Origin of the sequence: Gloeomargarita sp. SRBZ-1_bins_9, from assembly GCA_039794565.1 — a bacterium.
Taxonomy (GTDB): Bacteria; Cyanobacteriota; Cyanobacteriia; order Gloeomargaritales; family Gloeomargaritaceae; genus Gloeomargarita.
Genome location: JAUQVX010000001.1, coordinates 331,023 through 430,085 on the forward strand (window position 1 = coordinate 331,023; position 99,063 = coordinate 430,085).

The following is a 99,063-nucleotide window of genomic DNA, read 5'->3' on the forward strand; positions in this document are numbered from 1 at the left end:
GCAAAACGGAACGCCAGGCGCAGCGCCAGACCAGCGGTACAATGGAGCAGAAGTAGGGCGTAACGATGCAATACCTGGTGGCCCTGTTACCGGACCGTTTACAGGCAGAAGCTGCCTATTCGGCCCTCGAAGCGGCGGGCATTCCCCTGGAGACGGTGGCGCTGGTGGGACGGGGGTACCGGAATGTGCAGGACTACCCCTTCGGCCAGGGGGGCTGGCGACTGCCTCTGCTGACCTATTGGCTGGTGCCCTTTGGGTTTGCCGCGGGCGTGGGGTTCAGTGTGTTGACCGGCCTAGAGACGTTTACCCGCTGGGCAGGGGTGTGGGGTAACCATCTTTTAGGGGGGCTGTTGGGGGCGCTGGCGGGTGGCTTGGGCAGTTTCTTCGTGGGGGGAGGGCTAGGTCAACTCTCCCAGTGGGGCCTGCCCAACTACGTCCAGGCGGTGGCCCAGGGCAAATATCTGGTGGTGGTGCAGGGGGCCAGCCTGATCCCCAAAGCCCGCACCATTCTTTTGCGCTACCAGCCTCAGGCCCTGAACGTCCTGGAAACCCGATGACCTGGCTGCGGCAGTGCCTGTGGGCCTTGAGCGGTGTGCTTTTGCTGGTGCTGGGCACCTTTGTAGGGGTGTATGTCGTCAACCCGCCTTGGCAGTGGCCCACCCAGGGGATTTGGCTGTGGCCGGTGCTGAGTAGTTGGCAGGTGGCGGCGATGCTTTTGACGGCCTGTTTGGGGGGACGGGCGGCGGCGACGGTGGCGGTGGTGGCCTACCTGACCCTGGGGCTGATGGGCTGGCCGGTGTTTACGGCGATGGGGGGCTGGGGCGCTGTCTACCCCCCGGGGTTCGGCTACCTGCTGGGGATGATTCCGGGGGCTTGGGTTTGCGGCGATGTGGCGTTCCGATGGCCCTTAACCCTGGAGAACCTGGCGCTGGCGGGGCTGTTGGGCTTGTTGAGCTTACACCTGGTGGGCTGGGTCGGTTTGGCGCTCCACTACCCCCATTGGCCGGATTGGGTGAGTTGGGTAGCCCATTACAGTGGCACGCCCTTGGTGGGGCAATTGCTGGCCCTGGGCGGGGTGGCGGTGCTGGCCTACGGGGCGCGACGGTTGGGGGTGGCGGTGCGGTGGTGAAAAACCGGACGTTTTGGCTGGTGGCCGGGTTGGGCGTCATGTTGGATCAACTCAGCAAGTGGGGGGTGGTGCAAGCCCTGGGTCTGGGGGAATCGTGGCCCCTGTGGCCGGGGGTACTGCATGTGACCTACGTGCTCAACACCGGCGCGGCGTTTAGTTTGTTTGTCCAGGGAACCCTCTGGCTGCGCTGGCTGTCAGTGGGGGTGAGCCTGGCCTTGGTCCTGTGGGCGGTGACCGGACCGCGTTTATCCCTGGGGGAGCAGTGGGGCTATGGCTTGATCCTGGCGGGGGCGGTGGGGAATGGCATCGACCGGTTTCGCCTGGGGGCGGTGATTGATTTTATTGACGTGCGGGCCATCGGTTTTCCCATTTTTAACTTGGCGGACACCTGGATCAATATGGGTTTGGTTTGCCTGTTTTGGGCCTATCTGCGCCAGCGACGTTAACCCTGTTCCCTAGTTTTTAGGATCTTTTAGGCATGGACCATGGGCAAATCCTAGGGATTCGTGTATAGTAAAGGCGGGGCTCAGCATCGGTATTGGTACTCCTAAGGGCTGTCATTAGTGGAAAGGGTCTTATGTCTCGCTACATGGGTTGGTTTACGTTGGATGTCCAGGCGCGCAACCCCCTCCCCCTGCTGGCCGAAACCCTGCAACGACGCTGTGACCTGAATGTGGTGTACCGTTCGGATGATTACTTGATGGCCCGTGAGACGCCCGGTTCCGTGCCCCCCTCCCGGTTCAACCGCCTGGTTACCGCCGAAATCCTGCTGGAGCAACACCCCCAACCCGGCCAGGTACGGCTACAGGTGGTGGTCAAGAATGAAGAACTCCCCCTGCATCGCCATAACCACTGCCAGCAGGTGTTTGAGAAAATCCGCGCCGCCATTAGCGACCAGCAGGACTGGCAACTACTGGAGTTAGTCGCAAGCTAAAATCCCAACAAAATCCGGGGGAGAACCGGTATATACTGGGGTAAGTGTGGCGGGCGGGGGATGAGCCGTGGAGTTGTCCTGCAAAACGGAGTACGCGCTATTGGCGTTAATGGCCCTGGCGGACAGCTATTGCCGGGATGAGCCGGTGCAAATTAGTCAAATTGCCCAGGACCAAGGCATTCCTGACCGTTACCTGGAGCAATTGCTGGCCGCCTTACGCCGGGGCAATCTGGTGCGCAGTCAGCGGGGGGCCAAAGGGGGCTATTTCCTAGCCCGTTCCCCTTGGCAAATCAATCTACTGGAGGTGTGGACTTGCTTAGAAGGACCGGTGTCTCCAACTCCACCGCCGACGACCCCTGAGCGAGCCGTTATCCAGCATCTCTGGCAGGAGACGCAGCGGGCTACCCAGGCCGTCTGGCAAAAGTACACCCTCAAGGACCTGTGCCAGCAGCGGGACAGCCTGCGCCAGCGGGACTTGATGTATTACATCTAGCCATGGCCATGCGCATTGCCAACAGCATTACCGAACTCATTGGACGCACACCCCTGGTGCGACTCCAACGCATCCCCCAGGCGCACGGGTGTGTAGCCGATATCGTGGTGAAGCTAGAGAGCATGAACCCGGCGGCCTCGGTCAAGGACCGGATTGGCCTGCACATGGTGGTGGCGGCGGAACGGGCGGGATTGATTGCGCCGGGGAAAACGGTGCTGGTGGAACCCACTTCCGGCAACACGGGCATTGCCCTGGCGATGGTGGCGGCGGCCCGGGGCTACGACCTGATCCTGACCATGCCGGAGACCATGAGTTTGGAGCGGCGGGCCATGCTGCGGGCCTATGGGGCGCAATTGGTCTTGACGCCGGGGATCGAAGGGATGGGGGGGGCGATTCGCAAGGCCCGGGAACTGGTGGAGACCATCCCCAACGCCTACATGCTGCAACAGTTCCAAAACCCGGCCAACCCGGAAATCCACGAACTCACCACCGCTGAAGAACTCTGGCAGGACACGGAGGGGGCGATCGATATTCTGGTGGCTGGCGTGGGCACAGGTGGCACCATTACGGGGGTGGCCCGGGCGCTGAAGCCTCGTAAACCCAGTTTCCAGGCGATTGCCGTCGAACCGGCGGCCAGTCCGGTGCTGTCCGGGGGGCAACCGGGACCCCACAAAATTCAGGGCATCGGCGCGGGTTTTATTCCGGCGGTCCTACAAATGGACCTGATCGACGAAGTGATTACAGTCACGGATGAGGAAGCCATTTTCTGGGGGCGGAAACTGGCGCGGGAAGAGGCCTTGCTATCGGGGATTTCCAGTGGGGCTGCTCTGGCTGCCGCCATCCAAGTCGCCCAGCGCCCGGAAAACACCGGCAAGTTGATCGTCATGGTCCAACCCAGTTTTGGCGAGCGGTATCTCAGCACCCCCCTGTTCCAGGACCCGGCGCTATTAGGGGAATAAAAAAAACCGCAGCTCGATAAGCCACGGCCTTGGGGTTAGGAGTACAGCACCGGGGACTAATTCGGGCAAACCGGTCGGTTGTTGGCGTTCAGGACAATCTTGCCCCCTTGACCACTGATGGTAATGGGCACCTTAGTGTCTTCACCCACCACCCGGAACATGTTGGGCCGTTCCGCTAAACAGGCTTGGACCCGGCTCACCCATCCGGCCAGGGCTTGGTTGTACTGGCGTTGGTGGGCCGGTAGGTCATCCAGGTTTTGCACCCCATCGCCGGTGTAATCCCGAAAGGGAGCCGGAGTGAATTTATCGGTCAGAACACTGTTGGTGCCGATAGCAGCGTTTTGGTTGACCCCCAGACGAAAATAGCCGGCGTCATAGTTCAAATTGGCCGGATACATGTAGGGTGCTTCTGGCGGAAAGGAAATGGGGATGCCTCCCCCCGGCATCAGGAAACTGGGGGACACTTCTCCTTCTTCTGTGACTGTTCCCAACTTAGGGGTGGCCTGGGCGATTCCCGCCCCCAAAACCCAAGCGCAAGCCGTAGCCAACGATACAGAAAACCAACTTTTAATTTCCATCGCCTCTCACTCCTCGTTTCGAGAAAACTAGCCAAATTGGACTCTATATCTTAAATACAATAGCGGTTTGACCGGGAATACACAACTGCATTTTGCGATTGAATAGAAAGGGGAGTGTTTGGTACGGCATGGCGGCGGTCACGTGGCAGGCCCAGGCCATCCGGCAGTGGAACGGCTGGCGCTGGGTGGCACACCTGGGGGGGGTGGCGGCAATCCTGCTGCTGGCAGCTCACCTCACCTGGGGGGAGGCCCGGTTCTGGCAGCATTGGCCCTATTTCCGCCTGGCGCTGTTGGTGGCGGCGATCTACGGCCTGGCGCTGGGGTTGGCGGTCCAGGTGAGTGACTTTCCCCGGGTGCAGCGGTCGCGGGTGGTGCTGGTAAGTGTGAGTGTGTGTTTCTTGGGGCTGTTGGGGCTGGTGGGAGTGACCCGCTGGTACTACTCCCGTACCTTTGTGGGGTTGAGCTATGTCTTGACGTTGGGGTGGCAGTGGCTGCTGGCGGGCTGGCGACGCCCATTGCGTTTGGGCCTGGTACCCGGAGAATTGACCCTGGCGTTGAGTCAGTTATCGGGGGTGCAGTGGCGCTGGCTGACTGCCCAGATGCCGGCTGTGTTGGGCTTGGATGGGGTGGTGGTGGATTTACACGCCCCTTTATCCCCAGAGTGGCTGCGGTTTTTGGCCGACTGCCGGTTACAGGGGATACCGGTGCACCATGCGGCGGCGGTCTGGGAGGGGTTGACCGGGCGGGTGTCCCTAGCCCACTGGAGCGAGGAGTTGTTGCCCACTCCCCCCAACCAGAGTTATCTGCTGCTCAAGCGCTGGGGGGAAGTGGCTCTGATTTTTTTACTCTCGCCGGTGCTGGTGCCCTTGGCGGCCTTGGTGGCCCTAGCGGTGTGGTGGGACTCCCCGGGGCCGGTGCTGTTTTGGCAGGAGCGCATGGGGCAGGGAGGACGCCCGTTTCGCATGGTCAAGTTTCGCAGCATGCAGGTGGCAACCCCCAGCACGGCTTTTGCCCGTCCGGGAGACCGGCGCCTGACGCGGGTGGGGAAATGGATTCGCCGCTTCCGCCTGGATGAGCTGCCCCAGCTTTGGCACGTGCTTACCGGGGAAATGAGCCTGATCGGTCCCCGCCCGGAACAGGTCCCCTTCGCCCGGGAATTTGCCCGCCGCATTCCTTACTACATGTGCCGTCATCTGGTCAAGCCAGGCATTACCGGCTGGGCGCAGGTCAACCAGGGTTATGCCGCTGGGGTGGAAGAAACCCGCCTGAAGTTGGAATACGACCTGTACTACGTGAAATATCTCTCCCTGTGGTTGGACGGGCTGATTTTGGCGAAGACCATCAGGACGGTCCTGACCGGGTTTGGCGCCCGCTGAAGGGGGTACAGCTGCCCCCTAGACCCTGCACAATGGTACAGGTGTTGCTGATCAACATGCCCTGCACCGTCGCGGCGGGACTGTCCGGCGGCCCCAAACCATCCGTGTACAGGGGGGTGGGGGCAATTTTCACCCCTGCCTCCTGAGCAACGGTGTTGATGAGTTTGGGGTTGAGACTGACTTCGGCAAAGATGGTGGGGACTTGCGCCTGTTTGATTTCCCGCGTCAATTGCGCCAACCGGGCGGGGCTGGGTTGCTCTTGGGTGCTGATGCCCTGGAGCGCGCCCAACAGTTCCAATCCATAGCTTTGGGCGAAATAAGCCAAGGCCTCGTGGGTAGTAACTAACTTGCGTTGGCGGGGGGGAATGGTTTGCACCTGCTGGCGTATCCACCGGTCGAGTTCCTGGAATTCGTTCACCAGGTTACGGGTGTGGGTTTGGAACGTTTCCGTCTGAGCAGGATAGATTTGCGCCAGTTTTTCCCCGATGACTTTGGCCATGCGGGCGACGTTCTCACCGGTCTGAAAAACATGGGGGTCCGGGACCTTTTGTTCCTTCTCTCCATGGTGATGGTGGTGATGGTCGTGCCCATGATGGTGGTGGTCATGGGAACCCAGCAAGGGTTGGGGAACGGCCAATTCTCCTACCGGAACGCGGGTGACGCTGGCTGGCAGCGCGGCAATTAATCGCTCTAGGGCCGGTTCCAGGTTATAGCCGTTGTAGAGGACGACCTGGGCGGTTTCCAGGGCCTGCCGGTCGGCCGGTGTGGGTTGGTAAGTATGGGCATCCACGCCGGGGGGAACCAGACAGGTCAGACGCACCCGCGTTTCAGCAATCTGGCGGGTTAAGTCGCAAATTACCGACGAAGTGGCCACGACCTGGGGAGCATCGGCAGGGGGCGTCGGGGATTCTTGAGCTTGCGGTTGCACAGCCCCACACCCGGCCACCAACAGCGCTAAACCAGTCAACCACCGCCGCAGCCCCATACAGACCCTCCCGGAACGCTCCATAGTATAGAATGATAATCGTTTTTACCAATACTGAGAATCATTCTCGTGGAGGTGCGGGGGTGTTGGTGGTGGAGGGGTTGGCAGCGGGGTATGGAGGGCGGTGGGTGTTGCCGGAGGTGAGTTTTACGGTGGCGCCCCGGGAGATGGTGGGGTTAGTGGGGCCAAATGGGGCGGGCAAAAGCACCCTGCTCAAGGCCTTATTGGGGTTAATTCCCCAGCGGCGGGGGCAAGTGTGGCTGGACGGACGACCCTTGTGGCGGCAGCGGCGGCGGGTGGCCTATGTACCCCAGCGTTCCCAGATTGACTGGGACTATCCCATCACAGTAGAGCAGGTGGTGCGCCTGGGTTGTCAGGGGCCAGCCCAAGGCTCTGTCCAGCAAGCGTTACAGCAACTGGGCCTGGAACCGTTACGGCGGCGGCGCATTGGGGATTTATCGGGGGGGCAGCAGCAGCGGGTGTTTCTGGCGCGGGCGTTGGCCCAGGGGGCGGATGTGTTTTTGCTCGACGAACCCCTGACCGGTATAGATGCCCAGGCGGAGCAGGTCATGACCAACGTACTGCACCAACTGCGGCAACAGGGGGCGATGATTGTGGTGAGCACCCATCACTGGGGGAAATTCCTCCAACAGATGAACCGGGTGCTTTTGCTCAACGGGCGGTTGATTGCTATGGGGCCGCCCCAGGAGGTGATGACGCCCGACCACCTACAGGTCGCCTATGCCACCAGTTCTACCATGGACCTGCCCCGCTGTTCATCATGGTTTTGTTAGGGACTTGACCGGTGTAGGTAAAAGGTTTTGATGTCAACTCCATGGCAGATTTGCTTGACGAGTTGCAGCAGCAACGGGAGGCCATCCTAAGAATGGCTAGGCGGTACGGTGCAGAGGACGTCCGTGTATTTGGCTCAGTTGCTGCCCGAACGGCAAGGGAGGATAGTGACATTGACCTATTAGTGAAGTTTGCGCCAGAATGCAGATTGATTGACCAGGTTCTACTGAAGCAGGAGCTACAACAACTGCTTGGATGCCGGGTGGATGTTGTCTCCAAAAACAGTATTTACTGGCTCCTGTGACGCCGGATATTAAGGGAAGCTATCCCTCTATGACTAAAGACCCGCGCGTGTACTTGGCTCACATGTTGGAATGTATTTTCAAAATTGAACGATATACCTACATCAAGCGGCCAATGAACCCCTGGCGATATTTTTGATAATGGAAAATTCCGTTTCGGACCCCTTTAATTCACCACGTTGTTCACCAGTTCCCGGAGGTCAGCCCTAACCCAATTAAATAGTGCGTCGGTGCGGCTTTGGAAGCTGTGGCCCCAAAAGCTGGAATAGAAGATGGGATAGGGCAAAGGGCTTTCTCGCCGGATTCTTTGACCTGGCGCTCGCGGGAGTTGGCGTAAGCAGAATTTTGGGGGCAGCGTCGGCCTAGGCATGGCTCACCTTTTCAGTTGTCGGGGCAGCACGGGACATGCGCAACAAGGCTCGGGCGTTCCGCCGCCACATGGCCGGTTTGATCCGCCGCAGGGCTGACCCCCGCAAGGTGCGGTCCCAGGTGTTGTCGTCCATTTCAGCCCACGCCTGTAGGGATAGACGGGGTAACCGGGGCCGAAATTCGTCTATATCGGTGGGCTGGGCAAAGCGCTGGTTCCAGGGGCAAACCTCTTGGCAAATGTCACAACCGGCTAACCAGCCTTCTAACCGAGCAGCGATGTCCGCGGGTAATTCCGGTTGCCGGTTTTCAATGGTGTGGTAGGCAATGCAGCGCCGGCTATCCACGACGAAGGGACGGACGATGGCCCCGGTGGGACAAGCGGTGATGCAGCGGGTACAGGTGCCGCAATGTTCGGTGTGGGGACCGTCGGGTTCCAGGGCTATGGTGGTTAAGATTTCCCCCAGCACTACCCAGGAGCCGTACTGCCGGGTGATCAGGTTGGCGTTTTTCCCCACCCAGCCCAAGCCCGCCCATTCCGCCCAGAGTTTATCTTCCACTGGCCCGGTGTCTACATAAACCCGGGTTTGGCAATCGGGGGCCTGTTGCCGGAGCCATCGCGCTAAAGCTTGCAGTCGCCGCCCCACCACCCGGTGATAGTCCCGCCCCCAGGCATAGCGTGCAATTTTGCCCACTGGGGGTTGCTCGCCGGGCCAGTAGTAGTTCATGGCTACAGCGATCACGGAGCGCACTCCCGGCAAGACCTGTTCAATCCGCTGCCGCCGCCTATCCGTCAGCCAGTGCATGTCGGCGTGGTAACCTGCGGCTAGCCATTCCTGGAGATGGGAGCGGGGGGCTGGTTCCACCGCAGCAATCCCCACCCGGTGAAACCCTAACCGGTGCGCCTGGGCCTTGACCTGCTGGGCGTCAATCATGCTCCCATTCTACGGAACTCTCCGGCGATAGGAAGAGTCTGGAAGCAAGGTGTCGGAGAGACTAAATATGCTGAAGTGGATGGGGTTGACTGCTTTGTTGGTGGGGTTGGGGCAACCGGTGGCCTGGGCGGACATCAAAGAGCAGATTTTGCAGGTGACCGGCCAGGGAATGGTGACGTTGCCGACGCAACTGGCGGAGGTGGAAGTCGGGGTGGAAATCCAGGGCAAAAGCGCTAACCAGGTGCAGACGGAGATTGCCCAGCGACTCAACCGCTTGCTGCAAACCCTACAACGCCGGCAGGCCGAAAAAATTAGCACGACGGAGGTACGCCTGAGTCCGGTTTATGGGGAAAAACAGGAGCTGGTAGGGTTTGTAGGGCGCAGTGGGTTGCAGTTTCGCCTGCCGATTCCCCAAACCGGCGCTGTTTTAGACGAACTGGTGGCCCAGGGTGCCAACCAAATCAGTCGGCTGCAATTTATCGCCAGTGACGCGGCGCTGGAGCAGGGACGCACCCAGGCTTTGCAACTGGCGGTCCAAGATGCCCAAAAACAGGCGCAAACGGTGCTGACGGCCTTGCAACTGACCCCCAAAGAAGTCATCAACATCCAGATACTCAGCACCAGCCTGCCTGTGCCCCAACCGGTGGTGTTCGCCGAAAAGCGCTTGGCCACCCCTATCGTCGGCGGCGAACAGATAGTCCAGGCTCAGGTGCGGCTAGACATCCGTTACTGAGCTAAGCTCATGAGTAGTAAGCGGAGAAAACGCCCCCAATGACACCGGCTGTCACCATTCCTACCCCTGCTGAATTTGCCCAGGCGGCCCGCTGGGTGGGGGGACTGACGCTGCTGCTGGCAGGACTCACGGGGGTGGCCTTTGTCGCCCGCTGGGGGATTCGCTTCCGGTTGGTGGGGATCACGGCCTTTCTGGTGGTGGTGACGGGGGGGCTGTTTGCCCTAGGGTTAACGCCGGTGACCCGCACCCTGTTACCTGATGCCGTGCGCTATACGACGGTCTATGACAATGGAGCGACCCAGGTGGTGATTGCTGTGCCCCGGGACATTACCCCCACCCAACTGCGCGCCACCCTGCAGCAGGCGGCTAACGATTTGTTTGCCTACGGGCGGCTGGTCAAGGGGGAACCGGTGCTGACCATTCGGGCGCGGACCTTGCTCCATCCTGAACCGGGGGTGACGGAGCCGGTGTACCTGGGCTATGTGCGACGGTCATTGCGCCAGCGAGAGGACCCGGCCATGGTGATAGAATTGAATACTCAGGCCTTGGCGCGCGTGGCAACGGCTCAGGCTGGTTCGTGACGGCTGCGGCGATGGCGAACGAATTACTGGTGGCTCCTGGGCGGGTGCTCCGGGGGCGGCAACTGCTGAGTCACTACGGTCAGGAGTTGCTTTCCCTGGGGCGACGGTGGCTGCTGGTGGGGGGACCGACGGCCCTGTCGCTGGTGCAACCCCAACTCCAGGCGGTAGGAATTACCCCGGTCCAGGTGGCCGTAATCAAGGAATGTACCGAGGTGGCCCGGCAATCCCTGGGAGAAGCTATCCGCGCTGAGCGTATTGAAGGGGTCCTGGCCTGTGGTGGGGGTAAGGCGCTGGATGGAGGGAAACTGGTGGCCCACGACCAGGGGATACCGGTGGTGACCATCCCCACGTCGGCGGCAACCTGCGCGGCTTGGACGGCCCTGAGCAATGTTTATTCCGAAGGGGGAGCTTTTCTGTACGATGTGCCCCTGCGCCAGTGTCCTATCTGGTTGCTGCTGGACTATGACCTGGTGCAAAGGGCGCCCCGGCGAACCCTGGTGGCGGGGATTGGGGATGCCCTGGCCAAGTGGTACGAAGCGTCGGTAAGCGCCAGACAGGTGCCGGATACGCCGGTGCTGATGGCGGTGCAACAGGCCCGGGTTTTGCGGGATGTGCTTGTGCAAAAGGCGGTGGCGGCCTTGGACCAACCGGGCAGCGCGGTCTGGGAACAGGTGGTGGATGCGACGGTGCTGATGGCGGGTTTGGTGGGGGGGTTGGGGGGCGCACCCTGCCGAACGGTGGCGGCCCATGCGGTGCACAATGGCTTAACCCACTGGCCGGTGACCCACTGCTGGTTGCATGGGGAAAAGGTGGCTTTTGGCATTTTGGTGCAGTTGCGGCTGGAGGAAATGCAGGGACAGCGCTTAGCGGCTATTGCTCGGACCCAGTTGTTGACCCTGTATCGGCAAATCGGCTTGCCCTGCTCGTTGGCGGATTTGGGTTTGGGGGACTGGACGCCCCAGGAGTTGCAGGCTCTGGCGGAACGGATTTGTCATCCCCGGAGTGATATTCACCGTTTGCCTTTTGCCGTGACCCCGGCTCAGGTGGTAGAAGCTATGCGTACCACGACCCAGGCCTGGCCCCCCCAAACCGCCAGCTATGGCATCTCCTAAACCGCTTTTGGAGGGTATCTGGGCGTTTCCTCCCAACCGCTATACCCTGGGTGGCACCAGTTATTTTCTGGAGGGGACGGTCCTGCAGTTGCAGGGCAATGTGTTGATTGACTGTCCGGAGCTGGGGTTTCAGGACTGGTGTCAGGCCCAAGGGGGGGTGCAATACCTGTTACTCACCCAGCGGGATGGGGCGGACCGGGTGGACCGCTGGCAACAGGTTTTTCAATGCCCCGTTTATACCCAGCAGCAGGAGGCCTATCTGTATCCCGGTGTGTGGGTCAAACCTTTTGACCGCACCTGTGAGGTCACGTCTGGGCTAACGCTGATTTGGACGCCCGGCTACAGCCCCGGCAGCAGTTGTGTGTACCTGGAGCGGTTGGGGGGGGTGTTGTTTACGGGGCGGCATCTGTTGCCGAATGTCCAGGGGAAGTTGGCTCTCTACCGCACCCGCAAGACGTTTCACTGGCCCCGCCAACAGCGCAGTTTGCAAACCCTGAGAGAATGGCTGGGTGACCGACCGGTGCATTACATCTGTCCGGGGGCGCATGGGGGTTTCCTGCGGGGCCAGGGCTATATCACCGTAAGTCCAGACCGGGATTGGTATGATCTGGTACAGGGGCGTCCGCTGACTGACGTTCCACGGGTGGGGTAGTGGCTCGGCGTTTTTTGTTTGTTGGTTCGACTCAAGCCTACAGTGGCAAGTCCACCGCTATTTTGGGGATTGGGCGGCAGTTGCAGGCGAAGCATTGGCGCATCGGTTATGGCAAGCCGGTCGGCCACAGCCAAGTAACCACGGAGCCGGTGGCGTTGGATATGGATGGGCAATTGGCGGCTCAGGTGCTCCAGTTACCGCCTGACTGTCTGGCCCCAACGTTGGTGTTTTTACAGGATTGGCTCAAGCAACCGGAACGTCTGCTCCAGGCACCATCCTTAACGGCGGCTTTAAGTGCTTACCGGAATCTGACGGCCTTGGATGCCCTGTTGTTGGAGGCGCCGGCCAATTTCCATGAGGGTTACTGTTTTGGGTTGGAGCTGGCCCGCATGATGCAGACGCTCAACGGGGCGGTTTTGTTGGTGGTGCGGGTGGAATCCCTGCTGGTGGTGGATGAGTTGCTCATGGCCCAGGCTCAGCTCGGCTCCCGCCTGCTGGGGGTGATTTTGAACGCGGTACCGGCCAACCAACCGGCGGTGCCAGAAATCCTGGTGCCCATGCTGGAGCAGCGGGGGATTCCGGTGCTGGGGGTCCTGCCCCGGAGCCGTTTGTTGCGCAGTGTGCGGGTGGGGGAATTGGCCCAACAACTGCAAGCGCAGGTGCTCTGTTGCCCGGACCGGTTGGATTTGCTGGTGGAACACCTGTCCATTGGGGCCATGAGTGTCAATGCTGCCTTGGATTACTTTCGCCAGGGGGTCAATATGGTGGTCATCACCGGCAGTGGGCGCACGGATATTCAAATGGCAGCCCTGGAGGCGTCCACCCAATGTTTGGTTTTGACGGGTCCCAATGACCCCGACCCCATGGTAGTGGCCCGCGCCGAAGAAATGGAGGTGCCCATTCTGCGGGTGGATATGGATACCTTGACGGCGGTGGAAATTATTGAGCGGGCCTTTGAGCGGGTGCGTTTGCAGGAGCCGGTGAAAATTCAGTACGTGCAGCAGATGATCGCCCAGCATTTGCACCTGGACCGTTTGTTGCACCTGTGGGATGCGGTATGCCCAGGGTGAGGGTGGGTTCTGCTGGGACGGCCCAGCAGCCAGCGTGGGGTTGGCGCCATTTCCAGGTGAAATTTGTGTTTGTGGCAATGGTGGCCGTCTGTGACCCCCAGGTGTGGTTTTGGCTCAATGCCCAGCAACTGCGCAACCGGTGTTTATGGCAGCCCGGCTGGCAATCCCTACAAAAAATGCCCCCTTGAATGAGGGCGTCTTGGTGGCCAGCGAACGTTTCACGAAATTCACGCCGCTTTGTAGTAATCAGGTTCGTTGCCGGGCTTCCATTTGATGTTGCACCCCAGGCTGGCCTTTTGGTCAGGAGAGACCGGTTGACCGCTTAAGACCGCATCAATAGCAGCCCGTAGGTCCTTTCCCGTCACCGGTAGGTCATTGCCCGGGCGGCTGTCGTCAAATTGGCCGCGATAGACCAGCTTCCGCTCCCGGTCGAATAGGTAGAAATCGGGGGTGCAGGCGGCACGATAGGCCTTGGCCACCTCCTGGGTCTCGTCATAGCACAAGGGGAAGGTAAACCCCAATTCCTGGGCCATTTCTTTCAAAGATTCGGGCCGGTCGTCGGGATACTTTTCCGCATCGTTGGAACTGATGGCCACAATGCCAATGTCTTTGTCTTTGTAGTCCTGCCCCAGTTTCGCCAGCTCATGTTGGATATGTTTGACGTAGGGGCAGTGACGGCAGATAAACATCACCAGTAGGGCGCTTTTGTCGGCAAAGCTGCTCAGACTAATGGTCTGACCTGTCACCACATCCGGCAGGGCAAAATCCGGCGCTGGTGTGCCTAATTCCAACATCGTCGAGGGTGTGCGTGCCATGCTCCCACCTCCTAAACCGGTTGCTTCGCTTTCATTATGCCGGTTGGCCGCAGCAAGGGAAACCCCAATTGTTCCCGCTGCTGGATGTACAGTTGGGCCACCTGGCGAGCTAACTGGCGAATGCGGGCGATGTAACGGGTGCGCTCGGTCACGGCAATCACCCCCCGCGCCTCCAGCAGGTTGAAGGTGTGGGAGCATTTGAGCACGTAATCCAAAGTGGGGGCCACCAACTGCTGGGCTAACAGGTGCTGGGCCTCTTTTTCATACAGCGTGAAAAGTTGGAAGAGAATTGGGGGGTCGGCAGCCTGAAAATTGTAGGTACATTGCTCCACTTCGCTGTGCCGGTAAAGGTCTCCGTAGGTCACCTGGGCGTTCCAGCGGATGTCCCAAATGGTGTCCACATTTTGCAAATACATGGCCAGGCGCTCCAGCCCATAGGTGATTTCCACGGACACGGGTTGACAGTCAATGCTGCCGCACTGCTGGAAGTAGGTAAATTGGGTGATTTCCATGCCGTCGAGCCAGACCTCCCAGCCTACGCCCCAGGCGCCCAACGTCGGTGACTCCCAGTTGTCCTCCACAAACCGAATGTCGTGTTCCGCCGGAGCAATCCCCAGCCGTTGCAACGACGCCAGGTAAATGTCTTGGATGTCCGGGGGGGAGGGTTTGATCAGCACCTGGTATTGGAAGTAGTGCTGCAGGCGGTTGGGGTTTTCCCCGTAGCGCCCATCCCCCGGTCGTCGGCAGGGTTCGGCATAGGCCACGGCCCAGGGTTCCGGCCCCAAGGCCCGCAAAAACGTGTGGGGACTCATGGTGGCAGCGCCTTTTTCCAGGTCGTAGGGTTGGCCGATTACACACCCCTGCGCCCCCCAAAAGTCATGTAGGGCAGCAATCAGGTCTTGGAAATACACAGGCAGTCCCTTGCGCGTCTTGTGTCTATACTGAAGGGTTGTGGGTTTTCCTGGCAAGATGCCCCGCCCCAAATTAGTAGTTCTGGACGACGACCCCACCGGCTCCCAAACGGTGCACAGTTGTTTGTTGCTGCTGCGTTGGGACCCCGCAACCCTACAAACCGCCTGGGCCGATGCGTCTCCGTTGTTTTTCATCTTGGGTAATACCCGTGCCTGTACCCCCGACAAGGCCGCCCAAATCACCCGGGAAATTTGTTGCCACCTGCGCCAAGTGGTAGGGGAGCGTCTCCTGGACCAGGCCATGATCATCAGCCGCTCGGATTCCACCCTGCGGGGCCACTATCCCCTGGAGGTGGAGGTCTTGAACGAGGAGCTGGGGCCGTTTGACGGACACCTGCTGATTCCCGCTTTTATTGAAGGGGGTCGGATCACCCGCAATAGCACCCACTACCTGCTCGTCAACGGCCAGCCGGTGCCAGTCGACCAGACTGAATTTGCCCGGGATACCGTCTTTGGCTACCCCTCGGCCTACCTGCCGGCCTACGTGGAGTACAAAACGGGGGGGCGTATCCGCCAAGAGCAGGTGCTACGCCTGACGCTCGAACACATCCGGTCGGGGCGCACAGAGGACCTGCTGCTGGGGTTGCAGAACAATGCTTGTGCCGTGGTGGATGCCGAGACGGAGGAGGATTTGCAGCGGGTGGCCCAGGCCCTGTACCGGCTGCAGCAGCAAGGGAAACGTTTACTGTTGCGTTCGGCAGCAGGGATTGTCCGTGCCCTGGCCCAATTGCCCCCCCAACCGGTCGCGCCGGCAGCCATGTCAACCTACGTGCAAGGACAACGGCCGGGTGTGGTGGTGGTGGGTTCCCATGTGCAGTTATCCACCCAGCAGGTTGAGCATCTGTTGCGCCAGCCAGGGGTGCAGGGCATCGAACTGGCCATTACGGGTTTGTTACAGGGACAGACGCCGGCGGAGGTGGTGGCCCAGGTATTGCCCCAGATTACGCAAGCCTTACACCAGGGGTTGACCCCCGTCATCTACACCCCGCGCCAGGAGTTAACCTTTCCCGACCAGGAGACCCGCTTACACTTTGGCGCCCAGGTAGCCCAGACCACGGCCCTGCTGGTGCAACAACTCCCCCCCGACATCGGTTTTTTGGTGAGCAAGGGGGGCATTACCTCCAATACCATCCTCAGCGATGGGTTGCAGTTGACAGCGGTGCGCCTGCTGGGGCAAATTGCGCCGGGGATCAATGTCATTCGCACGCCCGCCGACCATCCCCGTTTTCCCCAGCTGCCGGTGGTCATTGTCCCCGGTAACGTAGGCGGCCCCGAGGTGCTGACGACCATCGTGCAGCGGTTAGACCCCCGGCAGGCCTAGGTTGCCCGTGAGTTCGTCCATCTTGCGCTTCATGGTGGTAGTGGATTCGTCGTAGGCAGCCCGCAATGCCGCATACACCAACTGGGACAGTTCTTCGGCGCTTTTTTGCAGCGCATCGGGGGCAATTTCTACGCGGCGGGGTTCTTGGTTGCCGCTAAGCACCACCTTCACCAGGCCCTCGGCCGCTTCCCCCACAATTTCCATGGCATCCAGTTCCTGCTGCATCTGGATGGCCCCCTCTTGCACCTGCTGCGCTTTTTTGAGGGCCTCGGCAAACTCCTTCATCTTGCCCAGCCCAAAGCCAAAGCCTTTGCCCTGCGTCATACCGTCTCTCCCAGTGTCTTTCCCTGTCCCAGCCTACCACGATGCTACGATAAATAGTACTGAGCCAATGATGTTCACCCATGCTGAAACTGCTGCTTGGCGACCCCAATCAACGGCGCTTGAACCAATACAAGCCCCTGGTGACGGAAATCAACCTGCTGGAGCCGGAGATGGAAAAACTCTCCGACGAGCAACTGCGGGGGAAAACGGCGGAATTTCGCCAGCGCCTGGAACGGGGAGAGTCCCTGGATGACCTGTTGCCGGAGGCCTTTGCCGTGGTACGGGAGGCGGGCAAACGGGTACTGGGGATGCGCCATTTTGATGTGCAGCTTTTGGGGGGCATCGTGCTCCACGAGGGACAAATCGCCGAGATGAAAACCGGTGAAGGGAAAACCCTAGTGGCGACCCTGCCGGCCTATCTCAACGCCTTGACGGGTAAAGGGGTGCACATTGTTACGGTCAATGACTACCTGGCCCGGCGGGACGCGGAATGGATGGGTCAATTGCACCGGTTTTTGGGCTTGAGCGTGGGGTTGATCCAGCAGGGGATGGATGCCACGGAGCGCCGTAAAAATTATGCCTGCGACATCACCTACGCCACCAACAGCGAAATTGGGTTTGACTATCTGCGGGACAACATGGCCACCAGCTTGGAAGAGGTGGTGCAGCGGCCGTTTTACTACTGCATCATTGACGAGGTGGACTCGATTTTGATTGACGAGGCCCGCACACCCTTGATCATTTCCGGGCAGGTGGCCGACCCGGAAGAACGGGAGAAAAAATACATCAAGGCGGCCTGGGTGGCGGCGCAACTCAAACGGGATGAACACTACGAGGTGGACGAAAAAAATCGGAATATCCTGCTGACGGATGAGGGATTTTTGGAGGCGGAAAGATTGCTGGGGGTTAACGACCTGTACGACCCGGAAAACCCCTGGGCGCACTATGTGTTTAACGCCATCAAGGCCAAGGAATTGTTTATCAGGGATGTGAACTACATCGTCCGCAATGATGAGGTGGTGATTGTAGACGAATTCACCGGGCGGGTGTTGCCGGGGCGGCGTTGGAGCGATGGGTTGCACCAGGCGATTGAAGCCAAAGAAGGGGTCCCGATTGAGCCGGAAACCCAGACCCTGGCCAGCATTACCTATCAGAATTTGTTTTTGCTGTATCCCAAACTGGCGGGGATGACGGGGACGGCCAAAACCGAGGAGGCGGAATTCAGCAAGATTTACAAGCTAGAGGTGATGGTGATTCCCACCAACCGCCCTAATATCCGCAAGGATTTGCCGGATGTGGTGTACAAGACGGAGAGGGCCAAGTGGTTGGCGGTGGCGGAGGAGTGCGTCCAACAGTACGCTATCGGGCGACCGGTGTTGGTGGGGACTACCAGTGTGGAGAAGTCGGAGCTGTTGTCGGCCCTGTTGCACGAGCGGGGGATTCCCCACAATTTGCTCAACGCTAAGCCGGAGAATGTGGAGCGGGAGGCGGAAATCATTGCCCAGGCGGGGCGCAAAGGGGCGGTGACCATTGCCACCAACATGGCCGGACGGGGGACGGACATCATCCTGGGGGGGAATGCGGAGTACATGGCCCGCTTGAAGATGCGGGAGTACTTCATGCCCCGGTTAGTGCGCCCAGAGGAGGACGATGGATTCCGTGTACTGGCATCGGTTATGGGGGCACGGAGCAGCGGGGGTGTGGGTTTTGGTACGGGCAAGAAGGTGAAGACCTGGAAGGCATCCCCCAATATCTACCCGGCGGAACTGTCCCCAGAAACAGAACGGGCGCTGCGGGCGGCGGTGGATTTTGCTGTGCAGGTGTATGGGGAACAAAGTCTGCCGGAGCTGGAGGCGGAGGAAAAAATCGCCATTGCTTCGGAAAAGGGGCCGACGGATGACCCGGTGATCGCCCGCCTGCGGGAGGTGTACAACCGGATTCGCCAAGAGTACGAGGTCTATACCCAGGCGGAGCATGATGAGGTGGTGAAACTGGGGGGCCTGTATGTCATCGGCACGGAGCGGCACGAGTCCCGGCGGATTGACAACCAGTTGCGGGGGCGGGCGGGCCGGCAAGGGGACCCGGGGATGACCCGCTTTTTCCTAAGTCTGGAGGACAACCTGCTGCGGATTTTCGGCGGGGAACGGGTGGCGGCGTTGATGAATGCGTTTCGGGTGGAGGACGACATGCCCATTGAGTCGCCGTTTCTCACCCGGGCTTTGGAAAACGCTCAAAAGAAGGTGGAGACCTATTACTACGACATCCGCAAGCAGGTGTTTGAATACGATGAGGTGCTCAACAACCAGCGGCGGGCTATCTATGCGGAACGGCGACGGATTTTAGAGGGGCGCGACCTGAAGGAGTTGGTGATCCAGTACGCGGAAAAAACGATTGATGACATCATCGCGGCCTACATCAACCCGGATTTGCCCCCCGACGAATGGAACCTGGCGGGTCTGGTGGACAAGGTCAAGCAATTTGTCTATCTGTTGAGCGACCTGGAGCCAAAGGATTTGGAGAATTTGACGTTGCCGGAAATCCAGGCGTTTTTACACGAGCAGGTGCGCGTTGCCTACGACCTGAAGGAGGCGCAAATCGAGCAAATTCGCCCGGGGTTGATGCGGGAGGCGGAGCGCTTTTTCATCCTGCAGCAGTTGGACAACCTGTGGCGGGAGCACCTGCAACAGATGGATGCGCTGCGGGAGTCGGTGGGGCTGCGGGGTTACGGCCAACAAGACCCCTTGATCGAGTACAAGATTGAGGGGTACGAACTCTTCCAGGACATGATGACCAATATCCGCCGCAATGTGGTCTATGCCCTGTTCCAGTTCCAACCCCAGGTGCAACCGGTGGCGGGATGAGGTAAACTTGCCGATAACTGATCTCAGCGGTTTTGGCTTGACATGGGCAACCGGATTGAGATAAGTTCAGTGACCAGCAAGAGGGAGTTGACTTAATGGGTAATTTAGGCCGGGTCTTTAGTTCTCTGGGTCATGTTTTAAGAGGTGTAAAAGTCCAGGGAGATCAGGGTGAATGGGATGTTAGTGCCCTGCCTTTGATCATGGACATTGGTATGCATGAAGGTAAAGACACGCTTTTTTATCTCCGCAAGGGGTTTAGAGTGGTTGCAGTGGAGGCCAATCCTCAGTTTGTCAAGAATGTTCAATCCAAACTTACGGACTACATTGCTAAGGGTCAGCTGATCATAGAGAACTTAGCAATAGGAGACCGTGAGGGCGAAGTGACTTTTTATGTGAATTTGGACAACGATCAGTGGAGTAGCTTGAAGCGAGAATGGGGAACCAGACAAGGAACGCGTTATCAAGCGGCCCCAGTATCTGTTTGAGAAATACGGAATGCCCTATTACCTGAAGGTGGATATTGAAGGCAGTGATATTGAGGTCGTTCGGGCATTACATGATTTCTCGGAGCGGCCTCGCTATATTTCGATAGAAGAGAATCAGGCATACTACTTTGCTGAGCTGTGGGCAGTTGGATGTCGGTCCTTTAAGCTGGTGAATCAGAGCCATCTTTACAAGGTGAAGTGTCCAACCCCCCCCTGGAGGGTCTGTATGTAGATGCTACGTTTGATAGTGCTAGTTCTGGACCTTTTGGGGAGGAGGCGCCGGGTGAATGGATGAGTTTTGAGGTCGCTTTAGAGACATACTTCACCACTGTGCGCTCCCCCACTAAAGGTTATCTTGCAGGGAACTCCTGGTTTGACATCCACGGGCGTTTCGAGTAACTTGAGACGGTATTGTCGTCGACGGTGAGGATGCCCTATCCTGCTTGTCCCCCCAGCGACGGCGACTGGGAACTGGCCAGCTACGACTATCCCCTGCCCAAGGAATTAATCGCCCAGTCCGCCAGGGTGCCCAGGGACCACGCCCGGTTGCTGGTGGTCTATCGGGATAGCCATCGCCACTGCCAGGTCTATGACTTGCCGGAGTTGTTGCGGCCAGGTGACCTGCTGGTGCTCAACAACACCAAGGTCATTCCGGCGCGACTGATGGGCCGACGACCCGGTGGGGGCCTGACGGAGTTTTTGTTGCTCGAGCCGGGGGAGGGGGAGACCTGGCGGGTGCTGGTGCGTCCCGGACGACGGGTGCGCCTGGGAATGCAGGTGACCTTTCCGGCTCAAGGGGAACCTCAACTGATTGGCGTAGTGCAGGCCCGGGACCCGGAAACCGGCGGACGCTGGGTGACGTTTCAGACGCCCAATGGTGCATTGCTCCAGACAACCCAGCTATTCCCTCTCCTAGAGACCCTGGGCGAAGTCCCCTTGCCCCCCTATATCGAGCAGTTTCAGGGGGACCCGTCCCAGTACCAGACCGTCTATGCCCAGGTGCCCGGTTCGGTGGCCGCCCCAACCGCAGGGTTACATTTCACCCCCGAGCTATTGGAGCGACTCCAGGCGCGGGGCATTGCCCAGGGGATGATTACGTTGCATGTGGGGGTGGGCACCTTTCGCCCGGTCAGCACGTCCGATATCCGGCAGCACCAATTGCATAGCGAGTGGATCGAAGTGCCGGCAGCGACGGTGGCCAAAATTCAACAGACCCAGCAGCAGGGGGGGCGGGTGATAGCCGTGGGAACCACCGTGACGCGGGCTTTGGAGGCGGCAGCCCAGGGAGGCACCCTACAACCTACTACCGGCAAGGCCAGTCTTTATATTTATCCCGGTTACCAGTGGCGCGTCATTGACGGGTTAATGACCAACTTTCACCTACCCCAGTCCAGTTTACTGATGCTGGTGAGCGCCCTGATTGGCCGGCAACGGCTGCTGCAGCTTTACCAGGAGGCCATCCGGGAGCGTTATCGCTTCTATTCCCTAGGGGATGCCATGCTGATCCTCCCCGATATGGCACACTGAAGGAAGCGCTCCTCGGGCAAAGGCGATGCCAACCGTCCTTTCTCCCCTTACCCAGGTCCACAAATTCCTTAGCACCTGGCATGAGAGGGTGCCACTGCTGGACCGTTACCTCTTGCGCCTGTTCATTGGGCCGTTTCTGTTTGGTTTGGGGGCCTTCAGCTCCATTGGCCTGTCGGTGGGGGTGCTGTTTGAAACGGTGCGGCGGGTGGTGGAGTCCGGATTACCCTTGACCATCGCCTTCCAGGTTCTGGCGTTAAAAGCCCCCTATTTCATTGGACTGGCCTTTCCCATGGCGACCTTGCTGGCGACCCTGTTGACCTACAGCCGCCTGAGTGCCAACAGCGAATTGATTGCCCTGCGGGCCTGCGGGGTGCCGGCGCGGCGCTGGGTGGTCCCTGCCCTCATCTTCAGCTTACTCACTACCGGCCTAACGTTTGTGTTTAATGAAGCAGTGGTCCCGGTCACCAACTATCAAGCGACCCTGCTGGTGCGGCAAGCCCTGGACAAGGACCGTCCCCGCATCGACCGCCGTCACATCATCTATCAAGAATTTGACCAGGCCACCGGCAAGGAATTACAGCGGTTATTCTATGCCAGCCGGTTTGACGGGCGCTACATGCGGGGGCTAACAGTATTGGACTTTTCCCAGGAGGGCCTGCAGCAAATCCTGACGGCGGAAACCGGTTTTTGGAACGCCGAACGCCAAGCTTGGGAGTTTCACAACGGCACCATTTACCTGGTGGCCTACGACGCCAGTTACCGCAACATCATCCAGTTCAAAAAGCAAGAAATTACCCTTCCCAAGGCTCCCCTGGAGCTGGCCACCCAGCGGCGTAGCCCAGAGGAAATGAGCTTTTGGGAGGCGCGACGGTACTTGAAAATCCTGGAGAGTAGTGGTAATTTGGCCCAGATTCGCGAGTGGCAGGTGCGGATTCAACAAAAAATTGCCATCCCCTTTATTTGTCTGGTCATGGGCCTGGTGGGCACTGCCCTGGGGAGCTTGCCGCGCCGCAATTCCGGTGGCTGGGCCTTCAGCCTGAGCGTGGTGATTATTTTTATCTACTACTTGCTGATGTTTGTGGGGGATGTCATGAGCCAATCCGGATTGATTGCCCCTGTGGTGGGCGCTTGGTTCCCCAATGTCCTGGGGTTGGCCATGGGCGCCTATCTCCTGCGCAAGGCGGACCGCTAGGCGACACTGGCGAGGGGGTCGGGAATGGTGGCCGATGGCGCCTCAAAACTGCCGGTGAGCACGAACTCCAGCCGCAATTTCAAAAACGTGGCAAAGTCGCGATTGGTGGTGACAATGGCCGCTGCCGGTTGGGGACATTTGGCCTTGACTTCGGCGAACTCCGGGGTTTCCAAAAAGGCCGGACGCCGCACCAAGAAAAAATCAATTTCTTTACCCTCCCGCTGGTAGTATTTCGTGCGCTCCCGGAGTACTTCTTCCAAAGGCTCAATTTCGGTAAGGAATTTCTCGCTGGCCAGAACGTAGTAGTACTGCATGGATGTCCGTCGAATCCTCCTTAGGGCAGTTATTCTAGCATCTCAGGTCTGCTGTTCCGCTCGGGCTTGGCGATAGGCTTTCCAGGGGGCCTGGCCATTGATGGCCAAAATCCCCACCCCCACATCCGGCCAGGGGGAAGGGTAGGCAACGATGATGACCAGATTGGTCAGGGCGTCATTGCGAACCGAAAAAACAGCTGCCAGCGTCAAGCTGCCTCCCGGTGCCGAAAACGCAACAACGACAGGGGCCTAGGCTGGGGCGGCCAAGGTCGGTATAACTTCTGCACCAAGGAGGCCAACGTTGCCAACGCTGGAAACGGCAACAGTCCCGCCAGCCCCAGGGCCAGCCAACTTTGGTAGGGCCATCGCCAACCCAACGCCCCAAACACCAGCAGACTCAACCGAACCAATGGCCCAGGCCACACCTGCCTCCACCAGAAAGTAGGTGCCGTTGAGCAGAGCCACCAGCAGCACCGTCCTCCGCAACGCCTGCGCATCAGCGCCATTCGGGGTGGGCAGTGGGTTCTCCTCCCAATTCGTTCAGCCGCCGGATGAGCTGATACAACCGCCCGTAGTCCCGCTGGTTAAACCGAAACACCAGGCGCGGCAAATGGTCCGTCTCATCGCCAATTTCTTCCGGGAACGCCCCCCGCTGGTACATCACCCCCTCCGTAACGATGTCGGCAAATTCCTCGTTCAACTGGGCCACCACCAGCTCCGGCAAAGGATGGTGTAACCGCAGGACCAACTCATCCCGCACGTACCGGCTGGAGTGATAGACCCGGTAAAACCGGCGGATCGTTTCACAGGCCACCGCCACCGAATCCGTAATCGTATACAGCTCCACATCGTCCGGGCTGATCAGGTGATGGCGCCAGAAATACTCCCGCACAAACCCATCCCAAGCTTTCCAGTAGGTGCCCTCCGGGTGCTCCAGCAGCACGATGGGAATCGGGGGGCAGCGACCGTTCTGGCACAGCGTCAGCGCTTCAAACACCTCATCTTGGGTGCCAAATCCCCCTGGAAAGGCACACACTCCGTCCGTCTCCCGCAGGAAAAACAACTTGCGGGTGAAAAAGTACTTGAAATGGATCAAGCGGGGGCTATCGCTGACAAATTCATTGCTGTTCTGTTCAAAGGGCAACTGGATGTTCAACCCAAAGGAATGCTCCGTGCCGGCCCCCTCGTTGCCCGCCTGCATGATGCCCCCCCCAGCCCCCGTCATCACCATAAATCCCTGGTCGCACATACACCGGGCAAACTGCACCGCTAGTTGGTAATCCGGTGTGTCGCGGCTAAGGCGGGCCGAGCCAAAAATGGCAATTTTGCGCACGTGGCGGTAGGGTTGAAACACCCGAAACCCCTGCTCCATATCCTGAATGGCGCCGGCAATGATTTTCCAATCCAAGCGGTCCAGGGGCATTTGGGACAGGCGCAACAAAGACTCCACCGCCCGCCGCATCCATTTACCGTGTTTGGCCGTGTCTAATTGGGCCAGCCAGGCCAGGACATCCGGGGGCAGGGAGTCTGGTAATGCGTCTGTCATCCTGACCCCACCCGCACATCCATCACCGACCCCCGCAGGTTGTATTGCGGCCCCTCCAGTTCCACCGGCACCCCCACCTTGAGTTTGGTATTCCCCAGCACAACGCCCCCATCCACCATCTGGGCACTGCCGGTCAGGGTGATGCGCAGGTCCCGGACAAACTGACTTTGGGGGCGTTGGTCCGGTACGAACTTCACCGAGCCGTCCGGTTGAGGCACCTCCACTTGGGGGGAGAAAAAGGTGACGGCCTTGAGGCTCACCTGGCCAGCGGGCTGGTTACGTACGATAAAACTGGCCCTATCCCCTGGTCGGATAAGGGCTTCCGGTCGGGCTACGCTCAATCCCCGCACCATCAGGTCAATTTCCACCGGTTGACTAGGGCCTACCTGGGCCACCGACCCCGTCCCCCCCGGCACCAGGAAAATGCCCACCAATACCAGGACCACCACCAGCACAGCCCCCAGGTCAATCACGCTCACCTTGCCGCCGATGCGTCCCTGTTGGTCTAACCAAGCCATGGTGTATCTCAACCCCCCTGAGTTCATTATCGGATGGAGTGGCCCGTTGTCCCACCGGATTTTTCATCTTAGCGATCTTGCCCCTGCCATGGCCGCTGCGCCGGTATGTTAGGATGGGGCTGGACATTGGCCGTCTTGGTGTTTGAGGAGTTATCGCCCGTGCCCCATGTCCCCAATGTTGACGTGAGCTGCACCCGTCCCATTCGGGTTGGGGTGATTGGGGTGGGCAACATGGGGCAACACCACGTGCGGGTCCTGAGTTTTCTCAAGAATGTGCAACTGGTGGGCATTGCCGACATCAATGTTGAACGGGGTTTACAACTGGCCGGTAGATATCAGGTGCGGTTTTTTGAGGACTATCGGGATTTATTGCCCCAGGTGGAGGCGGTGTGCGTGGCGGTGCCGACCCGTTTGCACTACGAGGTGGGCATGACCTGTATCCGCCAAGGCGTGCATGTACTGATGGAAAAACCCATTGCCGCCAGCATTGCCGAAGCCGAACGCCTGGTGAACGCGGCGGCCGAAGCCAACTGCATCCTCCAGGTGGGGCATATTGAGCGTTTCAACCCGGCGTTTTTAGAGCTGCAAAAACTCCTCCAGCAGGAGGAAATCCTGGCTTTGGAGGCCCACCGCCTGAGTCCCTATTCCCAGCGGGCTAACGATGTATCGGTGGTGTTGGACTTGATGATTCACGACATTGATCTGCTGCTAGAACTGACGGCGGCGCCGGTGGTGCAATTGACCGCTGCGGGTACCCATGCTGCCGGTTCGGGCTATTTGGACTATGTGACGGCCACCCTGACCTTTGACAATGGGGTGATTGCTTCCTTAACCGCCAGCAAAGTCACCCATCGCAAGGTACGCCGCCTGACCATTCACGGCAAAAATTCCCTCACCGAGGCGGACTTTTTGAACAACGAAATTCTCATTCACCGTCACTTGCCAGGGCACCACACGGGGCAAGTCCTCTACCGCCAAGATGAATGGGTGGAGCGGGTCTATACCAGCAACATCGAACCCCTACAGGCGGAATTGGAACATTTCGTCAATTGTGTCCGGGAAGGAAACCAACCCTCCGTGGGGGGAGAACAGGCCCTCAAAGCCCTGCGGTTAGCCACCCGCATTGAACAAATTGCCCTCCACAACCAGGTCTGGTCAACCCCCTGCAACGGTTTGGATCAGAAATCATTGGTAACGCCCTAAACCAACTGGATCAACAGGGTGTACACCCCAAAGCAAAGTAAAATCACACCGCTGATCAGGGGAAACCAACGGGAGATGGGTCGCAACCGCAGCCAGTACTGCACCGTGGCCGTAAAGGTCCCCGCCACCCACACCGGTAACGTGTACCCCAGGGTATAGGCCAGGAGTAACCCCACCCCCAGCCCGACCTTGCCTGTCCCGGCCACCCAAGCCAACAACGTCGCCAGCACCGGTGTACTACAGGGGGAGGCCCCCAGCCCAAACGTCAAGCCCAAACCGTAGGAACGCCAGTGCCCCGTGCCCCACTCCTGGGGGACCGCCCACCCCGGCAATGGCAACACCTCCAGCAACGCCAAGCCCATGACAATGGCAACACCCGCCACCAGTAAAGGCAAACCTTTCCCCCACTGGCCGTAGATCCGTCCCAGCAGCGCCGCCCCCAAACCCAGCCCTGTCAAGGTCGTCGCCAGCCCCAGCGTAAACCAGAGCGCCTGCCGCCAGTCCCCCCTACGGTCCCCCCCCAAACAGGCCACCGTCACCGGCAATAGGGACAACACGCAAGGGTTCAAACTGGTCACCAACCCCGCCCCCCACACCAAAGCCACACTCCAGGGCGTCAAATGCTGCAACTCCTGGGTTACCCACCGGTCGGCCCACTGTTCCCACCAGTACAGGGTGCTGGCGATGTCCATCCCGGCCGTCCCCCTCTCAGAATCTACACAAATTGTAACAGAATGAGCCGTGGTCGGCGAATGCTATGATGCACCACAGGGAAGGGACATGGCAGCCATGGGAATGCCCACACCACCGCCGGCTTTACTGGTGCTTGCCGATGGTACGGCGGTACGAGGGTACCGGTACGGGGCCAAGGGGACAGCAGTTGGGGAAGTAGTGTTCAACACCGGCATGACCGGTTATCAGGAGGTGATCACCGACCCCAGTTACTGCGGTCAGATCGTGCTGTTTACCTATCCCGAGTTGGGCAATACCGGCGTCAACCCCGAAGACGAGGAATCCAGCCGGGTGCAGGTGCAGGGGATCGTTGTGCGGCACGGGTGTACTCATCCCAGTAGTTGGCGGGCGACCGAGTCGTTACCGGCCTATTTGGAGCGCTGGCAGGTGGTGGGGATTACCGGTGTAGACACCCGCATGCTCACCCGGCGCATCCGGGAACAGGGGGCCATGAACGGCGCCATTTCCACCGAAATTCTGGACCCCCAGGAACTATTAGACCTGGTGGCCCAAGCGCCCCCCATGACCGGTCTGAACTTGGTGCCCCAGGTGACCACGCCCCAGGTGTACGAGTGGCAAACGCCCACTGCCCCCGCTTGGGAATTTGCCGCGCCGCCGACCCGCTCCGACCCGCTGGTGGTGGTGGCCCTTGATTTCGGCATCAAATACAACATCCTGCGGCGTTTGGCCAGCTATGGCTGCCGGGTGATCGTGGTGCCGGCGACGACTCCAGCGGCGGAGATTTTGCGCTACGACCCGGATGGGATTTTTCTGTCCAACGGTCCCGGCGACCCGGCGGCGGTTACCGAGGGCATTCAAACGGTGCGGGAGCTGCTTGCCAGCGGGCGGCCCCTATTTGGGATTTGCCTGGGGCATCAGATTTTGGGGTTGGCCTCCGGCGGTCAGACCTACAAGTTGAAATTCGGGCATCACGGGCTGAACCATCCGGCGGGGGCCGGTCAGCGGGTGGCCATTAGCAGCCAAAATCACGGCTTTGCCCTGGCGCCCGAATCCCTCCCCCCCCAGTGGCGCATCACCGATTGGAACCTCAACGACCGGACGGTGGCCGGGTTGCAGCATCAGGAGTTGCCCGTGTTTTCGGTGCAATATCACCCGGAAGCCAGCCCTGGCCCCCATGATGCTGACTACTACTTCGCCGAATTTGTCCGCCGCATGGAGCAGTACCGCCAGCAAAAACGCACCCGTTACAATAGTTAAGGATTTTTTATTTTTTCATCCCTGGTCATGGCGTCCCAGGCGACAACCCTGATGGTGGTGGACGGCTACAACGTGATTGGGGCCAGATGGAATTTACAGCGGGGGAACCTGGACGCCTACCGGCAGGAGTTGATCGAGCGCCTGTGCAACTACGGAGCGCAGCAGGGCTACGACATCCACATTATTTTTGATGCCCACCGGCGGCCGGAACCGGAGCGCTGGGACCGGGTGACCGACCGGGTGCAGGTGTGTTACACGGGGTATGGGTCCACCGCCGACGCCTACATTGAACGGTTTTGTGCCCAGCAGCGGGGACGGGACCGGCGCGTGATTGTGGTCACCTCGGACCGGCTGGCCTGGATGACGGCCGGGGGCTACGGCGCCGAGTGGATGTCGTCCCGGTCCCTGTGGCAGGCTATGCTACAACCGCAACCAACGCCATCTACCTGCCAACGGCCCGCGCGAGGATTGCCCAGGGCGGTGCAGCAACGCCTACGGCAATGGTTACAGAATCTACACAATCCATGAGCTAAGATGGCGAGTGTGTATCCGAGGGGGTGGAGCGATGATGGCTGTTCCTGACTGGCTCAAACCGGTGTTGCCCTTTTTCCATCCGGTGTTGATGTGGCTGTTGCTGGCTTTGAGTCTCTATGCCCTATACACGGGGATGCAGGTGATCCGCACCCGCACGGCCAAGGGGGAGGAAAAAAGCCGCCTGCTCAAGGGCAAGTTCCGGGAGGTGCACTTCCAGGTGGGGTCGCTACTGCTGGTGTTGATGGTCTGGGGTACCCTGGGGGGCATGGCGGTCACCTACATCAACAACCAGAAGTTGTTTCTCGGGCCGCACCTGCTGGTGGGGTTGAGCATGACGGGGTTGATTGCCTTTTCGGCCTCCTTGGCGCCGTTGATGCAGCAGGGCAAGGACTGGGCACGGGCGCTGCACATCACCATCAACGGCTTGGTGTTGGGGCTATTCGGCTGGCAGGCGGTCACTGGTATGCAGATCGTCCAGAAAATCCTCACCCAGGGCTAATCGCCGTAGTAAAACGCGATTTCTTTGGGCTTGAGGGGGTCAAAACCGGCAGCCAGCAACTTGGCATTGAGGACCTCTTGGGGTAGGTGCTTGGCGCCGACACGGACAATGCGGGACCGCATGGTATTGGTCACCCCACTGCGTTGCCGGTTGGCCTCCAAAGCCATGATCTCCCGGTAGAGAGCTAGTTGGGCCGGAGGAATCGGCGTGCCATCCAAATCTATCCCCTGGGCAATCGCCCGGTCCACCGCCTCGGCCCCTCGGGTTTCGGTGCTCATACCCATCTCCCAATAATTTTTTTCAGCATAGCGGGGCCGACCTATCTGTAGCCCGGCACTTGGGGCCGTTGACCCTTACTGCATCGCCCGTTGGATGGTCTGGTGCAGGCGCTCGACCACCGGTGGCATGGGCAGTGTCGGATCGTTGAACACCGTTTGGACGGTCAGGGGGGAGCGTCCGTAAAAGGCTTCCGTGCGGTCGCGGTTGTAGGAGATGCGCTGCCCGGCCAGGCTGACTCCGGCAAACAGACCGGCGCTGCGGGAGTAGGCATAAATATCCACATTGCCCGGAGCATCGGTAGGCATCACGGCGTTGCTGCCCACGGGTCCCGCCGCTACCCCCACATCGCCCCCCAAACGCACCGACTGGCGCAATAGGGTGCGCACGGCCCGCTGGTTCAGAAATACCAAAATAATATCGGATGACCTGGCCCCCGCTTGTAAGCCCACACTGCCGCCGGCAATGTTCACAAAAATGGGATTGCTCCAGCGCCCATTGTCGTTTTTGATGGTGATGATCCCGCCGCCCCCCATGCCGCCAAAAATAAAGCCCGCGCTGGTGACCCCCGGCAAAATGGCAATTCCCTGGGCCTGGCGCAGCACGCTGCGGGGAATCCGTTGGTTGGGATTAGCCATGAAGGAAGCAAACGTGTCGGCGGCATTTTGGATTTGTTCTTCGAGATCGCTGGCGTAAGCTGGTAGGGTCACCGTAACCACCACCGCCGGTAGTAAACCCATCAGCAGACCGTAACGCATCCCTTTCACCCCCAACCATCAACCCTGAGTCCTACCCGGCCAGACGATGAGGGGGGGGCAAAAGGTTCCCTTGGGTCCTGGCCTTTTGTGCTATGAAAAGAGGATAGATTGGGGGTGTGATGCAGATGGTGCTGTGGCAGTCGGCCACCCAAGTAAGAGTTTCCCCCTGGACAGAGGTGGGTGTGGGGCGGGGGTCCCGGGCCTTGCTGTTGATGACGGCCATCACCCTGGTGTTGTTCGGCGGGATTGGGGGGCGACTGGCCTATTTGCAATTGATCAAAGGAGAAGAATTCCGGCAGATGGCGGACAACAACCGCATTCGCCTCATTCCCAAACCCCCGGACCGGGGCCGCATTTTTGACCGCCAGGGGCGTTTGATCGCCGGTAGCCGCCTGTCCTATTCGGTGTTTCTGTGGCCCATTGCCCAGCGTCCCCAGGAGTGGCCCCGCACCCTATCCCTGCTAGCCCGGCTGCTGGATATGCCCGAGAAGGAGATGCACAAGCGGCTCCAGCAGGCTGGGTATTACTCCCCCTATTTGTTGCGGCTGGCGCGGGGGATCGGTCCGGCCCAAATCACCGCCTTGATGGAACATAGCGACCGCCTGCCGGGGGTGATCCTCAACGCGGAACCGATGCGCTACTACCCCCATGGGGAACTATTTGCCCATGTGCTGGGCTATACCGGGGAAATCAGCGAACAGGAACTTAGAAGACGTCCCGATTACCGCCTGGGGGATGTGATCGGCCAGATGGGGGTGGAGGCGGCTTTGGAGCACCGACTGCGGGGGGAATGGGGGGGTCAGCAGGTGGAGGTGGACGCTCGAGGGCAGGTGTTGCGCATTCTAGGGAAAAAACCTTCGGTGGCCGGCCAAGATGTGACCTTGACCCTGGACGTGGATTTGCAACGGGCGGCGGCGCGGGCCTTGGGGGCTAGACGGGGAGCGATTGTGGCCCTCGACCCTCGGGATGGGGCAGTGCGGGCCATGGTCAGCTATCCCGGTTTTGACCCCAATATCTTTTCGGGGCGGGTGACCCCCCAGCAGTGGCAGGAGTTGCAACGCCGCAGCTTCCCCTTTCTCAACCGAGCGCTCCAGGTCTATCCCCCCGCCAGTACGTTTAAGGTGGTCACGACAACGGCGGCTTTAGAGTCGGGGCGCTTTAGTCCCCACACAGTGTTGCCGACCTATCCCTTCATCACCGTGGGGGGCATCCAGTTTTGGGATTGGAACCGGGCGGGGTTTGGGCCGTTGGATTTTGTCGGGGCCATGGCCTGGAGCAGCGACACGTTTTTTTATCAGATCGCTCTGGGCACCAAAGCACAACCCATTATCGAATGGTCGCGCCGTTATGGATTCGGGGAAAAAACCGGGATTGAACTGGCGGCGGAGGAAGCCCCGGGACTGGTGCCCGATGAGGCCTGGAAACTCAAGACCCTTAAGGAACCCTGGTATATCGGCGATACGGTGAATATGTCCATCGGCCAGGGGTTTATGCAGGCATCGCCGTTGCAATTGGCGGTGATGTTTGCGGCGGTGGCTAATGGGGGGTATCGGGTGCGACCCCACCTGTACCGGGCGCCAGGGGAAAGTCCGGTCCGCACGCCCATCGGCCTAAGCCCCACGACCCTGGACATCCTGCGGCGGGGCCTGCGCCAGGTGGTGACCAACGGCACGGGTACGGTGTTGAATGTGAGTCATTTGCCCCCCATCGCCGGTAAAAGCGGTACAGCCGAGGACCCCCCCCGCCTGAGTCACACCTGGTTTGGGGCCTACGCGCCGGCGGATAAACCGGAAATCGTGGTGGTGGCTTTCGGGGAAAACTCTGGCGGCGGTGGTGGGAGCGTGGCCGGACCCATGGTGTTGCGGGTGTTGGAGGCCTATTTCGCCCAAAAACGGAGTCGCTGATGGGGAACCAACCGGTCGTCCTACTGGCCAGTCGCGAACCGATCCTGCGGTTGGGGTTGTCCTCCTGGCTGGAGCAGCAGGGGCTGGCCCAGGTGGAAACGACCGACCGCCCGGAGGAGTTGCAAAATCTCCTGAGCGAACGCCTACACGCCGGCCAACCCCTGGTGGATTTGTTGGTGTTGGATTTGGAGTGGCCAGATATTCCCCTGTGCCAGTCCTTGAAGCGCCGTTATCCCCATTTGCCGATTTTGGCCCTAGGCCCCCCCGCCAGCCGGGACCAACTGCTGCACTACCAGCAACTGGGGTTGGCCGCCTATGTGGAGCGGACCGCCTCGGCCTTGACCCTATGGCACTGGATGCAGGCCCTGTTGAGCGGGTATTCCCCCTGGCTGCAACCGGAACAGGTTGGCCCCACTTGGCGAGCCCGGATCTACCAGCAAGGGTTGCAACAAATCGAAGCCGCCCTGTGGCAGTGCTACCAGTGGCAACAGCGCCCCCGTCCCTGGTGGGAACGGCAAATTATTCACGGTCGGCGGCGGGAATTGCAGGCAGCGCGGTGGTTGCTCACCTGGATCTGGCGACCGGGGCCGGTTTTAGCGCCTCCTCCCCAAGTGGTGCACCCGCCCTTGGCCCTGCCACCGAGTGAACGGATGAACCAAGTGCGCCAGGCCTTTAATCAGACCCTCCGCAACGACAGCGGTTTGCTCCTGGAAACGGACCTGCTGCGTTTTGAGAAACAGCGGGAACTGTGGAATACGGTCCTCAATCGCTGGGAGGCCATCCTGGCGGAACTGATCGAGGCGCAGGTCAGCGAAGCCGATGTGGTTTCCCGCTCTCTTGACCTGGTGCGCCGGCTGTGGCAGGAATCCCTGACGGACTTTGTCGGGCGGTACTACACAATTGACGGGCAGGATGTGCTGGCCACCCTTTTAGCCCAGCAACCGACGGTGGAAGCTCTGATCCTGACCAAAATTCCCCTGGTGCCCGACCTGTTGAGCTATCACCTGTTTCAGACGCCCCTGCGGATTGACGGGGTGATCTACGCGGCCAACAGCCAGATTGCGGCTGACTATGCGGCGGCATTGCTGGAGAATTTGGTGATCCAGGTGGCCAATGCGGTGGTGCAACCCCTGATCAACTGTTTCCCCCACCACGAATCGGTTAAGCAGCGGTTTTACCGACGCACCCTCCTCTCCACCCGGGAAACCGAGCGGCTGCGCAACCAACTGTCCCAACGCTACCGCTGGCAAAAGTATTGGGAAGAACCCCGGGCCATCTTCGAAAGCCGGTATCAGCTCCTGCGCATCCAAAACCAGGCCATTGTCAACTATCCCATCTATGCCGGTCGCACGGCGGAACTGGCCCAATTGCGGGGCATTCCCTGGCTAGTCACCCTCTGGCTGGAATTCCAGGACGCCATCGCTCCGGTCCTGCGGGCCATTGCCAACTACCTGGGGCGCACCACTGCTTATTTGTTGACCCGGATCATCGGGCGGGGGTTGGGCCTCATTGGACGGGGCATCCTGCAGGGCATCGGCAGCACCTGGCAAAACAACCGCCCCCAGGAAAAAATAACCCCCTGGTGACCATAACCAGAGGGTTGACTCAACCGTTGACAGTGCTTAACCCATGAACCACTCTTCCACCGCCTCTTCGCGGGTGTTGGTACGGCGCGACAGGGTGCGGCGGTCGAAGGTCATGTGGATTTCCCGGGTCTGCTCCCCATCGGCGGCCACTGCAAAGATGGGGAAGTCAATGTTGCCATCGGGGAAGCTCATCTGGAAGCGGAAGGTGCCGTCGGGATTGAGTTGAATTTTGCGGCCCCCCACCGTCACCGTCGCATCCGGTTCGGTCGCCCCATAGACAATCAACTCTGCATCCGCCACCAGCCAGAATTTGCGCGGGCGCATGGGGGGAACGGAAGCGGCCAAACCAATCCCCGACATGCCGATGCCCGAGAAGGTGGGCACCGCCCAGCGACCAATCCCCGACGGGAAGACATAGGAACTGATGGCCAGCTCGGCGCTGCTGACCACCGAACCCGGTACGTGCTGCATGGAGCCGTACAGGGAACCTGCCACCCGCAGGGATTCTGCCGCCGCAGCCCGTTGCATCACCTCGTCGTACACCGGTGTCTCGGCGGTTTGGCGTTCCCCGGGGGGCACCAGTTGGAAGAACGTCCGACCCCGCAGGTCCTCGTCAAACCCAATCGTGATGAAGTGGTCCTCAATCCAATCCGAGGGATACACCGGGGGAATCCGCACCGCCGCCGAACGGGCCAGCCGCAACCAGCGACCATCCGCCGTGCGATAGCCAATTTCCACTATGTAATCCCGGTCGCTCACGGGAATCGGCAAGTACCACTCCCGCGCCAGTTCATCACAGGCGTACTCCTGCACACTATGGGGCGCCTGCACCTCCAGGTTGATATTGGTGACGTCATAGAGCCGCAGGGCCAATTGCTGGCCACCCTGTCTGCGCCGTTCCTCCCGGGCCTCATTGGGAATATCCCAGTAGGCATAGGCCCATTGAGGGTCACGGGGCATCAGGACAATGCGGCTTTCCCCATAGCCCCCAGGTAAATCCGGCAGCCCTTGGTCCACATCCTGTAGGGCCGTTGCCGTCAGGGGTAGCGTCGGTTCTGAGGTCATGGCTTTGTCGGTCTCCACGGTGGTTTGCGCCTCCTGCATCTTAGGGGGTTGGTGGGAATAGGCGGTTTGTAACTCGGCCGCTCGAATCGCTGTCACCAAATAGGACTTCCGCATCCGGCTGTAGCGAGGAATGCCTAACTCGCTGGCCAAACGCCGCAAGTCCCGTAGGGTCATCTCCTCTAGCGGCACATCGCGTTGAGTCATAGTCCGGAACCCGCCGTACGGGATCACAACGTTACCTGGCAATTTAAGCAAAAAATCCCCCAGGATCAAGCACCGACGGTCACCTTGCCCCCCAAAAACGTCCGCCTATCCCCTAAGTGTCAAGATTTCTTGAGATTTTCCATCTGCCGCACCAAGGCCTGGGCAAAGCCGGAGCAGGACAGGGGGGTCTCCACCGGTGGTTCCATCAGGCGGGCCAGGTCATAGGTGACTTGGCGTTGGGAAATGGCTTGCGCCAGGGCCTGGTGAATCAAATCGGCGGCGTCCTGCCAACCCAAAAACTCCAGCATCATGGCCCCGGAGAGGATCAACGAGCTAGGGTTGACCCGGTCTTGACCCGCGTACTTGGGGGCCGTGCCGTGGGTGGCTTCAAAAATGGCGCACGCATCCCCGATGTTTGCTCCCGGTCCCATGCCCAGGCCCCCCACCATCGCCGCCGCCGCATCGGATAAATAGTCCCCGTTGAGGTTCATCGTCGCCAGGATGGAGTACTCCTGGGGGCGGGTCTGGATTTGCTGAAAGATGTTGTCGGCGATGCGGTCGTTGACCATTACCATATCGCGCCAGCGGCCCTGTCCGTGACTCTCGCCGATGGTGGTCAACACCCGCTGGATTTCCTCGCACACCGCCGCCTGTTTCGCCGCCGGCAACTGGTCAAATCCGGGTTCGATCAACCGGGCATTTTCCGGGATGGAAAGGTGGGGATGGGTGTCCGCGTTGTCCAAAATCCAGGACTCCCGTTCCGTCACGCAGACCTGGCGAAATTCCGTTTGCACCAGTTCGTAGCCCCAATCCCGGAAGGCCCCCTCGGTGTACTTCATGATGTTGCCCTTGTGGACCAGGGTCACCCGGCGTTTGGGAGGGGGCAGGCGCAGGGCGTGTTGGATGGCGCGGCGGATCAGGCGCTGGGAACCGGTTTTGCTGATCGGTTTGATGCCAATACCGCTGTCGAGGGGAATGCGTTTGCCCTGGTGCTCCGGCGTATGGGGGATGAACTGCTCATTCAGCAACCGAATCAAAGCCATGGCTGTCTCACTGGCGGCCGGCCATTCGATGCCCAGGTAAATGTCCTCCGTATTTTCCCGGTAGATCACCACATCCAGCAATTCCGGGTGGCGGTGGGGGGACGGCGTGCCGGGGTAGTAGCGACAGGGGCGAATACAGGCATACAGGTCAAAAATCTGCCGCAGGGCCACGTTCAAGGAGCGAATCCCTCCCCCCACCGGCGTGGTCAATGGCCCCTTGATGGCCACCCCGTATTCCCGAATCGCCGTCAGGGTGTCCTGGGGCAGGTACTGATATTCGCCGTACACTGCACAGGCCTCGTCCCCTGCATACACCTTGAACCAATGAATCCTGCGGGTTTCCCCATAGCTCAACCGTACCGCCGCATCCAAAACCAAGCGGGTAGCCGGCCAGATGTCCACGCCGATGCCATCGCCCCGGATGTAGGGAATGATGGGCTGGTCAGGCACCTGGGGGATGCCCCCAACAAACGTCACCCGCTCGCCCTGGTCTGGTGGGCTGATCTTGTCGTACATGGGGGTCAGTTTAGCCGATTGGGACCGAGAAACGGTAGAGACTATAGCCTATCAGGGGTTTACGACGCAACGGCCATCGCCGGCGGCAGCGCTACTCCCGTCAAACTAAAGGCTCGCGCCTCGGTGATGCGTACCTGGACCAACTGCCCCGGTTCCGTTGCCCCCACGACAAAGGTCAGGCGGTTGGTGCGGGTGCGGCCCATGCCTTGGGTCGGGTCCTTGGGATTCACCCCCTCGATCAGTACTTCCTCGACCCGTCCCAAATAGCGCTGGGACCGCCGAGCCGCTACCTGGGCCACCAGATGGTTCAACCGCTGTAGCCGGTCCTGTTTGACTTCATCGGGGACTTGGTTGGGCCAGGTCGCTGCCGGTGTACCCGGTCGGGGGGAATAGGCCGCCGTATTTACCTGGTCAAATCCCACCTCTTCGACCAGGCGCAGCGTTTGCCCAAACTGGGCCTCGGTCTCGCCGGGAAAGCCCACAATGGCATCGGCACTGATGGCCGCATCAGGAAGGTACTGCCGAATTTTCTCAATAATCTGCAAGTAGCGCTCCCGGGTGTAACCCCGCTGCATAGCCTTGAGGATGGCGTTGTCCCCGGATTGAAACGGGATGTGGAAGTGCTCGCACACCTTGGGCAGTTCAGCGCAGGCTCGGATCAACCGCTCAGTGAAATAGCGGGGGTGGCTGGTCACAAACCGGATGCGCTCGATCCCCGGCACATCGTGGATGAAATAGAGCAAATCCGTCAGGGTCACCCGGTAGCGTCCATCCGGTCGCGTCCCCAAATCCCGCCCATAGGCATCAATGTTTTGCCCCAGCAGCGTCACTTCCTTGTAGCCTTGCTCGGCCAGACCCGTAATTTCTGCCTTGATGGCCTCCGGTTGGCGGGATTGCTCCTTCCCCCGCACCAGGGGCACCACACAGTAGGTGCAGTGTTCGTTGCAGCCATAAATCACATTCACCCAGGCAGTGACGTGACTACTGCGCCGGGGCTTAGTAATGTCTTCCAAAATATCGATCTCATCGGTGGCCACCACCTGCTGCCCCTGTTCCACTTGTTCCAGCAGCTCCCCCAGGCGATTGGCATACTGCGGCCCCATCACCAAATCCAGCTCCGGCACCCGCCGCAACAGGCGCTCCCCCTCCTGCTGAGCCACACAGCCGGCCACCGCCAGTAAAAGATGGGGGTTTTCCCGTTTGCGTTTCGCCTGCCGCCCCAGGTAAGAATACACCTTCTGTTCAGCGTTATCCCGGATGGTGCAGGTGTTGTACAGCACCAAGTCCGCCTGGTCTTCTTCCTCCACCGGCTGCCATCCCAAGGCATCTAGGATCCCGGCCATCCGCTCCGAATCGGCCCGGTTCATCTGGCAGCCAAAGGTAACAATACAATACCTACGGGGCATGGGGAAAAAATCGCCAGGATTTCGCAACTATCTATTATAGAGACGGGGGCGGGGGGGTGGCGATAACCCGGTTGTGCTCGTCCAACAGGAGAACCCGGGGGGTGTGGTGCGGCCAGAGCTCAGGGGGTAAGGCGCCGTAGGTCATGATGATCAACCGGTCCCCCACCTGGCCGCAGTGGGCCGCCGCCCCGTTGAGTTCCACCCGTCCCGAACCCGCCGGCGCCGGTATGGCATAGGTCACCAATCGTTGCCCATTGCTGATATTGGCCACCTGCACCTGCTCGTAGGGCAAAATCCCCGCCTTATCCAGCAAATCCCCATCAATGGCGATGCTGCCCAAGTAATCGGGGTGGGTGCCTGTCAGCCGCGCATTGTGCAATTTGCTCAGCAAAAACGTGCGCCACATGGGCTACGACTGCTTCTGGTAGGCGGCAATTGCCTGGGCAATGAGGGGCTTAACAGCATACACATCCTTCCACTCGCCGATGTCCACCTTCTTGTTCTCCAGGTTCTTGTAGGTGCGGAAAAACTCGGCAATCTCCGCCAGACGGTGGGCCGGCACATCACTGAGGGACTTGTAACCGGCATAACGGGGGTCGTCCGCCGGCACGCACAACAATTTTTCGTCCCGCTCCCCCTGATCCACCATCTCCAACATGCCGATGGGCCGCGCCACCACCAAGCACCCCGGAAACGTCGGCTCATCCATCATCACCAGTCCATCCAGCGGGTCCCCGTCCTCCCCCAACGTATTGGGAATAAAGCCGTAGTCGTAGGGGTACTGCACCGACGAGTACAGCACCCGGTCCAGCTTGATCACACCCAGGTCCTTATCCATCTCGTACTTATTGCGGGACCCGCCGGGAATCTCGATGATCAAATGCACCAGACCGTCGGCAGGCTGGGGGGGAATGCGACGCAAATCCACAGGCGTTCCTCAAACGGCAGAACATTCTTGATTGTACCGGCAAACGGTTTTCCCCAGCAGCAGCCGCCGAGGACCCCCCAGCCAGGTTCGCCAGGTCCATTCCCACCGCTGCACCTGGTACCCCAACTGGGCATACAGCCGCCGCGCCGCCTGATTGTCCTCCATCACGTGGAGATACACCTGCTCCTGGGGCCAAGCTTGCACCGCCTCCTCGGCCACCTGCAACAAAGCCCGCCCGATACCTTGCCGCCGGTAAGCCGGAGACACCGCCAAATTAGCCAGGTAAATATAGGGCACCTGCAACCATTGCCGCTGGCTGAGTTCCACGGCCCCCACCAGGTGACCATCCCGCCAGGCCCCGATCCAGAGAATCCGGCTCCCCTCCCGCTCCAGGCGTTGGCGGATATCCTGTTCAATGGTGCGTTGCCACAGACCGGCCCACCAACCCCCTGGATTTAGCGGCGGTGGGAAACACTCGGCCAGCAACGCCGCCAGGGGACCCACATCCGGCAGGTCCAACGGTCGAATGTCCAACCCTATCCCTGCTTCGCCAGGAATTTTTCCAGCTCCGCCAGTTGCTCCGCGTCCACCTTGGTCTGCATTGGGCAGAACTTGGGGCCACACATGGAGCAAAACTGGGCCGACTTGAAAATCTCCTCCGGCAGAGTTTCGTCGTGGTATTCCCGCGCCCGTTCCGGGTCCAAGGCCAGCTCAAACTGCCGGTTCCAATCAAAGGCATAGCGCGCCCGCGAAAGTTCGTCATCCCGGTCCCGTGCCCCTGGCCGATGCCGGGCAATATCCGCTGCATGGGCCGCAATTTTATAGGCAATCAACCCGTTGCGCACATCCTCCGCATTGGGCAGACCCAGGTGCTCCTTGGGGGTCACATAGCAGAGCATCGCCGCGCCGTACCACCCCGCCAAAGCCGCCCCAATGGCCGAACTGATGTGGTCATACCCCGGGGCAATATCCGTCACCAGCGGCCCCAACACATAAAACGGCGCCTCGTTGCACTCCTCCATTTGCTTTCTGACGTTGAACTCAATTTGGTCCATGGGCACATGTCCCGGCCCCTCCACCATCACCTGCACATCGTGTTCCCAGGCTTGGCGCGTCAGTTCCCCCAGGGTTTTCAACTCCGCCAGTTGCGCCTCATCCGAGGCATCGTGCAAACACCCCGGCCGCAACGAATCCCCCAGACTAAAGGACACATCGTATTTCTTAAAGATCTCGATAATGTCCCGGAAGTGGGTGTACAGGGGGTTTTGTTGATGGTGGTGCAACATCCAACGGGCCATGATCCCCCCGCCCCGGGAAACAATCCCCGTAATCCGGTTTTTCACCAGGGGTAGGTACTCCATCAAAATCCCCGCGTGGATGGTCATGTAGTCCACCCCCTGCTTAGCCTGCTTTTCAATGACCTCCAAAAACACCTCGGGGGTGAGCTTGTCCAGATTGCCATGCACCGACTCAAAAGCCTGGTAAACGGGCACTGTCCCCACCGGCACCGGCGAATTCCGAATAATGGCCACCCGAATCTCATCCAAATTCCCACCCCCGGTGGACAGGTCCATCACCGTATCCGCCCCGTATTTCACCGCCAGGGCCAGCTTTTCCAACTCCGTCTGAATATCCGACGAATTGGGCGACGCCCCGATATTGGCGTTTACCTTGCAGCGGGCGGCAATGCCAATCCCCATCGGCTCCAGGTTTTCGTGATTGATATTCGCCGGGATGATCATCCGCCCCCGCGCCACCTCCTCCCGAATCAGCTCCGGCGGCAGATTCTCCCGCTGGGCCACATAGCGCATCTCTTCCGTAATAAGGCCCTGGCGCGCATAGTGCATCTGTGTCACGTTGGCCTGACCCCGGCGGGGGGCCACCCAAGCCGTCCGTAAATGAGCCATATATCACCTCTGGAAATATTAGCTTCCCTCCGCCGGCATGACCCGGTTCAGGTTCTCAGGGTATGCTCTCAGCCCCCAAAACAGGGACACCCCTAGCTAAACGTATCCGCTATTTTAACACGGGTTTTCGGGGATGGGCAGGAATTTTCGCTATGGTGGTGGTAGGGGGACGTTGGAGATCACCTGATGGACGTAAAAACGGTGGTGCTGGGATTGACGGTCCTATTTACCCTGGCGACGTTGTACTTCGGCACCCGCAACGGCTTCTACGACACGGATAACTATCACGGCAACGGTTCGGCCCATTGATGCTGGGGTGCCGGGTTTACAGTCCGGGCCATGGGGGGGCGGGGATTTGTTTGGTAGGGCATTTGGGGCCGTACCGCGTCATGTTGGACTGCGGTTTATCCCGGTTAGACCCCTACTTTGACCTGACGCCGCCGGCGGACTGGGTGATTTGCTCCCACGCCCATCCCAACCACGCCCGGGGCATGCTGGCCCTGCACCGCGGGTTTCCCGATTTACCCATCTATACGAGCGAAGTAACCCGGCGGTTGCTGCCCTTGAACTGGCCTGTACAGGAGGGGTTAACGGGGTTGGGCATCGAGTTGCCCTGGCGGTTGCCGGTGCATCTGGCGCCCGATCTGACCGTGGAGTTGATTCCGGCGGGGCATTTACCGGGAGCAGCTTTGGTGTGGCTCCAATACCAGACGCCAGAGCGGGTCTATTCCCTGCTCTACACGGGCAACTGTTGCCTAGCCAACACCCGCCTTGCCGAAGGGTTGCGCCTGGAGGAGCTGCGGGGCCTGCACCCCGATGTACTCATCTTGGATGCCCCGGCCGGCACGCGCAAATATCCCCGGCGCAAGCAACAGGAACACCATTTAGCGGAATGGGTGGTGTGGGCCTTGACCCGGGGGCAGCGGGTGTGTATTGTCGCCGGCGCCATTGGGGACGCCCAAGAAATCCTGCTCATCCTGCGCACCCACTACCTGTTAACGGGCCGGCCGGTGCGGATTGGCGTGGACCCGGCGGTTGCCCGGGGCTGTGATGTCCTCCTGGAACTGCTGGCCTTTTTACCCACCCCCGTACAGAACTTTGCCCGCCACCAGAGCCTTTTTTGGGACGACCGGGTATATCCCCAGAGTCACCGTTGGCAGCCGTCAGAGGCCCCGGATCCCTTCGATATTTTGCTCTGTAGCGACCTACCGGACTGCATCGGCAATAGCGATCAGCGGTGGTGGGTGCTGTGGCCAGAGGAGGTGCCCCTACCCCGGGAAGTTCCCCACCAGACCTACCGCCTGTCGGCCTACAACGACAGCGGGACAACCCTACAATTGCTACACACCCTGCGCCCCCAGCATCTGGTTCTGGTGCATGGGCTGCCCCACTACTTGGGTGACCTAGCCGGATTAGAGGAAGTCCGCAACCGCTATCACGTCCATGTTCCCTTACCGGGGGCCTGGTTGGACTTACCCGTAGGGAGTTGGGTGAGGCATCCCGCGCCGGAACCAGCCGGAAGCTATGAGGGGGAAATCCAGGAAACCCCCAGCGGCATTCGCATCGAACTGCCCCGTACCCTGACAACCGACCCCCGCTGGCAGCCCTTCAGTACCACCGGTCTGGTGGAGGCTCGTTGGCAAGGGGAAGAGCTGGTGCTACGGGGCTTGACCCCCAAGGAGGTCCTAGCGGTAACCCCCACCCCCGGTCGCGCCTGCGCCCACTGTCGCTTCTACCGGGGCCAACGCTGCACCCAACCCGAATCGCCCTTGATGGGCCTACAGGTGGCCCCCGACGGCTACTGCGACGCCTTCACACCCGCTACTTAACCACGCGCCAGAGTTTGATGGTGTTGTCGCGACTGCCGCTGGCGAGCCACTGCTGGTCCGGGCTAAAGGCCAGACAAGTCACCCCCTTTTCGTGGCCCTTTAAGGTCATCAACGGCGCATAGGTTTGGCCGTCCCAGATGCGGATATCCCCTTCCCAACCGCCGCTGGCCAGATAGCGTCCCTGGGGACTGTAGGCCATCGCCCGCACCCCCTCCCGATGGCCCGTCAAGGTGGCAATGGGGTCGCCGTTGTGCAAATGCCACAGGTGCACGGCCGTATCCTCCCCCCCTGCTGCGATCACTCGCCCGTTGGGACTGACCACCACCGCATTGAAGCCACTGCCGCTAAAACTACTCGGCCCTACGATGTTGCGCAGGGGGTCACCCCCATCCGTCAGCCACACCTTCACCGTATTATCCCAACTGGCACTGACCAGCAACCGCCCGTCCCCCGTGAAGGCGACCGAACGGACATAGCTGCCGTGCCCCCTCAAGGTCGTCAACAAGGCTCCGTTATCCACCTGCCACAGCTTCACCGTCTGGTCCTCGCTGGCGCTGGCCAGGACCAACCCATCCGGGCGCATCGCCAAGGCATCAATCGTCCCCCCGTGTTTGGTGAACAGACTGCCCAGGGTGCGCACCGGCTTCTCCCCCGGCAACTGCCACAGTTTAATCACCCGGTCCTCCCCCGCCGCCGCCAGCCATCGGCCATCGGCACTCAACGCCAAAGCGTGGATCCCGCCAGGATGACCGCTGCCCCACTGCAAAGGTCGAGGATAGACCAGGCTGCTCAAATTCCAGCAAAAAATGGCCCCATCCCGCCCGCAACTGAACAGGAAGCGGCCATCAGGGCTAAAGCACAGCCCCTTGACCCAGTGGGTGTGCCCCGTCAAGGTATGCACACAGGGCCAGAGGGATTCCGACTGGACGGTCGTGACCTGGGAAGGGGGGGTCGGTGGTCGCAAAGGTCCGGTGTTGGTGGCCAAGCGACTGGGTTGCCTGGGTGGAAATGTACCACTGGTCCCTGGGGGAACTGTTCCGCCTGTGTCCCTAACGGTAACCGGCGGCGAGGTGCCCAATTTCCCCAAACCCGGCAAGGGATTCACCGGCGTCCCCAGGACCCCCAACCGTCCCAGGCGCGGCCTAGATGGGGAAGCCGATTCCATCCGCTGTAGGGCGGTCAAGGCCTCGTCTGCCGAAGCAAACCGTTGACCTGGCAGGCGCTGCACCAACCTATCCAAAAAGGCCATCATGTCTTCACTCAGGGGTTGTTTGAGGGCCTCCCGCCACAGCCAAGTATTTTCCCGAATGCTGAATAACTTGGCCGGGGAGATACCCGTCAGCAGGTAGATGCAGGTGGCGCCCAAACCGTATAGGTCACTGGCGTAAACGGCCTTGCCCATCATCTGTTCCGGCGCAGCAAACCCACTACTGCCAATGGCCGTACTAGTTTTGAACAGCCCCGATTCCTGGACAAACTTCACCGCGCCAAAATCCACCAGAAACAGTTTTTGGTCTGCTGCTTGCCGGATGATGTTCTTGGGTTTGATGTCCCGGTGAATGACTTTCTCCTTGTGGATATAAGCCAGCACCGGGAGTAAATCGGCCAGCAATTGGTAAATTTTGCCTTCGTCAAAGGGACCCTGTCGGAGTAATTCTTCCGCCAAGTCTTGACCATCAATAAATTTCTGCACCAGATAGGGACGCCCATCCAGGACAAAGTAGGCCAATAGATCCGGGATTTGCGGGTGGTTCCCTAAACGGTCCAGATGCACCGCCTCCTGTTCAAACAGGGCGATCGCTTTCTGCATCTGGTCCGGCGAGGTAATGACTTGGGGCTGAAATAACTTAATGACACACCGGGGGCGGGAAGGGATGCCCTCATCCACCGCCTGAAAGGTACGACCGAAACTACCCCTACCGATCGGTTTAATGGCGCGATAACGTCCCTTGAGGACGAGGGGACTGCCACAGGCGCTACAGGTCAGGGCATCGGGCGGATTGACTGGGGCCGGACAGTCGGGGTTCAGGCAATAACTCATGGTTGGGGGGGAAGGGCTTGCTGACCACCTTTATCATAACCCTTGGGGCGAAGGAGGCCAGGGGTCATCCCCGGCGAGAGCGCCACTGGACGGGCCATAAGGACTTCTTTTCCTAGGTTATAAGGACTTTTTTTTGCACGCCGGAACCACCTGTGGCATGATGGGAGATGGCGATGGGTGAGGGGACGACCACGTGTTAGAGCTCAAAGGTTACGACTACCTACTAGTGTTCCTGCTAGTGTGTAGCTTGGTACCCATTGCAGCGCTGGGTTTGTCAGCTTGGATCCGCCCCAAGGGAACCGGTCCAGAGCGACGCACTAACTATGAATCGGGGATGGAACCGCTGGGGGAAGCCTGGGTGCAGTTTAATATCCGTTACTACATGTTTGCCCTGGTATTTGTAGTGTTTGATGTGGAGACGGTTTTTCTTTATCCCTGGGCGGTAGCCTTTAACCAATTGGGTTTGTTGGCCTTCGTTGAAGCTTTAATTTTTATTGCTATCCTAGTAGTAGCACTGGTTTATGCCTGGCGCAAAGGAGCTTTGGAATGGTCATGACGCCGACGTTTGGGGATGCCAAAATTCTCAATCCCGTGGACCGACCGCAAGTTACTCAGGACTTGGCCAATAATGTGATTTTAACGACCCTCAATGACCTGTATGATTGGGCGCGGCTGTCTAGTTTATGGCCCCTTTTGTATGGTACCAGTTGTTGTTTTATCGAGTTTGCGGCGTTGATCGGTTCCCGGTTTGATTTTGACCGGTTTGGGTTAATTCCCCGGTCGAGTCCGCGGCAGGCGGATTTGATCATTACGGCGGGGACGATCACGATGAAGATGGCGCCGGCTCTGGTGCGGTTGTACGAGCAGATGCCGGACCCCAAGTATGTGATTGCCATGGGGGCCTGCACGATTACCGGGGGGATGTTCAGCACGGATTCCTACACGGTGGTGCGCGGAGTGGACAAGGTGATCCCCGTGGATGTTTATCTACCAGGTTGCCCGCCCAAGCCGGAGGCCATCATTGATGCCATCATCAAGCTGCGCAAGAAGATTGCCCAGGAGGATGTGCGGGAGCGGCGGTTGTACGAGCAGACGCACCGGTATTTTACGGTGAAGCACGAGTTGAAGGTGGTGCCGCCGGTGCATACGGGGCAGTATTTGCAAAGCCCGACGCGGCAAGCGCCCCCCTTGGAATTAGCCCAGGCGATGGGGATGCCGGTTCCCCCTGCGTTACAAGGTCAAGCGGCGGAGGTGGCCCGTGGCGGAAACGACTGAGCAGCTAACGACAACGGAGGTTGGCCCGATTTCCCGCTGGCTAACGGAACAGGGGTTTGCCCATACCTATATGGGGCGGGACCATCAGGGGGTAGAAATTCTGCGGGTGGAACGGGAGGTGTTGCTGCCGATTGCAACGGCCCTGTATGGGTACGGGTTCAACTACCTGCGCTGCCAGGGGGGATATGACGTGGGGCCGGGGCAGGACCTGGTGAGTTTCTATTACCTGGTAAAGCTGGCGGATAATGCGGACCGGCCGGAGGAGGTTTGCCTCAAGGTTTTTCTGCCCCGTCATGACCCGAAGGTGCCGTCGGTGTATTGGATTTGGCGGACGGCGGACTGGCAGGAGCGGGAAACCTACGACCTCTACGGCATTGAATACATCGGGCACCCGCACCTGAAACGCATCTTGCTGCCGGAGGACTGGGTGGGCTGGCCCATGCGCAAGGACTACATCACGCCGGACTTTTACGAGTTGCAGGATGCCTATTAGGCGGATGACCACCCATCTCTGCGAAACCGACTTCTATCGGTGGACGCAGCGGCAGGCTACCGACGGGAACGCCAATTTGATTTGTTAGATAGAGATGGTGTCTTTGGGTCGCCGGGAAAAACGGAAACTGTTAATTCGTTTTCGTTTATTTGCTCAAGTGGCGCTACCTGCCGGCGTGGCGATCCAAAAGTTGGGTTTATAGGGCGTGGCAACAGCGGCGGCGTATCCAAAACCCGTACCTTAAACGCCTTGGATTTGCTTGCGAGAAACCCCTCGACCCAGAAACATTGCCCCATGAAACTGCACTTGTCCCAGACCAGGCCATCGCCAAATGGGGCCTAAGACCCGTTAGGGTGGCGGTTTACCCGTAGTTTTCAACAACAGCACCTGGTCCCGTTGGTCCGTCTCCGTCAAATACACGCGCACCATTTCTTCGCGGGATGTTGGGACCACTTTACCGATGAAGTCGGGGTGGATGGGCAATTCCCGGTGTCCCCGGTCCACCAACACGGCCAGCCGTACCATGCGGGGGCGTCCGTGGTCCTTGATGGCTTCTAGAGCGGCCCGGACCGTGCGACCACTGTAAATCACATCGTCCACCAGCACCACCACCCGGCCGGTCACGTCAAAGGGTACTTGGGTCGGAGCCGGCGTGCGCGCCCCAATCCGGTCCAAGTCATCCCGATAAAAAGTAATGTCCAAATTGCCCACCGGCACCGTCACCCCTTCCCACTGCCGGATAGTATAGGCCAAGCGTTGGGCTAGGGGCACCCCCCGCGTGTATATCCCCAACAAACGTAAATCCTCTAGGTTGGGGGTCGCTTCGATAACCTGCGTCGTTAACCGGTTGAGGGTACGCCGTAACTCCTCCGCTGAGAATAACTCTACCTCCACAGCGTACCGCCGTCGTCAAACCTAAAATGACCCGGAGGCCACGCCTGTTACAAGCATCCCTTAGTGCTGCTGCCTTCCGGCCCTGACACGGTTCAGGCGTTGAAACCGCATGGTTCCAGGTCAAGTTCTATTATAGATAAATCCTTATGACCATGGAAAGCCCATCCCTGGCGTCTCGGCAACACCTGGGTTTATCCCTGTGTTAGAGTAATGGGCAGGTGGACGCAGGTTAGGAGTCTATGCTGTTGAACGAACTCAACCCCATCCTCCAGGAGTTCATGCGGCAACCGACGGCCTTTTTGGGAGGATTTGTGTCGGGATTGTTGGGTTTGGATCTGCAACAGGACCCCCTCAAGTCTTGGCTGGAACGGCAGATGTCCACCCCGCAACCGCCCTCGGCATCCCCCCCACCCCCCAGCGGTCCCCAGCGCATCTCAATTGACTAGACTGCGGGGACGACCGGCCACGACCTCCCGAATCCGGTAGATGGGTCGGCCCTGGGACTCATGGTAAGTGCGCATCAATAATTCCGCCAGCAGGCCGAAACAGAACAACTGTAACCCCGAGGTCACTGCCAGTCCCGCCAAAAACAGCAAGGGACGTTGACCAATGCTCTGCCCCCAGACCCCCTTGAGAAGCGCCAGATAGGTCCCTAACCCTAGCCCCAGCAGCAAAAACAGTAGCCCCACCAGACCGAAGACATGCATGGGGCGGGTCAGAAAGGTCTTTATAAAGGCAATGGTCAGCAGGTCCATCAGCACTCGGAACGTGCGCCCCAAACCATATTTGCTGCGGCCAAAACGCCGGGGATGATGACGCACGGGAATTTCCGTAATCCGCGCCCCTTCGATGTCCGCCAGGGCAGGCAGAAAGCGATGGAGTTCCCCGTACAGGTGCATATCTCGCAGGACTTCGCGCCGGTAGGCCTTGAGGGTGCAGCCGTAGTCGTGCAAACGCACACCCGTCACCTGCCCAATCAGCCAGTTGGCCACCCGCGAGGGCAGCAACCGGGTTAACCCAGGGTCTTGCCGGTGCTGTCGCCAGCCGCACACCAGGTCGTAGCCCTCATTCAACTTGGCCACCAGCCGGGGAATGTCCTGGGGGTCGTTTTGTAAATCCCCGTCTAGGGTCACCACCACATCGCCGGTAGCCTGGTCGAATCCCGCCGCCAGGGCCGCCGTTTGCCCGTAATTGCGTCGCAGCACCACCACCTTCAGGTCGTAGCGCTCCTGGGCCAAATGCCGCAACCGCTCCGTAGAACCGTCCCGCGACCCGTCATCTACGCAAATCACCTCGTAATCCCATCCCATCTTTTGCAGCACGTCTGTCACGGCGGGAATCAGGTGAGGGATGTTCTCCACTTCGTTGTAGATGGGGATGACGACGGACAGGCGCTGCATAATTGGCTCTCACTTTGGCCTTATTGTAGGACATGGTGAAACCCTTGACCCTGTCGTTGTGTAAAGGTGACTGCTCCTATCCTGGAACTGGACCTCACTTGGCAGGGGATTGACCCGGTGTGGGTGGCCCTCCCCTGGCAGGCCTGGTTCACTGAGTGGCTGAGTTACCTACCCCGGCCACCGGCACCCAGTTATGAAATCGGCCTACGTCTGACCGATGACCAGGAAATCCAGGCCCTCAACCGGGACTACCGGGGGCAAGACCGACCGACCGATGTCCTGGCCTTTAGCGCCCTGGAGACGGAAACCCCCCTGGCGCCGGAAATGCCCCTATTTCTGGGCGATATTGTGATTTCCGTAGAGACAGCCCAACGCCAAGCCCCGGCGGGACAAGTGCGGGAGGAACTGGCCTGGCTGGCGGCCCATGGATTACTGCACCTGTTGGGATGGGACCATCCGGACGACGCAGCCCTGGAAACCATGCTGGCCCAACAGCGGCAGTTATTACAAGCGGTGGGTTTAACCGAGCCAGAGACCTATCGCCAAGAGCACTCCCCCGATGGCATGTAGCCCCACCGCCAAGGGCATCGCTCCCCCACTGGCCGGTCCTGCATAGGTCCGCCACAAAAAGGTCACCAATCGCCAGGCCAAGGGAAAGCTGAGGCCAAACAGTAGGGTTGGCACGGGCAACAGGCCAATGAGTACACCCACCAGCACCAAAGCATAAGCCGGCAAGACCACCCAGGGATAGACCCGACTGGCCCGGTAGGGACCTAATTTCACCACAGGGGAGCGTTTCCCCGCCCGGCGGTCATCCTCCACCTGGGGAAAGTGATGGGCAAAGATGATGCCGGTCACCAGACACCCCACCACCAGCGACGCCCAAAAGGCCATCCAGGTCAACCGACCCAACTGGGCATAGCTAGCAGCCAGCGTTGCCAGCGGGCCGAAAGCGATAAAGGTCATGGGTTCCCCCCAGCCCCGGTAGGCCAAGCGTAACGGCGGTCCCTGGTAGGCATAACCCAAGGCAATCCCCGCCCCGGCGATCAGCAAAATCCCATGGCCCGGATGTAGAGCATCCACCACATAGATACAGAGGACCCCCAGCGCCAGGCAGGACCAGGCGATCAAATGCAGCAGACCTGGCCGCCCCGTCAGGTTTACCAAAGAGGACGGTTTATTGACGTCCACCCCCGTCTCAGCGTCGTAAATGTCATTGGTGATGTTCAACCAGGCCTGCAACAACACCTCGCCGGCCAACACCCAGGCAAACGTTGACCAGGAAAACCGCTGAGGCGCTTCGGCGTAGGCAGCGGCGCTCCCCACCAGCACCGGAATCACAGCCGCCGTGTAGATCAGGGGATTGACGGCCTGGAACCACAGCTCACGTCGAGCAGCAACGGTCATAGGAATCAGCGCGGTCACACGCAGTACGTTTTCACCATAGCACCAGAGGGACTGCCGGATAATAGAAACAGGCTACTTTGTTCCCTACCTATGGTTACTCCGGCCCAACTGATCACCCCGGCGGAACTGGTAGCCCATCTGGACGACCCCGAAGTGATACTGATTGACTGTCGGTTCAACCTCACCCAACCGGACTGGGGCCGCCAGCAATATCACCAGAGCCACATCCCCGGGGCTGTTTACCTAGACCTGAACCGGGATTTGTCTGGTCCGGTGAGTGCCACCAGCGGCCGCCATCCCTTGCCTGACATCCCCACGTTTGTCGCCAAACTGGTGGCCTTGGGATTGACCCCCGCCAAGCTAGTCATTGCCTATGACCAGGGGCAGTTGGCCTACGCCGCCCGCCTGTGGTGGTTGTTGCGTTATGTAGGCCACGAACGGGTTGCTCTTTTGGCGGGAGGTTGGGAGGCCTACATCCGCGCCGGCTATCCCACCAGTTCTGACCGACCTGCCCCCCACCCCGGCCAGTTTACACCCCACCTGCAACCTCAGTACCTGGCCACCTACGCCGATGTAGTTGCCGCCCAGCAGGACCCCACCGTCCTGTTGGTGGATGCCCGGGAAGCCCGCCGTTATCGGGGTGAATGGGAACCCCTTGACCCAATAGCCGGCCATATCCCTGGGGCCATTAACCTGCCCTGGCTGGAACTATTGCCCCCTCAGCCCTACGCCCAACGCTGGCGCGACGTCCATCACCACCGGGAGGTGATCTGTTACTGCGGTTCCGGAGTCACCGCCTGCGTGAATCTCCTGACCCTGGAGTGGGCCGGTTTTCCCCCTGGTCGCCTGTACGTAGGTGGCTGGAGCCAGTGGTGCCGCCTTAGCCAAACCGACCACTGACATAATCCCGCGTGGCCTGTTGCTTAGGAGTGCTAAAGATGGTTTTGGTCGTGTCGAATTCCACCAAATAGCCCACCTTGCCCCCCTTGGGCGTCGGTTCGGCGTTGAAAAAGGCCGTGTAGTCCGAGATCCGTGAAGCCTGCTGCATGTTATGGGTCACGATCACGATGGTGTAATGGGCCTTCAATTCGTGCATGAGTTCTTCAATTTTGAGGGTGGAAATCGGGTCCAGGGCTGAGCAAGGTTCATCCATTAACACCACCTCCGGCTCTACGGCAATCGCCCGGGCAATGCACAGCCGCTGTTGTTGCCCCCCCGACAACGACAGGCCGCTCTCGTTCAACTTATCCTTGACCTCATCCCACAGGGCCGCCCGCCGCAAGGAACGCTCCACCAACTCATCCAAATCCCCCTTGTAGTTCATCACCCGCGCTCCGTAGGCCACATTGTCGTAGATGGACTTGGGAAACGGGTTCGGCTTTTGAAACACCATCCCGACGCGGCGCCGCACCTCCACCGGGTCAATATCCGGGTCGTAAATGTTCTTGCCGTGGTAGGTGATCTGCCCTTCCAAGCGAAACGACGGGATCAAGTCATTCAACCGGTTCAAACAACGCAGAATCGTACTTTTGCCACAACCCGACGGGCCAATAAACGCCGTGATTTGGTTTTGGGGAATGTATAGGGAAACATCCCGCACCGCCTTGAACTGGCCATAGTAAATGTTGGCGTTTTCGATGCGAAAGACCGGTTCGCCATGAGGGGTTGCGTCGCTGACCATTAGTCCACCTCCAGAACGCTAACGCTGAACATACCGACGAATCACCAGACGGGAGGCCACACTGGCCAGCAAAACCAGCATCAACAGGAAAAAAGACGCGGCCCAGGCCAGCTCCTGTTGCGGTCGGTAGGGCACCGTGGCGAAGTTGTAAACCAGCACGGACAAAGTGGCAATCGGTTCGAACAAACTGCGGGGCCAAAAAGTGGAAAACAGGGCCGTAAAAATCAAAGCCGCTGTATCTCCCATCGCCCGGGCCATCGCCAGGATCACCCCCGTAACAATCCCCGGTAGCGCCGCTGGCAATACCACCCGGAAGATGGTGTAGTAGTTCGACGCCCCCAACCCCACCGAAGCCCAGCGCACCTCCCGGGGCACCAGCTTCAGGGCCTCATCCGCCGTGCGCACAACTGTCGGCAGCATCAACACCGCCAGGGCCACCCCCGCCGCCATAGCCGAATAGCCAAAAATCCCCGTCACCACCAGCAACCCATAGGCAAACACCCCAGCAATAATCGAAGGCACCCCCGCCAGCACATTCACCCCGAAGCGCACCCAGCGGGCGATTTCCTTTTGCCGGTCATCCGCGTTGCTAAACTCCGACAAATACACCGCCGTCAGCATCCCAAACGGCACAGAAATAACCGTCCCCAGCAGTACCACCAAAACCGTCCCGATCAGGGCATTGCCAAACCCACCCCCCGACAACCCCGGCGGCGGCGGCAGTTTGGTCAATAAATCCAGTCCAAAACGGCTGATCCCCCGCACCAGCACGAAGCCCAGCACCGCAAACAGGGGCGTCAGGGTCAGCAGGGCGCACAAAGCCACCAGCCCCGTCATCAACCAGCCGACCATCGTGCGGAACCGTAGCCGCTTGCGAAGGGACTGCACCTGGGGATGCTCGGTCATCATCATTGGCCCACCTTCATTCATACTTCGCCCGCAGCCGTTGGATGATCAGCTCCGCCAGGATATTCACCAGCAGCGTCATGAGCATGAGCAAGAGCGCCGCATACATCAACGCCGACACCTGAATCCCCCGCGCTTCAGGAAACTGATTCGCCAACAAAGACGCAATCGTATTGGCCGGCGCCAGCAACGAAACATTCAACTGATTGGCGTTGCCGATGAGCATGGTGGCCGCCATAGTTTCCCCCAGCGCCCGCCCCAGGCCCAGCATCGTCCCCCCAATGATCCCGGAGATGGCCGCCGGAATCAGTACCCGAAAAATCGTCCACCACCGGGTCGCCCCCAAACCCAAGGACGCTTGACGCAACTCCGGCGACACCGCCTCCAGGGAATCCTTGGCAATCGACGTCAAAATCGGCAGCACCATGATGGCCAGCACCAACGATGCCGGCAACATCCCCGGTCCCACCGGCTCGGTACCAAACAGGGGCAGCCAACCCAGATGGGCATGCAACCAGTGACCCACCGGCAGCAGCGCCGGAATCAGCACATAAATCCCCCACAACCCGTACACCACACTGGGAATCGCCGCCAGCAACTCCACCAGAAAAGAAATGGCCATACGCGGCTGGGGCGGGATGAAATCTTCGCTTAAGAAAATGGCCGTCCCTAACCCCAGGGGCACCGCAATCAGCAGGGCAATGATGGAACTGACCAGCGTGCCATAGAGCATGGGCAACACACCGAAATCCTCCCGCCCCGGCACCGGATTCCAGGCCGAATGGATCAGAAACCCCAGCCCAAACCGCTGCAACGCCGGCACCGCCTGCCAGGCAATCACCAGCCCGATAAAAGCCAGCAACACCGCCGTTGCCACCGCTAGGGCCAGCGTCAAACGCACAAACAGCCGGTCGATCAACCGCTCCCGGGGAGAGCGGGACCGCCGACCCATCTCCGCCGGGACAGGGGTTGCTGTGGTCATGCGGCGTTCTTCAGGGTAATGGTGTACTTGTCGCTGATGACGTCAGCCGCTTTGGCGATCCGCTCCCGCACCGTCTTGGGCAAGGGGATGTACCCCAAGCTATCCGCCACCTGTTGCCCCTCATTCAAACCATACTCAATCCACACCTCCAGCGCCACCGCCTTGTCCGGGTCCGGCTGCTGTCGGTAATGCAACTGCCAGGTGTAGGTGACGATGGGGTAGGAATTCTCCCCCTCCGGGTCGCTAATAAAAGCCAGCATATTTTCCGGCAGTTCAACCGCCGCCAAGGTAGCCGCACCGGTTTCCGGCCCAGCCTGGACAAAGTTGCCTGCTTTATTTTCCAGGGCCGCCGTATTCAGTTCGTTGGTCTTGGCGTAGCCATACTCCACATAGCCAATCGCACCGGCGGTTTGCTGGATCTGGGCCGTCACCCCCTCATTGCCACGGGCGCCCACAAAATTCCCTGTCTTGGGCCACTGGATGGTCGTCCCCTCACCGAATTGCCTTTGCCACTCCGGGCTAATGGCGCTCAGGTGCTTGGTAAAGACTGCCGTTGTCCCACTGCCATCGGAGCGGTGTACCACCGTAATCGGCTGGTCGGGGAGATTCACCCCCGGATTGGCCGCTGCAATTTTCGGGTCATTCCACCGGCGAATCTGACCGCTGAAAATGCCCACGTAGGCTTCCCGGGTCAGTTTCAAGCCATCCGGCACCCCCGGCACATTGTAAGCCACCACAATACTCCCCGCCGTCATGGGCAGCATCAACACCCCCCGTTGTATCTTGGGGATGTCCTTTTCGGGTAGGCCGATGTCACTGGCAGCAAAATCCACGTTCTGCTGGATAAAATTTTCGATCCCCGCGCCGCTGCCTTGGGACTGGTAATCCACCCGAATTTGGTTGTGCTTTTGAGCCAACCCCACTGCCCAGTTAGTGTATAAGGGCGCCGGGAAGGAGGCTCCCAGTCCCACAAGACTAACATCACCTGCCAGGGGCAACTCCGACATAGGCCCGCCGCCAAAATCACAGGCCGCCGTTAGCCCCGCCACCACTGCAAACAGGGCCAAAAAGCTCATCAACCGTCGTGGTAAACCAAACCATCTTTTGGGCATCTTCCTATCCTCCAACCCCCTTTCTGATACGGAGTAGCCCCCAATTAGGTTCACTTCCTTGACAATCAGCCCACAGCCGTCTTCGCCGAGAACTTACCATGCCTTGGTAAAGAAAAGGTTATAGAAGGGGTAAAATTCAGTTCAGTTATTAATCAGCGCCAGGGGTGGGGGGAATGTAAGCGGCCACCTGCCTTTTCAAAAACTGCACTGCGCTCATAAAACCGTTGTTGCGAGACGGCGTCAGGCTCACATCCAGCCCCGTCAATTTGATGAAATCAGGGGGCACCGCTAAAATTTCTGCCGGTGTCAGACCACCCAACCCCAAGACTAGGATCGCCAGCAAACCCTTGACCAATTGGGAGTCCGCATCAGCGTCAATGTGCACCCGCCCCTGCTCGTCCAAATGGGTCGCCAGCCAGGCCTGGGAGACACACCCCTTGACCTGATAGTCCGGCACACGCTGGGTCTCGGGAAACGGCGGCAACTTCTGGCCGTAGCGAATCAGTAATTCGTATTTCATCCGCGCCGGATTGGCCCGCTGGAGCCGTTCCACAATTGCCTGCAACGACGGCGGCAAACCGGTCACCGATTCGGGCATGGCCACGTCCGCAACTGAATGTACCCCCATTGTAACCAGCCACCTCACCCCCGCCCAAGGTGCAGGACTCGTGACGAAGACCGGGAGTTATCCAGGGGTTTCACAAAATTTAACCCCAATTTAATCTTCATCTGGCACACTTGCCCGCTTGGCTCGCCCTAGGGAAATTACCTAAGTAAAATTACGATGCTACCGACCTTGAGCGTCCCGCTCCTAAGAGAAATTAGGGAATGTTACCAGTATTTTATACTTATTTTGTTAGTACAAAAGCAAGCTTATACTAGGCTATAAGCCTGGGCAGGAGTCTGGCAAATGCCCGTCTAGAGCTGTTAAGCTGAAAAGCAAATGTCCTAGGTTATTCAATGGTTAAGAAATGTTGCAGGATTTGCAAAGGATTATTAAAATTGAGAAACGCGTACCTGTAGGTTCACGGTCACAGGAGGTGGCGATGGCGGGTCAGGCGTTTCCGGTTGCGGATTTGGGGGCGGTGTTGTCAAAGGTCGAGGGTCAGCGTTTAGCGGGGGAACTGCAACTCAGCAACGGTCGGCAGCAATGGCGGTTGTGGTTTTTTGGGGGCCGGTTGTTGTGGGCCACTGGGGGTGTCCATCGCTATCGGCGCTGGCGGCGGTTAACCCAACGACTGGCTCCAGAGCTGGCCCAGCAGGCGGGCAAACCGGAGGCGCCCTGGGAGTACGAGGCCCTGTTGGCGGCGCTTACCGCTAGGCAGATCTCCCGGGAGCAAGCCCAGCAGGTGATCCAGGGGGCGGTAACGGAGGTATTTTTTGACCTGGCCCAGACGTTGACCTTAGCCCAGCTGGGGGTCGGGCAGGTGCGGGGCTTGTGGGATACGGAGGCGCGTTTGCCGGGAGAAATGGTTTTGCTGGGGCCGACGGCGGAATGGCAGCGGGTGATGCGCCTGTGGCAGCAGTGGCAGCAGGTGGGGTTGCGGGCTACGTCCCCGGATATGGCGCCCCGGTTGAACGACCAGCGGCGGTTGGCGCAGCGGGTGCGTCCCCAGACCTATCTCACCTTGAGTCGCCTGTGCGATGGGGACCATACGTTCTGGGATTTGGCCCTGGAGACGGGAGCCGAACTGCCGTTGGTGGGGCAATCGCTGCTGGCGTTGGTGCGGGAAGGTTACCTGCGATTGGAGCAGGTGGCGGACTTGGCGCCCCCGGCAGAAACCCAACCCAAGGCCCTGGTGGCCTGTGTGGATGACAGCCCGGTGTGTTTGCGCAATGTGGTGCAGGCCCTGGGGGAGGTCTTTGAGGTCCTGACGCTGGAGGACCCGCTGCGGGGGTTGGGGACCTTGATCCAGGCGCGCCCCCAGTTGATCTTCCTAGACTGGTTGTTTCCTGAGGTCAACGGTTTGGAAATCTGTGCCCTGTTGCGCAAGGCGCCGGGGTTGAAGGAGGTACCGATTGTGTTGCTCACGGCCAACGGGGGGTTGCTGGACCGGGCGCGGGCGCGTTTGGCTGGGGCCAACGAGGTCCTGGAAAAACCGGCGACGCCGGAACAACTGCGGGCGGTGGCGGAGCGCTATATCGCCAAGGCACCGGTTTCCCGCTAACTATGGCAAATTAAAGTTGGCCGTATGACCTGGGTTGGACCGGTGGGGAGCCGTTCCTGGTGGTTGTGGCGTGTCCTATTAATTACTCCTACCCTGTGGCTGGGTGTATTTTTTGTCCTGCCCCTGGGGCTGTTGGTGGTCTATAGTTTTTTGACCTCCCAGGGCTATGGCAATGTGGCTTGGCAGTGGACGGCGGCGAATTACCTGCGTCTGGGGAATCCTACCTACCTGGAGATTTTCCTGCGGTCGGTGGCGTTGGCTGTGGGAACGACGGTGGCCTGTCTGGTGTTGGGGTATCCGTTGGCCTTGTGGTTGGTTACGCAACCGCGTCCCCGCCGCACGGTGCTGTTGTTGTTGGTGATCATCCCTTTTTGGACCAATTTTTTGGTGCGCACCTACGCCTGGATGGTGCTGTTGGGCCAGCAGGGGGTCATTAATTCTCTGTTGCTGCACCTGGGGTTGATTCGCGAGCCGTTGAACCTGTTGTTTACCCCTTTGGCGGTGGGGATCGGGCTGGTGTATGGGTATTTGCCTTTTATGGTTCTACCTTTGTATAGTGCGCTGGAGAAGTTTGATTTTACCCTGGTGTGGGCGGCCCAGGATTTGGGGGCCAATTTCTGGCAGGTGTTTTATTGGGTGTTGCTCCCGTTAAGTGCACGGGGCATCACGGCGGGATGTCTGTTGGTTTTTATTCCGGCGGTGGGTAGTTTTATCATTCCCGATCTTTTGGGGGGTGCCAAAAGTTTAATGGTGGGCAATCTGGTGCAGAGTCAGTTTTTGAAAACCCTGGATTGGCCATTGGGGGCGGCCTTGTCGGTGGCGCTGATGGCCTTGATCGTCATCCCGCTCCTGGGGTATTTGCGCCTGGGGGAATCCCGGGAACCCTGGCATTTCACCGGTTGAGGCTGGCGGAAAATGCTACAACTGGATACAGGGAGGCTTGTGGCAGGGCGCCCTCTTGGGGGACACTGGTACTGACAACCGCAAGGGAGGGACAGGTTATGAAGCGGGTGCTGGCGATCATTCTGGGTGGAGGTGCGGGGACACGGCTTTACCCCTTGACCAAGCTGCGCGCCAAGCCGGCGGTTCCCTTGGCGGGTAAGTACCGGTTGATTGATATTCCCATCAGCAATTGCATCAATTCCGAGATTCACAAAATTTACGTTTTGACCCAGTACAACTCAGCGTCTTTGAATCGCCACCTCAACCGCACTTACGTGTTTGCCGGCTTTTTAGATGGGTTTGTGGAGGTGCTGGCGGCTCAGCAAACGCCGGATAATCCCGGGTGGTTCCAGGGGACAGCGGATGCGGTGCGCCAATACATGTGGCTGTTTGAGACCTGGGATGTGGACCAGTATTTGATCCTGTCGGGGGACCACCTGTACCGTATGGACTACCGGCAGTTTATCGGCCATCACATCCGCACTAACGCCGATATTACCCTGTCGGTGATTCCGGTGGAGGAGAAGCGGGCTTCGGCGTTTGGCCTGCTGAAGATTGATGAAACGGGACGGGTGGTGGATTTCCGGGAAAAACCCAAGGGGGATGCCCTATACGCCATGCGGGTGGATACGACGCAACTGGGGTTGTCTCTGGAGGAAGCCCTGCGCAAACCCTACATCGCTTCGATGGGGATTTATGTGTTCAACAAAGACATTCTCAAGAAGTTGTTGATGGAGGACCCCAGTCGCACGGATTTCGGCAAGGAGGTGATTCCCGCCGCCATCAAGGATTACAACATCCAGGTGTATTTGTTTACGGATTACTGGGAGGACATCGGCACGATTGAGTCTTTTTACGAGGCAAATTTGGCGCTGACCAAGCAGCCCAATCCCCCCTTTAGCTTCTACGACGAAAAGGCCCCGATTTATACCCGCTCGCGCTACCTGCCCCCCTCGAAGTTGTTGAACTGCGAAATTGTGGAATCCCTCATTAGTGATGGCTGTATTTTGAAGGAGTGCCGGGTGCGCCATTCGGTGTTGGGGGTGCGCTCGCGGATTCAGTCTGGCTGTGTGATTGAAGATACGTTGGTGATGGGGGCGGACTTTTACGAACCCTATGAACAACGGTTTCCTGACCCCCTGGATTCTCACATTCCAGTGGGAATTGGGGAAAATACGGTGATTCGCCGCTGTATCGTGGATAAAAATGCCCGTATCGGTCGGGATGTGCAGATTATTAACAAAGATTGGGTACAGGAGGCGGACCGGGAGGCTTTGGGGTTTTATATCCGCAGCGGTATTGTGGTGGTGATTAAAAATGCCACCATTCCCGATGGGATGATTATCTAAGGTGGGAATGTTGCCCTGTTTGCGACCGGATTTGGCCGGTTTGACAGTCTATCATCCCCCGGTGCGGGAAAGCGGGCTGGATTGGCTCGACGGGAATGAATCCCCCTGGGATTGGCCGCCGGCGCTCAAGGAAAAACTGGTCTGGCTTTACCGGCAGGACATCCACAACAACCGCTATCCCGACAGCGCCCACACCGACTTGAAACAGGAGTTGCTGCAGTACTTAAGGGAACAACTGGAAGCGGATGCCCCAAACCAACTCACCGTTGATTGGTTGACTATTGGCAACGGCTCTGATGAGTTGATTCGCTCGATTTTGATTGCGACTTGTTTAGGGCAAAACGCCGGGATTCTCATCGCCGAACCCACCTTTTCCATGTACAAAATCCTGGCGCGAACCTTGGGGATTCCGGTATGGGATGCCGGGCGCGCGGAGGGGTTTGCCATGGATTTGACCCGGGCCGACCAATTGATCCGGCAAGAACCTATCCGGGTGGTGTTTGTGGTGCATCCCAATTCCCCCACTGGTAATGGGCTAACGGCGGCGGAGCGGGCCTGGCTGCAGCAGTTGCCCCCACAGGTGCTGGTGGTGGTTGACGAGGCCTACTTTGAATTCAGCCAAGATACCCTGTTGCCGGTGTTGCTTCGCCATCCCAACTGGCTGATTTTGCGTACCTTTTCTAAGGCGTTTCGCCTGGCCAATTTGCGCATTGGTTATGCCGTTGCCCATCCCGAGGTGACCAAGGCCCTGGAGCAGGTGCGGTTGCCCTACAACCTGAGTGGGTTTTCGTTGCTGGCGGCCCAACTGGCGCTGGCGCAACGCCGTCCCCTACTGAGTGTCATCCCGGAGATTCTCACTGAACGAGAGCGGGTCTTGGCTCAACTGCGCCGGCTTCCTGGTCTGCAAACCTGGCCCAGTCAGGGGAATTTTCTGTTTATCCGGCCCACGGGGGTCACGCCCGAGCAGCTCCACCAACAACTCTATGATCTGGGCACGGTGGTGCGCTGTACGGGTGGGGGGGTGCGTCTCACCATCGGCACGCCGGCGGAAAACTCGCGTCTAATTCAGCGGTTGCGCCAGTGCTGCGGGGGCTAGGTTTTGGCTGTAGTCCCGGAAACGCTCTAGGTCCGCTTGCAGGGTGCGTTCCACATGGGGGCCCACCAGGCCGTCTACCCACTGGCTCACCCAGGCGGGCAGGGCATAGGCCACGGTCAACTTGACAATACACTGCGGCCCCCGGTCGTAAAAGCGTACGGCTCCCCGGTTGGGCAGCCCCGTCACTGACTCCCATTGGATGATCTGGTGGGGAATTTGTTTGACAATGCGGGACTCCCAGTAGAAATCCAATCCCCGGGTCGCCAGGTGCCAGCGGGACAGCTCCGGTCGGTCCGGCAACACCTCCACCGAACGAATCCACTGCATCCAGCGGGGCATTTGCTCCAGGTCCGACCACAAGGCCCAGGCCAGGCTCACCGGCACGTCCACCGTCACCTGCACCGTATGCTCGCACCATTCCCCCATGCCGCTACCCCCCATAGGCCAACACGGCTTGCGCCGCTCGCTGCCCAGAAATCACCGCCCCCTCCATGCTGTCAATATAATCCTGCTGGGTGTAGCTCCCGGCCAGGAAAAAGTTGGGAATGGGTGTCCTCTGGGGCGGGCGGAACGGCTCCATCCCCGGATTTTCCCGATACAGGGACTGGGCCAGCTTCACTACACTATACCAGGTCAGGTGGAGGCGGCGGGCGGCCGGAAAAAGCTCCCGCACCTGGGCCAGGGCATGCTGGGCAATTTGCTCGTTGGGCATGGGGATAAACCAGTCCCCCGGCGTCAGCACCACCTGGAGCAGCGAGCCTTGCCCCTCCCGGTAGTAATCCGCCGGACTGGTGAGGGCCAAATCGGCAAAACAAGAGAAATCGGCATCGGCGCTGTAGAGCAAATTGTCAATTCCCTTGCCCCCAGTCCCCGTTACATCCGTCACCCAGCCGTCAAAGCGTAACTGCACCGTCACTACCGGTACCGTATCCAGCTTGTAAATCCGGTCAAACTCCGGCCAGCGCCGCCATTGCAGGGGCAACAGCCGCTGTATCCCCGGCACATCGCAGGCGGCAATATAGGCATCGGCTGTGACAAGTTCCTCGTGGTCCCCCCGGGCCACCACCAGCCCCGTCACCCGTGTTTCCCCGTTGATGTCGGCAAATTCGATTCGGCGCACCCGGCTCGAGGTAAAAATTTGTCCCCCCCGCTCCCGGATATAATGCACCAGGGGCTGATGTAAATAGGTGTCGGGGGACCCCTTGAGCATGTTGAGTCGGGAAGCCTCCGTGCGGGCGGCAAACATTAAAAAGATGGTGAGCATACAGCGGGCGGAAATCTGCTCCGTATCGATAAACCCCAAAGCCAGGGCAATGGGATTCCACAGGCGCTCTAGGCTATGTTGCGACCCCCCGTGCCGGCGAAACCAATCGGCAAAGCTGTAGCGGTCCAAAGCCCGGATTTGCCGCATGGCTCCCTCGTAATCCAGCAACCCCGGCACGATGGGACTGGTTCCCAGCGCCAGGGCATTGCGCAACTTGTCCCACCAGGTGAGCTGTTCGGTGGTGAAAAACGCCTTTAACCCGTGAAAGGGCGCCCCCAAGGGAAAACGAAAATCCAAATGCCCCAAACGCCCCCCCCGGTTCACAAATGTATGCACATGGTCTTTGGGCAGGAGATTTTCATAGGCCCCCACCTGACGCATCAGGGCAAACAGGTGGTCGTAGTTATGAAAAAAGACATGCAGACCCATTTCGATGTGGTTGCCCTGGTCGTCCTGCCAACTGCCGACTTTGCCCCCTACAAACCGGCGGCCTTCATACACCGTCACCTGATGCCCCTGGTCCACCAGCGTCACCGCCGCCGCCAAACCCGCCAGACCTGCCCCAACGATGGCCACCCGCATGGTTAGTCAACTTTTAACACTGCTTAACAGTTTATCTCAGGGTTTCCCGTTACCGGCAACCCCAGGGCCAAGCGGGCTGCTCCCCAAGCCGCCTCCTGCTGTTGCGCCACCAGCACCGGCACCCCCAACATCTGTTGCCGGATGGCCTGCCAGGCCCGGTTGTGACTGCCTCCGCCGCTGGTGAACACCCGTTGCACAGCCGGTGCCCCCAGGGTGTGCAACAGGCGGTATCCCTGGGCTTCGATACGGGCCATGGCCGTGAGCAGGGCTTGTAAAAACAGCACGGGTTTTTCTGGGCGCGGCTCCAGGCAGGGTTCCAAATGGGGGTCACAGATGGGAAAGCGTTCCCCGGGTTGCAGCAGCGGGTAGTACCCCAAGTCGTAAGGGACAGGGGGGTCGATCTGGGCACTCAGATGGGCCAATTCCTGGGAAGAGAAGAAGTGGCTGAGCACGGCACCCCCGGTGTTGGAGGCGCCCCCCACCAACCATCGGTCCCCCAGGCGATGGCTATAGACCCCGGTGGCCGGGTCGTCAATCCGTCGGTCGCTGAGCAATTTCAGCACCAGTGTTGAGCCTAGGGATGTCACCCCATCCCCCAACCGCTGCGCCCCACTGGCGATGAAGGCGGCCGTGCTATCGGTTGTCCCCGCGTGCACCTGGCAATCCGGCGGCAACCCCAACTCCCGGGCCACCTCCGGGCGCAACGGCCCCACCACCGTTCCCGGCCTGAGAACTTCCGGCAGATGTACAGGAAACGGCACATTCCTCACCCAATCCGGGTAGCAACGTGCGCCGGGGTCATAGCCGAGCTTGAGGGCGTTGTGCTCATCGCTCACCCCTAGTCGCCCGTGCAGCCAAAAGCCCAGCCAGTCCGCCTGATGTAGTAAGTAGGTATCCGGCGACAGGAATCCCTGCTGCCCATACCAAAACAATTTCGCCAGGGCCGATGTCGCACTGAGCACCAGATGGGGGCCTGGCCCATAGCGTTGCAGTTCCTCCAGGCAGACCACCGCCCGCCCATCGTTGTAAAGCAGAACTGGGGCGATGGGTTCCCCCTGACGGTCGGTGAGCAATACCGTCCCCGATGTACCGGCTATACCGATGTGGTGGATACGGGGTTTCAGAGGCGGGGGAATCCCGTGCAGGGCCTGCTCCAGAGCCAAGCGCCATTGCCGGGGGTCAGCGGGGTCTGCCAGGGGTTGACGGTCCGTGTGGTGCACAGCCCCTTGGGGATCGATCACCAGGACCTTCAGGGCCGATGTACCGCAGTCAATGCCTAGGGCCAGCGTTTCACACCCCTGTTCAACCATTCGGCTACCCCCTAGGATGGAAACTAGGTATCTACACCGCGGACATGACCGTTTCCCCTGACTGTACCACGCCCGCTTGGCATAGCTTATCCATTGGTGACACTCTAACCTATCTGGAAACCAGTCCCGACGGTTTAGCAGCGGCAGAGGCGCAACGCCGTTTAGCCCAGTACGGCCCCAACGAACTCCAGGAAACCCATGCCCGCAGTCGCTGGGACATCCTCCTGGACCAGTTCAAAAACGTGATGTTGGTGCTGTTGATCGTGGTGGCCCTGGTGTCCGGGCTGCTGGATGTTTTGGAGTCGATCCAATCCCAACAGTTGGTCTTTCCCAAGGACACCCTGGCGATTTTGGCCATTGTGGTGCTCAACGGCCTGCTGGGGTATATCCAAGAAAGCAAGGCGGAACAGGCCCTGCTGGCCCTGAAAAAAATGTCAGCGTCCCGGGTGCGGGTGATCCGGGGCGGACAGGTGCAAGAAGTGGATGCGCCGGAGCTGGTGCCGGGGGATGTGGTGCTCCTGGAGGCGGGCAATAAAATTCCGGCGGACGGGCGTTGGCTGGTGACCGCCAATCTCCAGGTGCGGGAAGCCATGCTCACCGGGGAAGCTTTACCCGTGACCAAACAGGCGGATGTAGTCCTACCCCCCCAGACGGAGGTGGGCGACCGGGTAAATTTGGGGTTCATGGGCACGGAGGTGGTTCACGGGCGGGGCACGCTGGTGGTCACCCAAACAGGGATGAACACGGAGCTGGGGAAAATTGCCTCGGCCCTCGAGACGGTAGAAGTCGAACCCACCCCCCTGCAACGGCGCATGGACCAACTAGGGAAAACCCTGGTGACCGGGGCCTTGACCCTAGTAGCTCTGGTGGTGACCGCCGGCACCCTATACGATCCTGGGATGTTTGGCACGCTGGTGGAAGTGTCCCTGAGCATGGCGGTGGCGGTGGTGCCCGAGGGACTACCGGCGGTGGTGACGATTACCCTGGCCTTGGGCACCCGGCGGATGATGCAACGCCAGGCCCTGATTCGCCGTTTACCCGCTGTCGAAACCCTCGGTTCGGTAACGGTGGTGTGTTCGGACAAGACGGGCACCCTGACCCAAAACAAGATGGTGGTGCAGGCGCTGGCCCTACCGGATTTGGGCTATATCCAGGTGACGGGCAAGGGCTACGAACCCAACGGCGAATTCTTCGGCCCTGACCACACCCCCTTTGCTCCCCAGGCCCACCCGGAGGTGATGTCCCTGTTGCTGACGGGCCTGTTGTGCAACGACGCTACCTGGAAACAGGAGCAGGGGGAATGGGTGATCCTCGGCGACCCCACCGAAGGGGCGTTGATCCCCCTGGCGGCCAAGGCGGGTTTGACGCAGGAGCGCTACGGGTTGCTGCGGGTAGCGGAGTTTCCCTTTTCTTCGGAACGCAAGCGCATGAGTGTGGTGGTGGACACGGATGACCAACCCTTATTTGCCTTTGTGCGGGGGGAGTTCTTGCTGCTGTGCAAGGGGTCGCCGGAGTTGACCTTGGCCTGTTGTGACCAGGTGCAACGGGGCCTGGAGGTGCAACCGCTCACGCCGGAGCAACGGCAACACATCCTGGCGCAAAACAATGTCTTGGCGAGTCAAGGGCTGCGGGTGCTGGGGTTGGCCTACCGGTCCCTGGATGCCCTGCCACCGGGCCCCAATGCCGATGACCTGGAGCAGGGGTTGATTTGGTTGGGATTGGTGGGCCTTATGGACCCTCCCCGTCCCGAAGCCAAAACCGCCGTCGCCCGTTGCCATGCCGCCGGCATTCGGGTGGTGATGATCACGGGCGACCACCAACTCACCGCCTGTACCATCGCCAAGGAACTGGGCATCTGGCGACCCAGGGATGGGGTACTCACCGGGCGGGACCTGGAGACCTTGACCCTGGAGGCCCTGGTGGAGCAGGTCGAACGGGTGACGGTCTATGCGCGGGTCTCCCCGGAACACAAGCTCAAGATCGTACAGGCGTTCCAGAAAAAAGGGCATATCGTCTCTATGACCGGGGATGGGGTGAACGATGCCCCGGCCCTCAAACAGGCGGATATCGGCGTGGCTATGGGTATCACCGGGACGGATGTGAGCAAAGAAGCCAGCGACATGATCCTGCTGGATGACAATTTCGCCACCATCGTTGCGGCGGTGGAGGAGGGGCGGGTGGTCTATAGCAATATCCGGCGCTTTATCCGCTACATCCTGGGCAGTAACATTGGGGAAGTGATTACGATTGCCATGGCGCCGCTGCTGGGGTTGGGGGGTTCGCCCTTGACGCCCTTGCAAATTCTCTGGATGAATCTGGCCACCGATGGCATTCCGGCGCTGGCGCTGGCGGTGGAACCGGGGCGAGCCGTCGTCATGCACCAACCCCCCAAAGACCCCCAGGAAAGCATCTTTGCCCGGGGTCTTGGGTCCTACATGGTCCGGGTGGGGCTGGTGTTTTCCACCGTGACCATCGCTCTCATGGTCTGGGCCTTTGATTACACCCAAACCCATACCGCCGGTGGCCTGGACCCGCAGCGTTGGCAGACGATGGTGTTTACCACGTTGTGTTTAGCCCAGATGGGCCATGCCCTGGCCGCCCGTTCCGATAGCCGCTTGCTCATTGAACTGTCTCCCCGTAGTAACCCCTGGATTTGGGGGGCGGTGGGATTGATGACCCTGGCGCAACTGTTGATCGTCTATGTCCCGCCCCTGCGCCGGTTTTTCCGGGTGTTTTATCTGCCGCCCCAGGAGATGGGCATTTGCTTGGCCTTTAGCACCCTGGTGTTTGTCTGGGTGGAGTTGGAAAAGTTAGTAATCCGTCGCCTCTGGCCGGGCTATGACCGGGAAGGTTAGGTGACTTAGGGACAGCGGTGTGCGACCATAAAGACAGGGTTGAGCCAGTAACGACCATGACCGTAACCAGCCGCCACGACCCGGTCCACATCCTGGTCATTGATGACAGTATGGTGGTGCGAGAACTCATTGCCCAGTACCTGGAGGAGGGGGGGTATATTTTGGAAACGGCTGCCAATGGGGAGGAGGCCTGGGCGGCCATTTGTGAATCGCCCCCGGATTTGATCATCAGCGACTGGTCCATGCCCGGTATTTCTGGGATTGAGCTATGTCGCCGGGTGAAATCGGACCCCCAGTTGCAACACATTTACTTCCTGATGCTGACGGCGCGGGAGGATGCGGCCGACCGGGTGCTGGGGCTGGATACGGGGGCGGATGAATTTATCTGCAAACCCATTGACGCCGAGGAATTGCGGGCTAGGATTCGGGCGGCCTTGCGGGTGCGGCAATTGACCCGTTCCCTGATGGAGGCCAACCAACGCCTCAAGGACCAGTACCATTTGTTGGCCTCCATGTCCCTGATTGATGAGGAAACGGGGGTGTTGAATGAGCGGGCCTTTCGCACGGCCTTACCGGGACTGCTGCGCCAGATTGGGGAACGCCCTCCGGAGGGCCCCATTGATGAAAACTACGTGCTCTACTACCGCTACGGCAGTCTGTGGCTGCTCCAGGTGGATGATTGGCCCGCCTGGGAAAGCCAATACCGGCCCGAGGTGCGACGGCAAGTGTTGACGGTGGTGGCCCGCCGGTTACAAAGCCGCTCCCTGCCGGGCAGTTTGTTATACCGGGTGGAGACGGCTCAGTTTGCCTGTGTAACGCTGGGGCTGACACCGCAGCGGGCCTATGAGTTCGGTCGCGTCCTGCGCCAGGCCATTGCTGAGCATCCAGTGAGCTTGACAACCGAACTCTCGCTTCCGGTGACCGTCAGTTTGGGGGGGGTTGTCCTCACCCCCGAAACCAGCGGCGATCCAGAGGGGGTGTGGTCTCAGGCCCAGGTCGCCCTCCAGAAGGCCCAAAGTCAGGGCACCAATCAACTGCTGCTGTTGGGCTATGAGTCAGCCGGCCATTGACTGAATTTGCGCCATCATGGCCAGGGCCTGGTCCAAGTAGCTGCCACCAAACAGGCTGAAGTGATTAAGGATGTGGTAGAGGTTGTAGATGACCTTGCGCTGGGGGTAACCGGGCGTCAGGGGCCAGGTTGCTTGGTAGCCCTGGTAGAACGTCTCGGGGAAACCACCGAACAATTCGCTCATAGCTAAGTCCACTTCCCGGTGCCCATAGTACACGGCGGGGTCAAAGAGCACGGGTTCCCCCTGGCTGGTAAAGGCGGCATTGCCCCCCCACAAATCCCCATGCACCAGGACGGGTTCGACGGGTACATCTTGGAGTAGTCGGTGCACTCGCTCTAAAAACGCCGTCAGTTGCGGAAAGCGGCCTCCCCGGCGCTGGGCCAACTGAAACTGATACATCAACCGTTGCTGGCAAAAAAAGGTGGCCCAATCGTCACACCAGGCGTTTTTTTGAGGAGTCGCGCCGATGTAGTTATCCCGTTCCCAGCCGTAGCGTTGGCCTTGGCCCCGCTGGTGCAGTTGCGCCAGTTGCTGCCCCATGTGGAACCAGTCCCCCCGTCGCTGCAAAGACAGGTATTCCAACACCAAAAAGGCCTGGCCATCCGCTTCCCCCCAACCGATGACTCGGGGCACTTTCACCGTGCAGGTGGACCACAGTGCCTGCAACCCCTGGGCCTCGGCAATGAACATATCCAGGGCAGCGGCGCGATTGACCTTGACAAAAAACTGGCGCCGGCCATCGCTGACCACCTGATTGGCATGAATGCATCCCCCACCTGCACCCCCCCGGGGTTGCCCGGCAAAGGGCTGGCCCGTGCGCTCGCTGATGACCTGGTTGACCGCCTGCCACAAAGCAGTCATAGTCGGGATAGCTGGCGCAAAAACCGCTGCGTAACGGCACCGGGGTCTGCTGCTCCCATGATCGCCCGCACCACCGCTACCCGCTGTGCCCCCAGGGCCAACACCTCCTGCAGGTTTTCCAGGTCAATGCCGCCAATGGCAAACCAGGGTTTGGGCCAAGTCTGGAGAACGTGGGCGATGTACTCCCGGCTGGTGGGGGGTTTGTCCGCTTTGGTGGGGGTGGCATAAAAAGGGCCAACGCCGATATAATCTGCACCCCCAGCGATGGCCCGCTCCAGTTCTGCCCTATTCGTGGTCGAACACCCCAGCAGTCGTTCCGGCCCCAGCAACCGGCGCGCTACCGGCAAGGGCAAATCCTGCTGTCCCAGGTGCACCCCATCCGCCCCTACTGCCAAGGCCAGGTCCACCCGGTCGTTGACAAGAAACAGCGCTCCGTAGCGATGGCACAGCTCACCCAATTTCCCGGCCATTTCGAAACGCTGGCCGTCGGGGGCTGCCTTATCCCGGTACTGCACCAGTCGGACCCCCGCTTGCAAGGCCGCCTCCACCGTTGCCAACAGCTGGGGGGTGGGCATGGTGATGAGATACAAATGGGCCTGCTGCAGTTTTTGTCGCCGTTCGCCACCGGTGGCCGCCGTTTCCAGTTCATACACCCGGTAGCGCAACTGCTTCATCGCCTGGGCCATGGCTCCATCCACCAACTTGGCGTATTCCTCCAGCACCCGCAGCGCCTCCTGCACCCGGGCGAAATTGGCTTGCAACAGGACGGCCACATCGGGCTTGTGGGCTTCCTGGGGGTGGCTCAATCCGGTACCGACGTCATTAGCCGTATCCCGAGCCTGGCGAAATTCGGGGCGGTGCCAGCCGGCCAATTCCTGGCGATAGGTTTTGCAGCGCTCCGCCAAGTGGGGGTCGTTTTGGCCCAAGCGGCACCATTCCTCAATTACGCGCAAGCCCTCCCGCGCCCGGTCCAAATTGGCATCCAAAATGCGATAGATGCTGCCTGTGGGGTCCATGCCCTAGGAAATGGTATCGGTAAGCTCCAGCGTGACCGCATCCCCCATCTTAACACCGAACCGCTGGGCGGCATGGCCCTGGTGACACGCAATCTCCACATAGCCATGACTGCCTATTAGGGCAATGGGAGCGCCCACCGGTACATCGCTGTAGCACCGCCCCCAGGGGATGCCCTGACCCCTTAGGACCACCCGCGGTTGACAGTTGGCAGGAATCAGCGTCGCCGGCAGATTCGTCACCAGATTCCCGAAATGGTCAATGTACTGGATATGCCCCTGCCAGCCCTGGGCCAGTCGCACCGGCGACGGGGGTAACCAGCGCACCAGCGTCCCCAGGTCCAGGGGTTCCCCCAGTTCCGCCAACGGAACACCGGCAGCTAGATGCGCCGCGACCGGAGCGAAAATATCCCGCCCGTGAAACGTCTGGCTGGGGGTAGGGCTGCGCCAGTAGCGGGGATTGTTGAGTACCACAACCGTGTCCGCTTGGTCGAACCAGGGGGTGAAAATACCGTTGTCCGGACCCACCCCGTAGCCCCAGGGGGTACGCAGCCCGATGGGACGTCGGGAGCTGCCCACGCCGGGGTCTACTACCACCAGGTAAATGGCGCCGGGGGGAAAGTAGGGGTACGCCTGCTGCAAAAGAAACTGGGCCGCTTGCCACTGGTAGGCGGGAAGACTATGACTCAAGTCCACCACCACCGCCTGGGGACAAAGCCGCAAAATAACCCCCTTGAGCACACCCACGTAGTGGTCCTGGTGGCCAAAGTCGGTCAGCAGCAGAATCGGGGCCATACTTTACCATTGTGACAAGGCTGGGCCGGAGGGGGTGTTAAGATACGAATGGTGAACGCTGGGATGGAACGATGCTGACTTTGAAATACACGGTTTACGCGGTCATTACCTTTTTTGTCCTGCTGTTTGTGTTCGGGTTTCTCTCGGGCGACCCCTCCCGCAACCCCAAACGGCGGGATTTGGAATAGGGTTGACCAACGAGCGTCCGACACGTGGGTGGTGTGAGGTGGAATGAACAATGCCCTACATAGCTCCCCCAACGCCGGGAGTAGCGTCGGGAGTGACCGTTTTACAGCAGGTGCGCCCGGCGTCGGTTCGGGATATTGACTACACGACTTTGCCCCTGTGGGAGCGGATCGCCCAGGCGATAGACCCCCAGCAACGGGTGGAGGTGGAGGCCGACCGCCAGACCTTCAACGAACAAACGCAGGTTTTTACGGCCACGGGTAATGTGGTGATGCGCTACCGGGGCGTGGTTCTCCGGGCCGACGAGGTGGAGGTGAATCTCATTACCCGCAAGGCGGTGGCGACGGGGGAGGAGGTGGTGCTCACTCGGGGGGAAGAGGTCCTGCGGGGTAAGCGTTTGGAATATGACCTGGCCGCGGAAAGTGGGGTGTTTTTCCAGGTGCGGGGGGGGGTGCGGGTCCAGCCCTTGGAACCGGGTCTCCCCGATGGCCCACGCCTAGGGGAACCCACAGCACCGCCCCCTATCATTCCGGCGCCGCAAGCAGTGGAACGTCCCGGCCAGGGATTGCGCCGTTTCACGGCCGATGAACTCACCTTCGATGCCCAAGGCAACGGCACGGCTACCAATTTGCGCATTACTAACGACCCCTTTGACCCGCCGGAGTTGGAATTGCGGGCGCGCCGGGCCACCTTGACCCGCCTGCCGGATGGCGACAGTGAAGTGCGAGCAGAAGGGGGACGGTTGGTGTTTGACCAGCGGGTGAGTGTGCCCCTGCTGCGGGACCGGGTGATTATTTCTCGCCGCCGCCGCGAGGCTGCCCCTGTGGAAATCGGCTATGACCGTCAGGATTTAGGGGGGTTGTACCTTGGCCGCCCCTTCGAGGTGGTGGATACACCCACGGTATCATTTCGGCTCACGCCTATCCTGTTGGTCCAGCGCACCTTTGAGCAAGGTTTTTCCCCGGTGGGCACCAATTTCGCCTTGCGCACCCAGTTGCGGGCTAACGTCACCCCCCAAACCGACGTGAAGCTCGACAGCCTGCTGAGCCGTTTGGATTTCCAGGACCCGGAGGAGCGCCTGCGCATCCGACTGCGACTAGAGCACCGCTGGTTGCCCCGCCACAGCGTGATTGCCGAGGTGGCCGACCGGGAGCGGGTATTTAACGGGTCGTTGGGCTTTGAAACGGTGCGGTTTGGGGCGGGGGTGGCCTTGGCGTCGAACCAGCCCATTCCCCTGGGACCGGACGGCCAGACACAGTTGCAATACTTGCTCAGCGCGCGGGTGATCCGGGCCAGGAGCGACGACACCACGCCCCCCGGCCAGGAAAAGACCCTGATGCGCTACCAGGCTGCCGTGAACGTCAATCGCAGTTTTTTGGTCTGGCAGGGCAAACCGTTACCCCCCACGGCTACGGAAGGGCTGCGGTTTAGTCCGGTGCCGGTGACGCCCTTTTTTGCCATCGGGCTGGGGGCGGTGAGTTTTACCAACTTCTACAGCAACGGACGGGTGCAGACGGTGGTGGGGGGGGATGTGGGGTTTACTACTCAGTTGGGGCGTTTTGCCCGCAATTGGCTAGACTACACGGCCTTGAGCATTTTCTACTCCCCCCGTTTTCGCCTGAACCAGAAATCCCCCTTTTTCTTTGACCGGCAGGAGGACCAGCAGATTTTGCGCTTCGGCCTGACCCAGCAAATTTATGGTCCCCTGCGGGCCAGCGCCAATATCGCTCTGCGGTTGGATGGAGGCAATCCCCGGGTCATTGACGCCACCTACGGCCTGGAGTATAGCCGCCGCACCTACGGGATTTCTGTGTTTTTCAACCCGGAACGGGCAGCAGGGGGAATTCTCCTGCGCATCAGCGACTTTAACTGGCTGGGGGAACCGGACCCCTTGCTGGAGCGGGATAGGCTGGTACCACCGGCGGAAGTGTCACCCTAAACCCCTTTCTGGCAGAATTGCAAGCATGGGCAATACCTTTGGGCATCTGTTTCGGGTCACGACCTTTGGCGAATCCCATGGGGGAGCAGTGGGGGTAGTGGTGGATGGTTGCCCGCCCCGCTTACCCCTGGATGTTCAGGATATTCAAAAGGAACTGGACCGGCGGCGTCCCGGACAAAGCGCGATTACCACCCCTCGCCAAGAACCGGACCGCTGCGAAATTTTGTCGGGGGTCTTTGAGGGGCAAACCCTAGGGACGCCCATCCTCATCCTGGTGAAAAACCAAGACGCCCGCAGCCAGGACTACCAAGACATGGCCACCGCCTTTCGTCCTTCCCATGCCGATGCCACCTACCAGGCCAAATACGGCATTCGCAACTGGCAAGGGGGTGGGCGAGCTTCGGCGCGGGAAACCATTGGTCGGGTAGCCGCAGGGGCCATCGCCAAAAAAATCCTCCAGCGGGCAGCAGGGACAGAAATTGTGGCCTATGTAGAACGGGTCAAGGACTTACAGGCCCAAGTGGACCCGGAAAAGGTGACCCCGGCGGAGGTGGAAAGCAATATCCTGCGCTGCCCGGACCCGGATGTCGCCGCCAAGGCCATTGCACTCATTGAAACCATGCGCCAGGAGGGGAATTCGGTGGGGGGGGTCATCGGCTGTGTGGTACGTTCGGTGCCGGTAGGGCTGGGGTCGCCGGTATTTGATAAGCTGGAGGCCGACCTGGCTAAGGCGGTGATGTCTCTTCCGGCCAGCAAGGGCTTTGAGATTGGTTCGGGGTTTGCCGGTACGTTACTTACGGGGCGCGAGCACAATGACGAGTTTTACCGGGACGACCAGGGCCGGATTCGCACCCGCACCAACCACTCCGGCGGCATCCAAGGGGGCATCAGCAACGGCGAACCCATCGTCTTGCGGGTGGCCTTCAAACCGACCGCCACCATCCTGCAACCCCAGCGCACGGTGAATCAGGCCGGTGAGGAAGTGATGCTGCATCCCCGGGGCCGCCATGACCCCTGTGTCCTTCCCCGCGCTGTACCCATGGTGGAGGCCATGGTGGCTTTAGTCCTGTGTGACCACCTGCTGCGCCATCACGCCCAGTGTCGGTTGTGGTGACTAGGCAGGCAGCAACTTTTTCAAGATAGAAGCCTGGGCCAGCAGGACCACCAGAAAATCAATCAAGCGCAACTGGCCGTCGGGGAACTCGATGACGATGGGTTCAAACACCAAGCTGCGGGCGCGTTGTAGGGCGACCAACGTGGCATCCACAATGCGGGTGGAGCTGGGAAATTGCAACGTCTCCGCCTTGAGTACCTCCACCAGCAGTTGAATCGGCCGCTTGGGATAGATTTCTGAGCTGTAGACCTGCTGCATGTGGGACTCAAACCGCTGGCGCCCAATCGTGCCAATGACCTGACCATCTTCTACGATCATCATGCCGGGAATATCGGGGTGATCCTTCATGTACGCCATCACTTCCCGGGTGAGGGCGGTCGTCGGCACTTGATAGTCGTAGGAAGGGAGCACCTCTAACGGGGCGTCGGGATGCAGATAACTAAAATCAGGGTAAGCCATACCGTCCTCAGAACAACACAGCAATCAGGGGACACCCCCACCCTTAAACATACCCACCCTGCTGTGTCACCCGAGTTAAGCCCAAATTAAGGTTTGGACTGCATAGCCCAGCGAGCTTGCCGAATCATACCCCGCAACAGAGCCAGTTCAGCGCCAGAAGGGGCGGCCCGTTGCAGCAAACGCCGGATTTTGGCCATGCGGCGCGCCCGCGTATGGGGATACAGATAGCCAATCTGCAGCAAAAGGGACTCCAAATCCTGCAGGTAGGCCTCCACTTCGTCCACAGCAGCGACCGCCGCCGATGGAGCAGGGGGATGCTCCCGACCGTACTGATAGATTTCGTATAGGCAAATAGCGACTGCCTGGGCCAGGTTCAGCGAAGGATAGTCGGGGTGGGTAGGAAGGGTCACTTGCCGTTGCGCCAATTGCACCTCCGCCCAGGTCAACCCCCGGTCCTCCGGCCCAAACACCACCGCCACCGGCGCCACATCCTGCAATAGCCAGGGCAAAACGGCCTTCAGGGGTTCGCCAGGGGGATGCCGTCCCAGGGTGGCCACCGCCCGTACACAACCCGTGAGAGCTGTCAGCAAATCCGGCTGTACCTGGGCTGTTATGAGCACATCAGCGGCATGCACCGCCATCCGACGCGCCTCCTCCCCTTGCCAGTCACAGCGGGGTTGCACCAGCACCAGCTCCCGGCAGGCAAAGTTGCGCATCACCCGGGCTACCGCCCCCACATTCAACGGGCCAGCCGGTTCCACCAAAATCACCCGAACCGCAGGATGCATGCCGTTGATCCTAGGGCAAATCCTGCTAGGCTAGGGGTGGTCCGTCTGGAGAAACGCCATGTTCCTACCCGATTTCGGTCGGTGGTGGCAAACGGCGACCTACTTTGAAGCCGTGCCCCTAGTCAATTGCGTCCAACGTTTTTTGGGGATGCAACTGCCCCCGGCAACGGTGACCCCCCAGGGTGATGTGATTTTTGACTTCACCAAACCGGAGAGCCTGGCCATCTGGGGGGCGCTGGACGATGTGGTGATGGGGGGCCGCAGCCAGAGTAGCCTTGTGCCGGATACGGCGGGTGCCCAGTTTACAGGGGTGGTGACCACGGAAAACAACGGGGGTTTTGCTTCGGTGCGCACCCGCAATCTGCAACCACCTTTGGATTTACGGGGCTATACGGGCCTGGTCCTGCGGGTGCGGGGCGACGGCAAACGCTACAAGTTTTTGGTGCGGGATGACGCCAACTGGGACAGCCTGGCCTACAGCGCCCAATTCGCCACCCAACCCGCCACCTGGATCACGGTGAAATTGCCCTTTGGCGACTTGGTGCCCGTATTTCGTGCCAAAACGGTCCCCAACGCCCCCCCCTTGGACCTGAGTCGTATCGTTTCGTTCCAAATCATGCTGAGCAAATTTGCCTATGACGGCCAGCGCAACCCCACCTTTACCCCTGGCCCGTTCCGGCTGGAAATCGCCACCATCGGCGCCTACCGCGAATAGCCCTTCCCGATGAGACTGAGGGTAAGGATGGCGTTAGACCCGATTACCGCAGCCAGTTTTGCCACCATTGACCGGGAAATTGGTCCCCATCCTTGGGGGTGGCGCTACCCGGAATACGTGATCATCCGCCGGGTGATTCACGCCACCGGGGATTTTAGCTTCAAGCACCTGCTGCACTTTAGCCCCCAAGCCATTGAGTTGGGGGTGCAGGCCCTGCGCCGGGGCGTACCGGTGATCACCGATGTGGGATTAGTGGCCCAGGGCATCAAAGCCCACTTAGCCGCCCATTTGCCCAATCCCCTCATCAATGCCCTAGACCTGGCCCCCTCCGATGGGGAAACCCGCGCCGCCAACGGCATGGAAAACGCCCTGCGCCAGTACCCTCAACCCGTAGTCGTCATTGGCAATGCGCCGACAGCCCTCATTCGTCTTTGCCAGTTGTGGCCCGACCTGCCGACGCCCCCCGCCCTAGTCATCGGTGCGCCTGTAGGTTTTGTGCGCGTTGTAGAAGCCAAGGACCTGTTAAACCGGACCCCCTTGCCGCGGATCTGGGTCGCTGGGCGCCGGGGGGGTTCCCCTGTCGCTGCCGCGATTGCCAACGCCCTGATTGACCTGGCCGCTTCAGAAACGTCCCACCAGACTGCGAGCGGTGCGGATTAATTCCTCTTTATTAACGGGCTTGGTCAAGTAAGCCGACGCCCCCTGCTTCATCCCCCAGAACTTATCAATATCCCCCTGCTTGCTAGAGCAGATGATGATGGGAATACCGGCCGTCTCCGGTTGCTTTTTGAGCTGACGGCAGAGTTCAAACCCGCTCTCCCCCGGCAGGACCACATCCAGAACCATCAGGTCAGGCTTGTGCTTAGCCAGGTACTGCCGGGCTTCCTCAGCGCTGGCGACCCGTTGCACCAAAAACCCTTCCCCCTGCAAATAACCCGCCAGCAAAGCCGCTTCCGTCTGGACATCTTCGACTAACAGGACAGTTGGCATAACTTCCAATGACGCTAGTGCTATTTTAGCAACTAACTTACCAACTAAAGCCCGGGAATCGCCAGCAGTCCCCAGCCGGCATGGATACCGCAGGAGTTAGTTGCCATAGCTTTACTGAGTAGTGTATAGTAATCCCTAGCCATTAAAGTCAAAAATCCTGTCGTGTCTGCCAAAGAGAACAAGATTCTTATTTTGGGAGCCGGACCTGCTGGTTTGACTGCCGCCTACAAACTCAGTCAAGCAGGTTATTCTGTCACGGTCCTAGAGCGAGATGGAGGCGCAGGTTGTCTCAGATACCTGGCCTATTTTTGTTGGAATGTTATTAGTAGGCATTTTTTATCTGATACAGTTGTTATACTACCATGATGGCTTCAATCAGATCCTAAAAACCGGTCTCTATAGATCAATTGCCAATACTCCTCCATTACACAAATTTTTGAGGCAGACGGTAAGGAGTTCTATCGCATACTTCCCTTGGATTTTACCTATTCATTTACTCCGAAGAAGAACCATTCTTCTAATCATTTCGATAACCTTTACCGTTCTGAACGTTTACTTATTACGCAAATCATTTATAAACAAGAACATGGTAGCTTGTGCCACGTGTCTACTTTTTGTAGCACCCCTGGTACACAACCTAATTTTTGCTAATCATTCCTACATTCATGACTTTTCACTCTTTAAGTTTTCTATATTCTTTACATTTCTATCCGTGGTTTTGCCAAGTATGACTATACTTGTTACTTCTGCAGGTAGATACTTCTGGAGTTTACTACTGATAACCTATGTCCTGGCAGTTGGAATACTCCATGCTCCTCGGGAGTTTTACCTATACTCCGGTAGGTTTTTTGCCTCAAACTTCCCCGAACAGTTCGGTACTCTAGTTCGAAATGAATTTAGCTCCAACCAAATACCCTTCTCTAAGAATTTCGTCTATGGACCATGGCCACCCCATGGTCTTTGGTACAGTAATCGAAGAATCTATGATGTGAGCAAGTTTGAAGAAGTAGTGGGTACGTTTGGATTAAAGAGTAAGGATGTAGAGTATTATTTCATTGATAGAAAAACAGAGAGCTTAATCCAGAAATTTTGTGATAATGGTTCAATGATTAAGGAAAGAAGGCTAGAGATTACCCGTGGTGATGGACAAAAAGGGTTAGAAGACCTGATTGTCTGTAAACTCAGACATGGAACCAATTCGGATAGTTGGTCAACCTCTAGCCCACATCTATCACTTCGCGGAACGCCCGGCCTCCACCAGCGTTCTGGGTAGGGCCTGGTCCAGGGCATCCAATCGCCGGGCCTGTAGCCAGCTTCCCAACCAGTGGTCCAAGGAAATCGGCCCTGCCCCGTTCACCGTAAACAGCAGGAAACAGGCCGCATACAGGCTCGGCAACTCCAGAAACGCAATTCCCAACCCGGCCACCTTGATATGGTGATAAATGGCCACCGCCATCGTCGCCAACAAACTCAAAGCCGCCGGACGGGTCAGCAACCCGGCTATCAACAGCACCGAACCCGCCAGTTCCGCCCAGGCCGCCGCGTAGGAGAAAAAGATAGGAAACGGCAAGCCGATCACCTGCACATAGGCTTCGGCAAAACCGGGAATATCCGCCAACTTATCCAGCCCGTTGTGAATCATCACCACCCCGGCAACCACCCGCAGCATCGTCCATGTCACCGCCAACGGCCAGGACCAGTCGCCCCGGGCACGCAAAAAGTCGCCTAGCCGCATTCCCCAATGCGCCATGACCGCAACCTCCTTATTCCCGCAAAGATTCTTAAGACAAATCTATAGATTTATTACCAATTGTAACACAGCTTGTTAGGATTGGCGGGGCAGGGTCAGGGCGAAGGGGGGTGGGGAGTCTGGCATCTGTTGCAGGGCGTTAAGCAGCTTTTGCGCTTGGGTCATCAGGACGGCAAAGTCCCATTCAGTGGGGAGTTCGCTACAGCGGCGCAGGCGAAACAACCCTTCCCCCAACAGCAGCGTTGCACCCCGGTAGTTGCCATGGCTGTAGTGGTAACCGGCAACGGCCATTTGCAGCAGTCCCTGGTAGAGTGTGCGTTGCGGCTCCGGCGCGTCGTACCACAGGGCCTCCAGGGTGTCGTGACAGGCGTAGTAGTCCCCCTGGTTGAATTGGCTAACCGCTTGGGCAAAGGTCGGGGGCAGCTCCATCAGGACGCCTCGGCCGGGGCCAACTCAAACCGGATGTGCAGCTCCTGCAACTGGGCGGGGGTGACCGGCGCCGGGGCATCGGTGAGCAAATCCCGGGCCTGCTGAGTCTTGGGAAAGGCCATCACCTCCCGGATGGATTCCGCTCCCGCTAGCAACATCACCCACCGGTCCAACCCGTAGGCAATGCCTCCGTGGGGGGGCGCCCCGTATTCCAACGCCTCCAGCAAAAAGCCGAATTTCTCCTCGTACTCGGCGGGCGATAACCCAATCAACTGGAAGATTTTTTCCTGGATCGGGCGCTGGTAATTCCGTAAACTGCCGCCGCCGATTTCGATACCGTTCCACACCAGGTCATAGGCCAAGGCGCGCGCCCGCTCCAAATGGTCCACATCCTCCGGGTGGGGGGCCGTAAAGGGGTGGTGCAGGGCCTCGTAACGCTGTTCATCGGGGTTCCACTCCACCAGGGGAAAATCCACTACCCACACCAGGGCAATGGCCTCCGGGTCGATCAAGCGCAACTCTCGCCCCAAATGTTGCCGCAGGTGGTCTAGGGATTTGTTCACCACGTCCGCCGGTCCAGCCCCAAACAGCAGCAAATCCCCCGGTTGCGCCCCCGTGCGTTCCAGGAGCACCTGTTTTTGTCCTGGGCTGAGATGGTCCTTGATGGCCCCAATCGTATCCAGTTCGTAGCCCTCCCGCACCCGGATGTAGGCCAAACCCTTGGCCCCCGCCTCGGTAGCCAGCCGGAACAGGTCGCCCCCCGGTTTGATACGCACATTCGAGATGGTCTGGGCCTGGTGGGCCGGCACCGGCAGGATTTTCACCATGCCGCCGCTTTGCACCGCCTCCCGAAACACCCGAAACCCACAGTCGGCCAGTACATCGGAGACATCCACCAGCCGCAGGTCAAAGCGGGTATCGGGCCGGTCGGTGCCGTACTGGTCCAAAGCCTGTCGGTAGGTCAAGCGGGGAAAGGGCCGGGGCAGTTGGATGCCTTTGATCTTGTAGAGCACGTGGCAGACCAGGTCTTCGTTTAACCGGAGCATGTCCTCCAGGGAAACGAAACTCAGCTCCATATCCAGTTGGGTGAATTCCGGCTGCCGGTCGGCGCGCACGTCCTCATCTCGGAAACAGCGGGCGATCTGGTAATAGCGGTCGCAGCCAGCCACCATGAGCAATTGCTTAAAAAGCTGGGGGGACTGGGGCAGGGCATAGCACTGGCCGGGATAGATACGGGACGGTACCAGGTAATCCCGCGCCCCTTCTGGGGTGGAACGGGTCAGCATCGGCGTTTCTACCTCCAAAAACCCCAGTTGATCCTCCAGGTACCGGCGGATGCACTGGACCACCCGGTGACGCAGGCGCAAATTCTGCTGCAACTTATCCCCCCGCAGGGTCAGGTAGCGATATTTCAGGCGCAGTTCCTCCCGCACCGGCTCACTGCCACTGACGGCAAAGGGCAAGGTTCGGGTCACCGGATTGAGAATCACCAGCTCGGTGGCGTAGATTTCGATGGCGCCGGTGGCCAGCCGGGGATTTTCCGAGCCGGGAGGGCGTTGGCTGACCGTTCCTTTTACCTGCACCACCGACTCTAGACGCAACTGCTGGGCAATGGGGTAGGACTGGGGGGTGCGCTCCGGGTCACTGACTACTTGCACCCGCCCGCTGTAGTCCCGCAAATCGAAGAAAATCACGCCCCCGTGGTCCCGGTAATGTTCCACCCAGCCGCATAACTGCACCGTCTGGCCGATGTCTGCCCGGCCCAATTGTCCACACAAGTGACTGCGCACGTGCCATTCCCACTGGCAATTGCTTTTTTATGGTACTCCGTTGGGTGCCGGCTTGGGCTACAATCGGGCGGGGTAGGTCACCGTAACACAGCCAATGCACGACGCCCTGGCCCGTATGTACCGCTATCGTTTGCCCTTTTTGCAGGGGGAGTTAGCGGGTTTGCCCGACCGACTGACCACCGCCGACTTGAGGGGTTTGGACCATTACCACTACTGTGGCACGGCGGCCATTGACCAGGCCATCGCCCGGCTGCAGTTGACGGCTCAATCCCATGTGCTGGACATCGGCGCCGGGGTGGGGGGTACTGCCCGTTACTTGGCCGAGCGGGTGGGTTGTCGGGTGACGGGCTTGGAATTGCAACCCTGCTTGTGCGCTATGGCGGTGGAGCTGACGGAGCGGACCGGCTTAACCGAGCGCGTCACCTTTATCCAGGGGGATATTTTGCAGGGGGTGCCGGGGCAATACGACGCTTGGTTATCGCTGCTGGTGTTTCTGCACATCCCTGACCGGGAGACCCTGTTTCGCCGGTGTGCCGCCGTTCTCAAACCCGGTGGTCGGTTTTACATCGAAGACTACGTGCAACTGCAACCCCTGACTCCGGCGGAGCGGGAGACCTTGGTCCAGATGGTGGCCTGTCCCAATCTGCCGACTCTAGAGCAATACCAGGCCCATTTGACCCAAGCGGGTTTGGGGAATATCGCCTGGGAAAATGTGACCCCCCTGTGGCAGACCTGGGTGCAGCAACGGTTTTGGGCGTTTCAGGAAAAACAGGATGACTACCGCCGCCGTCACGGAGACGACCTAGTGGAAAGTTATCTGGCTTTCTACCGAGCCATCGCCAAGCTGTTTGCCGGGGGCCGTTTAGGGGGAGTGCGGATATGGGGCCAAAAGGTTTAGGCGCCCAGGGTGCTCGAGGCCGTTTGGCTATTTCAGGGGGGCACTTAATCACCACCTAGGGTAATCCCCGCCAGTGCAAGGGGTTTAACAACTGCCTCCAGCATTGCCAACACCCCAAAGGCACGGTTGGGTCCCGACATGAGGGCGCAGGGTGTAAATGTCTATCAGCTTCACTGCCTGGCTCCGGTAAGGTCCGCCGTTTCCCAATGCTTGGCGCTGCGTAAGTTGGTGTGCCGGAGAATGGCGGCTTGGAAATTGACTTGCTCTACATCGGCCCATTCGAGGTTGGCATGGCTCAAATCGGCACCAGTGAAGTTGCTCCCCTGTAGGCGGCTGGCCTGGAGTTGGGCGCCGGTAAGATTGGCCGCCACCAGTTGCGCGCTCTGGATAATGGCGCCGGATACATCCGCAGCGGTGAGGTTGGCCTGCTGTAAGGTAGCGCCGCTGAGATTGGCCCCTGCGAGGTTGGCGTGGCTTAGGTTGGCCTGGTCCAAAATGGCTCCCCGCAAATCCGCGCCCTGTAAGTTGGTTTGGCTCAGGTTGGCCCCCGTCAAATTCGCGCCCCGTAAGTTGGCCCCCCGTAAATCGAATCCGCTGAGATTGCGGCCCCGTAAATCGGCCCCGTTTAACACGCATTGAGGGCAGACTCGTTGCTGAAGTTGTTGCTCAAGGGCGACAGGACGGGGACGCTCGGCTATGGGACGCCAAACTATCCAACTGCCCCAACCGGCAGCCAGTAACCCTAAGGGCATGAACCAACGCCAGGGGCGCCTGGGAGATAGGGGCAGCGCATGGAGTTCGGCCAGGGCTTGGTGGATGTACTCTGGGGGAATCTGGGCGGCTTGACCGGCTTGGAGAAGTTCGCTGACGGTGTAACCGGGAAGCTGGCCCTGGGACTGCACATACAAGCGCGCCGCCCGCCGGAAAATCTCCGCGGCCAAAGGCTCGGGAATGCGGTGCTGGTCCGGTTCCATGGGTATAACAAGGACGCTAACTCCATTCTAGAAGGGACCTGCCATCCATAAGAAAAACTGACGGCTGCGATTGCAAATTTTGAGTCCTGCTCCCCTTCCCCTGACCGGCTCAGGCCGTTATGGTAGTAGGCAGGATATTTTGTCCCACCCTGGTCGGAGCCAACGTTTGACTTGATCCCTGTCGTGTTCATCTAAGGTGGTCCATGCTGACGTGGTTTTTGGATTCGGTTTGGTTGGTACCTCTTTATCCGTTTGTGGGTACGGTCATCGCGGCGCTTTGGTTTCCGGGGATCATTCGCCGCACGGGACCACGACCGGCCGGCTATTTCAATACGTTGATGACCCTGGTGAGTTTGGGGCATAGCGCCCTGGCGCTGATTGCTTTTCTGGGTCGGGAGCCGCTACATGTCTATGTTCCCTGGTTGCAGGTGGCGGGTTTGGACCTGACGTTGCCCCTGGAGATTTCGGCGGCTTCCCTAACGGCGCTGGTGGTGATTTTTGGGGTGAATTTGCTGGCCCAGATTTACGGCTTTGGCTACATGGAGATGGATTGGGGCTGGGCCAGGTTCTATTCGCTGCTGGCGTTTTTTGAGGCAGGGATGAGTGCTCTGGCCCTGTGTAACTCCCTGCTTTTCTCCTATATGCTCCTGGAGATTTTGACGCTGGGGACCTATTTGTTGGTGGGCTTTTGGTTTCCCCAACCGCTGGTGGTCACGGGAGCTAGGGATGCGTTTTTGACCAAACGGGTGGGGGATTTGCTGCTGCTGATGGGGGTGCTGGCCTTGTGGCCGCTGGCCCATACCTGGGATTTTGATGCGTTGGCGGATTGGGCGCAACGACCGGAAACGGTGGCCTATGCCCAGGCGCATCCGGGGCTGTTTTTGGCGGTGGGGTTGGCGTTGCTGGCGGGACCCATGGGCAAATGCGCCCAGTTTCCTTTCCACCTGTGGTTGGATGAGGCCATGGAGGGACCGATCCCGGCCACCATCTTAAGAAATGCAGTGGTGGTGCAGACGGGGGCTTGGGTGTTGATCAAGTTGGCGCCGGTGTTGGCCTTGTCGCCGGGGGCGCTGGGGGCGACGGTCGGGGTCGGTGTGGCCACAGCGGTAGGGACGGCGGCAATTGCTATTGCCCAGATTGATGTCAAGCGTACCCTGTCCTACCCGGTGAGCGCTTACATGGGGCTGGTGTTTATCGCGGTGGGAACGGGACACCTGGATACGGCGCTGCTGTTGCTGTTGGTGTATGGCTTGACGGCGGGGCTGCCGGTGATGGCCGTGGGGAATATTGTCTGGAATAACATCACCCAGGATGTGACGTTGTTGGGGGGCTTGTGGTCGCGCCGGCCCATTACCGGGTTGAGTTTCCTGGTGGGGATGGCGGGGCTGGTGGCGCTGCCGCCTTTGGGGGGCTTTTGGGTGCTGATGCAGTTGCTCAGTGACCTGAGTTTCCGGTCGCCGGTGTTGGTGGGGGCGGTGCTGCTGGTCAACGGCCTGCTGGCGTTTAGCTTTATGCGGGTATTCTGCCTGATCTTTGGCAACCGGCCGAAGCAGATGAGTGAGCGGTCGCCGGAGTTGCACTGGCCGTTTATTTTGCCGATGACGGTCCTGGCGGGGGTGGTGCTGCATATTCCCCAGATACTGGCGGCGGTGGACCTGTTGCCGGCCTGGCACACGGATTGGGGGATTTTGCTGACGTTGAGCACGCTGTCGGGACTGACCCTGGCGGGGGTGATTTACCTGAGTCCGGGAATTGCCAAGCCGGTGGTGCTGCCCTGGCGACAGTTGCAGGATTTGCTGGCCTACGACCTGTACACGCCGCGCCTGTATCGGCTAACGGTGGTGGGCCTGGTGGACCTGGTGTCCCGGGTGACGGATCTGCTGGACCGCTACATCGTGGATGGGCTGGTGAATCTGGTGGGGGTGGTGACCATCATCGGCGGGGAGACCCTGAAGTACAGCACGTCGGGGAAGTTCCAGTGGTATCTGGTGACCATCCTGCTGGGTCTGGGGCTGGTGGTTGGTTTAGTGGTGATGACCTTGTCGTGAGGGGGTGCCGTCATGCTGAGTGCCTTGATTGCCGGACCGGTGGTGGGGGCGTTGCTGGTGTGGTTGGTGCGCGACCCCCGGCAGATGCGACTGCTGGCACTGGTGGTCAGCGGGTTGATGGTGGCCTGGGCCGGTATTCTGCTGAGCCGCTTCGACCTGACCCAGACCGGGATGCAGTTGGTGGAAAATTGGCCCTGGCTGCCGAATTTGGGGTTGAACTATCGCCTGGGGGCTGATGGCTTAGCCATTTCCCTGCTGGTGCTCAATACGTTGATTACCTGGGTGGTGGTCTACAGTACGCCGGTGACGGTGGAGCGCCCCCGTTTGTATTACAGCTTGGTGTTGTGGGCCAGTGCGGGCCTGGCGGGGGCGTTCGCGGCCCAGAATCTGCTGCTGTTTGTGCTGTTTTATGAGTTGGAGTTGGTGCCTCTGTATTGCTTGATTGGGATTTGGGGGGGGCCGAAGCGGGAGTACGCGGCACTGAAGTTTTTGCTCTATACGGCGATTTCGGGGGTGCTGATCCTGGTGGGGTGCCTGGCCCTGGGCTGGCTGGGGGGACGGCCGGATTTTGACTACCCACAGGTGCAGGCAACGGTGGCCGGGTTGGGGGTTGGTTTGCAGGTGACGTTGCTGCTGCTTCTGCTGCTGGGGTTTGCCATCAAAGCGCCCCTGGTGCCCCTGCATACCTGGCTGCCAGATGCTTATGGAGAGGCGTCGCCCCCGGTGGCGGTGTTGCTAGGGGGAACGGTGGCGAAGTTGGGGACCTACGGGTTGGTGCGGTTCGGCTTGGAGCTGTTCCCGTCCGTGTGGGCACCTTTGTCGCCGCTGCTGGCTACTTGGGGGGTGGCGGGGGCCTTGTTTGGGGCGCTGGCGGCTATTGCCCAAAAGGACATCAAGCGCATGGTGGCTTACAGCTCGATTGGGCACATGGGCTACGTGATGTTGGGTACGGCGGCGGGGACTCCCCTGGCGGTAGTAGGGGCGATCGCCCAGATGGTGAGTCACGGGATCATCCTGGCGATTCTGTTCCACCTGGTGGGGTTGGTGGAGCGCAAGGTGGGTACACGGGACCTGAACGTGCTCAATGGCCTGATGAATCCTCTGCGGGGGCTGCCGACGGTGAGTTCCCTGCTGGTGCTCGGCGGGATGGCCAGTGCCGGAATTCCGGGAATGATGGGGTTTGTGGCGGAATTTCTCATCTTCCAGGGGAGTTACCAGCGCTTCCCGGTACAGACGTTGCTGTGCGTGGTGGGTTCGGCGCTGACGGCGGTGTATTTTGTGATTTTGATCAACCGCACCTGTTTCGGACGCTTGGATAACCGCACGGCCTATTACCCGCGGGTGTTGCTGGCGGAAAAGGTGCCGGCGTTGGTGCTGGCTGGGTTGATTCTGTTTTTGGGGGTGCAACCGCGCTGGCTGGTGCAGTGGAGTGAGACGACGGCCCAACGTCTGGCGGTCACCCAACTGGCCAGCGCCCCGGCGACCCAAACGGTGAGTTTATTGGCGGAATGACCAAGGAGGTTTTCCCATGACGGCGACTGTGGAACCGAAAACGAAGCTGCCCCCGTCGCGGCATGAGTTTGCCGAGGTGGTGCATCGGTTGGAGGCGGGGGGGGCGATGGTGCCGGATACCCCGGAAAACTTGATGCAGATCGTGGGCATCTGGAAGGCCTACGCGGTGCCAATGGATTTTTACTGGCGGGACTTGCTCTACATTGCTGAGCAGGTGTTTCTCAATCCGTTGCCCTTCTTCAAGTACTTTATTTCTGAGGAGTATTTACAGCGCCACAACCACTACGCGGGAGACGATGCGGATTTGCGCATCTGGCGGGGGGAGGCGACGGCGCATCCGGAGTTGGTTGCCTTCCTGCAGAGAGGGGAAACGTTCAAAATGCCCCGCCTGCTGCACCATCTCTGGCATGACCGGATCAATATGGAATTTGCCGAGGAGTGTATGCGGGCGATGCTCTGGCACCGGGGGATGGGGGGCCAGTTTGACCCCTATCTCGACAGCGAGGAATACAAGCAAAACGCAGACCGGGCGATTCGCGCCTATTTCCGGGGCAATCCTTTGATGCTGGGGCTGTATCGCTTGTTTCCTGACTTGTTTTTGGAACAGTGCCGCCAAGCCTCCTACTACGCCAATTTGGGTCTGTTCTGGGAGGTGATGGCGCCGGTATTTTTTGAGATTTACGACCGCTACCTGGAGGGTTCGATTCAAACGGTCAAGGACGCGGTGGATTTCCTGGTCAATGGCATTTTTGCCGTAGCCGGTCGCCCGATTTATCACCACGTGTACATCCGGGGGGAGTGCTACGAGATTATTCCTAAAAGCAAGGGGTTTATGTGGCTGTACGAGGCGGCCCTGCCCTACGTGGAGGCGGTGTTTTATCGCACATCGCCGTTTCGGGGGACCAAGTCCTACAATGCCCAGGCCCACATGGTGCCGGATAAGCAGGAGGATTTCCACTACGGGGTGCTCTACGCGGATAAATTCCCCATTGCCACCGCGGGAATTCCGCCGACGCTGTTGGCCCAGGACATGCTGCATTTCCTGCCGGATTTTTTGGTGGATTACTACCGGCGGCACTGTCGGGGTGAGGACGATATGTTGGTGCAGTTGGGGATCAGCTTCCAGCGCTCCATGTACACGGTGACGTCGGCGGTGTTCCAGGCGCTGCGGGCCGCGTTGCTCTATCCCCTGGATGACCCCAATCCCCGCCATCTGTGGGCCAACCGCCGTTTCTTTGAGGCCCAGTTGGACCGGTTCTGCCGACCGGAGTACGGGATTCGCGAAGCGGCGCGTTTAGCTTACGTGCAAAGCCCGGACTATCGCTAGGCCAATCGTTGCTCCAGTTGGTAGGTCTCCCAGAGTTCCCGATAGAGGCCGGGCTGGCTGACGAGCTCTGCATGGGTGCCCTGCTGTACAAGATGGCCCCGTTCCAGCACCAGCACCCGGTCGGCAATGGCTGTGACGCTGAGCTGGTGGGTGACGCACAGGATGGTCTGGGGTAGGGTGCGCAATTCCTGCAGGATGAGTTGGGCCGTCTGGGCGTCCACGCTGGCCAGGGCGTCGTCGAGGAGCAAAATGGGGGCGCGTACCAGTAACCCTCGGGCCAGGGCGGTGCGTTGCCGTTGACCCCCCGAGAGGGTAATGCCCCGCTCGCCCACCAGGGTTTCGTACTGCTGGGGGAAGCTAAGGATTTCGGAGTGGAGGTGGGCTTGCACGGCAGCACCTTCTACCCGGCCTAGGTCGGCTTCTGGGTCCCCATAGCGAATGTTGTCGGCGATGGTGGCGCTAAACAGAAAGCTCTCCTGGGGGACGTAGGCAATGGCACGGCGTAGGTCGGCTAAACGCACCTGGGTAATGTCGTAGCCGTCAATGAATATCTGACCGGGGGCAATGGGGAGTAACCGACATATAGCCTGTAGGAGGGTGCTTTTGCCGGCACCGATGGGTCCCACGATGACGATGGTCTCTCCGGGTTGCACGGTGAAGCTCACGTCCTGCAGGGCTGGTTCCAGCTGGCCGGGGTAGGTGTAGGTCAGATGCTGGAGGCGGATTTCCCCCCGCACGGGTGGCAGCACCAAGGGATGGGGAGGGTCCTGAATTCGGGGTTGCTCCTGCAATAGACTTTCCACGCGGGCGATGCTCACCTGGCCCCGTTGCAAGGAAGTGATGGTAAACCCCAACAGGGCGGTGGGGAAGATTAAACGTTCCCCGTAAACCAGCAGGGCCATAAGACCCCCCAACCGTAACTGGCCGCTTTCTAGGGCTTGACCGCCGAGCCAGAGCACCAGCAGTAAACTCAGGCTGGCGATGCCCCCAAACAGGGGAAATAAAAAACTACGGGTCCGCGCCAGGGCCAAATTGTCCTGCAACAGATGCCGGTTCAGCTGGGTAAACCCCTGGCGTTCGGTCTCCTCCTGGGCATAGGTTTTGATCAGGGCCATGCCGCTGAGGTCCTCCTGGATGAGTTCACTAAGGTCGGCCAAACGCTCCTGGACCTGGGCCTGCTGCTGACGCAGGGTTTCCCCAAACAGGGCCACGACCAATAACAGCAAGGGATAAACCGCCAGGGCCGCCAGGGTCAACGGCATACTGATGCTGAGCATCACCGGCAAGGTCAGGCCGTAGGCCAACACCGTATTTACCAGGCTGAGCATGGCAAAGCCCACTAACCGGCGGATGTTATCCACATCGCTGGTGGCCCGGCTGATGAGTTCGCCAGGGGGATGGCTCTGGAAATACTGGGGGTCGAGGCGCAGGAAATGTTCAAATAACCGCTGCTTCAAGTCAAATTCCACCTGGCGGCCCACCCCAAACAAATACAACCGGGACACTATGCGGATGGCCCACATCAGCGACGCCAGACCGGCAATGGCCAGGGCATGACCCGCTAATGTCCCCCACGCCGGTTGACGCTCCAGTTGGTTGATGGCGCGGCGCAACACCAGGGGAATGACCACCCCTAACACGTTCACCAGCACCAGTGCCGTAATACCAATTAGTTCCTGCCGCCAGTAGGGACGGATATAGCCCAAAAGGGTGCGTAATACGGCTGGGGATCGCGCCATATTGACCAGTCTAACAACTGTCGCCCAGGGTAGAATAGGCTCGATGGTTGTTCAGATGGGGCGTTATGGCACTCTCTTGCTGGTGGCGGTCGGTTCTGGCCCAAAAACGGGCGGTGAAGATCATTAGCGGCATTACCCAAAAAGACCCGGAAGTGGTAGGACGGGTGGTCCGGGCGGCAACCCAGGGGGGGGCAACCTATGTGGATATTGCGGCGGACCCCCTGCTGGTGATGCTGGCGAAGTCCCTGACCCATTTGCCGGTGTGTGTGTCTACCATTGACCCGACCGTACTGCCGGCCTGCGTGGAAGCGGGGGCGGATATGGTAGAAATCGGTAACTTTGACCCCTTTTATGCCCAAGGGGAGGTGTTTGATGCCGATCGGGTGTGCGCCCTGACGGTGCAGGTGCGGGAGCGGTTGCCGGAGGTGCCCCTGACGGTGACGGTGCCCCACACCTTGCCCTTGGATGTCCAGGCGGACTTGGCCCAGGAATTGGTGCGCCTGGGGGCGGATGTCTTACAAACGGAAGGCGGTGTGGCGGTCCAACCCCAACAACCAGGGGTCCTCGGCCTGATGCACAAAGCGGTACCGGCGCTGGCGGCTGCCTACACCCTGTCCCGGGCGGTGGCTGTACCGGTGATTTGCGCGTCCGGCTTGTCGGCGGTGACGGCTCCCTTGGCCCTGGCGGCAGGGGCGGCGGGCGTGGGTATTGGTCGGGCGGTGAACCGGCTCAGGGATGAATGGGAAATGACGGCTGCGGTGCGGGCCATCGTCGAAGCAGTGGCCACACCTGTGGTTGTGTAGATGGCGGTGGCCACGGCCATTCCCCAGTTCGACCTCACGCGCCAGTACCGGCAACTGGAACCTGTGCTACTCCCAGTGGTCCACAAGGTCTTGGCCAGTGGGACTTACATTGGTGGGGAATGGGTGGCAGCCTTGGAGCAGGCCTTGGCCCACCTCATTGGGGTGCCCTACTGCGTCAGTTGCAACTCTGGGACCGATGCCCTGTATCTGGCCCTGCGGGCTTTGGGGGTGGGGCCGGGGGATGAGGTGATTACTTCGGCGTTTTCCTTTATCGCCACGGCAGAGGCCATTAGCCTCACGGGGGCCACGCCGGTTTTTGTGGATGTTGACCCCACCACGTTTAATGTGGATTTGCACCAGGTGGCCCAACGCCTGACCCCCCGCACCAAGGCCATCCTGCCGGTGCACTTGTTTGGCCGTCCGGTGGATATGACCTACCTGCAAGCCTTGGCCCAGGCTCAGGGGGTGGCCCTGGTAGAAGACTGCGCCCAGGCCCTGGGGAGTCACTGGCAAGGCCGACCGGTGGGCAGTTGGGGGACCCTGGGCTGCTTTAGCTTCTACCCCACCAAAAATTTGGGAGCGTTGGGGGACGGGGGGGCCATTACGACCCACGACCCGGCATTGGCCCAGCGCCTGCGGGAGCTGAAAAATCACGGCCAACGGGAGCGCTACTGCTCGGTAACGGTGGGGATCAACAGTCGGTTGGATGCCCTCCAGGCGGCCATACTCCAGGTGAAATTGAGCTATTTGGAACAGTGGCTGGTACGGCGACGGGCTTTGGCCCACCGCTATCACCAATTGCTGGCGGATGTACCGGGACTGCTGTTGCCCCAGGACAGTCCGGGCCACAGTTGGAACCAGTACACGGTAGTGCTGCAGCGGGACGACATCAGCCGGGATGAGTTGCGGGCGCAGTTGCAGCGGCTGGGCATCGGCACGGCAGTGTACTACCCTATCCCCTTGCCTTTGCAACCGTTGTACCGGTCGTTGCAATATGACCCGGCCCAGATTCCCCAGGCGGTGACCTTGAGCCGGCGGGTGTTTTCCCTGCCACTGTTCCCTGAGTTGACCGAGGAAGAACAGGTGCAGGTGGCGCGGGCTATCCGGCAGATATTGGGGACTTGAGCATGAATAGTTCGCTGGTTTTTTGGCGACGGGTGGGACTGCCGGCTTTGACGCTGACGGTGGCGGCGGTCATCGCCTCGGCCCTGCTCCACAGTTGGCAGCAGCCCCAGCCCCAAAATCTTCTGCAACTGCGGGCGGTGGATTTACAGCTACAGGCGACAGCCTGGCTGGAGACGCCCCCCTGGGTGACGGAAACGGCTTTGGCCCAAGCGGAACAAACCTACAGCCGTTTTCTCCAACGGATGGACCTGCAGGACCAGGCCCAAGGGAGATTGCGGTTGGGGTTAATTCAAGCGGCCCAAGGCCAAATACAGGCTGCTTGGGATACATGGCAGACATTAATGGAGCAAGCCGGACCTGGGGACCTGGGGTCAACGGCGCAGGTGTTGCTGGGGCTGTGGGCGGAACCGCCACGCATTCTACCGGATGCGGAATTGCTGTTGATGGACCATCTCTCGGGCTGGTATGAGCAGGTGGCACTCCGGCGGCTGTACAAATTGCAACAGCGGCAAGGGGAGTTGGCTGCCCTGGAAAAAGAGGCGCAAATCCTGGCCCAAAATGCCCTGACCCGTCTGGTGGTGGTGGTAGGGATGCCCCTGTTGGCGGGGGTTGCTGGGACATTACTGCTGATAGGGCTGGGGGTGCAATGGCTGTGGCAGGGGCGGCAATCGCTCCTAGGACGCCGGGAAGGTCCCCGCTGGTCGGTGCCGTGGGGCCTGGATACGGTGTTGCAGGTGATGGTGCTGTGGTTTGTGGCCTTCTTTGGGTTGGGGCAGGTGCTATTGCCCTTGCTGGTGCAGGCTACAGGACTGCTGCCAACCGTGCGGACACCCTGGGGACAGGGCATCTACGTTTTAGTGAGCTATGGCCTAGTGAGTGTGGTGGGGGTGGGGATTGTCTGGCTGCACGTGCGCCGCTATCGCCCCCTAGACCGGTGTTGGTTTGACTGGCGCCTGCAGGGACGGACGCTGACCTGGGTGGTGGGGGGATACCTGGTGGCCCAGCCCTTGGTGTTTATGACCACCGTGCTCAACCAACGTCTTCTGGGGGGACGGGGCGGCGGCAATCCTTTGATTCCCATCCTGACTACCACCAAGGACCCCTGGCTGCTGGCGCTCTTTGCCCTGGTGATCGTGGGACTGGCACCCTTTTTTGAGGAGGTGGTGTTTCGCGGGTTTTTGCTGCCGTCTTTGACGCGCCGACTACCCTTGGCGGGGGCCATTGTTGTTAGTGGGGGGATTTTCGCCCTAGCCCATCTGAATGTGGGGGAATTACTACCGCTGGCAGCCCTGGGCATCCTTTTAGGTTTTGTTTACACTCGGGAGGGGAGTTTGTGGACGCCTATCCTGCTCCACGCTTTGTGGAATGGGGGGTCCTTCCTATCGTTGCTTATCCTGGGGCATGGTGGCTGAACCACAGCCGAAAAGCTGGTCGGTGCGGGTGCTAGGGGCGGTGGCCGTAGTGTTGGCATTTTATGCCCTGGCTGCCCTGATGTTGCGTTGGATTGGCCTGGAACCAACCCAGGAGTGGTTGGCCCGGTTTGGCTGGTCGGCACGGTTGGTGTTTGTGGGCTTATCGGCGGGCAGCCTCATCCTGGCCCCCTTGAGTGGCAGTTCCCTTTACATCCTGGGGGGGACCCTATTCGGCCAACACCAGGCTTTTGTCCTGAGCTGGATTGCCACCTTGATCGGCTGTAGTGTGAATTTTTGGATTGCCCGGTGCTGGGGACGGCGGCTGGTGGTGCGTTTGGTGGGACATCACCAGGTGGCAGCCCTGGACCGCTGGTTGGCCGATTTGCAGACCCACCACAGTATCTTCTACATGTTTTTGGTGATGCATTTATCGCAGGATATTGTCAGTTATGCCCTGGGGTTGACCCGCATTCCCTACCGGGACTTTTTCATTGCCCTGAGCCTGAGTGCCGCCACCATCGTGGGCTTTTTCATTTACCTGGGCAGCGGTGTGTTGAACTGGCTGGTGGGTGCTTAGTTTGGGGTAATGACGCCGGTGACGGTGCCGTTGAGCGCCCGGGGACAGACCCAATTGCTGGGCAACAGGGAAGGCCAGCCGCGCCGCAGGGCTTCGGGACAAATGGCGTGGATCGTCAACTGACAATCCAGTAGGTGCAATCCTTCCTTTTCCGCCTGCTTGATGCCGGTCTTCAGGATGGAGGTGTTGGTGAATTCTATAGTGCGATTGCACTGGACACAGACCAAATGGTGATGGTGATGGGGATAGGGCTGGTTGAGTTCATAGTGTTTGTGTCCCTCCGCCAGCTCCAGTTCCCGCAATAACCCCATACGAGCCATCAGTTTGAGGCTGCGGTAGATGGTGGACAGACTAATACTTTCCCCCCGTTGCCGTAAGGCCTGATACACATCCTCAGCGCTTAGGTGATTGCCCTGGGGTAGGTTCTGGAAAAATTTCAGGATTTTTTCCCGCTGGGGCGTTAACCGGCAGCCAATTTGATGAAGCTCCGCCCGCAAGTCAGCTGTGTCGTAAAGTTGCATACCCAACGCTTCTGTCCTCGGCATAGGCTGTGTTCCAGACTAAGTGCTCCTCTCCCCCTCCCCTGCTTACTACCTTAATCAAAAAAAGGGTAATTGGCAACAAGTTTGTTTTGTTGCGAATGATTGTAAATTAGGGGGTTGGCGTTGATCCCAGCAACGGGGGATAATGGGTTAAGGACGAGTCGGGTGTGCGACGGCGATGTCGGTTGCCTTAGGGATGGTGGAGGTGCTGGGAACGCCCCCGAGTCTGGCGGTGGCTGATGTGATGGTCAAGGCGGGGCGGGTGACCCTGGTGCATTGCGAGCGCATCAGTGGGGCCTATGTGACGGTGATCGTGCGGGGGGACGTGGCGGAGGTGAAACGGGCGGTGGAAGCTGGTGTGGAAGCGGCCAAGAAGGTTATTCCCTACAATCCTAAGGAAAAGTCCCTGCTTTTGTCCTACCATGTGATTCCCCGACCCCACCCGAATCTGGAGCGGGTCCTGCCCATTGGCTATAAGCCCCAGGTGGAACGGTTCCGGGTATGACGCAGCCCTGGAGCCAGCGGTTTCGCCAGCCTTTGCACCCGTTGGTGGCCCAGTTCAACGCCAGTATTGGCTTTGATTTGGCCCTGTTGCCCTGGGATGTGCAAGGGTCCCAAGCCCACGCCCGGATGCTGGCCCGTCAGGGGATCATTACGCCGCAGGAGGGGGAAATCCTGGTGCAGGGGTTGGCGCGTATTCTTCAGGAATACGAACAGGGGCAGTTTCCAGTCCAGGGGGAGGATGTGCATCTGGCGGTGGAGCGGCGCCTGACGGAACTGGTGGGGGAGGTGGGCAAAAAACTCCACACGGCCCGCTCCCGCAATGACCAGGTGGCTACGGACCTGCGGCTGTATCTCCGGGAGGCGATTGACGACCTCGCCGGGCGGTTGCGGCAGTTGCAACGGGTGCTGTGCCGGGTGGCGGCGGAGCATGTGGAAACCCTGATGCCGGGCTATACGCATCTGCAGCGGGCGCAACCGGTGAGTTTGGCGCACCATCTGCTGGCCTATTTCGAGATGTTCCAGCGGGATTGGCAACGGTTGCAGGAGGTACGCCGGCGGGTGAACCTGTGTCCTTTGGGGGCGGGGGCACTGGCGGGTACGACGTTTCCCATTGACCGGGAATACACGGCGGCGCTGCTGGGGTTTGCCGGGGTGTGTGCCAATAGTATGGATGCGGTCAGCGACCGGGATTTTGTGGTGGAGTTCCTGGCGGCGGCAAGCTTAATCCTGGTGCACCTAAGCCGCATGGCGGAGGAGTTGGTGCTCTGGTCGTCTCAAGAGTTTGGGTTTATCGCCTGGCAGGATAGCTGTGCTACTGGCTCGAGCATGATGCCGCAAAAGAAAAACCCGGATGTGCCGGAGCTGGTGCGGGCGAAAACGGGGCGGGTCTTCGGCCATTTGCAGGCACTGCTGGTGGTGCTTAAGGGATTGCCCCTGGCCTATAACAAGGATTTGCAGGAGGATAAGGAGGCGCTGTTGGATACGGTCAAGACGGTGCAGGATTGCCTGGCGGTGATGACGCTGGTGTGGCAGGAGGGGATCGTCATTCGCCGGGACCGGCTGGCGGCGGCGGTGGCTGAGGATTGGAGTAACGCGACGGATGTGGCGGATTACCTGGCGGCTAAAGGGGTGCCGTTTCGGGAGGCCTATCAGATCACGGGGCAGATCGTGCAGTTTTGCGAACAGCAGGGGCGGTTGCTCCAGGATTTGTGCTTGGAGGAATGGCGGCGCTTCCACCCGGACTTTGGCCCCGACATCTACGAGGTCATCCGGCCGGAGCAGGTGGTGGCCCGACGGCGGAGTTTGGGGGGGACGGGGTTTGACCAGGTGCGGGCGGCATTGGCGCGGGCGCAACGGGAGTGCAGTGAGGATGGGGATTGAGCTGGCGCAGTTGCTGGTCAATGGTTTGGCGTTGGGGGGTATTCTGGCGCTGGGGTCGGTGGGGCTGACGTTGACCTACGGGATTTTGCGCCTGTCGAACTTTGCCCATGGGGATTTCTTGACGCTGGGGGCCTATTTGACCCTGCTGGCGAATCAGGGGGGGCTGCCATTGCCCCTGGCGATGGGGGTGGGGTGTTTGTTGACGGTGGGGGCTTTTTGGCTGACAGAACAGGTCCTGTGGGCACCGGTGCGGCGGCAGCGGACGTCCCCCACCACCATGATGATCATGTCCATTGGGCTGGCGTTGTTTCTCCGCAACGGGATCATCCTGATCTGGGGGAGTCAGAATCAGAACTATCGCCTGCCGGTGTTTGGGGCGGTGGCCCTCGGGCCGGTGCAGGTGACCACGAATCGCCTGGTGGTGTTGGCCATGGCGGCGGTGGCGGTGCTGCTGTTGCATTTCCTGCTGCAACGAACGGCGATTGGACGGCAGATGCGGGCGGTGGCAGATAACCCTGAGCTGGCCCAGGTGGCGGGGATTGACGTGCAGCGTGTGATTTTTTGGACGTGGGTGGTGGCTGGGGGGCTGACGGCTCTGGGGGGGGCGATGTATGGGTTGATTACGGCGGTGCGCCCGAATATGGGCTGGTTTTTGCTGCTGCCGATGTTTGCCACGGTGATTTTGGGGGGGATCGGCAATCCCTACGGGGCCATGGTGGCGGCCTTGATCGTGGGGGTGGCTCAAGAGGTGAGTACTTATTGGTTGCCCAGTGAATACAAGCTGGGGGTGGCCCTGGTGGTGATGATGCTGGTGCTGCTGGTACGCCCCCAAGGCCTGTTCCGCAGTCCGGTGGCCTGAGAAAAAGTCTTAAAGATTTGTAAACTAAAAGAGAAGGTTTGGGGCGGCGATATGGGCCTGAAGGAGCGGTTAGAGCGGTGGACAGTGGCGGCCCATGTGGGGGCCATGGTGTTCGGTGTGGCGGGTCTGGTGGGGGTGTTGCCCCATCCGGAGTGGGTGTTGGCCTTGCCGACGGCGGGACAGCGGTTGTTTGCCTGGAGTATGGCGGGGGGGGGAGTGGTCTATATCCTGCTGGGGGCTTTGGCGATGGTAATCTATGGCTGGCGGGTGCTGGGTCCCCGGCTGCTGTTGGGTTTCTTGGTGCCGGCTGTGGTGATTTCCTTGGGCAGTGAGCTGTTGGGGACAAGTACAGGGTTTCCCTTCGGGCGCTACGGCTACCTGGCGGGGCTGGGTTACAAGATTGCCGGACGGGTGCCTTTTACGATTCCCTTGTCCTGGTTCTATATGGGGCTGGTGTGTTTTCTGTTGGCCTATGGGGGCTGTCAACGCCTGCGCTGGCCGGGTTGGCGGTACCTAGGGGCAGTAACCGGTGGTGCGCTTTTGCTGGTGGCTTGGGATTTGGCCCTAGACCCGGCTATGAGTCAAACCCCTGTCCCCTTTTGGCAGTTCCAGGAAGTCGGGGCCTTTTTCGGGATGCCCTATCGCAACCTGCTGGGTTGGCTGGGGACGGGGGTGCTGTTTATGGGCCTGGCGGCGTTGCTCTGGCGGGGCCAACCCCTGGTGTTCAGTCGGCGGGAGTTGACAGTGCCCCTGGTGCTGTACCTGGTGAATTACCTGTTTGGGGCGGTGATCACGGTGGGGCTGCTGGATAGCCGCTATTGGATTCCCATTGGACTCGGCGTGGCACTGGGGGTGGTTCCGGCTCTGGTCTGCTGGTGGCAAGCTGGGCCTGTACTTCCCCCGGCGGTGGTGCTCCCGGACGTGGATAGGGTGTCTTTGGTCAAGTAGGGAGACCCAAGCGCCGTTTGAGGGCCAAGCGGGCCTGTTCCCGGTCGTCAAAGGGTACTTTGGTGGTGCCCAGGATCTGGTAGTCCTCGTGGCCCTTGCCGGCAATCATCACCCCGTCCCCGGGTTGAGCCATCTGGATGGCCTGGTGAATGGCCTCGTCCCGTTGTACCCACACCAGGGGCGTAAAGGGAATGCCCGCCAGGATGTCCTGAATAATCTGCTGGGGGTCTTCGGTGCGGGGGTTGTCAGAGGTCACCACCACCACATCGGCCAGTTCAGCAGCAATTTTCCCCATCTGCGGTCGTTTGCTGCGGTCCCGGTCCCCCCCACAGCCAAACACGCAAATCAATCGCCCCGGCACAAAGGGACGCATGGCCCGCAGGCAGTTTTCCAAACCATCGGGGGTATGGGCATAGTCCACTACCACGCTGATGTCCTGGTTGGGACTGACTTGGATGCGCTCCATCCGCCCCGGCACCCCCGGAAACTGGGGCAAGACCTGCTGAATCTGCTCCAGCGTCACCCCTAGATGTAGGGCTGCTCCCACCGCCGCTAAGGTATTGGCCAGGTTAAAGGCGCCGATCAAGGGGACGGTTAAGGTGGTTTCCCCCGCCGGTGTGGTGACGTGGGCCGTGATCCCCTGGGCGCTGTAGTGCACGTCACGCACCCCGATGTCCGCCGGTTGCCCCGTCACGCTATAGGTCCACAGGGGCCAAGCCAACTGCTGCAAAGCGGCTATCAAGCGTCGGCCATAGCCATCGTCCCGGTTGACAATCGCCCGCCCCCGCAACAGGTCTGGCTCAAACAGGCGCGCCTTGGCCCGGAAGTAGTTTTCCATCGTCAGGTGAAAGTCCAGGTGGTCCTGGGTCAGGTTGGTGAAAATCGCCACATCGTACCGGCAACCGGCTACCCGGTCTTGGGCCAGGGCATGGGAACTGACCTCCATCACAGCTGTCCGGCAACCGGCCTGGATGGCTTGCGCCAAAACCTGCTGCAACTCCACCGCCCCCGGCGTGGTCTGCCCTGCCGTTTGCTGATACCCCGGCCAACGATAGTAGAGCGTCCCCAGCAGAGCCGTTGACCCTTGGGTTTGCTGCAACAGAAATTCGATAAGGTGGGTGGTGGTGGTTTTGCCGTTGGTGCCCGTGACGCCCACCAGTTGTAACTGCTGACGCGGATAGCCGTAAAAGGCGGCGGCTAACTCTCCGCAAGCCTGGGTGATGCGTTCTACCGGGATCACGCGCGGGGGCAAGTCAGCCCGGGGAGATACCAATGCCACCAGCGCCCCTTTGGCCAACGCCTCCGGCCAGAAGTCGCCCCCGTCCACCCGCGTCCCCGGCAGCCCCACAAACACCATCCCCGGCCTACAGGCGCGCGAATCGCAGGTGATCCCCGTCACCGGCTGCTGCAACAGCGGGTCTTGCCCGTCTAAGGGGGGCAAATAGGCCGCAATGGCCCTCAGTAGGTCACCCAAGTTCATCCCCGTACCCCTTGGTGCGTTCATGCTTAGGATAAATCAGTGAGGTGCCTGGGCCATAGGGTGTGCTGCTATATTGGCCCCCCTAAACGGCCGTCTCCTGATGCACCACGTCGAGATAGGCGCGGGTCAACGCACAAAACGTGAGGGGAATCGTCAACCCTAGACCCAACCCACATAGGAGAGACCCACCTAAATTAATCAACACCAGCAATACCAGAAACCATAGCCAGGGCCAAAAGTTCCGCTTCACGATACGCCAACTATAGACCATCGCTAGCCAAAAATTAATTTTTTGGTCAATAACCAACAATTTACTAAACATTAACACAGTGCCCAAGTATACCATAGAGATTAAGATATTGATTATCAAAAGTCCCACCAAAAAACTTGCCAGCATTAAGGCCGGGAGACCTTGCTGTAAATCTACATAACCGACATTGATGCCCTGGTTTTTGGCTAAGACGACCAGGGTAGCGCCTGCGCAAGTAGACAGGGACACAACCGAGACAATATACAAAGTAAGCGATAGCAATAGACTAAAGCCTATAAAGCTCAAGTCGATCATTAGGAAATCAAAAAACCGGACAAGAATTCTCAGCAAATCTGGGTATCCTACCGTCTGATTTTTTAGGTATCCGTAGGCCAGCATGAACCAACCAGCGTTAAATAAAGGGGCCAGGATTAAACTCATGATTAAATCAATGGGAAAGGCTGCCAAGGATAGGGCAAAACTTATAGCAAGAAGCAAGACTAGATAACCGATGAATATCAGCCAATGAGACCGGGTAGCCTCCCAGGCC

Annotated in this window: 104 protein-coding genes, 1 other RNA gene and 1 riboswitch (1 of these 106 cut by a window edge); of the genes, 57 read left to right on the forward strand and 48 right to left on the reverse strand. The window is 59.7% G+C overall.

Going from position 1 to position 99,063, the window contains the following annotated elements:
• From der to cysK, 7 genes are all read left to right on the forward strand, one after another.
• On the forward strand, nt 1–56 hold the end of the coding sequence (der, locus tag Q6L55_01840) for a ribosome biogenesis GTPase Der (protein ID MEN9257461.1). 1,309 nt of this gene lie to the left of the window's left edge; only the last 56 of its 1,365 coding nucleotides appear in the window; its start codon lies off the left edge, out of view; it ends in the stop codon at nt 54–56.
• A 9-nt stretch (nt 57–65) separates the two neighbouring features.
• Nucleotides 66–557 carry a hypothetical protein gene (locus tag Q6L55_01845; protein MEN9257462.1) on the forward strand — a complete coding sequence of 164 codons (492 nt, stop codon included), beginning with the start codon at nt 66–68 and terminating at the stop codon, nt 555–557.
• On the forward strand, nt 554–1,129 hold the full coding sequence (locus Q6L55_01850; GenBank protein ID MEN9257463.1) for a biotin transporter BioY: 576 nt from the start codon (nt 554–556) through the stop codon (nt 1,127–1,129). Before Q6L55_01845 ends, Q6L55_01850 begins: the two co-directional genes overlap by 4 nt.
• Entirely contained in the window at nt 1,123–1,575 is a 453-nt protein-coding gene (lspA, locus tag Q6L55_01855; GenBank protein ID MEN9257464.1) for a signal peptidase II, read from the forward strand. The genes Q6L55_01850 and lspA overlap by 7 nt, the downstream gene beginning before the upstream one ends.
• Before the next feature lie 131 nt (nt 1,576–1,706).
• Nucleotides 1,707–2,063, forward strand: a complete 357-nt coding sequence (locus tag Q6L55_01860; GenBank protein MEN9257465.1) for a hypothetical protein — start codon at nt 1,707–1,709, stop codon at nt 2,061–2,063.
• 67 nt (nt 2,064–2,130) lie between these two features.
• Nucleotides 2,131–2,556: an Rrf2 family transcriptional regulator gene (locus Q6L55_01865; protein MEN9257466.1), complete on the forward strand. Its 426-nt coding sequence runs from the start codon at nt 2,131–2,133 to the stop codon at nt 2,554–2,556.
• A gap of 2 nt (nt 2,557–2,558) precedes the next feature.
• Nucleotides 2,559–3,515, forward strand: coding sequence for a cysteine synthase A (gene cysK, locus Q6L55_01870; GenBank protein MEN9257467.1), 957 nt, complete (start codon nt 2,559–2,561; stop codon nt 3,513–3,515).
• Between the two features lie 56 nt (nt 3,516–3,571).
• Here the strand turns inward: cysK and Q6L55_01875 are convergent, their stop codons facing one another.
• Entirely contained in the window at nt 3,572–4,093 is a 522-nt protein-coding gene (locus Q6L55_01875) for a hypothetical protein (GenBank protein MEN9257468.1), read from the reverse strand.
• Nucleotides 4,094–4,221: 128 nt separating this feature from the next.
• Between Q6L55_01875 and Q6L55_01880 the strand changes: the two genes are divergently transcribed.
• Nucleotides 4,222–5,469, forward strand: coding sequence for a sugar transferase (locus Q6L55_01880; protein ID MEN9257469.1), 1,248 nt, complete (start codon nt 4,222–4,224; stop codon nt 5,467–5,469).
• On the opposite strand, the gene Q6L55_01885 is transcribed toward Q6L55_01880, so the two are convergent.
• The gene (locus Q6L55_01885) at nt 5,435–6,454 is read right to left on the reverse strand and encodes a zinc ABC transporter substrate-binding protein (GenBank protein ID MEN9257470.1); all 1,020 of its coding nucleotides are present in this window, start codon (nt 6,452–6,454) and stop codon (nt 5,435–5,437) included. The genes Q6L55_01880 and Q6L55_01885 overlap by 35 nt on opposite strands.
• Before the next feature lie 83 nt (nt 6,455–6,537).
• Here Q6L55_01885 and Q6L55_01890 point away from each other — a divergent pair, with 83 nt between their 5' ends.
• Complete coding sequence (locus Q6L55_01890; protein ID MEN9257471.1) at nt 6,538–7,248, forward strand: metal ABC transporter ATP-binding protein; 711 nt, start codon at nt 6,538–6,540, stop codon at nt 7,246–7,248.
• Between the two features lie 662 nt (nt 7,249–7,910).
• Here the strand turns inward: Q6L55_01890 and queG are convergent.
• On the reverse strand, nt 7,911–8,849 hold the full coding sequence (gene queG / locus Q6L55_01895; GenBank protein MEN9257472.1) for a tRNA epoxyqueuosine(34) reductase QueG: 939 nt from the start codon (nt 8,847–8,849) through the stop codon (nt 7,911–7,913).
• A gap of 67 nt (nt 8,850–8,916) precedes the next feature.
• Here queG and Q6L55_01900 point away from each other — a divergent pair, with 67 nt between their 5' ends.
• The 6 genes from Q6L55_01900 to Q6L55_01925 are packed head-to-tail and all read left to right on the forward strand — an operon-like array spanning nt 8,917 to nt 13,185.
• The gene (locus Q6L55_01900) at nt 8,917–9,582 is read left to right on the forward strand and encodes an SIMPL domain-containing protein (protein ID MEN9257473.1); all 666 of its coding nucleotides are present in this window, start codon (nt 8,917–8,919) and stop codon (nt 9,580–9,582) included.
• Nucleotides 9,583–9,620: 38 nt separating this feature from the next.
• Nucleotides 9,621–10,163: a Ycf51 family protein gene (locus tag Q6L55_01905; protein MEN9257474.1), complete on the forward strand. Its 543-nt coding sequence runs from the start codon at nt 9,621–9,623 to the stop codon at nt 10,161–10,163.
• Between the two features lie 11 nt (nt 10,164–10,174).
• The gene (locus Q6L55_01910) at nt 10,175–11,275 is read left to right on the forward strand and encodes an iron-containing alcohol dehydrogenase family protein (protein ID MEN9257475.1); all 1,101 of its coding nucleotides are present in this window, start codon (nt 10,175–10,177) and stop codon (nt 11,273–11,275) included.
• Nucleotides 11,262–11,927, forward strand: a complete 666-nt coding sequence (locus Q6L55_01915) for a hypothetical protein (GenBank protein MEN9257476.1) — start codon at nt 11,262–11,264, stop codon at nt 11,925–11,927. The genes Q6L55_01910 and Q6L55_01915 overlap by 14 nt, the downstream gene beginning before the upstream one ends.
• Nucleotides 11,927–12,997, forward strand: a complete 1,071-nt coding sequence (locus Q6L55_01920) for a phosphotransacetylase family protein (GenBank protein MEN9257477.1) — start codon at nt 11,927–11,929, stop codon at nt 12,995–12,997. Before Q6L55_01915 ends, Q6L55_01920 begins: the two co-directional genes overlap by 1 nt.
• Nucleotides 12,998–12,999: 2 nt before the next feature.
• Complete coding sequence (locus Q6L55_01925; protein MEN9257478.1) at nt 13,000–13,185, forward strand: TIGR02450 family Trp-rich protein; 186 nt, start codon at nt 13,000–13,002, stop codon at nt 13,183–13,185.
• Nucleotides 13,186–13,224: 39 nt separating this feature from the next.
• On the opposite strand, the gene Q6L55_01930 is transcribed toward Q6L55_01925, so the two are convergent.
• Nucleotides 13,225–13,812, reverse strand: a complete 588-nt coding sequence (locus Q6L55_01930) for a thioredoxin family protein (GenBank protein MEN9257479.1) — start codon at nt 13,810–13,812, stop codon at nt 13,225–13,227.
• A gap of 11 nt (nt 13,813–13,823) precedes the next feature.
• Complete coding sequence (gene glyQ / locus Q6L55_01935; protein ID MEN9257480.1) at nt 13,824–14,723, reverse strand: glycine--tRNA ligase subunit alpha; 900 nt, start codon at nt 14,721–14,723, stop codon at nt 13,824–13,826.
• A gap of 58 nt (nt 14,724–14,781) precedes the next feature.
• On the opposite strand from glyQ, the gene Q6L55_01940 reads away from it, so the two are divergent.
• On the forward strand, nt 14,782–16,104 hold the full coding sequence (locus Q6L55_01940) for a four-carbon acid sugar kinase family protein (protein MEN9257481.1): 1,323 nt from the start codon (nt 14,782–14,784) through the stop codon (nt 16,102–16,104).
• Here the strand turns inward: Q6L55_01940 and Q6L55_01945 are convergent.
• A complete protein-coding gene (locus Q6L55_01945; protein ID MEN9257482.1) occupies nt 16,084–16,428 on the reverse strand; it encodes a YbaB/EbfC family nucleoid-associated protein in 345 nt (114 codons plus the stop codon). The two genes, Q6L55_01940 and Q6L55_01945, sit on opposite strands and share 21 nt — an antisense overlap.
• Before the next feature lie 80 nt (nt 16,429–16,508).
• Here Q6L55_01945 and secA point away from each other — a divergent pair, with 80 nt between their 5' ends.
• From secA to Q6L55_01965, 4 genes are all read left to right on the forward strand, one after another.
• Complete coding sequence (secA, locus tag Q6L55_01950; GenBank protein MEN9257483.1) at nt 16,509–19,289, forward strand: preprotein translocase subunit SecA; 2,781 nt, start codon at nt 16,509–16,511, stop codon at nt 19,287–19,289.
• 95 nt (nt 19,290–19,384) lie between these two features.
• The gene (locus Q6L55_01955) at nt 19,385–19,774 is read left to right on the forward strand and encodes an FkbM family methyltransferase (GenBank protein ID MEN9257484.1); all 390 of its coding nucleotides are present in this window, start codon (nt 19,385–19,387) and stop codon (nt 19,772–19,774) included.
• A 429-nt stretch (nt 19,775–20,203) separates the two neighbouring features.
• A complete protein-coding gene (queA, locus tag Q6L55_01960; GenBank protein MEN9257485.1) occupies nt 20,204–21,301 on the forward strand; it encodes a tRNA preQ1(34) S-adenosylmethionine ribosyltransferase-isomerase QueA in 1,098 nt (365 codons plus the stop codon).
• A gap of 88 nt (nt 21,302–21,389) precedes the next feature.
• Nucleotides 21,390–22,493 carry an LptF/LptG family permease gene (locus tag Q6L55_01965; GenBank protein ID MEN9257486.1) on the forward strand — a complete coding sequence of 368 codons (1,104 nt, stop codon included), beginning with the start codon at nt 21,390–21,392 and terminating at the stop codon, nt 22,491–22,493.
• Here Q6L55_01965 and Q6L55_01970 read toward each other — a convergent pair.
• From Q6L55_01970 to Q6L55_01990, 5 genes are all read right to left on the reverse strand, one after another.
• The gene (locus tag Q6L55_01970; GenBank protein MEN9257487.1) at nt 22,490–22,807 is read right to left on the reverse strand and encodes a DUF2488 family protein; all 318 of its coding nucleotides are present in this window, start codon (nt 22,805–22,807) and stop codon (nt 22,490–22,492) included. The genes Q6L55_01965 and Q6L55_01970 overlap by 4 nt on opposite strands.
• A gap of 42 nt (nt 22,808–22,849) precedes the next feature.
• Nucleotides 22,850–23,017, reverse strand: a complete 168-nt coding sequence (locus tag Q6L55_01975; protein ID MEN9257488.1) for a hypothetical protein — start codon at nt 23,015–23,017, stop codon at nt 22,850–22,852.
• Nucleotides 23,014–23,217: a hypothetical protein gene (locus Q6L55_01980; protein MEN9257489.1), complete on the reverse strand. Its 204-nt coding sequence runs from the start codon at nt 23,215–23,217 to the stop codon at nt 23,014–23,016. Before Q6L55_01980 ends, Q6L55_01975 begins: the two co-directional genes overlap by 4 nt.
• 86 nt (nt 23,218–23,303) lie before the next feature.
• The gene (locus tag Q6L55_01985) at nt 23,304–24,353 is read right to left on the reverse strand and encodes an LOG family protein (GenBank protein MEN9257490.1); all 1,050 of its coding nucleotides are present in this window, start codon (nt 24,351–24,353) and stop codon (nt 23,304–23,306) included.
• On the reverse strand, nt 24,350–24,871 hold the full coding sequence (locus Q6L55_01990) for a DUF4330 domain-containing protein (protein ID MEN9257491.1): 522 nt from the start codon (nt 24,869–24,871) through the stop codon (nt 24,350–24,352). The genes Q6L55_01985 and Q6L55_01990 overlap by 4 nt, the downstream gene beginning before the upstream one ends.
• A 105-nt stretch (nt 24,872–24,976) precedes the next feature.
• Here Q6L55_01990 and Q6L55_01995 point away from each other — a divergent pair, with 105 nt between their 5' ends.
• Nucleotides 24,977–26,074 carry a Gfo/Idh/MocA family oxidoreductase gene (locus tag Q6L55_01995; GenBank protein ID MEN9257492.1) on the forward strand — a complete coding sequence of 366 codons (1,098 nt, stop codon included), beginning with the start codon at nt 24,977–24,979 and terminating at the stop codon, nt 26,072–26,074.
• On the opposite strand, the gene Q6L55_02000 is transcribed toward Q6L55_01995, so the two are convergent.
• Nucleotides 26,071–26,766, reverse strand: coding sequence for a cytochrome c biogenesis protein CcdA (locus Q6L55_02000; protein ID MEN9257493.1), 696 nt, complete (start codon nt 26,764–26,766; stop codon nt 26,071–26,073). The genes Q6L55_01995 and Q6L55_02000 overlap by 4 nt on opposite strands.
• An 88-nt stretch (nt 26,767–26,854) precedes the next feature.
• On the opposite strand from Q6L55_02000, the gene carA reads away from it, so the two are divergent.
• From carA to Q6L55_02015, 3 genes are read left to right on the forward strand one after another with little or no spacing between them, the layout of a single operon-like run.
• Nucleotides 26,855–28,024, forward strand: a complete 1,170-nt coding sequence (gene carA / locus Q6L55_02005) for a glutamine-hydrolyzing carbamoyl-phosphate synthase small subunit (GenBank protein ID MEN9257494.1) — start codon at nt 26,855–26,857, stop codon at nt 28,022–28,024.
• 27 nt (nt 28,025–28,051) lie between these two features.
• Nucleotides 28,052–28,552 (forward strand): NYN domain-containing protein, encoded by a 501-nt coding sequence (locus Q6L55_02010; GenBank protein MEN9257495.1) that lies wholly within the window; start codon nt 28,052–28,054, stop codon nt 28,550–28,552.
• 37 nt (nt 28,553–28,589) lie between these two features.
• Nucleotides 28,590–29,057: a DUF4079 domain-containing protein gene (locus Q6L55_02015; GenBank protein ID MEN9257496.1), complete on the forward strand. Its 468-nt coding sequence runs from the start codon at nt 28,590–28,592 to the stop codon at nt 29,055–29,057.
• Here the strand turns inward: Q6L55_02015 and Q6L55_02020 are convergent.
• Together Q6L55_02020 and Q6L55_02025 are read right to left on the reverse strand one after the other, a co-directional pair.
• Nucleotides 29,054–29,335, reverse strand: a complete 282-nt coding sequence (locus Q6L55_02020; GenBank protein MEN9257497.1) for a DUF4090 family protein — start codon at nt 29,333–29,335, stop codon at nt 29,054–29,056. The two genes, Q6L55_02015 and Q6L55_02020, sit on opposite strands and share 4 nt — an antisense overlap.
• Before the next feature lie 75 nt (nt 29,336–29,410).
• On the reverse strand, nt 29,411–30,091 hold the full coding sequence (locus Q6L55_02025) for a lipid-binding SYLF domain-containing protein (protein ID MEN9257498.1): 681 nt from the start codon (nt 30,089–30,091) through the stop codon (nt 29,411–29,413).
• Between the two features lie 119 nt (nt 30,092–30,210).
• Between Q6L55_02025 and mrdA the strand changes: the two genes are divergently transcribed.
• Complete coding sequence (mrdA, locus tag Q6L55_02030; GenBank protein MEN9257499.1) at nt 30,211–31,995, forward strand: penicillin-binding protein 2; 1,785 nt, start codon at nt 30,211–30,213, stop codon at nt 31,993–31,995.
• Nucleotides 31,995–33,581, forward strand: a complete 1,587-nt coding sequence (locus tag Q6L55_02035) for a DUF3685 domain-containing protein (protein MEN9257500.1) — start codon at nt 31,995–31,997, stop codon at nt 33,579–33,581. The genes mrdA and Q6L55_02035 overlap by 1 nt, the downstream gene beginning before the upstream one ends.
• A 36-nt stretch (nt 33,582–33,617) precedes the next feature.
• Here Q6L55_02035 and Q6L55_02040 read toward each other — a convergent pair whose 3' ends face one another.
• The 7 genes from Q6L55_02040 to thiC all read right to left on the reverse strand — a co-directional run bounded on the left by Q6L55_02040 (nt 33,618) and on the right by thiC (nt 40,650).
• Nucleotides 33,618–34,850, reverse strand: a complete 1,233-nt coding sequence (locus tag Q6L55_02040) for a DUF4912 domain-containing protein (protein ID MEN9257501.1) — start codon at nt 34,848–34,850, stop codon at nt 33,618–33,620.
• Nucleotides 34,851–34,969: 119 nt separating this feature from the next.
• Nucleotides 34,970–36,409 (reverse strand): NADP-dependent isocitrate dehydrogenase, encoded by a 1,440-nt coding sequence (locus tag Q6L55_02045; protein ID MEN9257502.1) that lies wholly within the window; start codon nt 36,407–36,409, stop codon nt 34,970–34,972.
• A 59-nt stretch (nt 36,410–36,468) separates the two neighbouring features.
• Nucleotides 36,469–37,815, reverse strand: coding sequence for a tRNA (N6-isopentenyl adenosine(37)-C2)-methylthiotransferase MiaB (miaB, locus tag Q6L55_02050; GenBank protein MEN9257503.1), 1,347 nt, complete (start codon nt 37,813–37,815; stop codon nt 36,469–36,471).
• Nucleotides 37,816–37,849: 34 nt separating this feature from the next.
• Nucleotides 37,850–38,221 (reverse strand): aspartate 1-decarboxylase, encoded by a 372-nt coding sequence (locus tag Q6L55_02055; GenBank protein ID MEN9257504.1) that lies wholly within the window; start codon nt 38,219–38,221, stop codon nt 37,850–37,852.
• Between the two features lie 3 nt (nt 38,222–38,224).
• Nucleotides 38,225–38,743, reverse strand: coding sequence for an inorganic diphosphatase (locus Q6L55_02060; protein MEN9257505.1), 519 nt, complete (start codon nt 38,741–38,743; stop codon nt 38,225–38,227).
• Between the two features lie 9 nt (nt 38,744–38,752).
• On the reverse strand, nt 38,753–39,277 hold the full coding sequence (locus tag Q6L55_02065; protein ID MEN9257506.1) for a GNAT family N-acetyltransferase: 525 nt from the start codon (nt 39,275–39,277) through the stop codon (nt 38,753–38,755).
• A gap of 2 nt (nt 39,278–39,279) precedes the next feature.
• The gene (gene thiC / locus Q6L55_02070; protein ID MEN9257507.1) at nt 39,280–40,650 is read right to left on the reverse strand and encodes a phosphomethylpyrimidine synthase ThiC; all 1,371 of its coding nucleotides are present in this window, start codon (nt 40,648–40,650) and stop codon (nt 39,280–39,282) included.
• 7 nt (nt 40,651–40,657) lie between these two features.
• A riboswitch (TPP riboswitch) is annotated at nt 40,658–40,754 on the reverse strand.
• Nucleotides 40,755–40,836: 82 nt separating this feature from the next.
• Between thiC and Q6L55_02075 the strand changes: the two genes are divergently transcribed.
• Together Q6L55_02075 and Q6L55_02080 are read left to right on the forward strand one after the other, a co-directional pair.
• Nucleotides 40,837–40,959 carry a hypothetical protein gene (locus Q6L55_02075; protein MEN9257508.1) on the forward strand — a complete coding sequence of 41 codons (123 nt, stop codon included), beginning with the start codon at nt 40,837–40,839 and terminating at the stop codon, nt 40,957–40,959.
• 80 nt (nt 40,960–41,039) lie between these two features.
• A complete protein-coding gene (locus Q6L55_02080; GenBank protein MEN9257509.1) occupies nt 41,040–42,479 on the forward strand; it encodes an MBL fold metallo-hydrolase in 1,440 nt (479 codons plus the stop codon).
• Here the strand turns inward: Q6L55_02080 and Q6L55_02085 are convergent.
• Nucleotides 42,472–44,520: a protein kinase gene (locus tag Q6L55_02085; protein ID MEN9257510.1), complete on the reverse strand. Its 2,049-nt coding sequence runs from the start codon at nt 44,518–44,520 to the stop codon at nt 42,472–42,474. The genes Q6L55_02080 and Q6L55_02085 overlap by 8 nt on opposite strands.
• A gap of 193 nt (nt 44,521–44,713) precedes the next feature.
• Here Q6L55_02085 and Q6L55_02090 point away from each other — a divergent pair, with 193 nt between their 5' ends.
• From Q6L55_02090 to Q6L55_02100, 3 genes are read left to right on the forward strand one after another with little or no spacing between them, the layout of a single operon-like run.
• Nucleotides 44,714–45,076 carry an NAD(P)H-quinone oxidoreductase subunit 3 gene (locus Q6L55_02090; protein MEN9257511.1) on the forward strand — a complete coding sequence of 121 codons (363 nt, stop codon included), beginning with the start codon at nt 44,714–44,716 and terminating at the stop codon, nt 45,074–45,076.
• The gene (locus Q6L55_02095; GenBank protein ID MEN9257512.1) at nt 45,073–45,795 is read left to right on the forward strand and encodes an NADH dehydrogenase subunit K; all 723 of its coding nucleotides are present in this window, start codon (nt 45,073–45,075) and stop codon (nt 45,793–45,795) included. Before Q6L55_02090 ends, Q6L55_02095 begins: the two co-directional genes overlap by 4 nt.
• The gene (locus Q6L55_02100) at nt 45,779–46,288 is read left to right on the forward strand and encodes an NAD(P)H-quinone oxidoreductase subunit J (protein ID MEN9257513.1); all 510 of its coding nucleotides are present in this window, start codon (nt 45,779–45,781) and stop codon (nt 46,286–46,288) included. Before Q6L55_02095 ends, Q6L55_02100 begins: the two co-directional genes overlap by 17 nt.
• 348 nt (nt 46,289–46,636) lie before the next feature.
• On the opposite strand, the gene pyrR is transcribed toward Q6L55_02100, so the two are convergent.
• Nucleotides 46,637–47,182 (reverse strand): bifunctional pyr operon transcriptional regulator/uracil phosphoribosyltransferase PyrR, encoded by a 546-nt coding sequence (pyrR, locus tag Q6L55_02105; protein MEN9257514.1) that lies wholly within the window; start codon nt 47,180–47,182, stop codon nt 46,637–46,639.
• A gap of 25 nt (nt 47,183–47,207) precedes the next feature.
• An RNA gene (gene ffs / locus Q6L55_02110) (signal recognition particle sRNA small type) lies at nt 47,208–47,304 on the reverse strand.
• 117 nt (nt 47,305–47,421) lie between these two features.
• Between ffs and Q6L55_02115 the strand changes: the two genes are divergently transcribed.
• Nucleotides 47,422–47,628 carry a hypothetical protein gene (locus tag Q6L55_02115; GenBank protein MEN9257515.1) on the forward strand — a complete coding sequence of 69 codons (207 nt, stop codon included), beginning with the start codon at nt 47,422–47,424 and terminating at the stop codon, nt 47,626–47,628.
• Here Q6L55_02115 and Q6L55_02120 read toward each other — a convergent pair.
• Nucleotides 47,617–48,582, reverse strand: coding sequence for a glycosyltransferase family 2 protein (locus Q6L55_02120; GenBank protein MEN9257516.1), 966 nt, complete (start codon nt 48,580–48,582; stop codon nt 47,617–47,619). The genes Q6L55_02115 and Q6L55_02120 overlap by 12 nt on opposite strands.
• Nucleotides 48,583–48,648: 66 nt before the next feature.
• On the opposite strand from Q6L55_02120, the gene ybeY reads away from it, so the two are divergent.
• Nucleotides 48,649–49,152, forward strand: coding sequence for an rRNA maturation RNase YbeY (ybeY, locus tag Q6L55_02125; GenBank protein MEN9257517.1), 504 nt, complete (start codon nt 48,649–48,651; stop codon nt 49,150–49,152).
• Here ybeY and menA read toward each other — a convergent pair.
• Nucleotides 49,102–49,989, reverse strand: coding sequence for a 2-carboxy-1,4-naphthoquinone phytyltransferase (gene menA, locus Q6L55_02130; GenBank protein ID MEN9257518.1), 888 nt, complete (start codon nt 49,987–49,989; stop codon nt 49,102–49,104). The genes ybeY and menA overlap by 51 nt on opposite strands.
• 90 nt (nt 49,990–50,079) lie before the next feature.
• Here menA and Q6L55_02135 point away from each other — a divergent pair, with 90 nt between their 5' ends.
• Nucleotides 50,080–50,889, forward strand: coding sequence for a sulfurtransferase (locus tag Q6L55_02135; GenBank protein MEN9257519.1), 810 nt, complete (start codon nt 50,080–50,082; stop codon nt 50,887–50,889).
• On the opposite strand, the gene pstB is transcribed toward Q6L55_02135, so the two are convergent.
• From pstB to Q6L55_02160, 5 genes are all read right to left on the reverse strand, one after another.
• Nucleotides 50,870–51,670, reverse strand: a complete 801-nt coding sequence (pstB, locus tag Q6L55_02140; protein MEN9257520.1) for a phosphate ABC transporter ATP-binding protein PstB — start codon at nt 51,668–51,670, stop codon at nt 50,870–50,872. The genes Q6L55_02135 and pstB overlap by 20 nt on opposite strands.
• 18 nt (nt 51,671–51,688) lie before the next feature.
• The gene (gene pstA, locus Q6L55_02145) at nt 51,689–52,582 is read right to left on the reverse strand and encodes a phosphate ABC transporter permease PstA (protein ID MEN9257521.1); all 894 of its coding nucleotides are present in this window, start codon (nt 52,580–52,582) and stop codon (nt 51,689–51,691) included.
• A gap of 10 nt (nt 52,583–52,592) precedes the next feature.
• Nucleotides 52,593–53,558 carry a phosphate ABC transporter permease subunit PstC gene (gene pstC / locus Q6L55_02150; GenBank protein ID MEN9257522.1) on the reverse strand — a complete coding sequence of 322 codons (966 nt, stop codon included), beginning with the start codon at nt 53,556–53,558 and terminating at the stop codon, nt 52,593–52,595.
• A complete protein-coding gene (gene pstS / locus Q6L55_02155; protein ID MEN9257523.1) occupies nt 53,555–54,670 on the reverse strand; it encodes a phosphate ABC transporter substrate-binding protein PstS in 1,116 nt (371 codons plus the stop codon). Before pstS ends, pstC begins: the two co-directional genes overlap by 4 nt.
• Nucleotides 54,671–54,818: 148 nt before the next feature.
• A complete protein-coding gene (locus Q6L55_02160; GenBank protein ID MEN9257524.1) occupies nt 54,819–55,268 on the reverse strand; it encodes a SufE family protein in 450 nt (149 codons plus the stop codon).
• Between the two features lie 448 nt (nt 55,269–55,716).
• Here Q6L55_02160 and Q6L55_02165 point away from each other — a divergent pair, with 448 nt between their 5' ends.
• The 4 genes from Q6L55_02165 (at nt 55,717) to Q6L55_02180 (ending at nt 60,225) form a co-directional block, all read left to right on the forward strand.
• Nucleotides 55,717–56,838, forward strand: a complete 1,122-nt coding sequence (locus Q6L55_02165; protein MEN9257525.1) for a response regulator — start codon at nt 55,717–55,719, stop codon at nt 56,836–56,838.
• 24 nt (nt 56,839–56,862) lie between these two features.
• Nucleotides 56,863–57,741 carry an ABC transporter permease gene (locus Q6L55_02170; GenBank protein ID MEN9257526.1) on the forward strand — a complete coding sequence of 293 codons (879 nt, stop codon included), beginning with the start codon at nt 56,863–56,865 and terminating at the stop codon, nt 57,739–57,741.
• 98 nt (nt 57,742–57,839) lie between these two features.
• On the forward strand, nt 57,840–59,129 hold the full coding sequence (locus Q6L55_02175) for a glucose-1-phosphate adenylyltransferase (GenBank protein MEN9257527.1): 1,290 nt from the start codon (nt 57,840–57,842) through the stop codon (nt 59,127–59,129).
• 7 nt (nt 59,130–59,136) lie between these two features.
• Nucleotides 59,137–60,225 (forward strand): histidinol-phosphate transaminase, encoded by a 1,089-nt coding sequence (locus Q6L55_02180; GenBank protein MEN9257528.1) that lies wholly within the window; start codon nt 59,137–59,139, stop codon nt 60,223–60,225.
• Here Q6L55_02180 and Q6L55_02185 read toward each other — a convergent pair.
• Genes Q6L55_02185 through Q6L55_02195 form a run of 3 tightly spaced genes read right to left on the reverse strand, consistent with a single transcriptional unit; the run spans nt 60,190 to nt 63,381 of the window.
• Nucleotides 60,190–60,666 carry an SRPBCC family protein gene (locus tag Q6L55_02185; protein ID MEN9257529.1) on the reverse strand — a complete coding sequence of 159 codons (477 nt, stop codon included), beginning with the start codon at nt 60,664–60,666 and terminating at the stop codon, nt 60,190–60,192. The two genes, Q6L55_02180 and Q6L55_02185, sit on opposite strands and share 36 nt — an antisense overlap.
• On the reverse strand, nt 60,656–62,071 hold the full coding sequence (gene zds / locus Q6L55_02190; GenBank protein MEN9257530.1) for a 9,9'-di-cis-zeta-carotene desaturase: 1,416 nt from the start codon (nt 62,069–62,071) through the stop codon (nt 60,656–60,658). Before zds ends, Q6L55_02185 begins: the two co-directional genes overlap by 11 nt.
• 23 nt (nt 62,072–62,094) lie before the next feature.
• Nucleotides 62,095–63,381 (reverse strand): FGGY-family carbohydrate kinase, encoded by a 1,287-nt coding sequence (locus tag Q6L55_02195; GenBank protein MEN9257531.1) that lies wholly within the window; start codon nt 63,379–63,381, stop codon nt 62,095–62,097.
• Nucleotides 63,382–63,425: 44 nt separating this feature from the next.
• On the opposite strand from Q6L55_02195, the gene Q6L55_02200 reads away from it, so the two are divergent.
• Both Q6L55_02200 and Q6L55_02205 read left to right on the forward strand, forming a co-directional pair.
• Nucleotides 63,426–66,236: a cation-transporting P-type ATPase gene (locus Q6L55_02200; protein MEN9257532.1), complete on the forward strand. Its 2,811-nt coding sequence runs from the start codon at nt 63,426–63,428 to the stop codon at nt 66,234–66,236.
• A gap of 56 nt (nt 66,237–66,292) precedes the next feature.
• A complete protein-coding gene (locus tag Q6L55_02205) occupies nt 66,293–67,306 on the forward strand; it encodes a response regulator (GenBank protein MEN9257533.1) in 1,014 nt (337 codons plus the stop codon).
• Here Q6L55_02205 and Q6L55_02210 read toward each other — a convergent pair.
• The 3 genes from Q6L55_02210 to Q6L55_02220 are packed head-to-tail and all read right to left on the reverse strand — an operon-like array spanning nt 67,292 to nt 69,975.
• Nucleotides 67,292–68,167 carry a fructosamine kinase family protein gene (locus tag Q6L55_02210; GenBank protein ID MEN9257534.1) on the reverse strand — a complete coding sequence of 292 codons (876 nt, stop codon included), beginning with the start codon at nt 68,165–68,167 and terminating at the stop codon, nt 67,292–67,294. The genes Q6L55_02205 and Q6L55_02210 overlap by 15 nt on opposite strands.
• A complete protein-coding gene (locus tag Q6L55_02215) occupies nt 68,164–69,183 on the reverse strand; it encodes a thiamine phosphate synthase (GenBank protein ID MEN9257535.1) in 1,020 nt (339 codons plus the stop codon). The genes Q6L55_02210 and Q6L55_02215 overlap by 4 nt, the downstream gene beginning before the upstream one ends.
• Before the next feature lie 3 nt (nt 69,184–69,186).
• Nucleotides 69,187–69,975, reverse strand: coding sequence for an SAM-dependent chlorinase/fluorinase (locus tag Q6L55_02220; protein MEN9257536.1), 789 nt, complete (start codon nt 69,973–69,975; stop codon nt 69,187–69,189).
• Between the two features lie 71 nt (nt 69,976–70,046).
• On the opposite strand from Q6L55_02220, the gene Q6L55_02225 reads away from it, so the two are divergent.
• The 3 genes from Q6L55_02225 to aroC are packed head-to-tail and all read left to right on the forward strand — an operon-like array spanning nt 70,047 to nt 73,214.
• The gene (locus tag Q6L55_02225; protein MEN9257537.1) at nt 70,047–70,163 is read left to right on the forward strand and encodes a photosystem II reaction center protein I; all 117 of its coding nucleotides are present in this window, start codon (nt 70,047–70,049) and stop codon (nt 70,161–70,163) included.
• A 50-nt stretch (nt 70,164–70,213) separates the two neighbouring features.
• The gene (locus tag Q6L55_02230) at nt 70,214–72,100 is read left to right on the forward strand and encodes a DUF3769 domain-containing protein (GenBank protein ID MEN9257538.1); all 1,887 of its coding nucleotides are present in this window, start codon (nt 70,214–70,216) and stop codon (nt 72,098–72,100) included.
• Between the two features lie 25 nt (nt 72,101–72,125).
• Nucleotides 72,126–73,214, forward strand: coding sequence for a chorismate synthase (aroC, locus tag Q6L55_02235; GenBank protein ID MEN9257539.1), 1,089 nt, complete (start codon nt 72,126–72,128; stop codon nt 73,212–73,214).
• Here the strand turns inward: aroC and Q6L55_02240 are convergent, their stop codons facing one another.
• Complete coding sequence (locus Q6L55_02240) at nt 73,215–73,673, reverse strand: hypothetical protein (protein MEN9257540.1); 459 nt, start codon at nt 73,671–73,673, stop codon at nt 73,215–73,217.
• Between the two features lie 86 nt (nt 73,674–73,759).
• Nucleotides 73,760–74,461, reverse strand: coding sequence for an RNA methyltransferase (locus Q6L55_02245; protein MEN9257541.1), 702 nt, complete (start codon nt 74,459–74,461; stop codon nt 73,760–73,762).
• A gap of 58 nt (nt 74,462–74,519) precedes the next feature.
• Here Q6L55_02245 and Q6L55_02250 point away from each other — a divergent pair, with 58 nt between their 5' ends.
• Nucleotides 74,520–75,176: a CIA30 family protein gene (locus Q6L55_02250; protein ID MEN9257542.1), complete on the forward strand. Its 657-nt coding sequence runs from the start codon at nt 74,520–74,522 to the stop codon at nt 75,174–75,176.
• 27 nt (nt 75,177–75,203) lie between these two features.
• Nucleotides 75,204–75,836 carry a precorrin-8X methylmutase gene (locus tag Q6L55_02255; protein MEN9257543.1) on the forward strand — a complete coding sequence of 211 codons (633 nt, stop codon included), beginning with the start codon at nt 75,204–75,206 and terminating at the stop codon, nt 75,834–75,836.
• On the opposite strand, the gene Q6L55_02260 is transcribed toward Q6L55_02255, so the two are convergent.
• From Q6L55_02260 to aspS, 4 genes are all read right to left on the reverse strand, one after another.
• The gene (locus Q6L55_02260) at nt 75,798–76,166 is read right to left on the reverse strand and encodes a response regulator (protein ID MEN9257544.1); all 369 of its coding nucleotides are present in this window, start codon (nt 76,164–76,166) and stop codon (nt 75,798–75,800) included. The two genes, Q6L55_02255 and Q6L55_02260, sit on opposite strands and share 39 nt — an antisense overlap.
• Before the next feature lie 1,231 nt (nt 76,167–77,397).
• Nucleotides 77,398–77,916 carry a DoxX family protein gene (locus Q6L55_02265; protein ID MEN9257545.1) on the reverse strand — a complete coding sequence of 173 codons (519 nt, stop codon included), beginning with the start codon at nt 77,914–77,916 and terminating at the stop codon, nt 77,398–77,400.
• 75 nt (nt 77,917–77,991) lie between these two features.
• Complete coding sequence (locus tag Q6L55_02270) at nt 77,992–78,345, reverse strand: DUF309 domain-containing protein (protein ID MEN9257546.1); 354 nt, start codon at nt 78,343–78,345, stop codon at nt 77,992–77,994.
• Nucleotides 78,345–80,135, reverse strand: a complete 1,791-nt coding sequence (gene aspS, locus Q6L55_02275) for an aspartate--tRNA ligase (GenBank protein ID MEN9257547.1) — start codon at nt 80,133–80,135, stop codon at nt 78,345–78,347. The genes Q6L55_02270 and aspS overlap by 1 nt, the downstream gene beginning before the upstream one ends.
• A 94-nt stretch (nt 80,136–80,229) precedes the next feature.
• On the opposite strand from aspS, the gene Q6L55_02280 reads away from it, so the two are divergent.
• Entirely contained in the window at nt 80,230–81,033 is an 804-nt protein-coding gene (locus Q6L55_02280) for a methyltransferase domain-containing protein (protein MEN9257548.1), read from the forward strand.
• A 170-nt stretch (nt 81,034–81,203) separates the two neighbouring features.
• Here the strand turns inward: Q6L55_02280 and Q6L55_02285 are convergent, their stop codons facing one another.
• Nucleotides 81,204–82,007, reverse strand: a complete 804-nt coding sequence (locus Q6L55_02285; GenBank protein ID MEN9257549.1) for a pentapeptide repeat-containing protein — start codon at nt 82,005–82,007, stop codon at nt 81,204–81,206.
• 203 nt (nt 82,008–82,210) lie between these two features.
• Between Q6L55_02285 and Q6L55_02290 the strand changes: the two genes are divergently transcribed.
• The 3 genes from Q6L55_02290 to Q6L55_02300 are packed head-to-tail and all read left to right on the forward strand — an operon-like array spanning nt 82,211 to nt 86,894.
• On the forward strand, nt 82,211–84,055 hold the full coding sequence (locus tag Q6L55_02290) for an NAD(P)H-quinone oxidoreductase subunit F (protein ID MEN9257550.1): 1,845 nt from the start codon (nt 82,211–82,213) through the stop codon (nt 84,053–84,055).
• 12 nt (nt 84,056–84,067) lie between these two features.
• Nucleotides 84,068–85,567 (forward strand): NADH-quinone oxidoreductase subunit M, encoded by a 1,500-nt coding sequence (locus tag Q6L55_02295; protein ID MEN9257551.1) that lies wholly within the window; start codon nt 84,068–84,070, stop codon nt 85,565–85,567.
• 16 nt (nt 85,568–85,583) lie between these two features.
• Nucleotides 85,584–86,894 (forward strand): CO2 hydration protein, encoded by a 1,311-nt coding sequence (locus Q6L55_02300; protein ID MEN9257552.1) that lies wholly within the window; start codon nt 85,584–85,586, stop codon nt 86,892–86,894.
• Here the strand turns inward: Q6L55_02300 and Q6L55_02305 are convergent.
• Nucleotides 86,891–88,633 (reverse strand): ABC transporter ATP-binding protein, encoded by a 1,743-nt coding sequence (locus Q6L55_02305; GenBank protein MEN9257553.1) that lies wholly within the window; start codon nt 88,631–88,633, stop codon nt 86,891–86,893. The two genes, Q6L55_02300 and Q6L55_02305, sit on opposite strands and share 4 nt — an antisense overlap.
• A 65-nt stretch (nt 88,634–88,698) precedes the next feature.
• Between Q6L55_02305 and Q6L55_02310 the strand changes: the two genes are divergently transcribed.
• The 4 genes from Q6L55_02310 to Q6L55_02325 are packed head-to-tail and all read left to right on the forward strand — an operon-like array spanning nt 88,699 to nt 92,550.
• The gene (locus Q6L55_02310; GenBank protein MEN9257554.1) at nt 88,699–89,436 is read left to right on the forward strand and encodes a DUF561 domain-containing protein; all 738 of its coding nucleotides are present in this window, start codon (nt 88,699–88,701) and stop codon (nt 89,434–89,436) included.
• Nucleotides 89,437–90,561: a DegT/DnrJ/EryC1/StrS family aminotransferase gene (locus Q6L55_02315; protein MEN9257555.1), complete on the forward strand. Its 1,125-nt coding sequence runs from the start codon at nt 89,437–89,439 to the stop codon at nt 90,559–90,561.
• A 2-nt stretch (nt 90,562–90,563) separates the two neighbouring features.
• The gene (locus tag Q6L55_02320) at nt 90,564–91,973 is read left to right on the forward strand and encodes a type II CAAX endopeptidase family protein (GenBank protein MEN9257556.1); all 1,410 of its coding nucleotides are present in this window, start codon (nt 90,564–90,566) and stop codon (nt 91,971–91,973) included.
• Complete coding sequence (locus tag Q6L55_02325; GenBank protein MEN9257557.1) at nt 91,963–92,550, forward strand: VTT domain-containing protein; 588 nt, start codon at nt 91,963–91,965, stop codon at nt 92,548–92,550. The genes Q6L55_02320 and Q6L55_02325 overlap by 11 nt, the downstream gene beginning before the upstream one ends.
• Here the strand turns inward: Q6L55_02325 and Q6L55_02330 are convergent.
• Nucleotides 92,547–93,071: a transcriptional repressor gene (locus Q6L55_02330; GenBank protein MEN9257558.1), complete on the reverse strand. Its 525-nt coding sequence runs from the start codon at nt 93,069–93,071 to the stop codon at nt 92,547–92,549. The genes Q6L55_02325 and Q6L55_02330 overlap by 4 nt on opposite strands.
• A 199-nt stretch (nt 93,072–93,270) precedes the next feature.
• Here Q6L55_02330 and Q6L55_02335 point away from each other — a divergent pair, with 199 nt between their 5' ends.
• From Q6L55_02335 to Q6L55_02350, 4 genes are read left to right on the forward strand one after another with little or no spacing between them, the layout of a single operon-like run.
• A complete protein-coding gene (locus Q6L55_02335) occupies nt 93,271–93,597 on the forward strand; it encodes a carbon dioxide-concentrating mechanism protein CcmK (protein MEN9257559.1) in 327 nt (108 codons plus the stop codon).
• On the forward strand, nt 93,594–94,976 hold the full coding sequence (gene argH, locus Q6L55_02340) for an argininosuccinate lyase (protein ID MEN9257560.1): 1,383 nt from the start codon (nt 93,594–93,596) through the stop codon (nt 94,974–94,976). The genes Q6L55_02335 and argH overlap by 4 nt, the downstream gene beginning before the upstream one ends.
• Entirely contained in the window at nt 94,966–95,835 is an 870-nt protein-coding gene (locus tag Q6L55_02345; GenBank protein ID MEN9257561.1) for a branched-chain amino acid ABC transporter permease, read from the forward strand. Before argH ends, Q6L55_02345 begins: the two co-directional genes overlap by 11 nt.
• 51 nt (nt 95,836–95,886) lie before the next feature.
• Nucleotides 95,887–96,783 (forward strand): carotenoid biosynthesis protein, encoded by an 897-nt coding sequence (locus Q6L55_02350; GenBank protein ID MEN9257562.1) that lies wholly within the window; start codon nt 95,887–95,889, stop codon nt 96,781–96,783.
• Here Q6L55_02350 and Q6L55_02355 read toward each other — a convergent pair.
• Both Q6L55_02355 and Q6L55_02360 read right to left on the reverse strand, forming a co-directional pair.
• A complete protein-coding gene (locus tag Q6L55_02355) occupies nt 96,776–98,263 on the reverse strand; it encodes a UDP-N-acetylmuramoyl-L-alanyl-D-glutamate--2,6-diaminopimelate ligase (protein MEN9257563.1) in 1,488 nt (495 codons plus the stop codon). The two genes, Q6L55_02350 and Q6L55_02355, sit on opposite strands and share 8 nt — an antisense overlap.
• A gap of 82 nt (nt 98,264–98,345) precedes the next feature.
• Nucleotides 98,346–99,063, reverse strand: a 718-nt coding sequence (locus Q6L55_02360; GenBank protein ID MEN9257564.1) for a hypothetical protein, incomplete at its 5' end; no start/stop codon positions are given.

Coding starts and splice junctions, on each gene's coding strand:
- Q6L55_01845 (MEN9257462.1), top strand. CDS start 66: ATGCAATACCTGGTGGCCCTGTTACCGGACCGTTTACAGGCAGAAGCT.
- Q6L55_01850 (MEN9257463.1), top strand. CDS start 554: ATGACCTGGCTGCGGCAGTGCCTGTGGGCCTTGAGCGGTGTGCTTTTG.
- Q6L55_01860 (MEN9257465.1), top strand. CDS start 1,707: ATGTCTCGCTACATGGGTTGGTTTACGTTGGATGTCCAGGCGCGCAAC.
- cysK (MEN9257467.1), top strand. CDS start 2,559: ATGGCCATGCGCATTGCCAACAGCATTACCGAACTCATTGGACGCACA.
- Q6L55_01875 (MEN9257468.1), bottom strand. CDS start 4,093: ATGGAAATTAAAAGTTGGTTTTCTGTATCGTTGGCTACGGCTTGCGCT.
- Q6L55_01880 (MEN9257469.1), top strand. CDS start 4,222: ATGGCGGCGGTCACGTGGCAGGCCCAGGCCATCCGGCAGTGGAACGGC.
- Q6L55_01885 (MEN9257470.1), bottom strand. CDS start 6,454: ATGGGGCTGCGGCGGTGGTTGACTGGTTTAGCGCTGTTGGTGGCCGGG.
- queG (MEN9257472.1), bottom strand. CDS start 8,849: ATGATTGACGCCCAGCAGGTCAAGGCCCAGGCGCACCGGTTAGGGTTT.
- Q6L55_01900 (MEN9257473.1), top strand. CDS start 8,917: ATGCTGAAGTGGATGGGGTTGACTGCTTTGTTGGTGGGGTTGGGGCAA.
- Q6L55_01905 (MEN9257474.1), top strand. CDS start 9,621: ATGACACCGGCTGTCACCATTCCTACCCCTGCTGAATTTGCCCAGGCG.
- Q6L55_01910 (MEN9257475.1), top strand. CDS start 10,175: ATGGCGAACGAATTACTGGTGGCTCCTGGGCGGGTGCTCCGGGGGCGG.
- Q6L55_01915 (MEN9257476.1), top strand. CDS start 11,262: ATGGCATCTCCTAAACCGCTTTTGGAGGGTATCTGGGCGTTTCCTCCC.
- Q6L55_01930 (MEN9257479.1), bottom strand. CDS start 13,812: ATGGCACGCACACCCTCGACGATGTTGGAATTAGGCACACCAGCGCCG.
- Q6L55_01940 (MEN9257481.1), top strand. CDS start 14,782: ATGCCCCGCCCCAAATTAGTAGTTCTGGACGACGACCCCACCGGCTCC.
- Q6L55_01945 (MEN9257482.1), bottom strand. CDS start 16,428: ATGACGCAGGGCAAAGGCTTTGGCTTTGGGCTGGGCAAGATGAAGGAG.
- secA (MEN9257483.1), top strand. CDS start 16,509: ATGCTGAAACTGCTGCTTGGCGACCCCAATCAACGGCGCTTGAACCAA.
- Q6L55_01955 (MEN9257484.1), top strand. CDS start 19,385: ATGGGTAATTTAGGCCGGGTCTTTAGTTCTCTGGGTCATGTTTTAAGA.
- queA (MEN9257485.1), top strand. CDS start 20,204: ATGCCCTATCCTGCTTGTCCCCCCAGCGACGGCGACTGGGAACTGGCC.
- Q6L55_01970 (MEN9257487.1), bottom strand. CDS start 22,807: ATGCAGTACTACTACGTTCTGGCCAGCGAGAAATTCCTTACCGAAATT.
- Q6L55_01985 (MEN9257490.1), bottom strand. CDS start 24,353: ATGACAGACGCATTACCAGACTCCCTGCCCCCGGATGTCCTGGCCTGG.
- Q6L55_01990 (MEN9257491.1), bottom strand. CDS start 24,871: ATGGCTTGGTTAGACCAACAGGGACGCATCGGCGGCAAGGTGAGCGTG.
- Q6L55_01995 (MEN9257492.1), top strand. CDS start 24,977: ATGTTAGGATGGGGCTGGACATTGGCCGTCTTGGTGTTTGAGGAGTTA.
- Q6L55_02000 (MEN9257493.1), bottom strand. CDS start 26,766: ATGGACATCGCCAGCACCCTGTACTGGTGGGAACAGTGGGCCGACCGG.
- carA (MEN9257494.1), top strand. CDS start 26,855: ATGGCAGCCATGGGAATGCCCACACCACCGCCGGCTTTACTGGTGCTT.
- Q6L55_02010 (MEN9257495.1), top strand. CDS start 28,052: ATGGCGTCCCAGGCGACAACCCTGATGGTGGTGGACGGCTACAACGTG.
- Q6L55_02015 (MEN9257496.1), top strand. CDS start 28,590: ATGATGGCTGTTCCTGACTGGCTCAAACCGGTGTTGCCCTTTTTCCAT.
- Q6L55_02020 (MEN9257497.1), bottom strand. CDS start 29,335: ATGAGCACCGAAACCCGAGGGGCCGAGGCGGTGGACCGGGCGATTGCC.
- Q6L55_02025 (MEN9257498.1), bottom strand. CDS start 30,091: ATGCGTTACGGTCTGCTGATGGGTTTACTACCGGCGGTGGTGGTTACG.
- mrdA (MEN9257499.1), top strand. CDS start 30,211: ATGCAGATGGTGCTGTGGCAGTCGGCCACCCAAGTAAGAGTTTCCCCC.
- Q6L55_02035 (MEN9257500.1), top strand. CDS start 31,995: ATGGGGAACCAACCGGTCGTCCTACTGGCCAGTCGCGAACCGATCCTG.
- Q6L55_02040 (MEN9257501.1), bottom strand. CDS start 34,850: ATGACTCAACGCGATGTGCCGCTAGAGGAGATGACCCTACGGGACTTG.
- Q6L55_02045 (MEN9257502.1), bottom strand. CDS start 36,409: ATGTACGACAAGATCAGCCCACCAGACCAGGGCGAGCGGGTGACGTTT.
- miaB (MEN9257503.1), bottom strand. CDS start 37,815: ATGCCCCGTAGGTATTGTATTGTTACCTTTGGCTGCCAGATGAACCGG.
- Q6L55_02055 (MEN9257504.1), bottom strand. CDS start 38,221: ATGTGGCGCACGTTTTTGCTGAGCAAATTGCACAATGCGCGGCTGACA.
- thiC (MEN9257507.1), bottom strand. CDS start 40,650: ATGGCTCATTTACGGACGGCTTGGGTGGCCCCCCGCCGGGGTCAGGCC.
- Q6L55_02075 (MEN9257508.1), top strand. CDS start 40,837: ATGGACGTAAAAACGGTGGTGCTGGGATTGACGGTCCTATTTACCCTG.
- Q6L55_02080 (MEN9257509.1), top strand. CDS start 41,040: ATGTTGGACTGCGGTTTATCCCGGTTAGACCCCTACTTTGACCTGACG.
- Q6L55_02085 (MEN9257510.1), bottom strand. CDS start 44,520: ATGAGTTATTGCCTGAACCCCGACTGTCCGGCCCCAGTCAATCCGCCC.
- Q6L55_02095 (MEN9257512.1), top strand. CDS start 45,073: ATGACGCCGACGTTTGGGGATGCCAAAATTCTCAATCCCGTGGACCGA.
- Q6L55_02115 (MEN9257515.1), top strand. CDS start 47,422: ATGCTGTTGAACGAACTCAACCCCATCCTCCAGGAGTTCATGCGGCAA.
- Q6L55_02120 (MEN9257516.1), bottom strand. CDS start 48,582: ATGCAGCGCCTGTCCGTCGTCATCCCCATCTACAACGAAGTGGAGAAC.
- menA (MEN9257518.1), bottom strand. CDS start 49,989: ATGACCGTTGCTGCTCGACGTGAGCTGTGGTTCCAGGCCGTCAATCCC.
- Q6L55_02135 (MEN9257519.1), top strand. CDS start 50,080: ATGGTTACTCCGGCCCAACTGATCACCCCGGCGGAACTGGTAGCCCAT.
- pstB (MEN9257520.1), bottom strand. CDS start 51,670: ATGGTCAGCGACGCAACCCCTCATGGCGAACCGGTCTTTCGCATCGAA.
- pstA (MEN9257521.1), bottom strand. CDS start 52,582: ATGATGATGACCGAGCATCCCCAGGTGCAGTCCCTTCGCAAGCGGCTA.
- pstC (MEN9257522.1), bottom strand. CDS start 53,558: ATGACCACAGCAACCCCTGTCCCGGCGGAGATGGGTCGGCGGTCCCGC.
- pstS (MEN9257523.1), bottom strand. CDS start 54,670: ATGCCCAAAAGATGGTTTGGTTTACCACGACGGTTGATGAGCTTTTTG.
- Q6L55_02160 (MEN9257524.1), bottom strand. CDS start 55,268: ATGCCCGAATCGGTGACCGGTTTGCCGCCGTCGTTGCAGGCAATTGTG.
- Q6L55_02165 (MEN9257525.1), top strand. CDS start 55,717: ATGGCGGGTCAGGCGTTTCCGGTTGCGGATTTGGGGGCGGTGTTGTCA.
- Q6L55_02170 (MEN9257526.1), top strand. CDS start 56,863: ATGACCTGGGTTGGACCGGTGGGGAGCCGTTCCTGGTGGTTGTGGCGT.
- Q6L55_02175 (MEN9257527.1), top strand. CDS start 57,840: ATGAAGCGGGTGCTGGCGATCATTCTGGGTGGAGGTGCGGGGACACGG.
- Q6L55_02180 (MEN9257528.1), top strand. CDS start 59,137: ATGTTGCCCTGTTTGCGACCGGATTTGGCCGGTTTGACAGTCTATCAT.
- Q6L55_02185 (MEN9257529.1), bottom strand. CDS start 60,666: ATGGGGGGTAGCGGCATGGGGGAATGGTGCGAGCATACGGTGCAGGTG.
- zds (MEN9257530.1), bottom strand. CDS start 62,071: ATGCGGGTGGCCATCGTTGGGGCAGGTCTGGCGGGTTTGGCGGCGGCG.
- Q6L55_02195 (MEN9257531.1), bottom strand. CDS start 63,381: ATGGTTGAACAGGGGTGTGAAACGCTGGCCCTAGGCATTGACTGCGGT.
- Q6L55_02200 (MEN9257532.1), top strand. CDS start 63,426: ATGACCGTTTCCCCTGACTGTACCACGCCCGCTTGGCATAGCTTATCC.
- Q6L55_02205 (MEN9257533.1), top strand. CDS start 66,293: ATGACCGTAACCAGCCGCCACGACCCGGTCCACATCCTGGTCATTGAT.
- Q6L55_02210 (MEN9257534.1), bottom strand. CDS start 68,167: ATGACTGCTTTGTGGCAGGCGGTCAACCAGGTCATCAGCGAGCGCACG.
- Q6L55_02215 (MEN9257535.1), bottom strand. CDS start 69,183: ATGGACCCCACAGGCAGCATCTATCGCATTTTGGATGCCAATTTGGAC.
- Q6L55_02220 (MEN9257536.1), bottom strand. CDS start 69,975: ATGGCCCCGATTCTGCTGCTGACCGACTTTGGCCACCAGGACCACTAC.
- Q6L55_02225 (MEN9257537.1), top strand. CDS start 70,047: ATGCTGACTTTGAAATACACGGTTTACGCGGTCATTACCTTTTTTGTC.
- Q6L55_02230 (MEN9257538.1), top strand. CDS start 70,214: ATGCCCTACATAGCTCCCCCAACGCCGGGAGTAGCGTCGGGAGTGACC.
- aroC (MEN9257539.1), top strand. CDS start 72,126: ATGGGCAATACCTTTGGGCATCTGTTTCGGGTCACGACCTTTGGCGAA.
- Q6L55_02240 (MEN9257540.1), bottom strand. CDS start 73,673: ATGGCTTACCCTGATTTTAGTTATCTGCATCCCGACGCCCCGTTAGAG.
- Q6L55_02245 (MEN9257541.1), bottom strand. CDS start 74,461: ATGCATCCTGCGGTTCGGGTGATTTTGGTGGAACCGGCTGGCCCGTTG.
- Q6L55_02250 (MEN9257542.1), top strand. CDS start 74,520: ATGTTCCTACCCGATTTCGGTCGGTGGTGGCAAACGGCGACCTACTTT.
- Q6L55_02255 (MEN9257543.1), top strand. CDS start 75,204: ATGGCGTTAGACCCGATTACCGCAGCCAGTTTTGCCACCATTGACCGG.
- Q6L55_02260 (MEN9257544.1), bottom strand. CDS start 76,166: ATGCCAACTGTCCTGTTAGTCGAAGATGTCCAGACGGAAGCGGCTTTG.
- Q6L55_02265 (MEN9257545.1), bottom strand. CDS start 77,916: ATGGCGCATTGGGGAATGCGGCTAGGCGACTTTTTGCGTGCCCGGGGC.
- Q6L55_02270 (MEN9257546.1), bottom strand. CDS start 78,345: ATGGAGCTGCCCCCGACCTTTGCCCAAGCGGTTAGCCAATTCAACCAG.
- Q6L55_02280 (MEN9257548.1), top strand. CDS start 80,230: ATGCACGACGCCCTGGCCCGTATGTACCGCTATCGTTTGCCCTTTTTG.
- Q6L55_02285 (MEN9257549.1), bottom strand. CDS start 82,007: ATGGAACCGGACCAGCACCGCATTCCCGAGCCTTTGGCCGCGGAGATT.
- Q6L55_02290 (MEN9257550.1), top strand. CDS start 82,211: ATGCTGACGTGGTTTTTGGATTCGGTTTGGTTGGTACCTCTTTATCCG.
- Q6L55_02295 (MEN9257551.1), top strand. CDS start 84,068: ATGCTGAGTGCCTTGATTGCCGGACCGGTGGTGGGGGCGTTGCTGGTG.
- Q6L55_02300 (MEN9257552.1), top strand. CDS start 85,584: ATGACGGCGACTGTGGAACCGAAAACGAAGCTGCCCCCGTCGCGGCAT.
- Q6L55_02305 (MEN9257553.1), bottom strand. CDS start 88,633: ATGGCGCGATCCCCAGCCGTATTACGCACCCTTTTGGGCTATATCCGT.
- Q6L55_02310 (MEN9257554.1), top strand. CDS start 88,699: ATGGCACTCTCTTGCTGGTGGCGGTCGGTTCTGGCCCAAAAACGGGCG.
- Q6L55_02315 (MEN9257555.1), top strand. CDS start 89,437: ATGGCGGTGGCCACGGCCATTCCCCAGTTCGACCTCACGCGCCAGTAC.
- Q6L55_02320 (MEN9257556.1), top strand. CDS start 90,564: ATGAATAGTTCGCTGGTTTTTTGGCGACGGGTGGGACTGCCGGCTTTG.
- Q6L55_02325 (MEN9257557.1), top strand. CDS start 91,963: ATGGTGGCTGAACCACAGCCGAAAAGCTGGTCGGTGCGGGTGCTAGGG.
- Q6L55_02330 (MEN9257558.1), bottom strand. CDS start 93,071: ATGCAACTTTACGACACAGCTGACTTGCGGGCGGAGCTTCATCAAATT.
- Q6L55_02335 (MEN9257559.1), top strand. CDS start 93,271: ATGTCGGTTGCCTTAGGGATGGTGGAGGTGCTGGGAACGCCCCCGAGT.
- argH (MEN9257560.1), top strand. CDS start 93,594: ATGACGCAGCCCTGGAGCCAGCGGTTTCGCCAGCCTTTGCACCCGTTG.
- Q6L55_02345 (MEN9257561.1), top strand. CDS start 94,966: ATGGGGATTGAGCTGGCGCAGTTGCTGGTCAATGGTTTGGCGTTGGGG.
- Q6L55_02350 (MEN9257562.1), top strand. CDS start 95,887: ATGGGCCTGAAGGAGCGGTTAGAGCGGTGGACAGTGGCGGCCCATGTG.
- Q6L55_02355 (MEN9257563.1), bottom strand. CDS start 98,263: ATGAACTTGGGTGACCTACTGAGGGCCATTGCGGCCTATTTGCCCCCC.